Here is a 115343-nt window from a genome sequence, read left to right on the forward strand (position 1 = left end):
CTTTCATGCTCCACACGTTACGTTTGAATAAGTCTTGCCCTTTAAAGGTAATGGGGAGCCATACCCAATCACCTTGATGAAGTATCTTAATGTTGGCTGTCGTATCGGAGGTTCGTTTGAACATATTGCCTTTGTACAAGCAAGGGAACGCCTGATGCTTAGCTTGGAGTGTCGGCGGTTTCTTCGAAAAGCGTTTCCCTTCTTGCCCAGCGTGTTGCCGCTCGGCTTGCCAAAGCTCAAAACGGGAATGATGACTTTTCACAATGCCAAACGCTTCCGCAATGGCACTTCTGCGGAAGTACGAAGGAAACTTATAAAAGCGTTGATCAAACTCGGCGTAGAGCGGATTCGGATTGTGCCTGGTACGGTGAGTCAGCCGTTCTACCGCCGTCACCACCGCTTGGGTGGATAACGATTCCAAGGCCATAAACTGCTCTTGAATGACCGTAATCAAAAACGACAGCGCCTCTTGATACACAAGGAGAGTCGCATCTAGCATGCGGTGGTGAGACGTAATCGGATGTTTGAGTGTTTTGACCACCTTCATGAGACACGCCTCCATCGCAAGTTTGATGGATCTAGCATAACACAAGAACATATGTTTGTTAAGCAGACGTGTCTAACCCCCACCTTCGCTGTTGGCTTAGAGGAGGGGGACTGCGACACTAAATCTGTTCAACTTGGAATTCATGAGGCTTATCTAAGAATAGTTCAAAGCCTGATAGGCTTATTTAGGTCTGTACGAAATTTCGGTTAGAGCTGAATTGGATCAGACTCAAGGGCTTAACGATAAAAGGTAACCGTGTCTTTTTTCTTAGCTTGATGGGCATGGGGCTAAATCATATTCCGCACAAAAAACAGGGGTGTCCCCGCAGCCGGTTCACGGCTTGTGGGACACCCCCGTGTATTTAACATCATTCCAGCTTCTCGCTCGGAATTCCGTCAGACAAGCTTACTCAATACCCTTCGTCCATTCATTTACCTTGTCCGGGTTGGCTTCCACCCATGCCTTGGCGGCTTCCTCCGGACTCTGACCGCCCTGGATGGCAACCATGACCTTCGCCATCTCCTCCGGCGTCCACTGGAACTGATCCATCACCTGGTAGACATCGGGCTGGTCGTCTTTAAGGCCTTTGCGGGCCATCGTATGGATCTGCTCGTCACCGCCGTATACACCTTTGGGATCGTCCAAATATTTCAGATCCATGTTGGCGAACATCCAGTGCGGCGTCCAGCCGGTCACGACGATCGGCTGATTGGCGTCATAGGCTTTTTGCAATTCTTGCGCCATCGCCGCCGAAGAGCTTTCCACCAGCGTGTAGTCCTTCAGATTGTATTCGGCGAGCGCTTTTTCCGTGGCCGACATAATCCCGGCGCCCGGCTCGATGCCGATAATTTTGTGGTCCAGGGAATCGCCTGCCGCGCTGTCCTTCAGGTCCTCGATGGAGTTGACGTTCATATAAGCCGGAACTGTCAGCCCAATTTTCGTTCCGTTCAAGTTGACGCCGAGGTCTTCCATATCTTTTCCGTACTTCTCCATGTAAGAAGCATGGGTGCTTGGCAACCAGGCGGCTACCATCGCGTCCGCGCTTCCGTCGGCAATGCCCGCGAACATCGGCCCAGCGTCGACTTGAAGCATTTCAACCGTCTTGCCCAGCTTCGATTCCAGCACTTCCTTGACTACATAGGTGCTGGCAATTTCCGAATCCCAGGCCACATAAGCCAGCTTTACCGTTTTCGAACCGCCGCCCGAAGACGAACAGCCTGTCAGCATAACGGCTGCGGCCATGACGGTTAATAGGGCGATTGACAAAAAGCTCCGGTTGTTTCTTTTCTTCATTAATAAAACTCCTCCTACTTATGCTTGATTTTAAGCGCGTTTTGCGTCAGACGATCCAGCAGAATCGCCATAACGACAATGGCAATCCCCGCCTCAAAGCCGGCGCCGGTCTTGGCTTGCGATACGGCGCGGTACACATAGGCGCCGACTCCCTGCGCGCCGATCATGGATGAAATGACGACCATCGACAGAGACAGCATAATCGTCTGGTTAATGCCGGCCATAATGGTCGGCAGGGCAAGCGGAAGCTGCAGCTTGAACAGCTTCTGTCTTGGGGTTGAGCCGAACGCGTCGGCGGCTTCGACCAGTTCCGGCGAGACCTGGCGGATGCCGAGGCTCGTCAGGCGGATCGTCGGCGGAATCGCGAATATGATCGATGCGATGACGCCCGGAACGACGCCCAGCGAGAAAAAGGAAACCGCCGGGAGCAGATAGACGAACGCCGGCATCGTCTGCATGAAGTCCAGAATCGGCGTCACCACATTCCGCGCGGCGGCGCGCTGCGCGCACAGAATGCCGATCGGCACGCCGATCAGCACCGCCAGCACCGAAGCTGTCAGCACAAGGGCCAGCGACTGCATCGAAGGTGCCCACAATCCAAGGTTATCAATCAGCAAAAGACCGATCAGCGCAAACAGCGCAAGACGCCACTTCCCGACCCAGTATGCCAGTGCCGAAATCAGCAGGATGACGGCAATCGCGGGCAAAAAGGTAAGGCCGGCATTGATGCCTTCCACCATTCCGCCGATTACGGAATGAATCAAATCAAAAACGGCGCCGAAGTAAAGAGTAAGCCATTGCTCAATCTGCTCCACCAGGCGGCCAAGCGGCAATTTTGGAATATTCATCTCAGATATCTCCTCCTTCCGGCAGCGCATTGCCCGCAAGCGCGGACAGCACGGCGCCTTTAATCACGATTCCTTTCAGCCGTTCCCGCTCATCCACGACCGCCACTGGCAGCGGCGATCCCGCCATCAGCTCGAACAATTCGTTCAGCAGCGCATCCGGACCCACGATGGGAATCTCTTTCCTCAGCACATCGGAAATCGACTTTTGCTCTTTCAGCGCCAGCGAGGCGTCGTCTGCGGTAATTACGCCCAGAAGCTTCATCTCTTTATCCGCCACATACAGGCTGGATACCCCGCTGTCGCGCATCAGCTGCAGCGCAACGCGCGGCCCTCGCTCGGGCCGGATCATCTCCGGCTGCTTCATCACATGCGCCGCGGTCAGGACCTTGGACAAGTCCACATCCTCCACGAACCGCTCCACGTATTTGTTGGCCGGCTGGATGAGAATTTCCTCAGGCGTCCCGATCTGCACAATACCGCCGTCCTTCATCAGGGCGATCCGGTCGCCAATCCGCAGCGCTTCGTCCAGATCATGCGTAATGAAGACGATCGTCTTCTTCAGCCGCGACTGGAGCTCCAGAAGCTCCTGCTGCATATCCTTGCGGATCAGCGGATCAAGCGCGCTGAACGCCTCGTCCATCAGCAGTATATCCGGGTCGTTCGCAAGGCCGCGCGCAAGGCCCACGCGCTGCTGCATCCCCCCGCTGAGCTGGTCTGGCCGATGCTGTTCCCAGCCGCCGAGGCCCACAAGCTCCAGCGCCTTAAGCGCCAGCTCCCGCCGCTTCTTTTTATCGACTCCCTGCACCTCAAGTCCGTATTCCGCGTTACCCAGAACCGTCCGGTGCGGGAATAGACCGAACTTCTGAAACACCATACCGATATTTTTGCGGCGGAACTGGCGAAGCTCCTCGGCATTCATCTTCACAATATCCTGTCCACGGAACAAAATTTGTCCCGCCGTAGGATCGATCAGACGGTTAAGCAGGCGGACGAGCGTCGATTTGCCGCTCCCCGACAAGCCCATAATGACGAAAATTTCTCCTTCTTTAATATGAAATTCGGCTTGGTTCACTCCGACCGTCAGCTTGGCTTCGCGGGCAATCTTTTCTTTGGACCAGCCTTGCTGCAGCATCGAAAGCCCTCTGCGGGCATCCTGACCGAAAATTTTAGTCAGCTGTCTGACTTCCAGTATCGGCATATCGGCCTCCTTCTCCCGTATTTCCCGGGTCAATTCACTCGTTACAGTCTACCGGACGACCGAAATGAGAAGCAAACTCTATATACCGTAATAATTTAACGTACAGTTTTTACTTTACGTACTTTACATAAAGAATACTCCGTTTTACTCCAAATTACGTTCCAAACAGTTTCTTTACTTCCATCGGGGGATATGATTACAATGAACTAGGAGAAATTTTGTATATATAACGCTTCCTTCAGGAGGGACAGCATGAACGATTTAGAAGGACTCGCGCCCGAACAAATAGAAAGAATCAGCAAGGTCCGGGAGCGCGTCATTGATTCCATCGGTAAAAATATGGACTTATACGGCGTCACCCTGTCCATCGGCCATTTATACGGATACATGTATTTCAATCAGGGTCCGGTTACGCTCGATGAGCTGAGCAAAGCGATGGGCATGAGCAAGACGTCCATGAGCACGGGTGTCCGCACGCTGCTTGATCTTAAAATGATCGATAAAGTATGGGGCAAAGGAACGCGCAAAGATCTGTTCGAAGTGTCGTCCGACTGGTACCAGAACTTCAGCGACTATTTCTCGATTAAATGGAGAAAAGCGGTTGAGAGCAATATGAACGTCCTGTCGAAGTCGCTAAATGAGATTAGGGCGATGAAAGAGGAATATGGCGGGCAAGAGGAACTGAACTCTCTGCTGCATAACGACGAACGCAAAATCGAAGAAGCCATCCAATATTACCGCTGGCTGCTGAAGCTGATCGAGGCTATGGAAACCGGCAAAATATACGAACTGATTCCAAAGGAAGAATAGAAAGCGTCATTTCATTGCGAGAGCTGTTTCTCTAGTTTCATCGAAAAGGAGCCTTTAACCGAACCGGACGTTCGTTAAAGGCTCCTTTTTCATTCCTTCTGCGGCTGTTAAAACAAGCGTGGGCCATACTTGGTGGGCAGCCGCCCTAATAGCTTCTTTTATTGCCCTTTTTCACATATTCCCAATCCCGCTCCACATTCCGTCTCACCCGCTCAAGCAGCTTATGAAGCGCCCCGATTTCTTCCGCTGACAATCCTGCGAGCGCCGCTCTATCGGAGTAATCCGCCTCCCGTTTCAGAAGAGGATAGGTCCCTTCCCCTTTGGCCGAGGGAAACAGCCTTTTGATCTTCCGATTCGCGGGATCGCTTTTCTTCTCGATAAATCCCTGCAGCTCCAGCTTGGCTATGGCGCGCGCCGCGGTGGTGCGGTCTACTTTGATCATTTCGGCAAGCTTCTCCTGAATGATTCCGGGCTCCTCGCAAATCCGGATCAGGTACAGATATTGCCCCTTGGTCAGCTCCAATTCTTTGAACTCGATGTTGCTGATGGAGTCAAACGCCCTGGCGATCATTCCGATCTCGCGCAATATTTCTCTCATTCTCCACCTCCGTGTTTTATTGTATTTACAACAATTTCGACGTATACTGGTGAAAAACCTTTCGTTATTTCATTATTTATTCCCATTTATGAGGTGAGAACTGTTGAACTGGCATGTGAAGGCATTTGATGAGTTGTCCAATCTGGAGATCTATAACATACTGAAGGCAAGGACCAACATTTTCGTCGTTGAACAGAACTGCCCCTATTCCGAGGTGGACGGCAAGGACCTGGCCTGTCATCACCTGTATCTGGAGGATCACGGCGATATTGTCGCCTACCTTCGAATTCTGCCCCCGGGCGTGGTATATCCCGAAGCGTCAGTCGGCCGGTTTATCGTAAATCCGAAGCTTCGGGGAACGGGCATTGGCAGAGAGCTGTTCGGCAGGGGACTTGCTTTTGTCAGAGAGAATTTACGGGAAACCCGCGTCAAAATTCATGCGCAGGCTTACCTTCAAGACTTTTACGCTTCCTTCGGCTTCGAGCCGGTGTCGGACGTCTACCTGGAAGACGGGATTCCGCATATCGAAATGCTTCTGTCGCCGGAAGAATAAGCCATCCGGTCTTGCCTCATTGGCGGACAACCGGCTGCGATTTACCGCATCCATTTCCCCCGATAAAGGAGTGTTGGCATTGGGACGCATTATCGTGCTGTACGGACCGTCCGCTTCCGGCAAAAGCGAGATTCAGCGGCAGCTTACCGGACCCGGGTTTCCCCGGATCATCACGGCGACGACCCGTCCGCCGCGGCCGCATGAAACGGATGGCGTGCATTACCTGTTCCTGGACAAAGAGAGCTTTCAGGAGAAAATGGCGCGCGGCGAGCTGATCGAATGGACGGAGTATAACGGTGAATGGTACGGCACACTGCGCTCCAGCATCGAGGAGGCGATAGCCGGCCCGGCGGATGCCAATATCATTATGGATCTGGCCGGCGTGCTTGCGCTTAAACAGCGTTACAGAGAGCATGTTGCCGCCATCTACATCGGCGCCGACCTCCCTTCTCTCGCCAGAAGGCTGGCCGAAAGAGGCGGAGACACGGCCGAAACGGCAAGCAGGCTGCAAAAGGCCCGGGAGCAGGAGCTCACCGAGGCCTATATGAAGCCTGCGGACGCCGTCATTTGGAACAGCGACGGCGCTGACTTCGAGGATACGCTGAAGCGGGTACGGGAAGTTATAGCTTCCTTTCCCGGGCGGGGGATGCAATGACGACCTTGCCTGCCCGCGCCGATTTGAGCGCTTTTGTAAACATTTTGATCGCGGACAGGATCAATATGAATCCCAGAACCAATTTGAGCAGGCTGGAAGAAACATAGACGATCAAGAGTCCGCCGATAAATGAACCGATAATCGAGCCGATTCCCATGGGAACGACGAGTTCCCTCCATTCTTTTTTCTCCGCGTAGGCACCATTTGAACCATGCCTGATCATCCCGATCACCACAGTTGGCAGACTGATCAATACGCTGGCGGTGCCCGCGATTTTGATATCCACCCCGTAAACGAGCAGCAGAGTCGGAATAATCAGTTCCCCTCCGGCAACCCCGAGCAGACTGCTCACGATGCCGATTCCTATCCCAAAAGCAATGCCAACGAGTACGGCTGCCGGCAGCGGCATCGGTATTCCGCTGGAGACCACCGGGGAGAAGCCTTCGACGACCAGCAGGATGCCAATGGAAACGAGCAGAATGAGAATGACTTTCTCGAGCGTGTGCTCGGACAAACGCTTGGAGTAGTTCGCCCCCGTGTAGGCGCCGATCATCCCGCCGGCGATAAAAGAGGCAATGACGGGCAGAATAGCCGTCAGAGCTGGAAGCGAAGCCTGGGGAAGGCGCATGATCAGCGAGGAGATCAGGGTGACCAGGCTGACGGCCAAATTAAATGCCACCGCCTGACGCGTCGGATACTTGAACAGACCCACGAGCACAGGAAGGCGGAATTCCGCTCCGCCGAGTCCGATCAATCCCCCGAGGCAGCCAATTGGCGCTCCCGTTAATACAGCTAGCAGTGATTTTTTGCCTTTTTCATTCATAAATCCTTTACCTCCTCCCATAAAACCGTACAAAACACCACGAAACGTAACAAAACCGGATTTAAAAAAAGTGTATCCTAGCCTATAATGATTGACAAGAGCAACATTTGAACGAATATTGACGAGGTGATCTTCCCCATGTCCGACAGCACGCTTTCCTATTCACCCGAAGAGGTGTCCAAAATTCTTAAAATATCCAAAGGGACCGTGTACGACCTGATCAAACGGGGTGAGCTTCCGTCCTACCGGATCGGCAAAAAGCTGCGGGTCACCCCCGCCGACCTCGAGGCCTACACCCGCCCATCCTATGCAGCCGAAAAGCCCCATCCCGTACCTCCGGCCGTCTCCATGGAGAAGCTGATTATCGATAACCAGGGACTCATTATATGCGGCCAGGACATTGTCCTTGATGTGCTTGCCACCCATATGGAAAAAAGAACTCCCGCCATCCGCTCCCTTCGTTCCTACGTCGGCAGTCTTGACGGGCTGCTGTCCCTGTACCGGGGCACCGCCAATCTCGCCGCCGCCCATTTATGGGACGCCGAGACCGATGAGTTCAACACGCCGTACGTCCGCCGGCTTCTGCCCGGACACCGGAGCGTAATCGTTAATCTGGTATTCCGCAATCAGGGATTTTACGTTGCTCCCGGCAACCCGAAGAATCTGCGCTCCTGGGAGAGCCTGCTGGAACCGGGAATCGTCCTGGCCAACCGGGAAAAAGGCTCGGGGACCCGCATCATGCTGGACGAGTGGCTGCGCAGCAGCAGCATCGATCCCCATTCCATTCAGGGATATGAACATGAGGAGCCGAGCCATATCGCCGTGGCCAGCGCCGTCGCGCGGGGCATTGCGGACGTGGGAATTGGAACGGAAAAAGCGGCGCAGCAGGTGTCCGGGGTCGATTTCATTCCGCTCAAGAGGGAGCGGTACGATCTGGTCTTTTACAAGGAGGATATGGATAAACCGCAATTTCAGGCGCTTCTGGCCACACTGCGGTCGCCCGAATTCAGACATGAAGTAAGCGGACTCGGAGGTTATGATATTTCTAGCTGCGGTGAGATTGTCGGAGAGGTGTGACAGGGGGAATTAGGGGTCTGAAAATTACCGGGGACCCTGAGCAAACAAGAAGGACAAGCCCGGCGAAATGCCGCAGGCTTGTCCTTCTTTATGTATCTACTGACTCATCATCTTGGAGTAACTCTTCTCATCCACTACCCGGCGGGCGGTAACATAACGGTCCTGATAATACGAATCGGACAGCTTGCTTATTCTGACTCCCTTGCTGCTGGAGGAATGAGCGAACTGATTGTCGCCTATGTAAATTCCCGCATGGGAAACCCCTCGGCCGAACGTATTGAAAAATACCAAATCACCGACACGCAAATCGTCTTTGGCTACCGAGGTTCCAACCCTGGCTTGGGACTGGGAAGTGCGCGGCAGATCATCGACGTTAAATTTCTTTAGGACATACAGGATAAAACCGGAACAATCGAAGCCGGAGGTGGTAGTGCCTCCATAAACGTAAGGTGTTCCGAGAACCTGGTCCACGACACTCTCAAGCTTAACTTCACTTGCATATGTACTGGGTGCGGCGGAAGTAAATATAGCAGCGGCTGCTAGCAGCGATAGGATGACTTTCTTCAGAGTTGTTCTCCCTTTCAATGCCTACGGAGTTAGCTGAGGATTCGGTTAAAGGTTCCCTATATTCCCTTGCTTGCAAGAATAATTCACCCGGAATGGTTCCCCCGTTTTCAACAACGAAATTCGGCAATAGTTAATATTTTGTAACTATTCATACTTTAATACATCAAAAAGAAGGCTGTCAATCCTTATGTAACCCCGTTTTTTATAAGGAAAACAAGCATGATCCTGGCCTCCATTCATTTCGTTAAAAAGAACAAAAATGTAACTACACCTATCTATATTCCAGGATGTGGAACTCCACCGCGAGATTGTGACGAAAATATGCTTATTTAAAATAACTATTATAAATTCCAAAGACATTTAAATTTAATCTTATTGACATGAAGAAAGCAGTGAAGTTATCATGTTGCTAATTGAGAATAATAATCATTATCTAGGGGGATGTTTGAAAATGGTGAAGCGTAAATTTTTTGCTCCATTGCTTACGGGAGTACTTGCTGCCGGTCTGTTGGCCGGTTGCGGCGCGGACAAGGCGAGTGAAGCCGGTGCGGGTAATACAGAAGAGACAAAGCCGAGCGCACAGGCAGCGGAGCAAGTCGTCAATATCTATTCCGCACGGAGTTATGACGTGGACGCTCTACTGTATAAGAAATTCACGGAAGAGACCGGCATCAAAGTAAACGTGATTGACGGTAAGGCGGAGGAACTGATTGAGCGCATGAAGCGCGAAGGCGAAAGCACACAGGCTGACCTGTTCCTCACGGTAGACGGCGGCGTGTTGAACAATGCCAAGCAGGCCGGACTGCTCCAGCCGGTCACTTCGGCAACGATCGACCAGAATGTTCCGAAAGACCTGCGTGACCCGGACAATGAGTGGATCGGACTCTCCACACGCGCCCGCGTCATCGTCTACTCCAAGGATCGTGTAAAACCGGAGCAGCTCTCCACCTATGAGGACCTGACCAGCCCGGCCTGGAAAGGCAAAGTGCTTGTTCGTCCGTCCTCCAGCTTGTACAACCAGTCCCTGCTGTCCTCTTTCATTGAATTGAACGGCGAAGCGAAAGCGGAAGAATGGTCCAAAGGATTGGTAGCCAATCTGGCCCGCACTCCGGAAGGAAATGACCGTGACCAGGCCAAAGCGATTGTCGCCGGTGTAGGCGATGTGGCGCTGATGAATACGTACTACGTGGGCCTGCTGATCAATTCGGACGATCCGGAAGAAGCGAAAGTCGGTAAAAGCATCGGCGTCTTCTTCCCGAACCAGGAAACGACTGGCACTCATGTGAATATCAGCGGCGCGGCTGTAACCAAGTACAGCAAGAACAAGGACAACGCCGTCAAGCTGATTGAATTCCTGACCGGCGTCGAAGCGCAGACGATGGTTACCAATGAAAACTTCGAGTTCCCTGTTAATGCCAAGGCTGAGCTGCCCGAGCTGCTCAAATCCTGGGGAACATTCAAAACGCAGCACATTGATTTCAACAAACTGGGCGTTAATAATGCCAAAGCAATTGAAATCATTAACAAAACAGGCTGGAAATAATTTATGAATCTAAACACAGTTAAGGTACAGATACAAAGACGCCTTAGCGGTTGGCGAATCGCAAGCTTGGCGGGGGCGGCAGTTATTTTGCTGCCCATTCTTTTTGTACTGCTCTCGGTATTTAATCCGCCAAGTGGCAATTGGGTTCAAATCAGGCAGTACCTCGTAAAGGATTATATCGCCCAAACGGTTCAGCTGACGCTGATGGTTGCCGTGCTGACAGCATTGCTCGGGGTAACGCTGGCCTGGCTTACGGCGGTCTTTGATTTTCCGGGAAAACGGTTCTTTAGGTGGGCGCTGATTCTTCCTCTAGCCATTCCTCCATACATCGCCGCTTTTACATACAGCACGATGTTCAGCTACACCGGCATTGTCCAGACGACACTGCGGAACCGGTTCGGAATTGTTCCCAATCAGGAGCTGATTACCGTCTCCTCCATGCGGGGCGCGGTCCTTGTATTTACTTTGTTTCTGTTTCCTTATGTATATCTGATTACCAAATCGTTCTTAGAAAAACAGAGCGCCTCATATATTGAGAACGCCCGGCTGCTGGGTAGGAATGGCTTGTCCATATTCCTGCGGGTCGCACTTCCATTATCCCGTCCAGCCATTGCGGGCAGTATCAGCCTCGTGATCTTTGAGGTGCTGAGCGATTACGGGGTAACGAGTTATTTTGGCATTCAGACCGTCTCGACAGCGATCTTCCAGACCTGGTTCGGAATGTATGATGCCGATTCGGCGATGCGCCTTGCCGCCTGGCTCATGATGATTGTCATCGGCTTGTTCCTGGTCGAAATGCTGCTGCGCAAACGGCGCGCATACAGCTCGACGACGAGTAAGTCGAGGCCGCTTGTGCCGAGGCGCTTAACGGGAGCTCGCGGGTGGGCAGCCTCCCTGTTCTGTATGATCGTTTGGTGCGCAGCCTTTTTGTTCCCGCTTTTGCAATTAATCGTATGGGCGGGCTGGACGTTTGACAGCATGTGGAACGCGGGATTGTTCCGACTGATCTACCAAACCTTGTTCGTGGCTGTCGTCTCCACCTTGATCATCATGATTTTTTCACTGATTGCCGCCGGGGCGAACCGGACGCGTTCCACCGCTTCATTTGTGCTCTCCAAGGCGATAACCGCCGGATATTCCATGCCCGGGGCCATTATCGCCATCGGTGTGCTGGTTGTTTTTTTGAAGCTGGATAAAGTCTGGGCGGCCTTTCATCATCAGCTCGCGCTTGGGGGAATCCCCCTCGTTCTCAGCCTGACTCTCGCGATGCTGATCGCGGGGTATGTGATCCGGTTTATGGCTACGGGGTACAACGCCGTGGAAGTCGGGTTTGAGAAAATGGGCCGAAAATATACGGAAGCGTCACGCATGCTGGGGCATGGAATGACCGCAACTTTTTTCAAGGTGGATCTGCCTTTAATTAAGGGAGCCGTGATGAGCGGATGCCTCCTGACTTTTGTGGAAATCTGCAAGGAGCTGCCGCTGGCTTTGATCCTTAGACCCTTCAATTTCGAGACTCTGGCTACAAAAGCTTACCGGTATGCCAGCGATGAACAGATTTTCGAGGCGGCCATTCCCTCTTTGCTTATCATTGGCATCAGCTTGATCTCGGTTTACGTTATGCATTATTTAGACAGGAGGTGGGAGCAATGAGTATCGTAGACATCCGGAATCTATCCTTCTCTTATGAGCGGGGCAAGTCCGCAGTGATCGACCGGTTCTCCTGTTCCATTGAAAAAGGGGATATTGTCGGGATCGTAGGCGCAAGCGGCAACGGAAAAAGCACGCTGCTGCGGCTGATCGCGGGTCTGGAGATTCCTTCGGGCGGGGAGATTCGGATCAACGGGGCTCCCGTTGTGAATGAAGGCTGCTACATCCAGCCGGAGCGGCGGGGTGTCGGCATGGTGTTTCAGGATTACGCCCTGTTCCCTCATATGACAGTCCGCAAAAATATCGAGTTCGCCCTGCACCGTCTCCCCCGCAAAGAACGGGCTAAACGGCTGGAAGACATGCTTGAACTTGTCCAGCTGAGCGAATTCAAGGATCGTTACCCGCATGAGCTGAGCGGCGGACAGCAGCAGAGAGTGGCACTCGCCCGGGCGCTCGCCCAGAAGCCGGCCGTTCTGCTGATGGATGAGCCTTTCAGCAACCTCGATGCAGGACTGAAGGACGCGATCCGTTCGGAGCTGCGGACGATTCTGAAGAAAGCGCAGATGACCTGCCTGTTCGTTACCCATGACCATCAGGATGTGGAGGCGATCAGCGACCGGTCGATTCATCTGGGTCCGGGGTCTGCTCCGGGCGTACGGGTGCTAACCTGCAAAGCTTAGGGTTGCGGCATCATAATATGATAACACCCATAAGTGTAGTTGAGCCGCATGGCATTCTTGGATTCATAATAGGCTTGAGTTCTCTCCGATGATATAATGGAGATAATCTATTCCCCGTAACAGGATCAATCAAGGAGGTGCTCCGATATGTCTAGGCAAAATGATATCGACCATTATGGGATGGATGTGAAAGACTTGGATGCCAGCCCCTTTGAAATGGTTGAGATGCTCCGGCTGCGGAGCAAGATCCATTCATATTTCCGAGAATTGACCGACGAAGAGAAGCTGGAGGTTAATCGATATGATTTGATCCTCCTATCTAACGCCAAGGGATTCTACGAAAAACTGAAGCTCATTCATGACTTTCCGAATACCAATAAGCCAGAAGACGAGTGGTGGTGGCATTTGCATAACGTGGTGAGTGCCTTCTATAAAAGGAGTTTCTCCATTAGCTTTGCAGACCCCCATGGAGATTTGATGGTCAACATGTTATAAATTAGATAGAAGCCAAATTCCACGTCGGGTGGGGTTGGCTTTTTTTATTTATATGGCTTCCGACCAATCCCTTAAATACGAAATGCCCCTCCGCTACAGCGGAGGGGCAAGCTGTTATTATCGTTATCGGCTCTATTCATTCACTCAATCTGCGGCAATCGATTCGAAAAAGCGTTTGCTCCGGCGTATGACCTCCACTTCCCCCAGCTTGTCCTTTTCGTCCAGCGACGGATAGTGCGGGTCAATGGTCATTACGGCCTGCGGATCATGCTTGGCGATGGCCGACATGACCGGTTTGTGGTCGTAATCGTCCTGCCCGGGAATGGCAAAATTCCCGAACTCTCCAAACGGATGTTCATCCGTTGCCGAATCTGCCTTACGGTATGCCCCTTTGATATGGGTCTGCCATACGTATTCTTTCACATGCTCGTAGGCTTCTACCGTCGGGTACTCCCCGGCGCGCCAGCCGTTGAGGATATCCCAGTTAATTTTCAGCCTGGGATGGTCCGCGTAGCGAATTAACAGGCCCAGCTCCTTGGCGTTGCTCGACATGGTAGGGGGCTCGTTTTCGACCAGTAGCATTTTCCCTCGCCGCTCCGCATGTTCGGCATGCCGGCGCATAATGGACGCATTATAGCGGTACTCCGCTTCTTTTTGCTCATCCGTCCACTGGTCAAACCCTTCCGGGCGATGCAGAGAATAGACGCGGACATGCGGCGCATCAAAGATATCCGCCAAATCAAACAGCCGATCCAGCACCTCCGTCATCTGCCGATGATGTCCTTCATCGTGACTGTCATACTTCGGAGGCCCGAAAAAGGCGCAGGAGTTCACCGCCCATGAACTGACACTGCTGACATGCAGGCCGTGCTGATCGATCTGTGTTTTCAGCTCTTTCGCCTTCTCCAGCGAGATGGTGTCAATCGTGTCGCCATCCAGCTTCGCACGCAAATCTATAGAGGAAAAACCGAGCTCCGCCGCAGCCATTAGAGCATCCGAAAAGGAATCGAACTCCAACATATCGGTAAACACGCTAAATTTCATCAAATGTTCCTCATCCCTTCTTGGTAGTAGTCTTAGCCGATAGTGATCCATTTGCCGGAACGCTGCTTGAAAGCGTCGAAAATCTTGGTAAGATGAAGCGAATCTCTCAGCGTGGAGCGTTCTATTTTTTTGCCTTCCAACACGGCATTGGCAAAATAACTGACGCTTTGGACCATTCCCTGCAGGAAGAGATTTTTGTTATACACTTGGCCGAGTGAAAACTCGGGTTCCCATAGTACAGGACCGTCTGCCGGATCATCGCCGATATATATAGGCGCCTTGCCGTATTCGCCGCTTCCTTTCGACCCCTTATAATAAATCAGGCGCATGCCGTTATCTATCACCACATTCTGATTGCTGCCGATCACTTCGAAGCGCTCCAGCGGACTGGTTGGCGCTTGCGTCGAGGCCAGCTGAAGATTGCCGATTCCGCCTGATTTAAATTGCAATAAGGCCTGTACGTTTCCGCTGGGCTGATGCTCAATAAAGCACATCTCTTTGACTTCGCCCATGAGGTAGTGAATGCCCGACATCGGATGGCAGATATCCTGGAACCAATGCAAGCCCGTTCGGGTCGCTATATCCTCTTGGTAGGGACTGAGCGTGAGCGGATAGCGGCCGTTGATTGAAACCGGTTCGCCAAACCCCTCCAGACCAATGATTTGCTTCGCCTTTTCAAACGTCGGATAGAAGTAGCGCTTGTTGGCTACCAGTACGAATTGTCCGGACCGCTCCTCTACTTCCAGCATCCGTTCCACTTCATCAGCGGTATAAGCCGCAGGCTTTTCCATCCAGACTGGCAATCCCGCCTCTAACAAATCCGGAACAATCCGGGGATACATCGGACGTCCCTCTTTATCGAAATTAAGCACGACGAAGACGGCATCCAATTTCTCCTGCTTGATCATTTCCTTGTAATCCGTGTATATGTTCTCCGCCCCGAAACGCTTGCGATAGATTTCAGCACGCTCCGCATTCAAGTCGCAGACCGCCACCAGATCAACCGGGGCATAGTCAAATGTAGGATACACGTTGCGAAAGGCATGGGCGCCGCACCCGATAAAGCCGGCCTTGATTTTGCGGTCATATTCATAGTTGAATTTAATTGGACTCATTACGGTCAGGCCTCCTGTTGAATGATATATCTTGAGGGATAAAAGTGCGGCGATTATTCGCCGATGGTCTGACGGTCACCCGCCGAGTAAGCAATGATCATACGGCACGGCTCCCAGCTCGTCACTGTCGCGTTATGCGGCACACCTTGCGGAATACGCAGCAGCATGCCCGGCTTCAGGTGAAATACCTCGTCCCCGAGCGTATGGTCGCATTCACCCGAAAGCACGAAGATCACTTCCTCGCAGTTGGGATGGATATGTCTTGGATTGGATTCTCCCGCGTTGATATATACCATGCCGAAGGTCATTTCCGCCTCGGGGTCGATCTCTTGTCCGTACAGCCACTGGATGCCTCCCCAAGTCTGCGGAAAAGGATACTGTTCTTTGTTCAAATCGGTTATCGTTGCCATGTCCATTCTCTCCTTTTATCCATTTCATGTGCTTGTCCTTCGGTTGGTTATTTGTTCGACCCAGCCGACATGCCTTCCACAAACTGCCGCTGAAAAATCAGGTAAACTATAATACTTGGGATCATGCTGATCAGCGTGCCGCCGAATATAAGTCCGTAGTTCGAGCCGTTGTTCCCCTGGAACGAAAGCAGCCCGAGCGGAATCGTATACTTGTCCTCGGAAATCAGCAGGACCAACGGCAGCAAAAAGTCGTTCCATATATTCATAAAGGTGAATACCATTAATGCCACAATGCCGGGCTTGGCCATCGGCAGCATGATGTACAGGAAAGCTCTCCACTCTCCCGCTCCATCGACATAGGCGGATTCGCGCAGCTCTTTCGGCACGTCCTTGAACGTGTTGCGCATCAGAAATACCGAGAAGGGAAGCGCCATCCCGACCGAGACAAGGGTGATGCCCGTCAGTGTATTGACAAGGCCCAAGGATTTCAATTGGAAGAAGACCGGAATGATAATGGCTTGAACCGGCAGCGACCATCCAAAAATGAATAAATATAATAGAAGCTTATTTCCCGGGAATGACATCTGCGCGAAGGCATATCCCGCCGGACACGCAGTAAGGAATACAACGAACATTCCGATGCCGGTGATAAACGCGCTGTTGAGAAAATAGGTTTTGAAATCCCCCAGCTCCCACGCTTCTCTCAGGTTGTCGAATTTCCAGGAAGATGGAAGAGAAAACGGATGATTGGCAATTTCGAAAGTGGTCTTGAAGCTTCCCAGAACCACCCAAAGGATCGGCATGATGATAACCATAAGCGAAATCGTCAGGAACACCAGCAATAAAACCTGTGATTTCCCCCCGGCACTCAGCTGTCTCATACGCTATTCCCGCCTTTCCCGCCATTGATTGAACAAAATGGTCAGCGTGATGACAATAACGGCCAACAGTACGCCGCCTGCTGTTGCATAGCTCACTTTGTTCATGCCAAAAGCTGATTTGTAAATGTACGTGGAGACCACTTCACTTTTATAGAACGGTCCGCCTTGGGTCATGATCCAGATGAGGGCAAAACCTTTAAAGGCGTAGATGATAACCATGCTAATAACTACATTCATGGTGTACCGCAGGCTTGGGATGGTGATGCTGAGAAACTTGCGGACCGGTCCTGCTCCGTCGATCTCGGCCGCCTCGTACAAGGAAGGGTCAATGTTCTGCAGCCCCGCCAGGTACAAGATCAGGAAAGACCCGTAAAACGCCCAGGTTCCGACGATTACCAGAGCAGGCAGCACCGTCCACTGCTCTCCCAGCCAATTATGCGCCAGAGATCCGAGGCCCGCTTTCTGTAACGTGACGTTGATCGGACCCATCAGGGGATCGTAAATCTTGGCCCAGAGCACCCCCACCACCGCGAGTGAAATGACGGAAGGAAGGTAGAATCCTGCACGAAAGAACAGCTTGCCTTTTTTTACTTTGCTGATCAAGACCGCAAGCACGAGAGTGGGAATGACCACAAGGGTAAGGCTGATGACGACCCATACAAGGTTATGGAACAAAGATTGCATGAATACATCGTCTTTCAATAAGTTCATATAGTTGTCCAAGCCGATATAAGACATGGTCGGGGAAGCTCCGTCCCAATCGAATAAGCTAAGCCGGACCGCATCGAACATCGGGTAGAGCATAAATAGTCCGTATAAGAGTAAGGAAGGAGCCAAGAAGGAGAGCACCACCGCAAAACGTTTCGCTTTCCGGCTCCAGTGTCTGACTTGCAAATGGGATCTTATATTAACAGCACTTTGAACAGGCAGCGGATTCATGGTATTCTTCACTTCCTATCTAGTTAATTGGTAACCGGCCTCCTGATCCTTTTTGACGCCTTCGGCGATTTTTCCCATCGCTTCCTGCGGCTTCACCAAACCTCCAACAAGTCCGACCAGGTTTTGGTAATAGGCCTCTTTAGCTTCACTTCCAATAAATACGCTCGGGTTGTAGCCTGATCTCGCCTTGATAGACTGAATCGCACCTGCCAGCAGCGCACCCGCCGGCTTGACGTTCAATGCCGCTTGGGAAGTAGGAATCAGATTGTAGGACGGATCACTCAATACGACGTTGGCATAATCTTCGGAGACAATGAAATTCAGCCAGTTCTCAGCCTGCCCGGGGTGAACGGCTTTTGTCGGAACGACCCAGGTGTAGCCGAGACCGCCTGTCGGTTCTGTCTTCTCCCCGCTGATAAAGGATGGCATCGAGAACGTCCCAATGCTGTCTTCCACCTTCTTGTCCACAATCGTGGATATAAGATGCGTAGGCGAGATCATCATAGCCACCTTTTTGTCCAGGAAGCTTAACTGAAGATCGGCGAGATTAAGAGACATGGACTCTTTCCCGATGTATCCCTGCTTGGCCCAATCCGCCAGCATTTCCCCCGCTTTGACAATCTCCGGGTCGGTCCATTGTTTCTCTCCATACAGCAGGGCTTCCACGGCATCTCTGCCTGCAACGGACTCCAAGATGTTGGAGAACAGGCCGCCAACGGTAAACGAAGTACGGGCTGCCGTATTCAGCGGGGTGACCCCGTTATCTTTCAGCTTCTTCATCGCTGCTACAAACTCGTCGCCTGTTTGGGGAACCGGAATGGAATATTTTGCAAAAATATCTTTATTGTAATAGACCTCAATCGCATCGACGGTATGGGGCAATTCATAGATTGTATCGTTGACTGCCGCCATTTGATAAGCAAACGGCTGAAGCTTGTCTTTCCAGCTGTTCTTGGCATACCAGTCATTGAGCGGCTTAATCAGACCCACATCCGACAAAATACTGACACGGCCCGGTCCTGCATTCATAAGGATAGCGTCAGGAGGGGTAACACCCGATTGCAGAGTTGTTGTCAATTTTCCTGACTCTGTGTTAACATCACCATTAGACAAAGTCACTTCAACACCAGGGTTTAATTCTTTGAATTTGCTCACTACACTTTCCCATTGATGCTTTTCCGTATCGTTGTAAAAGTTAGGAATCAGCAAGCTTAATTGCTTATTATCCGCGGCTGCAGCTGCGGCCGGCTCCTTATTCTCCGCTGGGGCATTGGAGCTTGAGCCCGTGGGTGAAGAGCACCCGGCTACCAAGAGTAACGAAACGGAGGCAGTCGCCATAAATTTTTTAAGGTTGCTAATTAGCATGAAATTCACTCCCTGATGTTAGATTTGTTGACGGCTGTCGTCTTATCTAAATTTTAAAATAATTTAGATTTAAAACAATAGTTCAAATCGTGGGAAAAGGGGGCGAAAAAGTGGAATCCTTGAAAGGAAGACCGGCAGCAGTACCCTTCATCCACTCGATTTTTTTCAAACTCCTAATCTGCTTTCTGCTGTTGTCGATCGTTCCTTTGACGTTGGCGGGGCTTCTGACCTACAGCAATGTCTCCGATTTATTGACCCGGAAATTGAATAAGGATGCCTCCTCCGTGTTAGAGCAGCATTCCAAGGTGCTGACCTTTTATCTCAACGACTTGATACGAATGGGTGAGATTTCAAATACAAGCCCCACGGTCTCCGACTTTCTGAAAAACAAGAATTACGATACCTATCTGCGTTCCTTTCTCCCGCTGGATCAAGTGTTTACCGGCATTCATGTCATCCGGCCTGAAAACGCAGGGATCACTCTGGTAAACGAGCGGGGCTATGTCTATACCTATGGTTATTCACTGAATCGGGAGCACAGCGGCTTCTACCGCTTTAATTGGATTCCGCAGCTGCCTCCGTTATCCATGGAGCACAGGCTGACCCCTCTGCACGATCGGCCATACAGTAACCAAGAACCGCAAGAGCAGGTGTTTTCTTATGTGCAGCAGGTGTTCAGCAGAGATCTGAAAGCCAAAGGCCTGCTGATTATCGATTTTAAGCGTGATGTGCTGGAAAGCTTGTTTCAAAGCTCCTCCTTTGCGGATAGCGTCCCTGGAGAAACGGAAATCGGCCTGCTGATCACCAACCGCAGCGGTCAATTGCTGTATCCCCAAGATACCGGGCGGTTTCGTCCGGAAGAGCTGCAGAACTTGAATCAGGCGGAACGGATCACCGATCTTAGCGGCAATGTGTATCGGCTGGTTACCCGGACAAACAATGAAACGGGCTTGATATTAACGGGCTACTTTCAGGAAGACAAGCTGTATGAGCCCATCCACCGTATCCGCAATTCGGTCTATTGGATCATTTTGCCGAGCATCGCCTTTTGCCTGCTGGTCTCCTTTTACCTATCCCACCGCATATCCGGCCCGATCCGCTATTTGCAGTACTTGATGGGGAAGGTGGGCCGAGGGGAGTTTTATTCTCTGTTCAAGCTAAAGCGTAAGGACGAGATCGGCCAGCTGGGGCTCGGGTTTAACCATATGGTGGGGAAGATCAAGGAGCTGATTCAGCTCGTTTATGAAGAACAAAGCAAGAAGCGTGACGCCGAAGTGACCGCGCTGCAGTCCCAGATCAACCCGCATTTCCTGTATAACACACTGGAGTCTATCAACAGTCTGGCGCGTAAGCGGAAAGAGCCGCAGATCAGTAAGATGATCGTTCTCTTAGGCAAGCTGCTGAGGGCCTCGATCAGCACGTTCGATACGATGATTCCGATCTGGAGAGAGCTGGAATACGCGGCCTGCTACCTGGAACTGCATCAAATCCGCCTGAAAAAGCCTATTCAATATTCCATCGATATCGACGAAGAGATCCGAAGCTTATTTACGGTGAAATGGATTATTCAGCCGATCGTGGAGAACGCGGTTCTGCACGGGTTGGACCCCATTGCAAGTGAAGAGGTCAGCGGACGCATTGAGATCAAAGGCTGGCTGGAGCAGGACGCCGTCTACCTGCAGGTGAGAGATTACGGTGTAGGTCTGGACACAACAGCGTTGAAGGAGCTGCGCCACAACCTGGAGTATCACTCCGAGAAGCTCACCAAGTATGGGGAGAAAGTGGGCATACTTAACGTTCAGTCACGAATCCGTCTCCACTTTGGAGAGGCGTACGGGCTGTCCGTGGACAGTGCTCCCCAGCAGGGCATGAATGTGACCATTAAACTGCCAAGGAGGTTCGCCAATGAGAACAAATAAACTGTTGATCGTGGACGATGAGTGGATGATCTCTGACAGCTTGCGCTCGATGGAGGAGTGGAAAGAGCGGAACATTGAGGTGGTCGGCACGGCGGCCAGCGGGCGGGAAGCCTTGCAGTGGGTGGAGCAGGAAGACCTGGATATGATCCTGACAGATATCCATATGCCGGACATGAGCGGTCTGGAGCTGCTGCAGCGTCTTTATGAAACCAAGCCGGAGATCAGCGTCATTCTCATCAGCGGATACGAGGAGTTTACCTATGCGTGTACCGCCCTGCGGTATCAGGCAAAAGGATATGTAACCAAGCCGATTGATACCGATGAGCTGTTCTCCATTGTGGACAGCCTTCTGGACGCGGAGACCAACAAGGGAGAAGAATCTGGCGATGTCGAATCTCCCAAAACGTATCACGAGGCCATTGTGGAACGGGCGATCACCTACATGAAAACTAACCTGGATAAGCCCCTTTCTTTAAAAAGAACGGCAGAGGAGGTTCATCTTACCCCCCATTATTTCGGACAAGTATTTAAAACGGTGACCGGAGAGACGTTTGTCAACTATCTCACAGGACTCCGTATGGAAAAGGCGTGCCTGCTGCTGAAAAACCCCGAGCTGAAGCAGTATGAAATATGCGAAAGCATAGGGTATCCGGACACCAAATATTTTGCAAAAGTGTTTACCAAATGCTTTGGCATGTCACCGCGCGATTACCGGAGAGATTATATAAACAAGAGCCGTCAGGCCAAAGATTTAACCCAATTTTAAACATTACCCGCCTGCAGAATTAACCTTGATTCGTTATGATAATGGCAAACCAGATGAATTGAGGAGATTATGCAATGCGTATGTTGGAAATGACCCTGGCGGCGCTGGATTTATTGGTGTTGATCTATTTTTTTGTTATTGGCAAGTCAACCTCTTCCCGCAAAATAACGAATATCCTGATTGGCGCCGGATTGCTCACGATTCCGGTGCTGCAGCTGCTTCTGGAAGGCTACCGGTGGCAGTTGGTCCCCCTTTATTTCGTCACTCTCATCCTGCTGGCAAGCATTCTGCTTAGACTATTTAGACCGGTTCCGATGTTTAAAAAACGGCGTGTTCTCCGGTATGTAAGCGGCCTTGCGCTAAGTATTCTGGTTATACTCTCTACCGCTCTGGCCGCAGCCCTGCCGGTTATGGATTTACCCAAACCGGATGGAGCGGACGCGGTGGGGACGGTTACCTTTGATTGGACCGACAGAAGCCGCGAGGAGACGCTCACCGCCGATCCGGGAGATAAACGCGAGCTCGTCGTCCAAGTATGGTACCCAGCGAAAAAAACATCCGGGCAGGCGCAGTTTCTTTTTCCCCAGGACCCGCAAATCTTTCACAATTACATAACAGCTTTTGCCGAGGGGCTTCATCTGCCAGCGTTCGCTCTGGATTACTGGAAGTATGCGCGCAGCCATTCCTTTCAAGATGCACCCGTCTTATCCTCCGCCAAACCTTATCCCTTGGTCATCATAAGCCATGGCCTGGGCACCAGCCGAATGCTTCATGCTTCGCAAGCCGAAAATCTGGCAAGCCACGGGTATATCGTAGCCGCTATCGACCATACGTACAGCACGGCGGCAACGGCATTTTCGGACGGCCGGATCACAGGGTTCACAACAGAACTCTCTGCCGAGGATATCTATGATAAGGCCCGCGTTATCGGAGAGATTTGGACTCAGGATGTGGAGTTTGTGCTGAATCAATTGGAATCGCTGAATGCGGGGCGGATCGAAAGTAATTTTACAGGCAAAATCGATATGAACAACACGGGCATCATGGGCCATTCGTTCGGCGGGGCAACCGCATATAACGCAGCTTATACGATCGGCAAAATCAAAGCCGGGATTAATATGGACGGGACGCTGTTGGATTTGGACCGGGACCAATTGAACAAGCCGTTTATGTTTTTGCAGTCCGATGCTTCTGCGAAGATGACTGAGGCCTTGGACGATCCTGCAGTTCCTGAAGATTTCAGGGAAAGAATCACCAAAGAGACGCAGATTATCCGCCATGTTGCCCTACGCGGAGGCCAAATCATTCATATCAAGGGAACGGCCCATTTTAATTTTACGGATCTGCAATTCTATTCGCCTTTGATCAAATATTTGGGCATGACCGGCAGCATTGACGGGTACAGAGGGGCTTATCTTGTGAACCGGTACGTTCTGGATTTCTTCGATAAATATTTAAAGGGAGGTGCGGGCGAGCTCATCAACGGACCTCATGCGGATGATCCGGAGATTGATTTTCAGAAGCTGTAAGGTTTCCGCATTTCTAACGCTCTTATATCTTGTATGAAAGCTGCTGGCTCTCCAGAGTCCGGCGGCTTTTTTCTTTGGATACATTTCCTGGAGCGCGCAAAGAACGAAGCCGGCGACTCCATCGCCGCGGCCGGAAACAAGGCGACATTCGAAAAGTTCAACTATGAATGCACCAAGGAAGAAATTGAGCGCCACCGTGAGCTGGCCCGCAAAGCCGGAGCCAACATTATCGTAGGCATCGGCGGAGGCAAAACGCTGGATACGGCAAAAGCGACCGCTTATTACGAGAAATTGCCGGTTGTCATTTTCCCAACTCTCGCATCGACAGACGCTCCTTGCACGGCCCTGTCCGTCATTTACAAGAAAGACGGTTCCTTTGACGAATATCTCTTCCTGCCGAGTAACCCGGATGTTGTGCTTGCCGATACAGGGATTCTGGTAGCCGCACCGGCACGTTTCTTTGCCGCGGGCATCGGCGATGCGCTCGCAACTTATTTTGAAGCCCGGGCCTGCTACGCCGCTAACGGCGATAACCTTGTGCTGATGAAGCCTTCCACAACAGGCCTTGGCATCGCCAAAATGTGCTATGAAGCGCTGCTTCAGCATGCGGTCAAGGCGCAGCGCGCCGTCGAGCAAAAGGTGTACACCCGCGCGGTTGAAGAAACGATCGAAGCGACCATTTATTTGAGCGGCGTCGGCGCCGAATCCGGCGGCCTGGCAGCAGCGCATGCCATCCATAACGGAATGACGGCGGTGCCTTCATTACATAGAGCCCAGCACGGGGAGAAAGTAACCTTTGGCCTGCTGGCCCAATTGGTGCTCGAAAATACGCCGCTCGATGAGCTCGAAACCGTGATCAAGCTGGTCAAGGATGTAGGTCTGCCTTTGATCCTCGAAGATCTGGGATGCACGGAATTCATCGAGTCCGAATGACGTCAGGTAGCGGAAGAGGCCTGCGCAGCGGGGGACACGATGGGCAATATGCCGTTCCCGGTTGAACCCGAGGATGTGTATAACGCGATTGTCACAGCCAACGCGATTGCTAAAAACGTATAAATAAGGACCGGGATAACAACATATTTTGAAAAAACAGCAAGCCGGTCAGTCAAGAGTTTGTCCTTGACTGACCGGCTTTGCATTTTGGTCTACCACATGTGTTTAGCAGAACTTTTCCAATATTTGAGCGTCTATATAGATGTTAATCTATTCCATTTTTAGAAGGAGGAGAAATAATGAAAGTTCTTACCATCCCATGTCTATTGTTGATTAGTATGTTAACTTTTGCTTCATTGGCCGGAGCAAGTCCTGCTGACAAAGCTTTTGTGACGACTTCTAAACAGCATTATAGTAATGCGACAAAATCTATCCTTAACCTTTCTGCCGATGGTAAGCTTACAAGAACCAAATACAACACTATTTATATCCCTATCAAAGATATATTCGCTAAACAAGTGGATTCGCTGACTTGGGATAACACCAAAAAATTAGCAACAATTACAAACCAGGGTAAGCAATTACTTATTAACTTATCTGGTAAATCAATCACTGCAAGTGAAAACCAGATTATACTACCGTCTGAATGGGTCAGTATCGTAAACGGAAGGGTTAGTCTTAACTCTTATGTGCTTACTTTTATTTTTGATCGTTATGCTGATGAATATAATGATACAGAGCAGGTTGCCGCTGAAAGAGCACAATGGGAAAGTCAATTATCTTTCCTCAATATTGATTGGACCGACGGACTTGCAGACAAAGAGCACTATATGCATGTAAACGTAGTATTTAAGTAACACATCACTCGAATTTTCAAGTTAACACAATGTAGAATCAAAATAGCCATACAGGGCTCGTATCGGGAAAGCACCCCAGTACGAGCCTTGCTTTGAGTTTTAAACTTCTTTTTATCTTTATGTAACTCAGAGTTTATTTAATTGACCCTTTTTCCCAGTCCCTTCTATGCCGTGAATTGCTGACAATTCCTTGAACGATTGAAGGAGATTGCTAATCAGGAATTGACCTTTAGTTAATTATTTTATATATTTGTAATAATATGGAGGAAATTATATGCAGAACTACACCATTGACTCCTAATGAGTAATGTGGAGGGATTAGCTTGGAAGGACAAGTTAGCTTCGAAGAAGTTTATTTATTGTCAGAAAACAATCATCCATTAGACAAGGCCTTTGAATTGTTCCGATCATACTACAAACTAAACGATTGGATCGAAGCTGACCGTGTTGCGAATCATATGCAGGCAATGGCTGAGAGTCTGTATAACAATCAGTTAGTACAGGCACACGTTTTTCCAGGGCTTCAATTACCGCTCCGACGGCCGCTTGTATTTTACATCGGATATAGCTATTTGGCAAAGTCTATCGTTTATCAAAAACAAGGACGTTATGATGCAGCAAGAGAGTACATAGACAAGTATGCAAACTTAGATGGATTTGTTGGTCAGGACCAGGATGGCCGACAAGAAGCTCAGCGTTTTAAATATTTTGCAAAAGCGAATTCATATGCCATAGATTTGTTATCAGGTAAACTGGAAGTTTTGGATGAATATAATGATTTTATTAAAAGTAATGAAGAAGAACTACTGCCAGGACTCATTACTATATTGGAAGCAGCCAATTTAAATAAGTGGAATATCGACCCACTGCTTGATTCTTACATTCCTGAAGAACTTGAAACATTCGCCAGTTATGAAGACGCCGGAAACCGCGTGTATTATATCAAATTACTTCATCAACTTTCCATTTACAACCTGAATCAGCAGCGGTATCACGATACGATAAATTATATTATTGATTATTTGTCAATTGCTGCTAAAATGAATGTAGATAGGGAATTTTTTACAACCGTTGCCATGTATGAGGCTGTACGAGCATTTACGAGTACGGAGCAGCAAAGTATGTACGAAAATATTTTAAAAGGAGTGCTTTCTGATGAAAAAAACATTAACAGCATTGTTTATAGCCATAACATTTCTTAGTATCGTAATAACTCTGTCCCCAACAACTACTTTGGCCGGCACCACAGTTACACCATTTAATCACGGGGTAAATGGTTAAATAATGAAAATAGGAAACCGAAGGCTAAATGGCCTCCGGTTTTTTTGTTATATTTATCTATCCGGTCTATACGCTAACCGATTACCACGCCGACCGCAGCTTCCAGATATCCAGCGACGCGATATTCGCGCTGCCGCCGCTAGCGAAGACCTCCAGCGCAATGCTGGCAGGCTCGGGATAGATATTATTCGTCATGGCCGTACGGTAGTTATCGGTATACAGCTCTACTACACTGGTATCAACAAAAATATGCAGTTTCAGCGGCTCTTCGCCCGTTCTTTCCAGAGCCGCCGTGCGGACGCCCTCGCTCCAGCCATCCGAATGGGTGCGGTCAAAGCGCAGGACGCCGGTCTTCGTATTGTAGACGAGCAGCGTCTGCTGCGAGCCGTCACCTGCGCCCCTCAGCACGAATCCGATTTCTTCGGCCGTGCAGCCGGACATCTCGAACTCCGCCTTGATCTCCAGGCAGTCGCTTCCTACATATTTAGGGATTATCGAAGCGTCCGGGGCGACCTCGGTCTGTCCGATATGGTAATGCTCCCTGCGCAGAACCTCCAGTTCCTTGACCGGCTTAAATATCAGCCGGCTATCGCTGTCCAGCTCCACAGTCCGGGGCGCCGACATGGCGCCGCACCAGTGATTGACAGCCGTCGGTCCGAAATCCTTGAACCACGGCATCCAGTCCCAGGCGTTCAGCCAGGCGATGATGATCCGTCTGCCCTGGCCGTCCAGAAAGGACTGCGGAGCGTAATATTCAAAGCCGTGATCCACATCGCCCATCGTGTCCCAGGTGAACCGGCCGGTTTCATAGTCCATGTCCCCGACCAGATAGATGGTTTTGCGTTCTCCCATGCCCATCGGCGAGAACAGCAGCACGTAGCGGCCATCCAGAGGGAAGAAATCCGGGCACTCCCACATCGTCCCCATCGTTCCGTCGCTTTCGGCAAGAACGCCAACGTAGTTCCACGCGCGAAGGTCCAGCGATTTGTAAAGCAGCGCTTTTCCAATTCCGTCCTTGCTCGAGCCAACGACCATATACCACGTTCCGTTATGCTTCCACACTTTCGGGTCGCGGAAATCGGCGGATCCGTCCGCCGGCGGTCCGGGAATGACCGGATTGCCCTCATACTTCTCAAAGGTGATCCCGTCCTGGCTGGTAGCCAGACACTGGGACTGGATCAGAACGCCGTCTTTGATGACCGTCCCCGTATAGAGCACGGACAGAACACCGTTGTCGTCAACCGCGCTGCCCGAAAAAACGCCGCCCCGATCATGCAGATCATAAGGCTCGCTTGGGGCGAGCGCGATCGGCAGATGCTCCCAGTGGACGAGATCCTTGCTTTTGGCATGGCCCCAGTGCATGGCGCCCCATTTGGCCGCATACGGATAATGCTGGTAGAACAAATGATATTCACCCTTGTAAAAAATCAGGCCGTTCGGATCGTTAATCCAATAGGCCGGAGCCATAAAATGATATTTCAGCCGGCCCGGGTCCTTGCCGACAGTGTCCTTGATCCTGGAAATGGACTGTTCCGCCTTTAACAACGCCTCCCGGTGCAGCAACGCTCCTTGAGTTGGCAGCTCCACTAGTATCCCTCCACCCTCTTTTATTTGGATTTGAACGAATCGCGCACGCTTTGGCTTTGCCGGATATTGCCTTCGGAATGCCAGGACACGCGGTCCACTTTCAACTGGACCTGCTCTTCGCGCCCTTTGGCATAGCCGTCCATCCGTTCTTTGGCCAGCCTGTAGGATTCCTCCATTTCTTCGTTCAGTTCGGCCTTTCTAAACACGCCGGGGCTTGGGAATTGCGGCATAAGCTGAATCCGCTCTTCCACCGGCAGAATGCCGAACGGTTTGGAAGGCAGGGTCTGATACCAGTAAGCGGTCGACGACCAGTCGTCGGACAGGTGGTTGGCATGGCCGTGCTCGATCGTTACCTTGAGGCTCTCCGAGAAATGCACCGGGTCGGTGATATGAAATCGGTAGGAGACCTGATAGCCCGGAACGTCGCTCTCATGCACAATGGAGCCGTGGAACGGGAACGCATTCTTTTGCATCCCCCAGGCATGGTTGAAATAATCCTCGGCGCCCGTGCCGACGATGCTCGGAAGCTTTTCTCCGTCGATGAAGATCATATCGTCCCCCTCGCCCCACCAGCTGCCCTGGAAATGGGTGACCGAGAGGTTGCAGCCGATATAATGGCCTTTGCCTTCCGCCTCCAGAATGACGTAGTTGCCTTCCCCGTCCAGATTGGCGACCCGGTTGACCTCCGGCGTGTTCACCTGAAGATCCGGCCCCCAGCCGTCGCATGTATTTTCGCGCCGCCACTGCGCATGGAAATAAGCGGTCTCGGCGCCGAGCGGCTGCTTATACAGCTCGTAATCGATGTGGAAATACAAGCCGAACGGCACATCATTCTCGTTAATGATCTCGATCTTGGCCCGTTTGTTGAACGGCATCGGCAGATAGCAGTTGACCGAAGCCACGCCGCCGAATTTGAACTGCTCCTCCGGTTTCACCGAAACGGTGAACGGAAGGGAAGCAAAGTTGCCGGGCATGGAATGGCCGATGCAGAAGAAATCGCCGTACGGTACAAGCACGCTTGGATGAGACTCATCGTCCCAGGTCATTCGGATCAGCACCTTGCGGTACCAGGCCGGATCGGCCGATTCCCAGGTCACGCCGAGCGCGTTGTGAATTTCGTTAACAGGCGCGATATTGCCGCCCCACTCGGGATTCATTACGCTTGGCCCGTGTACCCGGCGGCAGAACGAGGTCATCCAGATATGATTGATGCTGCCCGGTCCTTCCATATCGCCAAGCACGACGGAGCCGCCGGCCGGAATCATCCAATAATCTTGATTTCGTCCGTCCTGATCCCAGCTGGATACGCGAGCCGAGCGGACCTCCTTCACCTGGGTCAATTGACCGAGCAAGTTCAACGATTGAGTATGCATGGTCAGATCTCCTTTGCGTGAAATAATATTTTCTATATAAGCTGAACTAAAGATTTTTCCATCAGATACCAGTCGCAACTACGAGGAACGTTTGGACTTCCGGCCGCTGTTGTCTCCAGATTTCTTGATTTAATCTACTCTTCGCGGTTGAAATCCGGAGACAAAGGCGATCGCTATCGCTCCTACAGTTCCAAACTTCCCCTTCGTTACTCCTTACACTGTTTACATTTTTTCAAGTTCATCTTATATATATAAAAAAGTTGTTGCCGCTTAAGCCTTACCCGCTTAACCCTTTACAGCCCCGGCCGTCATGCCTTCGATAATGAATCTCTGAAAGACGGCGAAGAATACCAGCTGAGGGATAATAAGCAGCGTGCTCGCCGCAATGATGCCGCCGTAATCAATGTTAAAGCGGCCTTTGAACTGGGAAATGCCAAGCGAGATCGTGGTCATCGTTTCATCGCTGATCAAGGTTACCGCGAACGGGAACTCATTCCAGATATACAGCATGTTGAAAATGAACACTGTAGCGACCACCGGCATAATAATCGGGAATACAACCGATCTGCCCAGCGTGAGGAGACCGCATCCGTCGATAATTGCCGCTTCCTCCACCTCTCTTGGAAAACCGCGGAGAAAGCCGGTAAAGAGCAGCGTATTGAAGGAAATCGAAGTCGCGATATAGGGAATGACCAGTGAAGCATACGTGTTGAGCAGCCCGAAGGACAAGGTCAGCCGGTATACCGGGAACAGCAGGATGAACGCCGGTATGGCTAATCCGGCCAGCAGGAACGCGGTCAAGGAATTTCTTAAGCGTTCGGAACGGAATACCATCCGAGTCAAAGCATAGGAGCTCATAAACGTAATCAAGACTTCAATCACGATGGTGATGACGGCGATAATGAACGTATTTTTATACAGCAGCCCCATATTCAGCGTTGATAGCGCCCGCTCGTAATTGTCAAAGCTCAGCGTCTTAGGCAGACTAAACGGATTATTCAGAATGTCGCTGTTCGATTTGAACGACAGCAGAATCATCCACAGAAACGGAAGCAAAACAAGAAGGGTGATAAGGTAAGCCAACAAAGTCATGCCGGCACTTCGGTTCATGCGACCTTTTTTCATGACTTTCGCCTCTTTCACAGCGGAGCCTGTTGCGGTACCCGATACATAACTCATTGAACTCTCCCCCTATTACTCAATGCTCTTTCTGCTCAGGGTCATATAGATCAGGGAAAAGATCAGGGTCAGCAGAAAGGTAACCGTGGCAATGGCCATGCCGTAACCGTATTCGCCCGAGGTAAAGGTGATATTGTACATATAGGTAACCATGACCTCGGATAAATGATTCGGGCCTCCATTCGTCAGCAGCAGCACGGTTTCAAAGATTTTGAACACCCCCGTAATAATAAGAACGACATTAATCTTGACCGTCTCGTTCATCATCGGAATGGTAATCCGGAACATCTGCTGAATCTTGTTCGCCCCGTCCATGGAGCTCGATTCGTAGACGTCTCTTGGAATCATCTTGAGTCCGGCCAGAAAGATCGTTGCCAGAAACCCGATCATCTGCCAGGTAAACACAATACCGATCGAATACGGGGTTAAGGTCTTGCCGCCAATCCAGGACAGGGCGAACTGCCCGAGACCCAGCTTGGTCAAAATAACGTTGATCAATCCCATCTGCGGGTCGAGGATGAACACCCAGATCAGGCCCACCAGGATCGGAGCGACAATGCTTGGCGCAAAATTCAGCGCTTTTACGGCGTTGCCCCCTTTAACCTTGACATTGAGCATCAGAGCGAGAAGGAAAGATCCCGGCAGCAGCAGCAGCAGAGAGACCGCAAGAACAACCAGCGTATTTTTTAGCGAAATCCAGAACAGGGAATCCTCCCAGAGCCTGCTGAAATTATCCAGACCGATAAATTTCGCCGTGCCGATGCCCGTATATTCAGTCAGGCTATAATAGAAGGAGATAAGCACGGGCATGATGATGTAGCCCAAATAGACAATCATTGTGGGAATCAGCATGAAAAAAATCGTTCTTCGTTTACTAAGCCAGATCATTTCTTTTTCCCCCATCCGACAGATGTTGCTCCGCTTCCCGTATCCGGCTTGCCGTTATACTCTGAAATGGCTTCGGACCGGACCGAACTGGCAGAGACAATCAGCAGAAGAATCAGCGCGCCCAGAGCAAAGCTTCCAATCATGACATCAACCGCCTTTCCCGGGTTGGGTATCGGCTGCCGCCGGACGCCGGAGCGCTTGGCGGCAGCCTGTGCTTCCCTGTTACTTCGCGACTTTCTGGTCAATCAGATCGAGCGCTTGTTCCGGCTTGTAAATGCCGTTGATGACGCCGTAAATGCTGTCGTTAAGCTGGTTGGCCACCGCCTCGCTTACCACGAGATCGGGCTGCGCCTTCGCCCGCTCCCAGCCAGGCTCATTCAGCTTGCTGATCACTTCCGCGTATACCGGATATTTCGCCTTGTCCACGGTTCCCGTATACTTCACGACCGGCGGTGCCTCGTTCTCAGCCATTACCGCTGCGCCTTCCTGGCTGTAGAAGTAGGCGAAAAACTTCTGGACCGCGTCATACTTGGCCGGGTCATCCTTTACCTTGGCGCTTGCGACCAGCGGAGCCGCGGCGACTGCCATGGCAATCTTCTGGTTGCCGACGCCGTCGGAGAAGGTCGGACCCCAGGAGAAGCCGGCCGTTTTGCCGATCGGGCTGCCTTCAATCTTCTTCGTTTCCCACACACCGGCATCCAGCATGGCGGCCTTGCCGCCGGTGAACATTTCGACCGCCTGGAAGTAAGACAGCGTCGAGACATTTTCCGGGAAAGCCCCGTTCACCCGAAGCTCGTCAATCTTGTTGAACAGCTTCAAGAAGTCGGGATTGTTGAATTTCTCTTTGCCACTCTCGATGTCGGCGATTTTGTCAAAGAATCCATACCGGGTCAACATGCCGAGGAAAGCCCACGTGCTGAATGTATCCTTCGAGCCCTTCGCAAGGGTAACGATGTTATTGGCCTTAAAAACTTTCGCCGCCGCCAGCAGCTCCTCATACGTTTCCGGCACTTTGACTTTATATTGATCGAACAATGCCTGGTTGTACCATAATCCGGTCACGAGCGCCTGATACGGCAGCCCGAACTGCTTGCCCCCCTCCTGGTAATCGCTTACCATTTGAGAGTCGATGCTTGAAGCAATCTCGGGATTGCTCTTCAGGAAATCGGTCAAATCCAGCAGCAACCCCGCCTGATTCATTTCCTTGGTCGGAGCCGGCAGCATCCAGAATATATCCGGAAGGTTGCCCGACTGGGACATCATTTTCATTTTCTTGACATGCTCCTGGGTTTCCGCTCCCGTAAGGTCGATCTTGATATCAGGGTATTTCTCCTGGAACTTTTGTATAATGCCGTACATATAAGGCTCCTGGTCCTTGACGTTGGCTACGTGCATGGCGATAGATAATGTAACCGAATCCGTACCTGATGAAGCGTTTTCATTTTTGGGAGCGGTGTTGCTGCCGCATGCCGCCAAACTGAGAATCAACAAACATGCCATCAGAACAATCGGGAATCTTTTCTTCATGGTTTGCATGTCCCCCTCTGTATCGGTATTCTCCAATATGGCAAATATTGCTTATGCCTTTGAAGTACACCTTTATCGTAACCCTATTTTTAGGCTGAGTATTTAGCATAGCTTATTTTTTATTTATCATTTATTGCTTTTATGATACGCTTTCATTTATAGAGGGGAGGGGCTGATTCTTATGATTCTGCACCAAATTTCGCCTTACATCCGTGTAGCCATGGATAATATTGTGGAAGATTCCTGGGTTATAAAAGAGAGGCAATTGTTCGATTATGAGCTGCTCTACATTATGGAGGGCAAGGTGATCGTGACGATCGAGGATGCGGTTTATGAAGGCGTTCGCGGCGATATTTTTCTGTTCCGGCCGAAGCAGCGGCATAAAATTAAAAAGGTCGGCAAGCAGCGTCTGCGCCAGCCCCATATCCATTTCGACTTCTTCTATACGGAGGACAGCGAGAAGGTAAAGGTGTCGTTTCGGCCGATCGAAGAGATTGAACCCGAGGAACTGGCTTATTTCCGGCCGGATATTATCGATGAGATGCCCGTCCCCCTATCCAGCCACCTGCGGCTGAAGAATCCGGTGCTGATTGAAAAAATGCTGCTGGACATCATCTACGAATACGAAACGAAAATGCCCTACTACGAGTTCAAGGTCAAAGGCTTATTTATTCAGCTGTGGATTCAGCTGCTTCGGGAAAATTACTGGAGCCTCAACTCCCATGTCGAGACCAATATGCATTCCCTGATGCACATTAAACAATATTTGATGCACAATACGAACCGCAAAGTAAGTCTGGATGAAATCTCTAAGATGTCCGGTATCAGCAAGCACTATCTGGTCCGCCTTTTTAGGCAGGCTTTCGGCATGAGCCCCATCCAATATCATCAGCTCATGCGCGCGCACGCCGCCAGGCATAGGATTCAGTTCACCGCCGACCCGCTGACCATTATCGCTGAGAACATGGGGTTCACCAGCATTCACGCGTTCAGCCGCTTTTTTAAAACCGTTGAAGGCAAGAGCCCCTCTTATTACCGCCCAAAAGGTTAATGCTCCCGTGCAGGTCATTGTCTACATTCATTCAGCACAAAAAATCGCACAGCCGCCCGTTTGAAGACGGAGCTGTGCGATTGTGCTGTCCGTTACACACTTTAGGATTGGCTGCCGGAGTTCTTATTTGAACAGGCTCTGCCCGTTGGTCTCAATCACTTTCTTGTACCAGTGGAACGACTTCTTGCGGTATCTCGCAAGCGTGCCCGAACCGTCGTCATGGCGGTCCACATAGATGAAGCCGTAGCGTTTCTTCAGTTCGGCGCTTGTTGCGCTGACCAGGTCGATGCAGCCCCAGCTCGTATACCCCATGACTTCCACGCCGTCGGCAACAGCCTCCGCGACTTGAACCAGGTGATCCCGCAAATAATTGATCCGGTAGTCGTCCTCCACCGTCTTGTCTCCGTTACCGTCCGTCACAAGCCGGTCGACGGCGCCAAGACCGTTCTCCACGACAAACAGCGGCTTCTGGTACCGGTCATAGTACGCGTTCATGATGTAGCGGAGACCCTGCGGGTCGATCTGCCAGCCCCAATCGCTCGCTTCGAGATACGGATTCGGGACCCCGCCCAGCAGATTGCCTTCTCCTCTGATCTGCTTCTCCGGGTCGGCCGTTTCGCAAGTGCTCATATAATAACTGAACGAAATGAAATCCACGGTATGCTTCAGGGTCTCTTCGTCTCCCGGCTCGAAATGAATGTCAATGCCGTTCTCTCTGAAGAACCGCTTCATGTAGCCCGGGTAATAGCCTCTGGCATGGACATCGGCAAAGAACGTATTTTTGTGATCGCTCTCCATGGCCTTGATCACATCGTCCGGATGCGGAGTGAGCGGATAAATCGGCATGCTGAGCACCATGCACCCGATTTTGAAATCCGGATTGATCTCATGCCCTATCTTCACCGCCAGAGCGCTTGCCACGAACTCATGGTGAATCGCCTGATACAGATCCTGCTTGCCCAGCTTCTCTTTCGGGGTGTTGATCCCGCCGCTCATAAACGGGAATTCCAGAATGGAATTGATCTCGTTAAAGGTGAGCCAATACTTCACCTTGTTCTTGTATCGGGTAAAAATCGTTCTCGCATAGCGCGCGTAAAAATCAACCAGCTTGCGGTTGACCCATCCGTCGTATTCTCTTGCCAGGTGCAGCGGCGTCTCATAATGGGAGATGGTGACCAGCGGCTCAATGCCGTATTTATGACACTCGTCAAACAGGTCGTCGTAGAACCGCAGGCCTTGTTCGTTAGGCTCAAGCTCGTCCCCTTTCGGGAAAATCCGGGACCAGGCGATGGACGTCCGGAACACCTTGAAGCCCATTTCCGCGAACAGCTTGATATCCTCTTTATAACGGTGATAGAAATCAATCCCGATCAGCTTCATGTTATCATCGGTAGGGACTTCCGTGGGAGGCGTCTTGACTCCATGCGGCATAACGTCCTGAGTGGACCACCCTTTGCCGTCTTCCTGGTACGCCCCTTCAAGCTGGTTCGCGGCTGCCGCGCCGCCCCATAAAAAGCTTTCCGGAAATTGCAAACTCATGTTTCTTCCCGCCTTTTCAGTTGTGATAATATAGGAATACCGCTCTATTTACGCATCCTAAACCTTGGAACGCGTTCCATGTCAAGTATTTTTCATGCGAAGGAGAATAAGCCTTATGTCCACTCTTGACGAGATTGCCAAGCTGTCGGGCTTTTCCAAAACCACGGTGTCCAGGGTCCTGAACCACTCCCCGCATGTCAGCCCGGAGACCAGGGAGAAGATTCTCGCCATTATGAAAGAGATGGACTATGTGCCCAACCGGAACGCCATTTCTTTATCCAAAGGCCAAACCCAGCAAATCGGCATGATCACCATGGACCTCAGCGAGCTTATCCTGCGCTTTATGAACGGCTTCGTCGAAATCTCCGGCCGGTACGGGTTTCAGACGATTATTTATACCACCGGCGGGGATAGGCAAAAGGAGCTGCAGGCCTTCGAGGATCTCAAAAGAAAAAGAGTCGACGCCCTGCTCATTCTGACCTCCGTGAACGATACGAATGTCATTTCTTCCTACTGCAAATATGGGCCGATTGTGTCGTGGCAGCGCATGGACCATCCTGAAATACCGTCAGTCGCTATGAATCAATATGACGGTTATGCCCTCGCCCTGGAGCATTTGATTGAGCGGGGCTATAGGCGTATCGCCAATGCATTCGGCCGCCCCAGCAGCATCAATACCCGAAGCAGACGGTTTGCCTATGAGCAAATCATGGACAAGTATAGTCTTCCTGTGCATGAGAAATGGTATTACTCCTCTATTTACAGAATCCGTGACGGCGAGCGGGTGGTGCGGTCCCTGATGGGCGGAACGGACCGGCCGGATGCGATTCTGTGCTCCAATGATTTGGCGGCGGCGGGCGTCCTCAGCGAAGCGCGCAGACAGAGACTGGACGTGCCCGGGGATCTGGCCATCGTCGGTTTTGATAATTCGGAGCTGTCGCGGACACTCGGCATCACGACCGTCCGGAATCCGATTGCGGGCCAGGCAGAGAACGCTTTTCTACTGCTGGCTCCTGCGCTGCTCGGGCGAAATCCGCAGCTCCAGCCGCTCTCGTTCAGCCTGGTGAAACGGGAGACTACATAGTTATTTATACCCATTATCTCTGTGCCAACCGGTTAAAAAGGACCATTCCTTTTTTAAAGACTAACAAAACATCATAGCCGGGCCGATACTACTATTGAACTGCTGTAAAGAATTATATAGGTTGTATCGGCTATCATCGTCCCAAACAAAACACACCTATTCTCCTACCTTTCTCTTCCCTCCCGCCTATGCAGCCGCAGCCGTTTTAATATAAATTTGCCGTCTGCTGCGCTGGTCCCAGTTTCAAGCCTTTTGCATTATTCAGCTTTACCCATTGTGACAAAGGCAAACTTGCCGAAAGGCAAGGACGCAAAGCCATAGGGCCTTCTTCGTCTCCACATCCGGAGAACGAGGGTGGCAGCCGTGCTGCCGGAAAAAAAGAATGTCTTCGAAGCTGCGCCCGTTACGGAGCGCGGCAGTCAGGCGTTCCGGGGGAAGAGCTTTTTGAACGATTGCCACCGTTTGAACGATTGCCTCGTTTGTGAAAAGTTGTTCCTCCTCCGCCCAAACCGGGCGCTGGTTTGCTTACCCGAGCAAATCGGCGGCGTTAAGGGGTATATTGAACCGGAGGAGAACTTGCTATGATGACCCAACGCAAAAAAAATGATCGACCCGTCCCCGAATTACGTGGAAAGAACGCAAGAAAGGCTTCACATTCCCGCTTCCTCGCCAAAGGCATCGCCGCGCTCATGGCGCTGGGGATCGCCATCGGCAGCCCGTCCATCCCGGCCGTCAAGGCCTTCGCCGATCAGCAGACGGCCGGCTCCGCGCCTGTTACTGTTGCACAAGACGTTTACGGCAATCCTGCAGCCGCCATGCAGCCGGAGTCCGTCCCCGCTGGAACGCTCTGGACCATCGGCACTCATGACGGAAGCTCCGCCGAATTTTCCGATTTCAAAGCCATGACCGCTTCTTACGCCGTCTATTCGCCGGATGCCGAACCAAGCACAAGCGGCTGGAAGTCGTTCCCGAAAGGCATGAAGGCCAGCGTTAACAAAACGCTCAGCATCGATTACTCGCTGAACACCCTGCCTGCTTACGGCCTGGAATTCGACGTGCACATCCTGAATGCCTATATATCCGTTCCCCAGATGGCGGTCTATTCGAACGGCAGGCTGGCGGGGCTTCTGCAGATTGCCGGTACGGCCGGCAGCGGCGGAGCCTACGCCTACCGCGACCTCTATCGTCTGTATATACCGAACGAGCTGCTGAAGACCGGAGACAACACACTGAAGTTGGAGGTATACGCCGGGGCCTATTCCAGTACTTCGGGGAATGCGTATCTGTGGTACGAGTGGGACGAGCTGTCCCTGACCGCGCTCTCCGCCCCGACCTCCGAGCCGATCCACGGCCGGTATGTTCATCTGGGAACCGCTGTCGCCAATTCATTCGTCATCAATGACGATGTAACCCGGCTCCTGCCCGATTTGACGGAATGGCTCGGCATTGCCTACAGCGGAAATATGATGCGGACAGGCTTCTGGTCTGACACGAGGAAAATGTGGCAGAACGGCATCGTCTCCTACCTCCAGACCATGAAAGATCTGAATCTGCAGCCGGTGGTCGGAATCTTCGGCACGGACTTTATGAATAGCGCCGACATGACCGCCGGCCACATGCCTGACAGCATGAAGACGTATTATCGACAGTTCATGGCCGATTATGGCTCGTATTTCTCTTATCTTGAAATGGACAATGAGCCCGGCGTGTTCAATCATAACCAGTCCTCACTCGTGGAAATGGCCCAGTTCCTGAAGTCGGAACAGCCCAATACTCCTTGGGTCAAGATGGTCGCTCCCGGCTGGGCCTACTGGCCGACCAAGGGAACGCCGTACGGCTGGGAGCGGGACCCCGCGCAGCGACGGCCGATCGAAGCGCTGTCGGACCTGACGAACGGCCACAGCTACGGGCTGTCGGGACTTGCGCAGGGACGAGGCGGCGCCCTGAATGAGAATTTGCTCACCTACAACGGCGGCACGGACGAAGGACTGCCGAAGGAAATGGTCATGACCGAATCGGGAGCGAATGATCTGCACGCCGACCAGAGCAAATTCGGCGCTTCAGCGTATAAATTCGCCGCCGCCTTTGACCGGGAAATGCGCGGAGATATCGGCTACGCGGACCATATTATGCAGCATACCGCTTTCGATTCGTCCTCCCCGAACTACGCGCTGTTTGCCCGTCCGGCCAATTGGAGCACGCACCGGTCGGCCGACACGGCGGCCTGGGCGGCCAATTCGGCGGAGGGCGGCGAGACCCGGCTGCGCACCTTCCGCCGCCTGGCGGCGGCCTATGCGACGCACGGCGCGCCGCTGCCCTACACCTTCCTGAGCGGCGACGAATCGGCCGGCCGCAAGATCTATGTCCGCGCCGTCGATACGCGCGCGCTCGGAACGTCTTTGGTCGGCGCCTCGTCCGACAAGCGGATCATCAGCGTCGTGAACTTCGAGCCGGCCGGCACTCCGGCGCGTCATGTGAGCGTCCGGGTCACGCTGCCGGAGAGCGGCATGTACCGGGTGGAGCAGTACGGGGACGGCAGCACCCTGGGCGCTTCCTATTCGGTGGATGACCGAAGTGTATCGTCCTACCTGGACCTCGACCTGACCGTAGCCGCCGGAGAAGCGGTTCAGCTCTATTTGACGCCGAAGGAAGATCAGTCGCCGGAGAAGCCGGTCATGGCCGGCGCAGCCATGGCGGCATGGAATTCCGCCGCGATTGATTGGAACGAAGCGGCGGACAACCGGGGAACGATCGGTTACCGCCTGTACCGCGACGAAGAGGAAATCGCGGCGCTGCCGTCTTCGGTGACGCAGTTCACCGATACGACGATCGGCTACGACCGCACCTACTCGTATACGGTTCGGGCCGTCGATGATTCCGGCAACGTCTCCGCCCCGAGCGACCCGGTGCAGCTGACCGTGCCGGATATGCCGGTTACCCCTGGCGGTCCGGTGTATGAGGCTGAGAAGGCTCAGCTTGGCGGCATCGCCAAAACGGCGGTAGACTACGCCGCATCCGGCGGCGGCTATGTTCGTGATATGCACGGCAACGGATCGAGCATCAGCATTATCAACATCATGCCGGGCGCCGGCAATTATTCGCTCCGCATCGGTTACGCCACCTCGGCGGACGCCACATTGAATCTGTATGTCAACGGCAAGATGATCAAGAAGCTGGCCTTCGTTTCAACCGGCAAGAACTCGGGCGCCGGCGCCTATAAAAGCATAACGGCCGATGTCACGCTTATCGACGGACCGAACACCATCATGCTGCGCCATGACGGCAGCAACACGGGAGGCGTCAATATCGACTATGCAGAGCTCACTCCCAAGCAGTCATCAACGACGGAGTCCGACTGGCACGATTACGCCTTTAACGATCCGGGCGTCTACTATTCTCCGGGCGTCCAGACCAATGACAACGGAAGCTGGAACGAAACCGAAGCTCCGGCAGAGGTCGCATCCTTCGGCTTCACGGGAACCGGCGTCCGCTGGCTGTCTAACGTGCAGAGCAATTTGGGCAGAGCGGATGTATATATCGATAACGTGCTGCAGGGCACGATTGACCTCACCGCCGCCGATCTCGAAGGCTACAATAAAGTCGTATTTGAGAAAAATAATCTGCCGGACGGCGACCACACCCTGCGGATCGTCACCTCGGAAGGCAAGGTAACCTTTAACCGCTACAGCGTCAACGGTCTGCAGCAGACCCTGCAGCTGGCGAACTAGAAGCTGCACTCACAGCGTGCATGTTACCGGCAAGCAGGCCCGGTCCGATACCTTATGGGCCGGGTTTTTTCATGATTTGCCTTCATCTGCCCACGAGGCAGATAGAAGAATGTGCGAGGATAAGGACAGAAAGGGAAGGGCTTCACGCCCAGAGCTCTCCCAACGTTTCCAGTAAAAGCTTCACCGCTAAGGGATTGCCCAAACCGGGCAATCCCTTTATTATTGTTTCTAAATATTTATTCATTAATGGGATGAATAGACAGAGGTGAGAGGATTGAAAAAATGGTATCAAAAACAGCTTCTGTCGTATTTTCCGATTTTCCTCCTAACGATCACGTTGATTGTCCTGATCGGGATGGTCACCGTTTCGGATATTTCCCGGAGGGAGACGGAGCGGGCAAATGAGATTTTTGCCAGATATATATCGGAGATGATTGTAGGCTCCCTTGATGAGGTGGAGCAAGCTTTCCTGAAAGAATTCACGCTGAATGATGAGATGATGGATTTCCTCGACGGCAGCAAGCCGAACTCGCAGCAGGAAGATATCCAGCTGTATGAAGTCGCCTCTTCGCTCCGTTCCCTTCAAAATGATTATTCTCTCATTCAATCCATCTATCTATACCGGGCCAGCGACGGGCTGGTTATCATGTCGGACGGCAAATCCGAGCTTGACCCGTTCTATGACCGGGACTTTTTGAAACGCCAGCTCTCCGGCCCACTGAACACGGAAGAATGGTCGGAAGCCCGGGCGGTCCCGAGCTCTTACGATGACGGAAATACCCCGGTGATCTCGTTGGTTAAGCCGCTGCCGATACCTTTTGGCAAAGAAGGGATTGCCGTCATCAATGTGAAGGTAGAGGGCTTTGCGAACGATATTCAAATGGGCAAGAACCGGAATATCACCTATCTCGATATCGTGGACCGGGACGGGCAGGTCGTCCTTTCCTCGGAAGAGGCGTTGGAGGGCGAAGAAGAGCAGAGCAAAATCGACTTTCTGGCGCAAAGGCCGATTGAGAACACAGGCTGGACGATCCGCAGCGGCATCAAGTCCGGCCAGTTCTTTCAATGGTTTGAGTTGATTTCCTACACGTGGATTGCGGTCGGGGTAGCGGTTATCGCGCTCAGCACGGTGTATGTGGTGTATATCTCCAAACGGAATTACAAGCCGATCGCCCTGATTCTGAACAAGCTGGAGACGATTCAGCTGAAATCCGCCCTGAACAAAACCGAGGAGGGCGATGTGCGGTTTATCGAGACGGCCTTGGAGGAACTGACCGCCCAGATGAAGGAGTATGAGCGGGAGAGCCAGGACAATCTGCTCACGAAGAAGCGGCAGCTCTTTATCGACCTGATCGAAGGTTCCGTCACCGAGTTCGATGAATTCTGGCAGGAGCCGATCCCCCTGCTTCAGGAGCAGCACCGCAAGCGGTACAAGTGGTTTCTCGTGGCGGACATCGAGACGGATAGCTTGAACCTGGAGCCGGAGGAGCAGGCCTTGGTCCGGCTCGCGCTGCAAAATATGCTGCAGGACTTCTTCAGCAGCGAGGAATGCCCGTCCTGGTGCGAATGGATTTACGGGAACCGGCTGGGCATTGTGGCTCCTGCCGGAAGCAGCCCGTATTCGGAAGCCGAGATCATCGCCCTGACGGATAAATGCCAGGACTGGGTGAAGGGGCAGTTCGATCTCTCCTTCATGTTCGGGGCTGGGGCTGCCTTCGAGACTTGGCAGGAGGCTCCGCGTTCGTATCAGGGGGCCAAAGAGGCGCTGGAGTACCGGTTAACCCGGCGCTATGCCAATGTCATATTCACGGATCGGATTCAGGAAGAAGCCGGCCAAAAATGGATGCAGGTATGGCCCCTGATCATGGAGATCGCGGAAATGTTCCAGATGCGCAATGAAGGCTGGTCCGCCAAGGTGGACCTTATGTTCGAGCAGTTTAAGTCCCAGAAGATGAGCGACCAGAGCATTTATACGATGATCGGATCGCTGCTGAAATCCATTCAAAAGAAGGCGGGAGAGGGCATACTCGTGCTGGACGCTTCCACTTCCCTGCCAAATAGCGGGAATGAGGCGGACTCCCGGCGCTATTTCGACGACCTGCCGGCATTGGCGGATGAGGTCAGGGACATCTTGCATTCGGCCTATGGGGAATATGTAGCGATCTATGAGAACGGCGGGTTTCACTCGACCATGCTGGAGATTCGCGAGTATATCATGGCTCATTTTGACGACCCCGATTTATCCCTCAAGCATTTAAGCGACCGGTTCCAGCTGCAGGGGAAAAATGTGAGCCAGCTCTTCAAGGAAGCCTTCGGCGAAAACTTCGTCGACTTTGTCCTGCAGCTAAGGATCGGCAAGGCGAAGCGCCTGCTGGTGGAATCCGAAATGCCGCAGCAGGAAATCGCGATGCTGGTGGGCTACTCCAATTCGATTACGTTCGGACGGATGTTCAAGCGCGTGGTCGGGATGACGCCGGGCGAGTTCCGCAGACAAAATGCCGGCTAGGCTTCAAATCAGACTAAGCCATTCCCGGATGATTTCTTATTTTCAATCGAAAAAACAGGTGCATTTCAGCAGCGGACCCGGCCTCCAAATGATGAATTAAGTGTTATATAATCTAACATAAACCGAAAAAAACCGCATAGTTCTGCGATTTTTTTCGGTTTATTGCTTAAAAATGATTTATTGAGTCATGAATCCTGACGTTAAGCACGGTTTATTCGCTGAAAACAAGTTTATTGATCCTTTCTTATGTGAGCTATCATACTGTGGGTAATCCCGAGGACGCCGTGAAGGGTGACAGCAGGGAAATAAATAAACAATCGGATAGGGGAGTGTAATGGCATGGAAAAAGGCAAGAGCAGGTTCAAGCAGTACTCAAAGTTGATGATTCCATTGACGTTGAGCGCATCTTTACTATTATCCGCGTGTTCCAATTCGGACGCCACAACGGATGCAGGCGGCGCTTCGACGGAGAAGGTCAAGCTGAAGGTCGAAGTCTTCGACCGGGGGAACTCTCCTTCGGGAATGACGATCAGCGACAACTACATGACCAATTACGTGCAGGAGAACTTCGGTACTCCCAACAACATTGAGATCGAGTATGTGCCTGTCCCCAGATCCGAAGAAACGCAGAAGCTGAACGTCATGATGGCCAGCGCCAACGACGTCCCCGATATCGTCTTCACCTATGACTCCGGTACGTTCTATCGCTATGCCACCCAAGGCGGGCTGACGGATGTGACTGAGCTCCTGGATCAGTACGGCTCTAACTTGAAAAAGTACCTGGGCGAGGACGCCCTGGCTTACGGCCAGGTGGACGGCGCGCAGCTGTCGATTCCCGGACGGCGTCTGGTGCTTGGCAAGTATGCCTCCTACGTTCGCCAGGACTGGCTGGACGCGCTGAATCTTCCGGTCCCGAAGACGGCGGATGAGCTGTATAACACGCTTGTTGCTTTCAAAGAGAAGGACCCCGGCAATAGGGGCGGCAAAGTGATTCCGCTCGGCATGAGCATCGCCCCCGCACAGTATGACTCCCTGCTCTGGTCCTTTATCGAGCCGACTACCGATGAACAGCGGTACACGCTGACCCAGAAATTGGGCTCCGCCGACATTCCGGTTCTGCTCCCCGGATTTAAAGAGGGCCTCCACTTTATGAATAAACTGTATAACGAAGGATTAATCAGCAAGGATTTTGCGCTGGATGAAGATAAGAAGCAGCTGTGGCAGGACGTGCAGAACGGTCTGGTCGGCGCTTACACCGAGGATGCCGGCGAAATGTATTTTGATTATACCAACACGTACAAGAACCTGGAGACCAATGTGACAGGAGCCAAAATGACGCCGATTGATCCTTATGCGAATTCCGAAGGCGTAACGGTCAAGCCTGTCTATGCGCCAAATGCGATGTACATCATGATTCCGAAATCCAGCAAGCATGCGGTCGAGGCGATCAAATATCTGGACTGGATGGCTTCCGGCAACAACCTGTTTTTCATGCAAAACGGCGTCGAAAGCGAGAACTACACTCTGGTTGACGGTATTCCGGTAGCGAAGGCTGACGCTCCTCAGGAGGTTACCGACCGGATGTACAACTACGGCGATATGGCCATTATTGCCAATGGCAAATATATCGGCGATGAGAAGAGCAATGCCGAGGCCTATATCCGTCAGGTGCCGGAAGAGTATCAGGATCTGATGAGAACATCCGTCGAGATTTCCAACACGAATCCGATCGAACCCATCGTCATGCCGGTGCCGATTCAAGCCGAATCCAAATACGGCAGCGGTCTGGAGAGCAAATACAAGGAGATCATCGTGAAGACCGCCATGGTGAGCGAAGATGCTTTTGACAGCACATACGATTCGCTGATGAAGGAATACATGGCGGGCGGCGGACAGGCCATCCTGGATGAACGCACGAAAGTCTACAATGAAATGATCAAGAAGTAAGGTTGGATCTTAAGTAAAGTCCGGCGGGGCTGGCCCGCAAGTCAGGCTGTCAGCCCTTAAAGACTGTTCGTAAAGGAGGCGTACCCCGTGAAAGCTGGCATTTATTACAAAAGATATTGGCGTCTTTATGCCCTGCTGCTGTTCCCTTTGATCTATTTTTTCATCTTCAAATACGGCCCGATGTATGGCGTACAGATCGCGTTTAAGGATTTCAACTTTTTCCAGGGCATTTCCGGCAGCAAGTGGATCGGCCTGGACGCGTTCCGCGAGGTGTTCCATAATCAGGAATTCTACAAAACGCTGCGGAATACGCTGATGCTGAACTTCCTGGACCTGCTGATATCTTTTCCCGCGCCGCTGATTCTGGCCATTATGCTCTACGAGCTGAACATCGGCTGGTTCAAACGCCTGTCGCAGACCATTCTGTACATTCCGCATTTCATCTCCTGGGTCATCATCGGCGGGATCGTCACCCAGGTGTTCGGCACCCAATCCGGCATGATCAACAACCTGCTTGAAGGCATGGGATTCAGCGCAATTCCTTTTCTTACGGCAAAAGAAAGCTGGCTCGTCACCTACCTGATCACAGGGGTATGGCAGAGCGCAGGCTGGGGAACGATCCTGTATCTTGCCGCACTGACCGGCATCAACCGCGAATTGTTCGAGGCGGCGGAGATCGATGGCGCGAACCGCTTCCAGCGCATCCGGCACATCTCGATTCCGGGCCTCAAGACCACCATTGTAACCCTGCTGATTATCCAACTCGGCAACATGATCAGCATCGGCTTTGAACGTCCATACGTTATCGGCAACATGGCGGTCCGCGATTACTCGGATGTACTCAGCACTTTTGTATACCGGATCGGCATCGAATCCGGGCAGTATACGATCGCGACGGTCGTCGGGCTGTTCCAGGCGGTGGTCGGTCTAGTCTTCCTGCTGATCGCGAACTTTGCCTCGAAGAGGCTGACGGGCGACGGGATTATTTAACAGTTAAAAGACAGACAAGGAGTGGGATTCATGAGTGAAAAACGCGTCAATCGCCTGTTCGATATTTCGAATATCGTTCTGATTTCATTAGCTGTTATCGTCTGTATAGCTCCTTTTATCCATATTATCGCCATTTCCTTCAGCTCGTCCCGGTCGATCATGTCGGGCAAAGTGACGCTGTTCCCGATGGAGATCACCTTCGAAGCGTACAAGCGGGTGTTCGGCGATACCTCCATGCTCCGCTCGCTGGCGTATACGATTTTTCTAACCTTGTTAACGACGGCATGCAGCATGCTGATGACCATGATGGCGGCGTATCCGCTGGCCAAGTCCAATCTTCGCTGGAAAAGCCTGTTTATGTTGATTATCGTCATCACGATGTTTTTTAGCGGAGGCATGATTCCCGAATATTTGCTGATCCGCGATCTGGGACTGATCAACACCACCTGGTCGCTCGTGCTGCCCAATCTCATCAGCCCGTTCTACCTGATCATTCTGATTACCTTCTTTAAAGGGATTCCGGATTCGCTGGAAGAAGCGGCTGAAATTGACGGAAGCAATCACTTCAGAACGCTATGGAGCGTCATCCTTCCGCTGTCCTCTCCGGTGCTGGCCACGCTCAGCCTGTTCTATGCCGTAAACCGTTGGAACGGATTTCAGGATACGCTGATGTACATCACGAAGCCCGAACTGTACCCGCTGCAGCTGAAGCTGTACCAGATTGTGAGCAACGCCCAGGCCAGCGACCTGCTTCGCAGCGAAGGGGTCGGCATGTTCGAAGTTATGCCCGAAGGGCTAAAGGCGGCCAGTGTAATCTTTGCAACCATCCCGATTCTGCTCGTCTACCCGTGGCTGCAGCGTTACTTCGTGAACGGAACCATGGTCGGCGCAGTGAAAGGATAACGAACTTTTAGTAGAAGGTGTGCACATGACAAGGCCGACATGGCTTGAAGGCTTTCCTACCGTTTTATTTCGCTTAAGGGGATTTTATTTGCTGACGGGATTGGCCGGAGGGCTGCTTAATCCCTATATCAGCACCATTTTTATCGATCAGGGCTTGAACCGGGACCGGGTGGGCATGATCATGGCGTTCTCCTCGTTTCTGGTTATCGCCGCCCAGCTATTCTGGGGGAGGATGGCGGACAAGTACCGCATGACCAAGCTGATTCTGGTCTTAAGTTTGAGCGTTCCGGCTATGGCGGCCCTGCTGTTCCAGCTGCCCTCGGTCACGATTCTGATTATGAGCTATATGCTCTACATCGCTTTTACCGCACCGCTTGCTCCGGTGAGCGACGCGTATGCCGTAACGGCGGCTTATGCGGCAGGCTCCTCCTATGGGACCATCCGCTGCTTTCAGAGCATCGGGAACGCATTCGGCGGCTATGCAGCAGGATCGTTTGTTGCGGCGTATGCGCCGAAGTATCTGGGCATCCCGTTTCTCCTGTTTACCCTTATCGGGATTCTCATTATTCTCGGCTTTCCCAAACAGTCGGATGTGAAGGTCAAGACCAAAAGCTTCTCCAGCGGACTGGCCGGGCTGCTTAAGCATAAGACGGTGCTGCTGTTTCTGCTGGCCTGCCTGCTCATCAACCAGACGCTGACTGCATTTAACACCTATTTTGTGGTGGTCTTTCAGATGGCGGGCGGCAGCTACCAATGGTCGGGCATCGCGCTGATGATCGCCGCTTTCTCCAATGTTCCCTCCATGTTCCTGTCGGCGTATATCATTAAGGTTCTCGGTGTGGAAAAAACAATGCTCCTCGGAGCACTCGCCTATATTTTGCGTTGGGGCATCCAGTTCATGTTCCCGGTTCCGTCCGTGATGGTGGGCGTGCAGGTCTTGCAGGGCTTGTCCTTCGGTCTCCTGTACGTGACGGCGGTGGAATTCATGGTGCGGATCGTGCCGGAAGAGATGCGTACGACCGGGCAGAGCATTCTGTCGATCGTCTTCTCCGGGCTTGCCGGAATACTCGGAAATCTGCTGAACGGCTACCTGCTGGAAGCGGGCGGCCCGTCCGCCATGAACCTGTCCTGTACGATCAGCGCTGCGATTGGCGCCGCGCTGCTGCTTGCAATTACAAGAACCCGGAAAGGTACGGTGACCGATGCCAGATAATCCCATGCTTACGATGTCGGAAGAACAGTTGTTACTGGTCGCTCAGGTGATGAAGGAAATGGACGCTTGCTATGACCCCAAGGCGCAGATGATCGCCGAAGAGGTAAAGGGCGAGCGGTTCCATGTAACAAGAGAAAGCGCGCACTACGCCCTCGGGCTGCTGCTTCGAGACGAAGGAGAAGACGCCGAGACGGCCTTCAAGGTGATCGGACGCGTGCTGGATATGCAGCTGGCTGTAGACGGTGAAATCTATGACGGCACCTTCCTGGAATCGCCGGAGCGCCCCCGGCCTCCCGCGGGCTATACCGCCTGGGGAACCTTCCCTCCGGGATATGGTTATGCCAATCCGGATGCCATGGATGAGGTGTACCGTCGCTTTGCGGAATATGCAGGTTTGCAGGCTCCGGAGCTCTTCGGGATGTTCCGCAGAGCCGTGGACGAAGTGTATCCCAGGGTATGGAGAAGCTTTGACCCCAACTGGCGCGAGTTCATCGCGTGCACGTTCGCGCTGATCCTGGAGCATTTTGAAGAGAAACTGCCGAAGGAGCTGGCGGAGCGGATCGACCGGGCCATGCACCGTACCGTATCGGCCTCGTTCGAAAGATACCTCTCCCAGTCGATTCCCACGAATACCAACATCGAGCTGATGCATCTGTTTATTGCCCATTACTACGGACACCGGTATCACCAGTTGGGGTGGACTGTGCATGCGGAGCTCGGCGCGATGCGGCTGCTGGAGGACTACCGGGAGTTCCATTCGTTCGCCGAGTTTAACTCCAGCACGTATTACGGCGTCGATCTTACGGTGCTCGGCATGTGGAGACGGTACGGACGCACCGCTTCCTTCAAGGGCATCGGGCGCGAGCTGGAGCATGGCCTGTGGGAGGATATCGCCGACTTCTACGAGCCGAATCTGGAGAACCTCTGCGGCCCTTATGCCCGCAGCTACGAGAATGAAATGACCGAGCACAGCTCCATCGGGGTGTTCATCTACTTGGCGCTTGGAGCCGGTTACCGGCATTTGACGGGAATCAACTGCGAGACCAGCCATGACCCCATGATCGCGCTGGTCGGGATCGATGTGCCGGAAGCCGTGCGCATGAAGCTGCGGGATTCCCAAGGAGAACGCTTCGCCTACAGAAGGTTCAAAGAGTTATGCGAACGGGACCTGCCGGGGCGCAATCGCAATGTCTGCGCCGCCAGCGCCTGGATCTCGGAGCGGCTGATGATCGGCGGCATGTCCGGCAGCCGGAACACAAACGGGCAGATGCATAACGCCACCGCCCACTGGCTCGCCGAAGACGGCCGGCGGTATACCATGCGCATGGTCCGCCGGGCTGTCGGCGAGACGTGGAACTCGCATCTTCGCGGGATGACCTTTAACGCGGAGGCCGGGAAGCGGCGGCTCGACATCGCCGCCGAATTTCACAGCGAGGTCCCGGTCGAGCTCGTCTTTGAAATCGGCGGTGAGGAGGTCGGCGGCGTGGAAATCTCGCCCGGCCGCTGGCATCTGCCGGGTCTCCAGGTGGCTGTGGAGGCGGATGCCCCCGAACCGATCCTTGTACATACCGGCACGAAGGCGGAGATTGTGTATCCCGTGCATGCGGGGGATCAGGTGTGGGAGAAGATGGCGTTTGTGCTCAGGTTTGAGGGGGAGTAGGATCTGCAATCCACGGTATGCTCGGATAACTTACTCCGGTGCAAGCCAGAAAAGTGCCCTCATCGTTCCCGGCTAACCATATAATTCAATAAATGCTTCAGAAAAGCGATATTGCGGGGCACCTCTTTCAACGCTTCCATTGCAAGGCAGTAGTGCTCCCACATCTCTTTTCTGGCGCCTTCCTGACCAAGGATGGACACAAATGTCGAACTGTTATTTTGGGTATCCTGGCGGGCGGGCTTGCCGAGCACGAGCAGATCACCTTCCAAGTCAAGCAAATCATCCTTAATCTGAAAGGCAATGCCTGCATGATAGGCGAATTTCTTCAAAGCCGCGATTTCCGGCTCATTCACCTGAGCAAGTATCGCGGGCATAACCAGAGAAGCTTCAAAGGCAACACCGGTTTTATAAAAGCACATCATATTCAATTGCTCCAGTGTCAGCGCTTTTCCTTTGGAATGCAAATCCATCGCCTGTCCCATACACATATCTTCCGCCTTCCCGGCCGAATATTGCATCAAGGAAAGCACGATTTTAGCGTCGAACTGATCAAGCGACGCTTGTTCATTGATCGCCTTCTGGATGAGAAACAGACCGGTTAATTCCGCCGTGGCGCTATTATGCACCTGATGCAGGGTCGGACGCCCTCTTCTGGTAGATGCGTTATCCTGGGAAGGCAGATCATCGAAGATCAAAGATGCGGTATGCATATATTCCAATGATCTTAGAAGAGGCGCGATGGCCGATGCATTCAGTCCATATTCATTTACACCCATTACCCAGGTCAATATCGGCCGTATCCGCTTCCCGTCCCCTTCGAGACTGTAATTTGCGGAATCAATAAGCGGTTCTTTCATCGGAGGACTCCCGGTATTTTTCGGAATCTGCAATAGGTTATTGATCTGATCGCGGACCGTTTTAATCGTATCCTGAAAGTCTTCCTTTTCCCTCTGATCGTTTTTCAAAAAGGTATTCATCTGGTCCCGCAGCAGCTTATCGAAGAAATCAACATCTTCCGCTTTTCGAACCATCTGCCCTATGAGACGATGGAATTCCGGATTTCCTGAAGCAAATATTTCCATGATTTCGTTATACTTTTCATTGCCTAAGCGTTCTTTACAACGTTTGAGACCGTTGATTGCACGATCCAATATCACCTCACGGGTCTTGATGTCGGACTGATACACGTTATGGATCAAATTGGAAATGACCGTCCAGTATAATTCATAGGGATTGATAAGATCCGAACGTTGTTTATGGTATTTTAAATAATAGGTATAAGGCGTTACCGCACCATCTCTCCTATCATCGAATATATCCGCAAAATCATCAGCCAACTGGTTGTAAATGCCGTAAAAGAACGTTCGATCATCAAAACCTTCATCTTTGGGAGCGCTAATGACGGAACGGACAATCAACCTGGAAGAAGAGGATTTTAAAATGATAGGTATATAAAGCTCTTCGTTCGTGTAATTGGCATTGGATAGATCCTTGGCGCGGTCCATATCCTGGGAATGAAAAAATACATAAGACTGCTCAAAAAATGTTTTCTGTGTTTCCGGCCGCTGAAGGCCCTTAATATATTCAAAAGCATCCCGGAGCTCTGAATGGACATATTGAATGAAATCCATGTTATTTCCGGCCCACCCGCTAATTTCCGGAACAAATCCAGTGAGAAGCGCGGTACGGATCATACGGGAATATTGTTCTTTCTCATGAGCGGTTAAGACCTGGGAATCGAGAAGATCGTCAATGAAAGGATAGGTCAAACCATAGGAAAACCCTAGCCTGATAGCTTCATCAAGTCTCCGCGCACGTTCCGCAGGCGCTGTTTCATCGTCCATCTCCTCTATCACATGCAAAACAACCCCGACAATGATCTTGATCAGTTTTCGCTGGGACTGCTCGGCATTCATTTCTTTCGGAATATGGGAGGACACGTTCTTAAGTTTGTCTATCACCCAAATCGCGGCCGTTTCTATACCTTCCTTCTGAGCCCATCGATAAAACCCGGCCAAACTCATATACTCCGGCTGGTCTCCACGCTTTGCTGCGGTGGAATGAATCAAGTGTTTTTTGATGTCGGCAACCACATGTTGAATCCTAGTCTGTGTGTCAGGAGAATCAAGGGCTTTGCCCAGATCCCTCATGTAAATGTAGGAGACGCTTCGATCCAAGTAATCATCCAATTTACCCGTATAATTCAGCCACCCGATATATCTATGATAATCCCGAGTATCAGGTTTTCTTCTTCCCCGCGAAAAAAAGGATAGCCATTTATGATGACGCACATGGTTCCGTTTCCACAATTGGATATCTTTTGTCAGGGCAGGCACATAAGTCTTCTCCATAACCTGCATATAAAGGGATGCAAAATACTGAGCCGCCTTCTGCTCAGCCAGCCGATACGATGTATCGGCGTAATCCGTAAATTCCACATTCATATGATTCATTACCTCTACTTCTATTTTTGTAAAATCGGATTCATGTTCATGTGTTAATACGGGAAAAAGGCTTTTTGGTTACCAAATCGTTATGAGGGTAATACCACCTGGCTGAAGCCATAATAAAAAGCCGCGCCCAACGCGGATTCCAACAGGGATATGTTCTTGTCCTTTTACAGACAGGAAAACCGCCTTTTGCCCAAAATAAATCGATACCATTTCAGGGACGGCGGTTTTCCACATCAAATTCATTCTATTTTGACAATCAACGTTTCTTTCTTGTTCGAATCCAATGTACCAACAGAAATATAAAGGCGATAAGCAATATAGCGCAGATTAAGAAAGTTTTTATATAGCCGCCGACCTGCAGCAAGGAATCGCTTTGGAAAGATAGCGCCGATATGCTCATGCACGTTAAACCCATTCCTATAAAAAAAATGGCAATCAGCCACTCTATTTTTTTCATGCATTTCCCTCCCCAAATTGAGATTGCAGGACAAACCGGATTTCAAATCGGGTGCCTTCTCCTATTTTACTGGAAACATGTATTTCTCCTTTTTGCAGTTCTACCAATTTCCTCACTATAGATAATCCTAATCCGGTGCCTCCAAATTGACGGGAACGGGACTTTTCCACTCTATAAAACCGTTCAAAAATATAGGGAAGCTCATCAGCGGGAATCCCCATTCCGGTATCCTCTACAATAAATGTTACAGAATCGGCTTCATACAACAAATATACCTTAATGCCTCCCCGCTCTGTATAACGAATAGCATTTTCAAGCAGGTTCAGTACAATCTGCTCCATCCGTTTACGGTCTGCCCATACGCATGAGGTCGCTCCGGATTGCTGCATCGATAGACTTAAATTTTTTTGTCTGGCCTTCAGTTCAACCTTCCTGACCGCGTGTTCAGCCAATTCGGACAAATCGATCCATTCAAGAACAAGCGTGATTTTGCCTTCTTCCATCTTTGCGAGATCAAACAAATCATCGACCAGATGCTGAAGCCGGACCGATTCTTCATAGATAATATCCAGGTATTGATTTTTCTCCGCTTCGGTCTCATAAAGCTCCTCCTTCACCACCCGGGAATAACCCTCCAGATAAGTGATCGGCGTACGCAGCTCATGAGATATATTGGCAAAAAACTCCTGGCGTGTATCCCGGTAACGCTGTAGATCAACCGCTAGATCATTGATTGCTTCGGCTAAGGCGCCCATTTCGTCTCTGCTTTTGAGTGCCAGTCTCGTTTCCAGCTCACCGGCGGCAATTTTGCGGGTCGCCTGCTGCATTTGCAGTAACGGACGGGATAAAAATTGGGCGATAATCCATGTGATCCCAAGGGCCAGTAAGAATGCGCCCATTCCGGAGAGGGTGAGTAAATTTCGCACACCGGACAACGATTTCTCCATCTCTTCGGTAGAAGACATGACATAAAGGGCGGAAGCAACAGATCCTCCTTCATGTATGGGCTGCCCCGATACAAAATAACGGTGTCCTGCAGGATCCTCGTACAGTAAGTTCACCTTTTTTCCGGAAAAAATCTTATGCAGGTCAGAGGCCCGGATAAAGGTTCTGTCCGATGAATCGTGGACTCCCGAATGAAGGATCACCGCTCCATCCTGCCGAATATTGAAAATACTTACATTTGAGAACTCGGCAAAGGTCTTCATGGTTTGCTCAGACGTCGTATCGGTGGAGTCGGCCATTACCGTAAAGTGGGAAGTAAGCTCCTCCGTGTCGGTCTGCATGCGGGCATAATAATAGTTAGTGAACATACGGTCAATGGTGAATCCCAGAAATACCAACACAATCAGGAATACGGTGATGATAATCAGACCAAGCTTCAATCCGATCCGGTTGTTTCTCATTCCTGTTCTCCGGAAACAAAAAACTTATAGCCAACTCCCCATACCGTTTGAATAGGGTTGTAAGTCATTCCCGCCTTCTGCAGTTTTTCACGTATATTCTTGATATGGGTATCCACCACCCGGACTTCGCCCTCATAATCATATCCCCATAACCTTTCAACGAGTTCCTCCCTGCTGAAGGCGCGCTGCGTGCTTTGGGCTAATAAAGCCAGCAGATCGAACTCCTTCGGGGTAAAATCGACAAGCTCCTCTTGAATACGAACCTCCCTCGCGTCGGGGAATATGATCATTTGCGGAAATTCAACTGTCCACTGCTGAGGCTGCGAGATTTGTGTGATCGTTGATCTGCGGATTAACGAATATATTCGGGCCAGGAGCTCTTCGGAATCAAAAGGCTTTGTTAAATAATCGTCCGCACCTATCCCCAAACCATGAATCTTGTCCTTGGTTTCAGTACGTGCCGTCAGCATTAAAATCGGAACCATTTCGGTTTCTCTGATCACCTTGCATACTTGCCAGCCATCCATATCAGGCATCATGACATCAAGTAAAATAATATCAAAGGAATGCTTCTTGACCATGGATAACGCCTCCAGTCCTGTAGCCGCCTCCTTAATCTGGAATCCCTCCTTCATCAAATAAATCCGAAGTAGGTTCCTCATATTCCATTCATCATCGACAATTAACACTTGAAGTCTCGACATTATGCCCACCTTCTTCGTTCTCTTAGTTTTATTTAAATGAAGTTTCAATAAGAAAAAGAAGCTTCTTGAATAGAAGCCTCTTCCCCCGGCTTTGATCTTTTACTCAATGCTTCTTGTTTCGCATAATAAGCGGCATTAATACTAAATGGGAAAGGGGACACAGTAGAAGCAGGCTGTATGAAAGAATATTACCAGATATTCCTTTTACGGAATTTATTACAAGCAAAACGGCTACCAGAACAATCGGGGCGATACAGCATAATTTCATTATTAAGCTGTTTAAGTTATGCTTCTTACTGTTTCCTTTACTTCCATGGTTGTGATTCCCGCAGCAACTCATCACTATTACCTCTTTTCATTCTTATAATCTCATGCTTTGTATCTTCTTTGCGCATTAGCTCATTTTGTTCCTTCAACTCCATCAGTTCTTCCTGAAGATGTTCAGTTGTAACTCGTTTCTTATGACCTCCATGGTTATGTCCCCCACGCATTCCAAACTAATTGCCTCCCATATGCTTTGTTATTTAATACTCTTATTGTAAGAAATGATTATGGAGAAAATATGTTGAAAATTTGAGGTAACCGTGTACTTGAGTTGCGTTTGCTAATTTATTAAAAAACAAGCTGACTATCCGCCCATTAGGCATGTACGTTAACCCAAGTCTCATACGATACAATATAAACAAGCAGGGGGTTGCACTCATGTCAAACTGGATAATCGCAGCTATCTTTTATGCTTTTATTATTGGATGGTCATGTGGCTTTATTTATCGGTTCCGTTCATCTGTTACGGGTACAATTGCAATGATTACGCCAATGGTAAGCGGGATGATTGTCGGCTTTGGCGGCGGGACGATCGTTGGAGCCGGATTTTCATCGAATTTGTTCCTGTCATTGTTGATCAGTGTGCTAACAGGCATACTCGCAGGGGGGATAATTGGCTCTTTAATCCATATAGGAGCATTTCTAAACGGGGCTCTATCCGGTATGATGGCCGGTTTGATGGGGGCGATGCTTATTGTTATGCTGCCTTCGTCCGAGTGGAATCGAGTGATTTTTATTTTTATGGTCGTTGGCGGTTTTCTCCAATTTGTTCATACCCTTATGCTCCAAGGTCAGATTGAGGAATCTGTGCTGAAACGAGCCGCTTGGATCTTTCGTACTCCATCACTTATGTTTCTGGCTATCGCTGCTTTAATTATTCTTTACTCCGCCGGCAGCTCATCCGATACTTTAATTCCTAACCCTAAGCATCCAAACCATTCTATGATAAACATGAAATAATCCTTGGTGTACCTAAAGCCATACTCCATTTCTTTTTTTCGGATGAATATTTCAATTCTAATATTCCAAAACCCAACATGCCCCAATCTCTTTAAATCTGAAGCTGTATCTTCCATCCATGATATAGCTTCAGACAGTGCCTCTATTCCACTGGCGCGATTTTGAAGCACTAAGGCGTTCACTCCGTTCCCTTCAAAACTGACACTAGTAATTATCGTGCGCTCTTGATCCGACAATAACTCATCAGCCAACTGTGATAAAAAACGTAAGTCTTCTATAGCGTTAGAAACGTCAAGAGGCTTACCAGGGCTATCGGACCAGACGGCGGTTGCAGCAACCAAAACCTGAAAAGCAAGAATTGCGTTCATATCGTATCCCTCCTTCTACTTATTTACCACTAGATTGGACCCGCCCGTCTATTTTTATACCTCTACTAAAAATCTACATAGATTCAACATATTCATATGGTAAATTAAGTATAATAATTGTTAAAAATTCGGAGGAAAAGGAGATGAACAGTCATGTTTTTCGAAAAATGGTTGAAGCATGGAGGGTTATTGAATGATCAGTGATTCTTTATTTGCAGATTCCATTGTCTTTATTCTTCTCCTATTCATACTTCTTACCCTGGCAACGATCACCTTGGGAGTATTGAGGTTTGTCCATTTGTATGCCCATGCTTCAAGCCAGAATCACCAGCCCCATCTCTCCTCTGAAAATATCATCCCGCGTCAAGACCGTCACATTGAGCATAGCGAAAGCAGCAGCCTCGCACTCGATTATGTGAAGCGGAACTTTTTCACTGACACTGCCATCACTTTGGAAAATAAGCATTAGGACAGGCCAATAAGGGAGGAAATTGTCATGAGTATCAGACAGGCCGCAGTAGATATTGGCAACGATGCGTTAAAAGCCTATGTTCAAGGGCTGGATCAGGAAGTTTATATTCCAAATGTTATCGCCGAAATCGGCCCATCCCGTGATATAGTGGAATTTGAAAAGCATCCCCTGGATGGTCTCCATGTCGAGATCCTCTCTAATGCGCTTAAGCGCGGGCAAGGAGTTTATGCTGTCGGTAATCTGGCTGGAGGATACACCCATAATGACGAACTCACAACGGTTAGTGAAAAGTCGGAAGCGGATCAACCCGTGGTTATGCTGCTGACTGCATTGGCTTATGATGCCGCTCAAGCATTGAGCGAACAGGATGGAGTAATCGAAGCTACATATTATCTTTCAACGGGGCTGCCTTTAAGTGAAGCGAAGCGGGGAAAGCGCAAAACCTTTAAAGCAAGGCTAAAGGACAATACTCATGAAGTTCGGTTCAAAACCACTCCGGAAATCGGCGGCAAAGTGGTACGATTGAAATTCGAAGAAGTGTTGGTTAATATTGAAGGTCATGTCGCGTTAATTGATCTGACGACGAATGAAGATGGAACGGTCCGCAATGAGGAACTGACACGGATGACCGTGCTTATTAATGATATCGGCGGGCTTTCTACCGATGCGGCTATTATTCATGAGGATGGGACCGTCGATAATATTTATTCGGATGGAATTAAGGAGGGAGTTTCCCCCTATCTGGATGAAATCATGGAACGGGTCCAGCATGAAATCGGATACCGGTTTTTGAACAGACAACAGCTAGTCGAAATCATTACTTCGGTAAACAAAGAGGAACGTAATTTTATCTGGTTCAGAGGGAAACGGATAAGCATTCAGTCCATTGTGGATGAAGTATTGATCAAAATCGCCCGTGAAGAATATAAACTGATCAGGAACTCTTGGAACAAGGTTCCCAGTATCCGCGTTGCCTATCAAATCGGCGGCGGTTCCTTGCTTCTTAAACCTTACCTTGAGAAGATAAATGAACAGGAAGAGGGCTATCCGCTTCGCTTTGTCGGAGCGAAGGATTCGATATGGATGATTGCAAGGGCATATTACAAATTACTGGCTGTCTACCTTCAATATAAATCCGAACAAGTGTCTGCCACAACAAAGTAGGTGGTCCAAGAATGGGTTCTTCCTCACCGCAATCCCATACGGTTACCATTACTTTGCCTGAAAATACTCCGCAGACGATTCTTGCCTATTTGGAACAATTAAAACAGTCTGGCGAAAGAACATTCAGCAACAAAATTGCGCAGTTGTTGATCGAATCGCTAAATCAGGCATGCCTAAAGGAAAAACCGCATGTTGTCATTCCGCTGCCGGAGCATCTTACCGAGGAACAGCAGGATTGGTTCAACCATCCCTTCACAAAGCAACTTTTAATGAACTGGATTTTGCAATTGACTAGCGGCATGTCGTCCATTTCTTCTTCCAATTGCTTATCGCCATCCCTAGCGCATCCTGAAATAAGTGAAGTCCCCCTGCGCACAGAATCGGATAATACGGCGTCTCCATCTAACCATGATTCCTTTCGGATCAGCACTTCCTACCATACCAAACTCGTAGGTTTCTTTCTTGATGAAGATTAGGAGGGGGCATGAAGGATGAATGAAAAAAGATCAAATACCATTAGAAAACGATATGACCGGATTTCGGGGATCTTTGATGTAATGGAACGCATGATCAAAAAAGAATGGCGGACCGACTTGCTTAAAGGTGTGGACGGTGAAGTATTGGAGGTAGGCGTGGGGACTGGAGCCAATTTGTCCTGCTACCCATCACATGCAGCCGGCGTTACCGGTATTGATTTCAGTCCGGGTATGCTTCGCTATGCCAAACAAAAAGCAAGCCACGCTCCATTTCCAGTAACCCTTTTGGAGATGGACGCACAGCATATGGATTTTCCTGACAATTCATTTGATTATGTCATTGCGACCTGTGTCTTTTGTTCTGTGCCAGATCCTGTGGCTGGTTTACTGGAAATCCGAAGAGTGTGCAAGCCGGACGGGAAAGTGCTTCTGTTAGAGCATATGCGCAGCGAGCAGCCGCTTGCAGGAATATTAATGGACCTGCTCAATCCGATCACAGTCAGAATTTCGGGAGCTAACATCAACCGCAGAACGCTGCAAAATATTGAGAAAGCAGGCTTTATCATTGAGGAGAAGGTTTCCTTGATGGGTTCCATCGTCCGCAGACTCGTGTTAAACCCCGATAAGCATGCGAATTAAAATAGTGATTGCAATAGAAAACCGAAGGCTAAATAGCCTCCGGTTTTTGTTATTCTCATTCATCTATTCCGGTTTGTTTGCTGCATTGGAGCCGGGAGCGTAAGCGGGCTTATAATCGGTGTAAGCCAATTGTTGCGCCATTCCTCCCGCTGCATGGTGAAGTTCATGGCAGTGAATCATCCAGTTTCCGGGATTATCGGCCTTAAAGGCGACAACGATCTTCTCGCCGGGTTTAACCAGAACGGTATCCTTCATGATCGCACTTTCTACTTTAACCCCGTTTTTCTCAAGGACCTGGAAGAAGTGACCGTGTACATGCATCGGATGATCCACTGTGCCTTTATTCTCAAACGTCAGCTTTACATTATCGCCGGTTTTCACCTGAAGAGCCGAGAGTTCTGAAAAGACTTTATCGTTGATCGTATACACTTGTTGGTTCCCGTTCATCTTGGAATTCAACACGGCAGTATACTCCAGTGCAAATTTTTGGACTTTGCTTAATTCAGACTCGGCAGGCTTGCCGTAATTATAAAGATCAAACGCGGTTAATTGATCGTGCTGTACTTCCATTTCTTCGCCCTTGCTTCCCGCTACCTTAACCGGAATAACCAATTGATCGTTATATTTATTGTCATCATGCGCATCAATTGTAAAATCCTTTTGCGAGACAATATTCAACTCCACATCATAGCGTTCCCCGGGAGCGATGGTTACGATTTGATTTTGGAGGGTGGCCGGCTCTGTTATATCCTGTCCATCCGTACTTACTACCCGGAACTCTCCAGGAATGTGGATTCCATGGGAACGATATCCGGCGTTAATAAACCGCAAGCGAACGGTGTCTCCCACTTTAGTTTCCAGAGGCGTAATCAGCGAACCGGATTTACCGTTAACCGTATAAATATTGTACATGGTAGCCATCATTTCTTCTTCACTCATGCTTGCCGATCCATGAGCGCTGTGAGCGTCTCCGCCTTGATTCATCCATTCATCCAGAATTAATGTAAAGTCTTTATCCGGCTGTTCGGATTGCTTCGGCTCCACAACGAGAGCGCCGTAGAGTCCCTTGTCTACCTGCTCCGAGCTTTCCTGGTGAGAGTGATACCAATACGTTCCCGCCACATCGGCTGAGAACCCGTAGGTATAGGTTTCACCAGGCTTAACCGCATCTTGTGTAATCCCGGGCACACCGTCTGAACCTGCGGGTACAGGATAACCATGCCAATGAATAGTGACAGGTACATTAAGTTCATTTTTCAGCGTAATCTTTACAAAATCTCCTTGAGTAACACGGATTTCCTGGCCAGGGACCGTGCCATTGTAAGTCCAGACCGCTTGGGTCGCGCCGGATGCTAATTCCCAATTGCTTTCCATAGCTGTCAGAGTAAAACCTTTTACAGCCTGCCCGGGTTTAGGCTGCGGCAAAGCCGCCGTTCCCTCTTGAACCGTACCCGCAGTGGCTTCAGGGGAAGGAGAGGGGCTGGGGCTGGGGGGAATTGCTCCCTCCGTACTGCCCGTTGCAGCTGTATCGGCCATTACATGTGAACTATGGTTCATCGGTTGGTTTGCTGCGCTGGCATCTTCTTGAACTATACTGCCCGTAACCGCCCCACCTTTAGAACCCGAAGTTTCAGTTATAAAGATACCGGCTGCCGTCCCGCCGATGATCAAGGCCAAGAAGAACAATACAATAAGAGTTTTATTGCTCAAGCCTCATTCCTCCAGTTACATCATTCCCATGTTGCTGCCATTGTTCATGTTTCCGCCGTTGTTCATGCTGCCGCTGTTGTTCATATTGCCGCCGTTGTTCATATTGCTGCCGCTGCCCATATTCATCATGTCCATGTCATCCATCATGCCGCCCGAGCTGCCGGAGGTTCCCATGCTGCCCGAATTACCCATATTCATATTAGGCTGCATGCCGCCCATGTACTGCTGCTGCATCTGCATCATATCCTGCTGCAGCTGGTTCATGCGCTGCATCATTTGATTCATTTGATCCATCGGCACAGTGCCGCTCATTGTTCCCTGCATTGTCGCTCCGAATCCGGCAGTTCCGTTAACATGACTGTTATGCTGACTATTCGTTGACGTAACTGTACCGGAGTTTGCAGGATTGGTTACATTAAGCAATACTACAGAGATAATTAAACCGACGAACGAGAAAACCGCCAACTTTAACCAACCATTTGTTTTCATTATTAATATTCCTCCAATTGTACCCGTTGTTTTACTTCCTCTTTGTTCGCTTACACCGCTAATATAGCCATACGTTTTTTTTAACAGATAATAAATTGCAAAGAGCAAACCAACGACGAGAAGAATCAGCAGGGATGCCATATACAAGTTTCCAAAGGCTCCGAGAACATTCAATTTGTGTTCCTCCGTTTGCTTGATTTCGGCCATACGATCGCAAGAAATAAGGCCCCTGCTAGAATTACAGGCAGTGTAAATAGAAGTAATGCCGTTGTTATAAGATGAATGGCATACAATGTCCCAGTTTGGTCATGGTGCCCGCTATGCTCGCCATTGCCTGATGACACTTCCACACTGTCCATTACACCGAGAGTGAACAAGTCCGGCACGGTTGTATTCCCCAGGATTTCATTGCTCATCATGTCTGCCATGGAAGCATCCATTTGCGCGGCATTTTCTGCTTTATTGCTCCAGGAAAGCGCCAGCACAAGCATGATGATGACTGCAAACACGGAGCTGAGCTGCCAGAACGGCTCTTTTTGTTTGTTGAACATGGGTTACACCTTTCTTCTGCACCGTACGTAGACGCCGCCTGCTATGCTGATCGCTAATAGAGGAAATGCGAATTGAACGCTCTCAAACAATAACCTCTGCACATTTGCATCTTCTTTCACTTGCATGGACAATCCCATCAGGGAGGTTTCCATGGCCTTCATCATACCCATCATGAAGCTCATAGCCTCCTGCTCGGTCGGTCCGAAGCGGAACATCGAGATTACTATTGCGCCAAAAGCAAAGAAAAATGAGGTAGTCACAAACCAGATAAACAGCTTATACCCTTTTTTCTGCATCCACATGACAAAGGCCCCTCCCTTCGTTGATCATCTTGCCTTCCGTTCCTTTTTCTTAGGCCACTTTAATGCATGGGACTTCATATAGATGTGCCAGATCACGCTCGCTGCTGCCAGATAAGTCAATTTTTCATGAATCCATAGTGTAAAAGCCGCTGCGGCGTGGTTGCTGTCCATGAAGAGCCAGATAACAGCTCCGGTAATAATAAAAATCAGAGTAGTAATGAAGGTAAAGAGTCCATAACCGGTTGGGCTGAATACAAGCCATGGCTTTTTGGTCTTATCCCGTCTCAGGATACGAATAATTTCGTAGATGATGACCATCAGGGTCAGCAGGACATACACAACCGCTGCCAGACGGTGCACTAAATCCGCCGTTGCAATATCATACTGCATCACCCAACCATACTTCGCTCCTGCCATTGCAATTCCGCTAAGTGCCAAGATGGAGAACACAAGCGCCCATAGCCAGTGAAGGATAATATCAAACTTCATTGCCCGCATCAACCTCAATCCGTGTTAGTCTTTGTTTGTTTCCGGTTCATCCGGACTTGCCTTAGTGGTATGAGGTTTCTCCTCAATTGAATTGGATTTCATTTCGTTTCCTGCTGTAAGTACAGCCCCAGTGGAAGAGGCGACAGGCGTTTTATTGATATTTTGCTTCACATAACTGTACAAGAAAGCGATCAAAGCTACTACAAAAAGAATAGTCAATATTTTTACAAAAAATGTTAATATTCCCGAAACGCTCCAAGCGGATACAATCCCCATTCTGTTCGGATTAAATCCACCATTCATCAAAATGCCCAGCAGATACAAAACGATGATTACGCCTATAAACGTAGCAGCCAGGACAAAAATGGTTTTTAACATCGGATCATTGCTAATCACCTGTTTTCCTTTGTTATAGGACTCTTTAAAGTAAGCATTTTTAAGCCAAACTGCAAGTCCAACCACAAGGCTAATAATCAAAGCCACCAACAGTAATTGAGTTACGGTGGAAAGTATTCCGCTGATTACATTCCCCGTGCCTCCATAAGTCCCCATATTCACCGAGCCTTGAACACTTCCGGACATATCCATATCCATCATTTCTTGTTTCTCCTCCTTCTAATTTAAATATGTTCTTCCGTATTAGCCGGTTCCGGTCTCGATACAACCAAGCTTCGGATCATTCCAATTAACCCGACCACCAATAAGACAATGAACAATACGGTAATCGTCGTCATGAGCCCTGGAATTTGAATGCCCCTGATGCTAAACCCATTCGATTGGTTTGGGGGAACCATATTGGATGCTTCCGTAGCAGAGAGATTCCGAGCCTGTACAACGGTTTGTTCAATTTCATTGTTGACCCACCGGTTCAGGCTATCCATTTCCATAACGGTTTGCGCCATTTGATAAATGACATTGTTCGTTTTCCGGATATCACCACCCCCGTTATCAGCTGCAGCCGGGGCTTCAGAAACGTTGGACAGGAATAAATCTTTGGCATCATTCAGCTTAAGATATACGTTGTTAAGCGCTGTTTGGCTCTGAACCAACAGGCTATAACGGTTTACATACATCTGATAAGTTGGAGTGGCCGATTCGGTAAACCCGGTCTGAGATTTCATCGTTTGATCCAGCTGATTTACCAGATATACACTCTCAGACAAAAGGTAAATGCCTCTGTTATAGTTCTGTAGCTGTACCGGATTTTGCACACCGGCCTGACCACCAGTTCCACCTGATTCACTGTTACCGTAAGTTGCTGCGCTCGCCGGTATAGCGTAAGGGTATTCCGACATCAAATCCGCCAATTGCTTAACCGTTTGATTCGCGCTTGATACCTTCTTCTGCAGTTCATCAATAGGATTCACATTCATACTCGGAGTTGCCTCCGATTGCTGCATGGCAGAGTGTTGGCTCTGCGCGCTTGTTTCATTTACCGAGGTTCCAAATTGATTCCAAGATACGAGACCGCTTTTAGAAGCGAACCATCCGATATATCCAAGGCCGGATAAGATAATGGTCACGAGAACGAAACCAATGATGCTGCGAATTGCTTTCAAAATATTCTCACCTCCTTTATGAAGAGTACATCGATGTCTTTGCCCGTAGCTAAAGAATACCAACTCACTTTGGGGAAAGTATGAAGAAACCATGAGGAAAGCATGGTTTCTTCAAGATAATTAAAATGCACAGCCGCTACGCATGTTCCGCATTATAATTCGGAGTATGGTTTATCAAGTCTCATAATGGAGGAAATGATTGAACATGGTATCGAATATCGAACAGCATATCAAGGAATATAAATCGGATCCGGAATCCGTGTATCATACATGGTTTCTAAATAACAGTGATCGTTTAAAGGCATTTCGTACAATAAAGAGCGGACTATACGATGTAATCAAAGCGATTGAGGCAAGGACATTCGGAAATGATTTCAAAGGGTCTCCGCTTGAATTTGTATTGGCGGCGATATGTGAACAGAAACAAGTATTTGAAGGAGCGGCTCACGCCTTTTACTGGAAGCCGAAAATGCGTATTCCCGATATTTACGAAAATGAAGAGCATCAGCTTGCTTTTGGAAGATTCTTAAAGTCGGTTTCCCAGGCGACCCAGGAAAAAAATATCGTGACGGAGATATTGAACTTGGACAGCTTACAAATAAAAGGGCTGGGACCGGCTGTAGCCAATATCCTATATTTCCTTCACCCTACCCTGTTTCCACCGTTTAATACGGCAATTGTCAATGGATTTAACCAGTTGCTTGGGCGCAAGATCAAGCTTGGATCATGGCCGGCATATTTGGAGATGCGAGAAGAACTGCTTGAAATGAATGGAGCCTACCGCCCGGCCTTCTCCAAAGATTTGGGGGCGATTGCGGGATTCATGTTTGAAATCGGGGCAGGTCGGATCATTATTAGCGAAAATGCAGAGAAATACCTGACTGCGGAAGCTGCCAAGCGGGAAAAGACCAACCTCAAGAGGCATAAAGACGTAACCAACGAGATCAAAGAGAACAATGAACACAGTGAAATGCAGTATTATCTGGCCAGACTCGGAAACGCGCTGGGCTATCAGGTGTGGATCGCACAGAACGATCATAATCGCAAATGGAACCGGCATGTTCTTGGAGAGTTTTCAGTCTCTTCCCTGCCACCATTGAACGTTCCGAAATCCGTGGCTGATACTATATCCTTCATCGACGCGATCTGGTTGGATGAGAAGAACAACATTATATCCGCTTTTGAAGTTGAAAAAAGCACCTCCATCTATTCGGGGATTCTAAGGCTGCATGATTTATCGTTGTCACTTGGAAATCACGATTCCCGGCTATACCTGATTTGTCCCGACAACCGAGAGAAAGAAGTTCAAGCTCAACTGCTCCGCCCCTCACTTCAGCGGAAGAGCGTCAATAACATATCCTACATTCTATTCTCAGACCTTCGCTGCGACTGTGACGCCATGTGCAAATACGGAAGTTCTTCAGACGTTCTTAATCAGATATCAAAGGTTTGTGCTGCCCCATCTGTTCGGTAAAATATAGAAAAAGGCCGTGTTCAGCAGCATTGCTGCATGGAACACGGCCTTTGCCGTCTATCGTTTATTTCGTTGCTCTGTCATAACCGTCCTGTTTAATCTTCAGCCATTCATCCAAGCCGAGGCGTTTCAGCTCTTTCTGATAATCTCCCCACTGCTCATTCACTTTGCCGTTCTGGTACCATTCGGTACGCATTCTGAGCACATAGGCGAACAAGTCCGCTTCAATCGTCGTGAGGCGGTCAAGCTCTTCAATCGAATTGAATACGCTTGGCATTACGTTATCCGCTTTCATGTGTGGAGCCATGATGTTCTTGATAATATCCATTCTGCCTTTGGCGTCATCCGGCACGGTCGTGTATTTACCATAGTAGGAATTAAGAACAGCCAGTGGCCCGCCGACACTTGTTTTCTCACGAAGTTCAACTGGAGCTGCGCCTTCGAGCGGCAGATGCTTCAGCATGCCTTTGGCTTCATCAAATTCAAAGATGTTCTGCTGCGTAGTGTCCCCGTAGGTTCCCCAGTTGTCCTGCACGGACTGAACCGGTTCATACAGCTGATCCACCCATTTCGCAGTCGCATCCAGGTTTTTATTTGCACTCGTAACAACCATTTTACCGCGGCCAAGACCAATGCCGTTTGTTCTTGTTACGTTAATTTCACCATCGGGACCAGCGAGCGGCGGCAATACATCATAAGTATCGTTTCCTCCGGAGATGTTGGCCTTATCCCAGGAGAAGTACAGACCGTATTTTTGATCCTTCCCTTTGGCAAGGTAAGTACTCCAGTCCTGCGTATAAGCTTCAATATCAATGAGTCCTTCTTTATAAAGCTCATTGATATAGGAAACAGCGTTTTTATAGCCTTCCTCCGCCGGCGTAAATATCACTTTGCCATCATTGCTTACGACCGCATGGTCGGGATTCTCTCCCAGTCCGAAAGCAGCAAAGAGGTAGGTCAGATCTTCTGCTCCCGGCTTGTTAATAAAGGACAAAGGAATTTCATCCGCCTTACCGTTGCCATTCGGATCTTTTGTCTTGAACGCGATCAACACTTTCTTCAGTTCTTCCGTTGTTTTCGGCATTTCAAGTCCAAGCTTCTTGAGCCATTCCACATTGATCCAAGGCATGCTGTCTACAGCCTGAATTCTTTCTTTTCCACTGCCCAGCTCTTCAATCCAAGGGAAACCATAAATCTTTCCGTCCGGCGCCGTAATCATGCTCTTGTATTCAGGGGCTTCTTCCAGCACTTTTTTAAAGTTGGGCATATCCTTCTCGATCAGATCATTAAGCGGAATGATGGCACCATCTTTAGCGAGTTTGAGCAGCTCATAATCGCTGTAGTCTGCATTGAAAATAGCATCGGGAAGATCGCCGCTTGCGACGGCCAAGTTTCTTTTTTCCACAAACACGTCTCTGGTGAAGTTTTTCCAATTAATATGAACATTCGTTTTTTCTTCGAGACGTTTATTGATCAGCTTTTCATTTGGATCGGCTGGTGCCAGCGGGGAGCTTTGCGTAATAATATTTAGGGTTACTTTACCGTTTGGATCCTGTTCTTTACTAGATGCATTCCCTCCCCCTCCGCTACTGCATGCAGTAAGGAACACCAGAGAAGCAAGTATAGAGGCGGAAGCTGCTTTTGCCAAGACTCTTGACTTTTTTAATCTTTTCATAGGATATGACCTCCAAATTAGAATGAATATATTCCATCTATGTGCAGTTCGTTTCCTATTTAAGGGAACCGACCATGACACCCTTTTCAAAATACTTTTGAAAGAACGGATACATAATAAGAAGAGGCAAACTGGAAATAACAATCGCAGCATATTTGATGATTTCGGACAATCGTTTCATTTCCGCCATGGCGAGCTGATCACTGATCATACTTGGATCAACCTGATTCTGAATCAGGATAGAACGCAGAACGAGCTGCAGCGGATGAAGGTTCGGATTATCCAAATAGATCATGGCATCAAAGTAGGAATTCCACTGGCCAACAAAGGCATAAAGAGCAAGCACGAAGATAATCGGTTTGGAGAGCGGCAATACAATGCTGAGGAATATCCTCATCTCCGACGCCCCATCCACATTGGCTGCTTCCCTCAGTTCATTAGGCACTCCTTTGAAGAAGGTTCTGGACAAAATTATGTTCCATACGTTGACCGCTCCAGGTATGATCACAGCCCAAGGCGTATTTAGAAGACCCAGATTCTTGACCAGCAGGTAAGTTGGAACAAGTCCTCCTCCAAAGAACATCGTAATGATGAACAAGGTCATAAAAATACTTTTGCCTTTTAGCCTGTCATCCGACAGGGCATATCCTGCACATATAGAGACCAGGACGGTAAGAATAGCAAATGAAGAAGCGTAAAATACAGCGTTTCCAAAACCTCGGATCATGGCCGGATTGGAAAGAATCTTTTGATATCCTTCAAATGACCAGTCCGAGATTTTGAACGATAATCCTTGGCTGAGCAGTACCGACGGATCCATTAAGGATGCAATGACCACATAAATGAGCGGAAGCACCACCATCAGTACGGCCAGTATCAAAAAGGTGGTATTCAGTATGAGAACAAAGCGGTCCAACCTCGAATGTTTGATAAACATGACTTGTGACTCCTTTCTTAAGTAACATCCTTTCTTAATAAAGACCTTCGCCCTCGTTCAGTCTTTTCACAATAAAATTAACCGTGATGAGCAAAATGACGTTGATGAGAGAGTTAAACAACCCTACTGCGGCTGAGTATGCGTAGTCGCCGGACTGCAAACCAATTTTGTAAACATAAGTCGGAATAATCTCAGCTGCAGGCAGGTTCGTTGTCGTTTGCAATAGATAGGCCTTTTCAAATCCAATCGACATGATGCCGCCCGCAGCAAGGATAAAGACAATGGCCATAATCGGACGAATGGTTGGAAGATCAATATGACGTATCCTTTGAAGAAGATTGGCACCATCCAGATTTGCTGCATTATGTAACTCTGGATCAACGTTGGCAAGAGCTGCCACATAGATAATCGAGGCCCAGCCCGCACCCGTCCAAATATCCGAAAGAATATAGATCCAGCGGAAGTATTCAGGACGAGACATGAACATAATCGGTTCATCTGTAATCCAGCTAAAGAGTTGGTTGATTGGTCCTGCCGGGGATAAGAAGATAAACAACATCCCGCACACGACGACGACGGAAATGAAGTTAGGTGCATACAGTAACAATTGTATGTTCTTTTTGACCCCAGCCCTGCGCACCTGATTCAACATCAAGGCAAGCAAAATTGGAACGGGGAAGCTCAGAATCAAACCGAAAAAACTTAATTTAAGCGTATTCATAAAAATAACTGAAAAATTGGGGGAAGACAGGAATTTCTCGAAGTTATAAAAACCTACCCAATCACTTCCCATAATTCCTTTGATCGGGCTGAAATCTTTAAAGGCAATAATTGCACCATACATAGGACCGTATTTAAAAATAAGGGTCAGGATCAGAGCCGGTGCGAGCAATAAATAAAGAAAGTAATTCTTCTTCACATATTCAAACATGGAGCTCTTTTGTTTTATCACCGTTTTTCTGTAATCCACTTCTACTGAGTTTTGCAATGCCTTTACCTCCATTCTTGTAAAGTTATATTTGATGCAGCAAGAGAGCAATTAAAGGGCTTTCATTGTTGCATATTTCCTTCCTGCATTTACAATTTACCAAATACTTCACCACTAGTCAATAGATATTTGTAAATAAAAAATTGTTCAATTGACAACATAAATGCATACTCAATGTTTACATAGTTTTAAACAAACAAAAAATCATGGTTATTTAAGAGATAATTATCCATTATTTAACTTGATAAATTCAAAACGAGTAGAAAAAAAGCAATATTTATACACACTAAAGTGAATATGAATGTAAACTAAATTGTGCATTTTCCGACAATCCTCGCCGCGGATGAAATGGAGGATCTCCAGTTAAGAACGCGACAATAAAACCTGCCACTTTCGCACATGGGCTTAGCCGTCATACGGCATTTGCGCTTGCGGTTTGCGGCAGGTTATGGCAGGCTTCGATTTTTGATTCTGGATATTGTTCTATTAATTGTTCAGATACGGACGGATCGCCGATTCCAACTCGTTTTCATTGTCCATGGAAAAGTTTGCATTGCTAATCAGCTTCCAATTCTCTGAATGCCATACAGTTTCTTGCGGTTCTACGGTCTTTAATTCACCGAGCGTTTCTAGTTCCAGAAAAAGGTGATTCGTATAGCATTCAAACGAAACGCCATAATCCGGATAAACCGCATGCACGTTGTGATGGTAAGTTTTGATGAATAAATGGCCCTTGTTGAAATAGGCAGCCCAGCCCTCTTCATTATTCGTTCCGAATTTAAAAGGTTTCGCTGTTTCATCTTGCTGCAGCAGGATATAACGTTCACCCCAATAGACACGGTGGTCGTTCATTTGACTTTCGGGCCATAAAGCAAGCACCCGGTTTGGCAGAGTGAGCGTCTCTCGTTTGGCCTGGGGAATGATCGCTTTACCGCCCGCAGCCATGACGGACAAGGCCCAGGGTGCAAACATGACAGGCCAGGCCCCCATATTGGTAATACGGTGATGAATCGTAACTTCACCATTATCGGGATTCATTTGAACCTCAATCTCTTTTTGCATATGGGTCCAGGTTTCCGCATCAGGAGTCAGCACAATGCCATTTCCGGCCTTCCGCCACCGCACGGGTCCATTATCCGGGTATGTCGTTCGGGGGACAGACTCCGGGCTCGTCCACAGCCGATGTCCTCCGTAAATATGCCATTCTCCTCCGCCGACAACCGAGAAATTCTCGCCTGTTTCTTTAAACTGCCGCTCGGTATCTTCAAAGAATACATTATCGCCGCCAGTAAAGCCAAAATGGATAATTCTCGGTCCGAACTCTACCGTTGCGACGAGGCTTATCGTGCCATTTGTAACTTCCACACATTTTCCATAGTTCCCATAAATAATGGGCCGCACGCATAGCTCTGCCATTATGAACCCCTCGCAAGTTATTCCTCAGTAATAGCCTTCGAATTCCGCTGCGCAAACAGTCTGCTGCCCGCGATCGCGATTAAGCCTAACGAGAATAAGACGATCAACGTATAGACCGCATTAATCTGCGGCGAATAGCCGTGACGGATCATGGACCAGATGAGCATAGGCAGGGTATTGTCCGTTCCAATCAGAAAGAAGGATACAATAACTTCGTCGAACGAAATCGTCAGCCCGAGCAGCGCTCCGGCCAGCACCGCGCCTTTGATATTCGGGAGTGTAATGAGCAGAAAGGTCCGCATCGGCGAGGCGCCCAGATCCATAGATGCAAACTCCAGATTTCGATCAAATCTTTTCAAACGGTCCATAACCAGAAACATTACAACCGGTGTGATAAACGTGATATGCCCGATAATGACAGTCATCAGAGAAGCATCCACCTGCAGAAACTTGAACAGCAGATTGAGCGAGGTCCCAATAATAATTCCCGGCAAAATGTAAGGAAGAAGAATCAAAAATTGCAGGAATGATCCCCCGCGTATCCGGTATCGCTGAAACAAGTAGGCCGCCAGTGTACCAAATACAATTGCGCACAGCGTGGCAGGCAGGCTAACTATCAAACTGTTTTTCGCGGCAACCCAGAGCTCCGTATTCGAGAACAACCCCCTGTACCAATCGAATGTCAGCTTCTTGATCGGGAGCACCTGGACTTTCGATTCATTGAAGGAGAACAGGATCGTCACCAGAATCGGAAGATACAAGAAGGTGTATACGATGAACGCAAATAGTAGCGCCCCCACATATTTCAAATACTTCATGAACAGCCTCCTTACTCCTCAAAGATTGCCTGTACGTTCCCGATTTTGCGCGCTGCCGCAATGACCAACAATAGGAACAGCAGCATAATCATCGAAAGCGCAGCGCCGAGCGGCCAGTTATAACTGTTGCCGAATTGCGTTTGAATCATGTTTCCATACATAATTCCCGACGTGCCTCCGACCAGCGAGGGTGTCATGTAGTCTCCGAACGAGGTAATGAAGGCGAACATAAACCCCGTCACGACACCCGGCATACTGAGGGGAAAGACAACTGTCCAGAATGCCCTTGATCCGCCTGCTCCCAAATCTGCCGCGGCCTGCAGCAGATTGCCGGGAATTTTCTCGATGGCACTATAGATCGGGATAAAAGTGAACGGTATCGCGATGCACAGCATCGTGATGACGACCGCGGAGCTGTTGAACAACAGCGACGAGGAAGGCTGTTTTAAAATCCCTGTCATTACCAAGAGCGAGTTAATGAACCCGGATTCTCCCAAAATCGACCTCCAGGAATAGATCCGCACTAAATACCCCACCCACAACGGAGCCAGCACCCCAAGAAACAGGATCGTCTTTATGGTTCCTCTCCGGTGATTGACGAACAATGCCAACGGATAGCTTATAAGCGCCGACAGCACCGCGACAATCAAAGCCAGCTTGATCGTTTTCCAAAGCAATGACAAGTATATCGGATCCTGGAAAATTTTCGAATAATTTTGAATACTAAGGCTGTGAACGATCTGGAAATTATCAATACTCCAGAAGCTGAACAGCAGCATCGCAGAAACAGGCAGGACGATGAACAAGAGTACCCATATGGAAATCATAATCAGCATCAGGTTTTTCCCGTACATCTTAGCTCCCCCACTCTTTGACTATAACCGCATCCTCCGGACGGAAGAACAGATCCACGCTCTCTCCCTCAGAGAATTTCACGTTCCCGTCGTCCTTCTGCTGCTTCATCAGAATATGTGTTCCTCCAGCCTCTCTAAACGTCAACTCTCTATCCGCACCATAATAGGTTTCTTCCACGAAGACCGCGCTGAGACGGTTAACATACCGTTCATCGTCTTTGGAGATTCGGAGCTTCTCCGGACGGACCGAAATGTAAACATGCGGCTCTCCCGAGAGATTCGAAGCCTCATTTGTCATCGCTTGAAGCCCGGCGTCACTCACAAAGCGGGTTGGCCCTTCCATTCTTCCTTTAATCAGATTAGATTTTCCGATAAAACCGGCAACAAAGCTCGTTTGGGGCATTTCGTAAATCTCCTCTGGCGAACCCACTTGATGCAGCACGCCGTTCTTCATTACGGCAATACGGTCCGACAGGCTCAGCGCTTCCCCCTGATCATGCGTGATGTACACGAAAGTGATGTCCACTTCCCTTTGCAGATGCTTCAGCACCCGCTGCATTTCTTGCCTTAGATGAAAATCGAGCGCGGAAAGCGGCTCATCCAGCAGCAGAACTTCCGGTTTGGAAATGAGTGCCCGGGCTAACGCGACACGCTGCTTCTGTCCGCCGCTGAGCTGATTCGGAGAACGGTCAAGAAACGGGTCCATACTTACCATCTTCAAGCTTTCGATCACTCTGGAACGAATCTCATTCTTCGGCACCTTCCTGAGTTTTAGAGGATAAGCCACGTTGTCATAGACTGTCATATGGGGAAAAAGGGCATAGTTTTGAAACACGGTGTTCACATTCCGCTTGTAGGGAGGAATATGGTTAGCCGAGGTTCCGGATAGATACACCGCCCCCTCGGTCGCATGATCAAATCCCGCTATCATTTTCAGCGTTGTCGTTTTACCGCAACCGCTCGGTCCTACAATGGAAAAAAATTCCCCTCTTCTGATCGACAAGTTTAAATCTTTGATTGCCTCGTAATTGCCAAATCGTTTCGATACCTGGCGCAGCTCCACTACAGCCTGTTCTTGATTGATCATGAGGTCTCTCCTTTCCAAAGCAAGGCTGCGGCCGCTAAGCCGCACCCTTCCATGCAGATGATTCGGTTATTGAGCCGCTTTGACTTCATTCCACAGCTTCACGCGTTTTTCAAAGCTTTCCGGGAAGGCTACGTACACAAGATTGTTGAAATAATTCGGATCATCCATATGCGAAACCTTTTTCTCCTCGTCGGTCAGCTTGTTTGCCGAGTCGGCATTCACCCCGCCGTAGCTCGTCTTCTTGATCAGCTGCGCCTGAACTTCCGACGAAATCAGATAATCGATATATATGTGGACCAGTTCGGGATCTTTGGCATCCTTGCCGATGACCGCATTGTCAATCCACACCAAAGCTCCTTCTTTCGGAATCACTTCCACGATATTCTTTCCTTCTTTTTGAAGATCTGTAATCATCGTCGGTCCCATAGAGAAGCCGATCCAGCCTTCGTCGCTTGCCATCAGATTTTTTCCGTCTTCAAAGCCGGCGTAATAGGTACGAACCAGCGGTTTCTGTTCGAGCAATTTGCTCTTCACTTGTTCCATCTGCTCGTCCGTCAGGTTATACGGATCTTCGAAGCCAAGAAGCATCGCTGTCATTGCCGTTTGATTGGCCGCATCGTCCAGGGTAACGATCTTTCCGCTGTACTTCGGATCCCATAATGCGCTCCAGGAGTCAATCGGTTCTTTGATTTTATCCGCGTTCACCATCATAGGCAGCGAACCCCAGGCAAACGGAACCGCAAAGGTCTTTCCGTCCTTTACTACGTGCTTATCGTTGAGCGACTTCATATTTGCGATTAGCTGATTTGTATTCGTGAGCTTCGCCAAGTCAATCGGTTGAATCAAATTCATTTTGTAGTAACGGTTCACGGACCCGCCATCCATGAAAATCAGGTCGTATTTTACAGAACCGGACGCTGCTTTGGCGAACATTTCATCAACGCTGCCGGCATAAGTGACTTTAACGGTTACGCCGTATTTTTGTTCAAAAGGCTTCACCCATTCATCTTCCTGATATCCTTCCCAGGACAGCACATTAATCGTTTCACCTTTGAACTTCGCCAGATCCTCGCCGCCATTTGCAGGAGCAGCAGAGCTTGCCGTTCCGGCGCCTGAATTTGTGGAGCTTGTGTTGCCGCCACATCCGCTGAGCCCAACCAGAATGACTACAGATATCAGAACAATCAGTACATGTTTCAGTTTCATGTTCTTCCTCCCTTTATTAATCTGCCCAGCAAATGATTGTCTTTAGACCGTTAAGGTTGCCGGCAAGCAGAATCTCTTTCGCCTCTTCCGGAGATACCACCCGTTCGACCAATGGATTCAACACGATTTGATTACGCGCCACACATTCGATCGCTCTGGACCAGACAGCAGGAGAATTGGTCCGACCGAAAATACGGATGCCTTTAAAAATGATTTCTCTGTGCGGAAAATGGTCGGTATGACTATCATTAAAACCGTACAAGATAATCCTTCCGCCCGTGCTGGCATATCGAACCGCATCTTTCACGGTATTCGACAAACCGACGGCGTCGATGACCAATTGAAAGCCACCCCTATCACGTATGCTCGGATGCTCTTTGAGCGCGGCGGCCTGCCCGTCGAATGGGATCAGGTCGTCTGCTCCGAATCTTTGAAGTAATTCCGCGCGCTCCGGAAGCTTGTAAACTACGCTGACACGTCCGGCTCCCATCATTTTGACGATTTGTGTAAAATACAAGGCGGCGGGACCGTCTCCGTAAATGAGCACATGTTCCCCTGGCAGGAGGCCTGCGTTGTCCACAGCTCCAAAGGGACATGCCATGGGTTCGAAAATTGCAGCCGAAACATCGCTCATTTCAACCGGAATTTTATGTGCGCTTTTTGCCGGAACCCTGACATAATCGGCCCATCCGCCGTTTTCGTTGATCCCGAGCTCACAATAATTCGCGCAAAATTCCGGCTGTGAAGATTTGCAAAAAAAGCATTCGCCGCAAGGCACCCCCGGATCAATTACGACTCGGTCTCCCTCTTTCAATTCTTTGACATTGCTGCCTGTCTCAATCACTTTCCCGGTTATTTCATGGCCTAATATATAAGGCGGGGAATAGGGGAACTTGCCATTTATAATTTCAACATCCGTGGCACAGACACCGGTATAGCTTACACGGATCAGTGCCTCGGTGGGACTAATCTCAGGAATCGGGACCTCTTTTAGAGCTAGAATCCCTTCCCCTTCCCATATAAGTGCTCTCATCATGCCCGCCATTCGATCTCCTCCATTGGCATCCTGGCTTTCAATCGACTGTTCCGTAAAATAAGCTCCTGGTTCTAACGGTCGCAGCGGTATTTTTCCAGCGCTTCTTCATTCAACTCGACGCCCAAACCGGGCTTGTCGGTAATTTCGGCGTACCCGTCCTTGACTGTAACGTCGCTGAGCAGCATTTCCTGACGGATCGGCGTCTCAGCTACACAGTATTCCAGTAAGGCGCCGTTCGGTATCGCCGTGACCAAATGCAGGGAAGCGGCAATAACGATTCCGCTGCTCCAGGCATGGGGCACACAGGTAATATGATGCGCATGAGCAAGCTGGGCAATTCGCTTCGCTTCGCTGAGTCCTCCGCAGCGGGTCACATCCGGCTGGACAATATCGACTCCGCCTTGCTCGATCAGTTCTTTGAAGCCGTAGCGCGTCGTTTCATTTTCTCCTCCGGCGATGCGGATGGAGGTTGATTCCGCCAATTTGCGGTAACCTTCGTAATCGTCGGCGAAGAGCGGTTCTTCGATCCAGTAAGGAGCGAAAGGCTCAAGCTCTTTGACGAGCGCCATGCGCGAGGCGGCGTCGATTGGGTGGTCGTCGGACGGAATAAAGCCGAGATCGAACAACAAATCGATGTTCGGGCCCGCCGCTTCGCGGGACGCTTTTACCAATTCTACAATCTCCCGGTTACCCTGCTCGAATCCGCCCCAACCCAATTTGATCGCCGTATAGCCCTGCTCGACCCACTTCTTCGTTTCGTCATAGGCTTCCTGCGGGGTATAAGGCATCAGCGTGCTTGCATATGCCCGGACCTTGCCGCGCTGCGCGCCTCCAAGCAGCTTGTACACCGGCAGATTGAGCGCCTTGCCCATAATATCCCACAATGCGATATCGATCCCGCTGATGGCATGGATGACGACTCCCCTTCTACCATAGAACGTGCTTCCAACATACAGCTTCTCCCAGATGCGTTCGATTTCGAATGGATTCTCTCCGATGAGCATTTCTCCGAGCCCTTGGCAAATACGGTGGGAGGAAGGCGTATCGATAATCGATTTGACCACCCACGGAGCCGAATCCACTTCGCCAATCCCGGTAATTCCTTCGTCCGTGTGGACTTTGATAATGATTCCATCCTGGGCGCTATCATTGATTAATTCAATTGTATTGCCTTGTCTTACGGGGATTGCTTCGACTCTTGTGATTTTCACGTCATATCTCCTCCTGCTGAATGTGATGTTTCATGACAATAATATAAAGTGTCATTTGTAGATTGTCAACAATCTATTTCGGTGTATAATAAGCTTATCACTGCTCACAGGGTAATTAACTCACATAGTAATTAATCTGGTTGACAGCATTTTACTAAAACAAGTAAATTGTTTTTTGTAGACAATAATCAGATCGGAGATTCTTATGACAAATCCCAATGATTTAGAAAACTTTCAGTTTAAAAAAAATGATACTGTTTCTTTGCGTCAATTTGTTTACCAGGAAATTCGCGAAGCCATTATCAAGGGGCATCTCGAACCGGGGGCCCGATTGCGCGAGGTGGAAATCTCCAAGCAGATGAACGTCAGCCGCGGTCCGATTCGCGAGGCGATCCGAATTTTGGAACAAGAAGGCCTGGTCATTTCCCATCCTTACCGGGAGACAGTCGTTGTTGACCTTTCCGAAGAGGAAGTCATTCATTTGCTCGTGCCTACCCGGCGCAATTTTGAATTGTTTGCGGCACAGAAGGCTGTCAGCGTGCTGACAGCCGACGATTTTGCCTATTTGGACAACATTATTCTGAGTATGCAGGAAGCGAGCAATCAGGATGATCTGGACCGTCTCTCGGATCTGGATCTGAAATTTCATGAACGAATTGTAGAACGCTGTGTTTCGCCCGCCATGTTCCGCATCTGGAACAGCATCTCCGGCAAGCTCCACGCGCGTTTTCTGATTCAGGGTTACAGCCATTCTTCCTTGCAGACCGTAGTGGAAGAACACCGCGAATTGCTTCAATTGATCCGCAGTGGAGATAACGAACGCATCGAGCAACATTTGCAGATACACATCAAGTAGCATAAGGAGGCATGAGTTTAGATGCAGGATAGCAAAAAAATATGGGTTGGTTCCGAAATCTTACATGTTCGGGCGGTAGCTTTCGATAAAGACGGTACCTTGTTCGATTCGCTGAAATTCTGGTCTTATATCGATGAATTGAGGATGAGCGAATTTACACGTCTCACAGGTCCTGAATACGCTGATGACTGGAGCGCTATGATGGGCTTTGCGCAACCGGATCGCATTGACTACACCGGGGTGCTGGCGGTAGCCACGACGCTGGAGGAAATCATTCTGACTGCGGGGCTCCTTTATCGTCTGAAGGGATGGTCCTGGTTCGAATGCAAGCAAAAGGCGCAGCAAATTTTCGCGAACGCCGACCGGCAACTTCAATTGGAGCATGCTTTCCACTCGACGGATAACGTGCCTGATATTTTTCATCATTTGCATTCCCAAGGGATCTCCGTCGGAATCATGACATCGGATGCTTACGAACGCACATCACGGCTCATGCAGATGCTGAAAGTCGATCATGTGCTGGACTTTGTCATAACCCCCGAGCAAGTAAGCAAAGGAAAACCGGACCCGGAAATGGTGTCTAAAGCTTGCGCGATGCTGAAGATTTCACCCGGGGAGCTGGCCATTGTCGGTGATTCCGTGGCGGACGTCCAAATGGCGAAAGCTGCCGGAAGCATCGGAATCGGCCTCATTACGTACGAAGGTTCGGAAAAGGATTTGTCTCCGCATGCGGACTTTTTAATCCATTCTCTATCGGAGATCCAAGTGAAATAAGAAGAAACGGCTTCGCCGTCCTCTGGAAGAGGAAGGCATCCGTTTCTCGTAAAAATATCAGGTTAAGGATAAGCGCGAAGCTTATACTTTCTGATATTTTAAAAAATAAGCGCCTGAACCTGTGTAAAGGTAGAGGGCGCTTATTTGTTCTTGATCATACTCTATCCCGCTTGCCGTTATTCCTCATCCTCTTTAAAAACAGGCATAATCCCAAGTCTAAAACGGAATTCCTTTTCGTTTAACTGGTACGGCTCAAGCAGCTCCGGTCCGCATGAATTGGAGCCTACCCCGCTCATTTTATAATCGAGATGAACGAAAGTTTCTTCCCTCTTCTGTAATTCGTAGGAATGCATAGCCGAGGTTAAATCCTCCGCGGAATAATGGGAAGCGTTGAAAGAGAAGGCATCTTCGGACGTAAACTTCAAACCCATGCCCAGCTCGTTCGATACGATGGCCCATTCCGTGCCGTACCGGGACCCGCTCTCTTGAGGCATGATGTAATTTTGGAACATATCGTCGACGGTGAGTAGATAGCTCCCCTTCCTTACACTTTGCCGCTTATCGATATAGCTTTCGTGAGGTCCAAGGCCGAAGTACTCGACTTCCTCTGATCCGCGGGGCATCGTCAGTTTAAGACCGAAGCGCGGCAAGAATGTGAGTCCTTCCCGGACTTTCACTTGAACATCGAGCGAAATACGTCCCGTTCCGTCCACCCGCCAAAGGGCTTCGCCGTGAAGTATCGGTGGTTTGATCGCCGCTCCTAAGGAAAAATGGACGGCTATGTCCACACTGGTTTCCGACTGATTCAGAATTTCCGAACGATACACGTGCATAACCGCACTTTCGTATCCTAACTCTGTCCATACCCGCTTGATTTTTCGGTCGTTGTCGGTCGGAGCCCGCCAGATGGTGAACTGCGGAGTCGATTGAATCATATTCTGTCCATGTTTGGAAATGGTCTGAAAGACCCCGTCATACAGATCGAACACATGGCGGAAGTCAAAGCCTTCAATGATCAGTTTCTCGTCTTTCCGTTCCAAATGAATCGCCGGAACACCCTTCACTTCCCACTCGCCGGCCGCCACCCCAGGAAGCTCGAACTGTTCAAACGATAGTTCATATCCGGCATCCGCCCACCGGGTCTCCCTCTTTAAGCGGAACGATATCGTCAAGTAATAACGTCCTTGAACCGTTCTGTCCCATTGATACGGAATCGTTATCGCTTCTGATGTATGGGGTCTTGCATGGAGTTCCGGGATTTCCCCCTGATCCGCAGTTTTCCCGTCCTTCTCCAGCTTCCAGAACAATCCAATATGCGATAAGTCGATAAAATCATATAGATTGACGATTTGAAACGTGCCGTGCTCCAGTTCCTTCGCTTCAATCCGAATGGGAGCAATCACCTTCTTTAATTCGAGAAGACCCGGATGCGGCTTCCGATCCGGAGCAACGAGGCCGTCAATACAGAAATTCCCGTCGCTCGGATGATCTCCGAAGTCTCCGCCATAAGCGAAGTAAGGTGTTCCATCCGGCGTCCTGGTTCGAATACCATGATCACACCATTCCCATACGCAGCCGCCCATTAGCTTTGGATATTTGTAAATAACGTCCCAGTAGTCCTTCAAATCTCCGGGGCCATTCCCCATGGCATGACTGTACTCGCATAGAAACATCGGCTTGGCGCTGTTCTCGTCCTTCGCATAAAGCTCAATCCCTTCCACGGAGGTGTACATGCGTCCTTCTACATCGATCAATTCTGTGTTCGGGCTGCCCTTATGCCTCGGGTCTACCCCCTCGTAATGGACCGGCCTCGAGGAATCCCGGCTTTTCGTCCATCGAGCCATTGCCATATGATTCACGTCATAGCCCGATTCATTGCCCATTGACCACATGATGATACAAGCATAATTTTTATCCCGTTCCACCATGCGTACGGCCCGTTCCACGAAAGCATGCTCCCAATCCGGATTTTTCGTGAGCATATGATAATCCCCTGCACGCAGAACGCCGTGGCACTCCAGATCCGCTTCATCAATGACGTAAAATCCGAACTCGTCACAGAGCGCCAAGAATCGAGGGTCATTGGGATAATGGGAGGTGCGGATCGTATTGATGTTATGTTTCTTCATAAGGATGAGATCTTTGATCATATGGTTCAGAGGGATCGTTTGCCCTAGCTCGGGATGGGAATCATGGCGGTTGACTCCCTTAAGCTTCACCGCTTTTCCGTTGATCCTAAAGACGCCGTCCACGATCTCGACTTTTCTGAAGCCGACGCGGAATAACAGTACCTCATCCCCGGAATAAAGGTAAAGGCTGTACATATAAGGAGCTTCGGCGTTCCAGAGCTTCGGATTGGGCACTTCAAACTCAATAACTCCCTGGCCAAGCATTACGGCAATTCGTTCGCTGATCAGGCTTCCCTGCGCATCCTTCAATTCCGCTCGAACCTCTAGCGCCCCATGGGTTTCGATTTCGCACTTCAAACGTGCCGTCTGGAAATCCGCGGAGAGCTCCTGCCGGTTAAATACATCCCGAATCCTGTTTGGATTCCGCGCCAACAAATACACATCCCGAAATATCCCCGAAAATCTCCACAGGTCCTGGTCCTCCAGATAAGCTCCATCGCACCATTTAAGTACCATGACGGCGATACGGTTTTTTCCGTTCCGAACATGCGGGGTAATATTGAATTCAGCCGGCATGCGGCTTCCTTGGCTGTAACCGACAAAAGTGCCGTTGACCCATAGATACAAACAAGAATTGACTCCTTCAAATACGATATACTTGTCTTTTCCGTTCCAGTTCTCGGAGACTTTGAATTCCCTGACATATAATCCTGCCGGATTTTCATTCGGGACGTAAGGAGGATCACAAGGAAACGGATAGTTGACGTTCGTATAATGGCATTGATCATAGCCGTTTACCTGCCAGCAAGATGGAACGGTCAAATCCTCCCAACCGCTGACATCCGTATCCTCCCTGTAAAATTCATCACGCACCTGCTTCACGCTTGGATAGTATTGAAATTTCCAGCTACCGTTTAAGGTCTGATAAAAGGGCGAGCTCCCGCGTTTTTGGGATTTTGCCGCATTTGCATTCCCATAGGGAATGTAGTAAGACCGTGGGAGTTCCCGATTGACCTGCAGTACATCCAGGGTTTCCCAATATTTTGCAATCTGAATCATGCGAATCTCTCCTTTAGAGCCTTATTCGAACAAAAATACGCCAGTCGCCTAACAATAATCCACTCTCCAGACAAGTACACGAAATAGCAAAACAATAGATAGTTTCCTTGCTAACAATAATTCGTTACATTAGAAGTAGTCCCATAGAAAACACAGGGAGGGCTTCGATGAAAAAGCATATTCCGCTCCTTCTATTGATCGTCTTCGTTTGCTTCACCTGTCTGATAACCTCATGTGTTCCTTTGGCATCGGAAGCATCAGGGCAGGACAATCGGATTCCCCCACCTTCAAAAGTAAAACTGGTCGTCTGGATATGGGAAAGCGCCAAAGCCCCTTTGGAAGCCAATATCGCTGAATTTAACCGGGAATACCCTAACATTCAAATCGAATTTCAAACGATGAAATCCTCTCAACTTTATCAAAAGTTTCTAGTCGGCACCAATACAAAAGATCCTGTTCCTGATATCATTACGGTGGAATCGAGCTATGTGCAGCAAATGGTGAATAATCGGGCTTTATACGATATCACCGATCAAGTCCGGCCATACCGCAAGGTTATGAATGAATTCAAATGGGCGGATGCGATCAGTGCCGGACGATATTACGCCATGCCTTGGGACAGCGGACCTGTCATGCTCTTTTACCGCAGAGACCTCTTTGAGCTTGCGGGGCTGCCCTCGGATCCGCAGTCCGTTGCCGATACGATCCGAACTTGGGACGACTTTTATCAGGCTGCGAAGCGCATAAAAGAAGCTGCGGGCGTTGATATGATCATGGAGTCCAAAAGCAGTTCCAGCAATCGGTGGTTCGAATTGATGATGTGGCAGCGCGGGCTGTGGTATTTCGACAAGCAAGGCAATCCTGCAACACATCGGCCGGAAATCAAGGATCTTGCCCGTTTCATCGTGAAAATGACAAATGAAGGCTACGTTTATGATGCCAAAAGGTGGAGCGTCGAGTGGTTTGAGGCCATCCGTCAAGGAAAAGTCGCCACTCTTGTCATCGGTTCCTGGATGGATGGAGCTCTGTCGAAATGGATCGCCCCCGAGCAATCCGGCTTGTGGGGGGTTGCGCCCATGCCGAAATGGTCATTGGAGGATTCGTATGCATCAGCAAACGATGGCGGTTCGAACCTTGCGATCAATGCGTATTCCAAACACCCTAAAGAAGCGTGGAAATTTATCGAATTTATGCTTGGCCGGAAGTCTTCTCAAATAAGAACGCTTAAAAATGGAGCGATTTTCCCTTCACTGGAGACCATATACGACGATCCGATCATGGATGAGCCCATCTCCTATTTCGGCGGGCAACCGGTGCGCAAGCTATATGTGAAGGCAATCAAAGAAATTTATCCTCAAGGATATACAAAAGGATTTCCGACCGCTACGCAGATGATGACAGACGCGTTCGCCCAAATCTATCTGGAACGGCGAAGCGTGGATGATGTAATGGATACCCTTTCCGAACAACTCAAATCCAAATTGGATGAACCGCAAAGCCCTTGAACTCAAAGGCTTTGCGGTTCTTTGCGCTTCTTTCCGGCTCCGTTCAATGGCTGTATCCGGCCTGCCTCCGAGCATCCGGATCGCTCGGGTCAATATAATCGGCTTTCCTGTTTCCCATGATCCATTCCCGGGTTTCCTCTGCGTCAAGGTGAGCGTTCGCCAGTTTTGGGTCAAACACGAACCTCGCAAGCACTTCCGGTTTTTCTCTGGTGCCGGATATTGGGCGCAAGCTATAGCCGAAACGCACCGGACGGGGATGAAGCAGATACATCTCGAGCGGTTCGGGTCCGCAGCTCTTATTGCCCAGCCCGTTCTGTTTGAAGTCAATCGAGACGAAGACCTCATCCTTCGAAATCAGTTCATGCTGGTGCTTAGCCTGGTCCAGATCGTCGCTCGTAAATGGCAAGGCGGAGAAGGATAACGGCGTATCCGGCACGATCAGCAGGCCATCGCCATCCTCATTGATCAGGCTCGCCCAGCGGACATCCTCCTTGTTCCCCGTTTCTTGGGGAAATATGTAAGGCTCCGCTTGATCCCCCACTCGCCCGCGGTACCGTCCCAGGGCGGCTCCCGCTTTGCGGTCGGGATAGCTTTCGAACGGTCCGCGGCCGTACCATTCGAGCCCGCCGTAGCTGCCGGGCAGGGCGAAACGGACACCGAGCCTCGGCAGGACCGGTAAATCGCCGTACGGTTCGATCGCGTTCTCAGTATGGACCCAACCGTTCCCCCAGACCGTATAGACGCATTCATGGCGAAAACCGGTTTGGCGCTTGCCATCCCAGTGTATAACGGTCCTGATCAAGATTTTATCAGAATCGGTATCGTCCACAGAGAATGCCTCCAGCGTCGGCTCAAGCTGATGTAATCCGACCGCATACCATCCATTTTCGCCCACGACATAGGAGCTTTTGAGATCGTTGTCTACCGGAGCACGGAATACTTGAAGTGCAGGACCGCCATCTGGCGTTAAGAGCAGCCGTCCATTCAACGTCCACGAAGATAAGCTGCCTCTTAACCCGTCGAATACCAACTCAAATCCGCTGCCAGTTACGCGGACTAAGTCACCTTGCCGCGTGCACGATACCGGGGGCATCCCGTCCGCCGTTAGCAGCGGCTTCGGCGGAGCCGCCACAGGGAGCTTCCATTGCTCCCAGGCCACCTCATGCCCTTTGTCTGCCCACGGAGCCTTATCGGATAGATGAAAGCTCACACGCAGCCTGTATTCGGCACCGGCGGCGGGGGAGATTTGCGGAAGCGGAATTCTCAGCAGCCCTTCCGCTCCAGCACCTAGTACCTTGACCTATTTTTATTCTAGTTTTATGCTCTTTCTATAAGAAAAATATGGGAGGGCAAGCAAATGAACAAAAAATACGAGGTTCGGCTTGAGCCGAAAGAACGTGAAAGAATTGAACAACTTCTTCATGCCGAAACGACATCTCCCGGCATTCGCCGCCGCTGTCTCGTGCTGCTTCTTTCGGATGAAAATCAAGGTGCTATTCCCAAGCAGACTGAAATTGCCAGTCGTTCAGGAGTCAGTAATGCAACCGTTTTTTACACCGTTAGAGACTACTGTACCCACGGACTGGAGCAAACGCTCTGTTACCGCCGCCGTGCTGAACCGGCACGCCCTTCACCGATCACCGGTGAGGTGGAAGCCCGAATTATTGCATTAGCCTGCTCTGAGCCTCCAAAAGGGTATGCGCGCTGGACGATTCGTTTGCTAACGCGCCGAGTCATTGAGCTGAATATTTTAGAATCGGTCGGACGAGAAACCATTCGGACGACTTTAAAAAAACGAAACTTAAGCCTCACCTGAAAAAACAATGGTGCATTCCCGCCAAATCGAGCAGTGAATTCGTCGCTCGGATGGAAGACGTCTTAGAGACCTATGCCCTGCCTTATGACCCTGAAATCCCGCTCATTTGTATGGATGAACAGCCGATCCAGCTGCTCGATCATTCGCGCCCACCGCAACCTATGAAGCCAGGACAGGTTCTGCGAGAAGACTACGAGTATGTTCGCAAAGGCAGCTGCAGCCTGTTTCTGTTCACGGAGCCGCTCGCCGGGTGGCGTCACGTGCAGGCTTCGGAAAGACGCACAAAATCCGATTGGGCTCTGCAGATCCAAGAACTGCTGGAGGTCCACTACCCAGAGGCGAAACGGGTTCGGCTCGTGATGGATAACTTGAATACCCATACGATCTCGTCCTTGTATGAAACCTTTCCGCCTGAACAGGCGTTGGCTTTGGCAAAACGGCTAGAGATCCATTATACCCCTAAGCATGGAAGTTGGTTAAACATTGCTGAGATAGAACTCAGTGTAATGACGATCCAATGCCTGAACCGCCGAATCACCTCTATTGAAGAATTGCAGGGCGAGGTGTCCGCTTGGGAAACCGAACGCAACCGAATTCAGAAATCTGTCGATTGGCAATTTACCACGGAGCAGGCACGAGGCAAGTTAAAGCATTTGTATCCTGAAATTTGATCTGGTCAAGGTACTAGGTTCAACGGCTCTGCTGCGCCCTCAAAGACGATGGCTCCGTCTTCAGTAATGGACCAGTGAATATCAAATTCGTTTAAGGCCGTATGGTAATATTCGTTGCGAACGAGCACCTCCCCTTTCGCCAAATCGACCGGACGTGCATGGATATGCTGGTGAACTTTCTTAACTTCTGCGATCTTCGCGGAAAGCTCGCGATCCGGGTAGAGCACCCCGTCAATGCAGAAATTATCGTCATGGGCTTCTTCTCCGAAGTCACCGCCGTAAGCGTAATAGGAACCCCCCCGATCGTCCCCCTTCCTGAGCCCCTGATCGGCCCATTCCCAGATATAGCCGCCGATCAAACACGGATGGGCATGGATCGCATCCCAATATTCCTTGAGGTTGCCCATGGCGTTGCCCATCGCGTGCGCATATTCGTTCATTACGAAGGCTCGCTTCGGATTGGTTACGGCTTTATGCACGATCCATTCCACCGGTGGATACGTTTCACTGTCCATATCCGCCACACTGTTCATTTGCCGTTTATGGATGAATCGGGTCGGATCCATGGTCCTGCAATAGGCTGCCATTAATGCCACATTCTCACCCATACCAAATTCGTTACCCAGCGACCACAGGATCACAGACGGATGGTTCTTATCGCGCTGCAGCATAGCCGATATCCGATCCATGCAGGCCGTCATCCACCGGGGATCATTCCCAGGAAGAACATCGTCCCGGTACGATATGCCGTGACTTTCCATATTCGCTTCATCCATTACGTATAGTCCGTATTCATCGCACAGCTCGTAAAACAGCGGATGATGAGGATAGTGGGCGGTACGAACCGCATTGATGTTAAACCGTTTCATCAAGATGATATCCTGGATCATACGATCCTTGGTCATGACCCGTCCGCGGTCGGGATCGAATTCGTGACGATTGACTCCCTTAAGCTTGATGCTCATGCCGTTGATTAACAGCCGGCCGTCGATCATCTCAACCTTTCGGAACCCGATCCGGCAGTGAGCGGTTTCTAAGATCCGATTATCCTGATCTTTGAGCGTCAATATAGCAGTATACAAATAGGGGGTTTCGGCCGTCCATTTCCGGGGAGCCTCGACAGGCGCCTGAAGATATACGGTTCGCATCGTATTGGGACGAATCGTATGTCCCTGGATATGAGGCCGGGGAGAATTTATGACATTGAATTTATCCCCCGTAATTCCACGAGCCAGCGGAGCCGGTCCGATCTGGCCTCCTTCTGCGTCGAAAAGCTCCACTTCTATGGAATGCGCTTCCGCCAACTGCCCGGTTGTATTCCAGACTTTGGCGGTGACGGACAGAACGGCATTCTCATAACGCTCGTCGAGTTCGCCTCGAATTTCGAAATCGAACAGTTCAACCTGCGGCTTGGCGAACAAGTAGACGCTGCGGTAAATACCGCTTAACCTCCACATGTCCTGATCCTCAATCCAGGAACCTGCGGAATACCGGTACACCCGTACGGCAAGCGTGTTGATACCGGGCTTGAGATAAGCTGTCAGATCAAATTCTGCCGGAGAAAAGCTATTTTGGCTGTAGCCGGCTTTTTGTCCATTCACCCAGAGGTAAAAGGCGCTTTCGACACCCTCGAAATGAATAAATATCCGCTGCCCTCCCCAATCCTCCGGCACCGAAAACTCTGTTCGGTATGAACCCGCAGAATTGGCTGCATGCGGGATGAACGGCGGATGGAGCGTTTCATTGTCCGGGTGAAAGGGATAACGGGTATTAAGATAGATTGGGCGGTCGTAGCCGAATAACTGCCAGTTGCCTGGGACGGGAATATGATCCCATTCGCTGTCGTCATACCCCGGAAGATGGAAATCGGTTGGTAGGTCGCCCCCCTGGGGAGAATGATAAAATTTCCATAGGCCGTTCAGCAGCCGAACCCATGGAGAATCGTAATAGCTCCCCCGCATTGCGGACTCCCGGTCGGGATAGGGCATGAATGTTGCGCGCGGGGGAAGCTTGTTCACACCTGTCACTTGCGGATTTTCCCAATCCGGGAGGTATGGATTATAGCTATCAGAGTACATATGAGGTCACCTCGTAAACGTATGATTCTTATTATCCTTTCACAGAACCGCCAAATATGCCGGATACGAAAAAGCGCTGGAAGAAGCTGAACAGCAGAATCATAGGAATGAGACCGATGACGGCTCCTACCATTACGGCTCCATATTGGACGACGTTACCGGGTTCGACCATCATCGAAAGCATAAGAGGAAGGGTAAACAGATCTTCAGAGCTTACCGCTACCAGCGGCCAAATGAAGTTCCCCCACTGCTGCATGAACATGACAATGCCAAGAGCAGCGCAGGCCGGCTTCATGGTCGGCAGGACGATTTTCAAGAACGTATTGAATTCGCCAGAGCCGTCGATGCGAGCGGATTCGATCAGCTCATCCGGGAATGCCAGCAGCTGCTGCCTCATCAGAAACACGCCAAAGCCCGTAACAAGATAAGGCAGAATCAGCGCATAGTACGAATTGATCAAGCTGAGCTTCGTCATAATGATGAACAAGGGCACAAGGGAAATTTGGATTGGCAGCATCATGGTCAACAGAACGATAAAAAGTAGAGTATCCCTGCCCTTGAACCGGAATTTTGCAAACGAATAACCTGCAAGAGAGGCAAAAAAAATAGTGCTCACCGTCGTGACGGATGAAACGAACAAACTATTGAATAACGACCGCCAGATCGGCATTTCCTCCTGAAGCGCCTTCAGATTGGCTATAAAATCGGCCCCGGGAAATTTAGGCGGAGGCAGCTTGAAAATTTCGCTGTCCGGTAAGGTCGATGCGGTAAACATCCAATAAAAGGGATAGACGGAAATGACAACGCCGATTGCGAGCAATACATACATCAGTAGTTTGACGAGTTTCTGTTGCATTTTGTAGGACATCAGATTTCCCCTCCTTTACCGATCCGGATTTGCAGGTAGGAAAGGATGGCGATCACGATAGTGACCAAATAAGCGCCTGCGGAGGCCAGACCGAAGTTAAAGGTTCCGAAAGCAATATCGTATAAATAATACATAGCTGTCATTGTGGCATTGCTCGGCCCACCCCGCGTGAGCACATACGGCTCAACGAACAATTGGAGGGTACCGATCGTCGAGATAATCGTGCAGAACAGAAGCACCGGCTTAAGCATAGGCACAGTAATTTTGAAGAAGCTTATGATCCTTCCGGCCCCGTCAATGCTTGCCGATTCATACAAATCTTTTGGAATGGACTGCAGACCGGATAAGACAATAATGCTGTTGTAGCCGGTCCAGCGCCAGGTTATGGCGACGATGATCATCACTTTGGCCCAGAAAGGATCTGTTCTCCACGCGACATGTCCGCCAAACAAGCTTAGAAGATGATTGATTAGCCCAAAGTTCTCATTGAACATTAAGGAAAACACCAAAGAATAAGTGACAAGGTCAATTAATACCGGAAGAAAAAAGCCCAGACGGAAAAACGTGCGGAATCTGATCAGGCTGGAGTTGATAAACACGGCGACAACCGTGGCGAGTGATAGCATGATGGGCACTTGGATGATCAAGATTTGTCCTGTGTTTGATAATGACTTCCAAAAAAGGGGATTGGTTAATATGTTTTTGTAGTTGGTAAGCCCAATGAATGTCAAACCACTCGAATTCCATTGACTGAAGCTGAGCATTAGTGAATAAAGGATAGGGTACAGAATAAACACAGAAAATAAAGCGAAATACGGAAGGATGAACACATACGGTACAACGTGAATCCATTTGAGCCTGGCGCGCTTTTGAATAGGGTTTCCTTGATTGAGAGCGCGAGTCGTTTCTGTTTCTGGCGTGATGTTCAAGCGACAACCTCCTCACCAAGAATAAATAGCCCCCAGTATTACCCAGGGGCGTGATGCCTTACTGGGCAACCTTCAAACCGGTCGTTTTGGCGGATTGTTCTTCCGCTTCTTTCAAAGCATCCAAAGGACTCTTATTGCCGCTCATGACCGCACCCAAAGCATCGGTCAGAGGCTTGCGGAAATCGAGAAAATGCGGACCGTAATAAAGTTCCGGAATGTTATTCGAGACATTACCGAAAAATTCGGCATATGCGAACCCGAAGTAATCATCCTGCTTTTTGAAGTTTTCCGTTTGGTAATAAGGCTGCCAAGAAGGGAACAAGCCGAATTTCAACTGCACATCCTGACCTTCGTTGGTGAGCAGGTTATATTCGATGAAAGCCCATGCTGCTTCTTGGTTTTTGGACTGGGAGGAGATCGCAAGCAACGAGCCGCCGCTGTTCGCTTGATTCGGTCCGCCTTCGGTAAAGGCAGGAAGCGGGAATACTCCCCATTTCCCTTTCAATTCCTTCGCTTGGTGCCGCAGCGTGCCGGCGTACCATACGGGATAAATCACGGTTGCAGTATTTCCGTTGACAACCGCGCGCACACGGTCGTCCCAAGTCGGAGAATTAAACACAATCCCCTCATTTTTCAATTTCAGCATCATATCCATGGCTTTAACCGATGCTTCACTGGTGAACTTAATATCGCCTTGGTCATTGTAGAATTCGCCCCCCAACTGGTTCAGCATAATTTGCCACCAGGTCGGGTACTCGACGCCCGAAGTGTCCATGGTCGTCATTTTGACCTTATCGCCCAGCTTGCTTTGCAGTTGCTTGCCGGCACTAATAAATTTATCCCAAGTGGTGAGCGTTTTCGGATCGATACCGGCTTGTTCGAAGAAATCCGTGCGATACCAGACCCCAACCGGACCCAGGTCCCAAGGCGCTGCGTATACTTTGCCTTCCTTTTCTACTGTTATCCAGGATGTTTTGGCAAATTCGTCCTTATGCGCGTTCAATTTCCCGCTTAGGTCAACAAACTGATTCTCGAACTTCATGAGGAAGTTTTGCATGTCCCGCTGCTGGATCTGGATCACATCCGGCGCACCGACTCCCGCGGTTAGAGGAGGAATAATCTTGTCATAATTGGAGGTAACGCGCTGTACGGTGACTTTGACATTGGGATACATTTTGTTAAAGCCGGCGATGGAGTCTTCCAAAGCGTCTGCGGCATCATTCCATGCAGCGACCTTGATATCCCCTTTCAGGTCTTTCCCTGATTTTGCTGCCGATTCCGTATTCTTAGCCGGTTCCGCCGACGGTTTGGACGAACTCGTCGGTGTGCTGGAGCAGCCGGTGAATAGCGTTGCCGCCAACAAAATCATAGAGCTCGTTCTCATCCATTTCTTCATCAAGAATCCCCCTTCATTTAAGATTCTCCCTCATTATAGATTGAATGAAAGCGCTTCAAAACTAGTGGGTGTTTGGACTTGGTTGTATAATTGCACGAAAAAGAAACCGCTTTCTTTATAGAAAGCGGTCAGGTTGATTTTTGTTCGGTTGGTGTTATCCTTTTGTTTGGTTTCGGTATTCGCTGGGCGTCTGCCCGGTACATTTCTTAAACCATTTGCTGAAATATTTTTGATCCGCTATGCCGATTCTTTCGGAAATTTCATTAACTTTCCAATCGCTGGTGGACAGCAGCTGCCGTGCACGCTCCAATCGTTTATTGAAAATAAACTGAATGACGTTCTCCCCTGTCACTCTCTTGAACACGGTACTGAAGTGGCTGCGGCTTAACCCGATGGTATCTGCAATATCTGTTACTTGAAGAGGTGTATGCAGGTTGGAATCGATAAATTGGATGGCGTGAAGAATCGCTTCCGCATTTTGTCCTTTACGAATCTGGTAATTTTGTTCGAATGTCCATAATTGATACAATCCCTCCACCGCATTAAGCCATTCATGTAGCGTTTGTACAGGCTTTCCTTGGATCCATCTCAGTTGGGAATGCTTGAGCTTCCATTGCACCAGCTCTTTCTCTACCACCCTATCTTGGCCTTTCGGGTAAAATAAAAAAGCCATGTCCTCCAAGCCGGAAACAAATAAATAGCCTTCTTCCGGAAGGGTTCGGGATAAGGTGCTTTGCAGTCCCTCCCATCCTTCTTGCTCCTCATCTTCATGGATCAACAGCATCGTTTGTGCTCCACTCAATAGCCACTTCCGTGAGGCTGCGAGCATATGCAGACAATCGGCCAGTTCTGCCTGCTCATTGTTGGACTCCAGCCAAGACCAAAGCCTGGTGGATATTTGGGCGATCAGACCGCCAAGCGACTCCGATTGTTTCTTTAAATTTCGGTCAGCCATTATTTCCGACCCGATTTTGCTAAGATAGCCTTCCATTTCTTCATCGTCGAACGAAGTTTTCAACACATAACCGGAAATCCCGTATTTAATTGCTTTCTGGGCGTATTGAAAATCGGAATGGCAGCTTAACAGCAAAATTTTCGTTTCCGGTGACAACTCTTTAATTTTGCGCGTCAGCTCTATGCCGTTCATCTGTGGCATGACAATATCGGTAATGACAAGCTCCGGCCGATGAACCAAAAACTGGTTCCAACCGATTTCGCCATTAGCCGCATCGGCAATAACAGCCATACCGAACCGCTCCCAATCGACCATTTTGATTAGTCCCTTACGAGCTAGCTGTTCGTCATCCACAATCATGACTCGAATGCTGTCCATTCACATTCTCCTTTCGAATGGGGCAACGGATCAGGACGGTTGTTCCCATTCCCGGCTTGGATTTCAAGGATATCCCATACGTTTCACCGAAATGAAGTTGAATCTTCTCATGAACGTTCGCCATTCCGAGTCCTTTTCGTGAGGGTCGATCGGCTGGCGGTTTCAGAATCTGGGCCATTCTTTCCTCGGTGATGCCCACTCCATCATCGGAGAGTACTATAAGAAGCTCCCTGCCAGACTGCCGGATTTGGAGCCTAATTGTTCCTTGGCCGTCGATCAGTCCATGGAAAAATATGTTTTCCATTAACGGTTGAAGGGTCATCCGGGGAAGAAGGCAATCCATCAGTTCTTCGTCGACACCCGATATGTATGTAAAGCTTTCGCCGAATCGAAATTTTTGAATTTGCATATAATGGTGAATCACCGTAAGTTCTCTCCGAAGGGTGACTAATTCTTGGGTGATGTTTAAACTATCCTGCAGCACGTCGACCAAGTGGGAGATCATGCGGTCTATCTCTTTTTGCCCGTTCAACCGCGCCTTCCATTGGATGCTGTTCAAAGTGTTATACAGCAAATGAGGATTAATCTGATAATGAAGCGCCTTCAATTCTGCTTCTCTTTTCTGCTTTTCCGTTAAAGCGATTTGCTCGAAAAGGGATTTAATTTGTGCGATCATATGATTAAAGCTGGCCGCCATACGGCCGAGCTCGTCAGCCGACTCTACAGGAATTTGCACGGTAAAGTTGCCTAGACTTGCCTTATGCATGGAACGAATCAATTGTTTGATCCGATTCGTGATGGTTGCAGAGAAGAACCCGGCCAAGATCACAGACAGAACAACCGATAAAAGAATGAAGATGAGCGTATACTTCCAAATGGCTTTCGACGTACTTTGGAATACAGCGGCCGGCACCCTGGCCTCTATGATCCAACCATTCGTGTGAAGAATATCCTTCCATACCACATCGTTTGTTTGAGGGGTAAAATTGTCCGACGTTTCGTAGATGATATCGCCGCCGGGGCTCCGTATAACCAGATGAGAGCGCGTATCCTTCTCGAAAGAATGGAACAATTGTACAAGTTCGCCTGCATCCATATCGATCAAAATTTTGCTGCCCGATTGGATGCTGTAATCCTTACGAATGGGAATGATCAGGCTGATTACTTTATTTTCGTTAATAGAAGGCTGAAAAAAGGTATTGTAATATTGTGGCGGGTGGAATCCGACCCAAAGGCGCTCTTCATCGTGAGCACGCTTCCACTCTGGCCATTCGGTTAACTTGCCTGAAATCAGATACTCGTTGCTGCCGTAATAATAGCCGGAAGAGGTTATTACAAAAGCACCAATTATGTTAGGAGAAATGTGGGAGCCCAAAAATTTAAGAAAATTATTTTGCTCCACTAATTCATTGTACGATTGAGGTTTGTGGTCGCTCAGTTTGCTTAACGCCGGAGGGATAAGATACGTCAGAATATTATCTGCAATAAAATTCATTTGCTTGAGGTTGGTGTCCATTTGCAGTTTCAGCTGCCTGATGGTCGAACGGCCATAGTTTCCAAATTCGACCTGTACAAGCTCGGACGATTTGAAATAGGATGTGGAACCAAGCGTAATCAGTGGAATCAAGGCAACCAGCAACGAGAAAAGGATAAGTTTCACTCTAATGCTTTGTTTAGGCGAAAGAATACGGAATTTTCGAGGTAGTCGCATGATTCACCCAACTCACTTCCTTTGATGTATTAGCGCCCCATTTTCGATAAATCCATGTATTAATATAAATTCGCCAACATTTGAATTCATCCCTTTTTTACCCATCAAAATCTTCTAACGGGTATGACGCCAAAGGATGTTTGAACCCTCGGGAGGCCTCTCCGCTAATGTTTCGAGATGCTAGCGCAAGCTTATGAAATGCTGCAAATCTTTCTCCGACTTTGAAACGCGGTTGCCAAAGAAGCGCCGGTTACAGGAAGTAACCGGACGCTAATTTTGTACATTATGCGGCGTCAACACTCGAAACGTAATACCGGGACCTTATTGTACCTTAAAATCGTCGACGTTCAGATGGCCCCAACCGCCGGTCGCGGTATCGACCAGCTTGATATATACGACTTCGCCCAGATAGCCGGAAGCGTCCAGCGTCATTCTGCGGTAGGTCTCTTCATCTTCAAAACCGACGTTCGTCGTTTTCAGCAGCACTTGATCATCCGACGCTCTTACCAGGGCGACATATAAGTTCTCATAGTCGTTTCCGCCGCCCATCAGGAAGCTAATCTCCCCGCTTCCGGACAGCTTGAAATTGCCCGATTTCAGGATACCGGTCGCGCCGTCGCCGCCCGCTTCGCCATTGTATCCCCAAAGATGATAAGTGTCGCTGTGGTTGAAAGGAAGAACGCCAAAGAAGTTTTTCTCCTGCGAGACATTCTTGTCGCTGAATGCATTGCCACTGACTACCGTCCATCCGGTCAGGTCGCCGGTTTCAAAATCCGGATTAATCAAATCTGTGGCGGTCGTATCAACTGGCTTCGGAGGAGCGGGCTCAAAATCTGTTTTGTTTTTGTAAATGATGTTATCAAAGGCGGTTGTCGAGCCCGATACGCCCAAACCGAAGTATCCGCCCGTGAACGAAGGATCACTGACCGTGATGATCCGTGCTTTGTCCAGGTAAACCTGGATCGAATCTTTCTCTGTTACTACTTTCAGGTTGTACGTCTTGTTGGCTGTCAGGTTGAGCCCGTCTTCTGCGCCATAAACGGCGAGAGACACCGATTGGCCTCCGGCCGATTTGATCAATTTCACCGTGTTAGTCCGGACATCCAATCTTGCCATATACGCGTTCTCTCCCAATCGGTCGGAACGGAATATCAAATCTCCGGAGCCGACCGGATTCGGAACATAGTCCTGATTCGGGTCATTCGGGTGAGAGTCGGTATCGAGAATCCGGATATCGGCTTCATACGAGAAGTCGCCGCCCGTATTGCCCGAAATGGTGATGGCATCCATTCCGGCCGTTTCCCCCTGCTTGCCATAGAGGGTATCCGCCCACATGCCGTTTATCGTGGTCCATCCGTTCAGGTTTGTTTTGACCGGGGATTTGCCCCAGATCGATTTCAGCGGGTAAATGTCCAGCGACTTGAGCGTCACGTCCCCGCCGATACTGCACACTTCCAGCCCGGTGCTGCGCGGGTCGGGGAAGACCTGATCGGTAATTGCAGAGGTACCGTTATTGCCGAATACTTCAACCGCAGAACGATCCACAAAGAGATGCATCTTGACCGTATCGTTCTCAGGCCGCAGCGGCGCCTCATGTTTGTCTTTTACATGGATGCCGTAATTGAAGTTGCCGGATTTCGAGCGGTCGACGAACAGGTTCTGCTTGGCAGCATCATACCCGACCACGGTCTGTTCAGGAGTGTCTCCGTGCTTGATCGTGCCCTTGTGCACTTTAAAGCCGAATTCGGAAGCCGTCGATTGGGATAAATCAAACTCGGCTAGGATTTCATACACATCCGAGGTCTTGGAAATGGCATTTGAGGTTCCGGCCGAAATCAGCTGGTTTTCCATCGTGATTTTGCCGCTGTGGTCACGGATTTTTTCCAGGCTGACCGGCGTTTGCTTGAGCCGAAGTCCATCTTTGGTCCGGGTCAGCTCCATCTCTCTCGGTAGTGTCAAAGAGCTTCTCCACGTCGTGGTCGGCGTTTTATTGGCGTACTGCCAATTGCTCATCCAAGCGAGCCAGTACCGCTCCCCGTTCTTCCCTTCTATGTTGTTGTACGGAATACCGGCATAGAAGTCCGCGCCATAGTCCGCCCACAGCACCTGATCCGCCGGATTGTCGTTCACAAACCGCTTGCCGTCAAAATCCCCGATGAAATACTGCATGCCGGCCCCGCCGCCGATCGAGCCGTTTTGCAGACTGACCAGCAGCACCCACTTTTTGCTGCTCGGATTGCCGTCGACTGGGAGGGTAAATAATGCCGGACATTCCCAAACGCCTGCCTCCCTGCCGTTCGTCGAAGGAACCCACTCTCCGACGATTCCTTTCCATTCGGTAATCGTACCGCTCTCGTACTGCTCCGGTTCCTTCGGTTCTTGCGCTTTATTATCGACTGCCGCGGGAATCGTTCCCGTGTTGTAGACATTGACGTCGTCCACATTCATATGGCCCCAGCCGCCGGTCGCATTATCGACGATTTTGATGTACAGAACCTCGCCCAAATAGTCCGAAGCGTCCCAGACGAATCGGCGATATTTTTCATCGTCCGCCCAGTATTTGTTCTCTTGCCGGATCAGCTCCTTATCGTCGGAAGCTCTAACCAAAGCAACATACCGGGTAGCAATATCATTGCCCCCTCCGATCATCAGGTTGATTTCACCTGAACCGCTTAGCTTGAAATAGCTGGAATGGAGCTCGCCTGTCAAAGCGTCATAAGGAGGAACCGCCGCTCCCCATAAATGGCTGTTGCCCTGCTGCCCGAAAGGTCCGCCCCAATATTCCGTCGCTTCGGAGACATGCGCGTCCGTAAAAGCGTCTCCTCTTACACTTTTCCAGCCCGTCAAATCTCCAGTCTCAAAATCATGGTTCTCAATCTCGGCAGCCTCCGTGACAATATATTTTGTCTGTAGCACGCCCTGGAATTGGACCGAAGCATCCGAAGCGTGAAGACCGAGCAGGCCTGTAGAGTAGTCTGCATCCTCCGTATCAATAACCGGCGTACCATTCAGAAACACTTTAATCGCGCTGCCGGCTGCGCTTGTTTTCAGATGGTACGTTTTGCCTGATTCGACGACCGCCTCTTTCTCCGCGATAACCGTGCTTGCACCGTTTACCGTTTTGATCAGCCGGACCTTGTCGTTCGCGTCATCAAGCACGGCTTCGTAACCGTTTTTCCCGTCTGCGTCCGCACGGAATACAAGCGAGCCAAAGCCGGAGGCGTCGTCATAATGGGAAATGCTCAGGGCGGTCTCATAGCTGAAATCGGAAGCGGTCTCTCCGCTCATGGTGTAGGCATCGTTCGTGGAGCTTCCGAGCTTTCCGGAGTTATTGTTCGACCATGTTCCCGAAACGGGTGTCCAGCCGGAAATATTGGTCACAAAATTTGCGGTGTTGGTAAACTTTACGTTCCGGAAGACCGCGGACGAGTTCCAGGTCGACAGTCCGAAGTAGCCGCTTCCGAAAGACGAATCCTGCTGGTCGATAACCAGCTTATCGTCCACATAGATTTTCACCCGATCGTCAATCGTCTCGACTTTCACATGATACGTCGTGGAAGCACGGAGATCGGCGGGCTTGGAGACAATTTCCGTAATTGAATCGTTTCCAATTTTTCCGAACGTTAATTCATCGGTTTCCGTATTCAGCATAGCGACATAGCCGCTCTTCATTTCCAAGTCCGCGCGGAATACCAGTCCTCCCGCCCCGATCAGCGTGTTGTTCTCAATAGGCATCACGTCGGCTTCGTACACAAACGACTGCCCGCGCTGCGTCGATACGGCAAAGGAGTAGCCCCCGGCTTGCCCGGTTCCCTGGATGCCGCCGTCCGGGCCGAATTCGCTCTGGTAGGTCCACTCTTTCAAGTTGGGCGACGTATAGAACATGATTCTGTCTTTGGCTGCGAGAGTCATTACCCACTGGTTGGATTCTTCATGCCAGAAGACGTTCGGGTCGCGCCAGTCGGGGGCGGGCGGATTCGGCATGACAGGGTTGCCTTCATATTTTGTCCATGTCCGGCCTCTGTTCGTGCTGTAGGCTAGACTTTGAACCTGCCTTGGTCCATTGGCGTGAGTGAAGATGGCCACCATCGCATTTTTGCCGAACCCGGCGGTATTGTTATAATCGATGACTGCACTCCCCGAGAAAATGACACCGTTCTCATCCGGCGCCAGAGCAAATGGCAGCTGCTCCCAATGAATAAGGTCCTTGCTGACCGCGTGTCCCCAATGCATGGGGCCTTGAGTCTTCTCGTAAGGGTCGTATTGGAAAAACTGATGATACTCCCCCTCGAAATAAATCATTCCGTTCGGGTCATTCATCCAGTTCGCTTGAGGTGAGAAGTGAAACTGATTTCGGTGAACCTCGTTGTAATAGTCTGAGTCGGCAGCCTGGCCGGAAGCGTTAGCGGTCGAGCCAGCCGGAAATGCCAAGGCGAGCGTTAGTGTTAAAGCGGCTAGCGTTTTTCCCTTTTTACTCAAAATGGAATCAACACCTTTCCCTGCAAATGTGGACATTTACTTTGACACGTTAATCATCCTATTCCCTGCCGAAATCTTTCATTCGTTGTTTGTCTGCTGGGCAATGCCCCCTCTTCAAATATGTAATCGCTTGCAAAATAGTGGGTTAAGCCCCATAGCATGGACTCCCCAACCTATTTTAAAAAAAATTGGAAGCACTTTCAATATATTATTTTGAAGGAAGTTTTCCCACCTCTATGAACCTTTCTTTACAATGTACGAAGTTCTATTAAATAGCACACTAACATTCGAAGTGCCAAACGATATTGCAAATCGGTGCCGATCTAAATTACAATTCACAGGAGGGTGTGAAAGGAGTTTGAGAATGAGAAAGAAGATTTTTATAACTGCGGCTTTGGTCGCTGTCTTATTAGGAACATATGTCATCGCAGGCGGGGATAAAACAAAGGAGACTGCAAAACAGACGACCGCTGACATCAAACAATTGGTAAATAACTACAGCTCAGGAAAGCTTAACGCTAAATCTGCATCGATTACATCGGATCAACTTACCGTGACTGCAGACAACAATAACAAAACGACCTACAACCTGCCCAAGAACGAATTTTTCGTTTCTATTGCTCCATATGTGAATAAGACGCATCCTTGTGCCACCCATAGCTTGACGGGTTGTCAGGGAGAAATGGCGAATGAGAAATTCAACGTAACGATAACGGATCGGGACGGCAAGGTCGTGATTCAAGATGAACTCCAATCTTTCGACAATGGATTTATCGATTTCTGGCTCCCGCGCGACCAAACCTTCCACGTAAAAATTGAGCAGGGCGGCAAAAGCAGCGAATCAGAAATCTCTACTTTTGAAGACGACGACACCTGTATTTCCACCATGAAATTGACTTAATTTTGCGGTACATTCCTTGCCCGTTTGAACGAGTTATAAGATCTTTTAAGACAAAAATAGCCTATTTGGCACGTTTAAAGGGCACCTATTATTAGTAGATGCCCTTGGCTTGATACCGTTTTCGTTATACAACGCCGATAACTTAGAAGATATTATTTATGGTACGGTTCACCGCCTTGTCTGTAACGGCAAGTTTTAGGGCCATCCTCGACGGATGGCCCTTTCTAGAATTATTAACCAATCATTTTCTTGTATCACAATCCAAAGTGTTCACGAACTAATCTAAATTGTTCTTCAACACTCAAACTAGTTGTTCTTTCAATGGTCTTGATACCATTGTTAACACAGGCATTTCTAATATCACGAGAAAACTTAACCATGTTTTTGTTGCCGTTTTTGATTGTTTCCGTTGGATTAGCTGTAAGGTTAATAACATCCAAAATCATCTTATGGTCTTCCCTAAAGAAATATAGCCTTTCTATTTCTTCATCAGACGTACAGAGACATATCATTCTTTCTTTAGGAATAAAGGACAATATTTGTTCGGGCATTATTCCTAAATCTATTATGATTGGTATATCAGTAGGCATTTTCAACAAATCGATAACAAAAAACTCCATCATTTCTTCGACAATTTGAAAAAGCCATTCACAATGTTCATCGTTCGGTTTATTAAACCATTTATCCCAGTCCAAACCAGGATAAGGATATTGAAGGGCAGGGTATTCAACAGGGCTAGTGAATGGCCTATATTTTAAGACATTATCCTCTAACGTTTGAAATCCTAACTCCTCAACAAATTTCTTCGTCATTGTGGTCTTGCCTGCGCAACAACCACCATTTAACCAATAAACATGGTTTAATTGTTCTTTCAGATAATTATCATTAACTTTCATATTTACCCTCCTCAAATTTTAATTTTGAGGAAGTTGGCGGATTCTTATCGGCTTTCTATAACACTGAAAGTACATATTAAATCCTCCTTTCCGAAGCATAGTAATATTATTCCATCAATTGCACGTATATCCCTTCTATACTCTACAATTTCCCCCTATCAACTTAAATCCGGTTCAAGTCAACTTTAGGACATATATCATATTCGTGACCTAGTACCAATCCCCCAAATCAAGGGGTCACGTGTTGAGATCCTTCGTCAGCTTGAGTATATGTCATACCAACTTAAACCCTTGTTGTTTCATTTCGTTTTCCAAAAATAGAAGCATTATCCCAAAATATACATAAGGATTATTGACTCATCGCGATTTTCTTGGGTTGTGAGTTGTAATTCAGTTTGTCATAAAAAAGGCCCTTTTTAAATGAAGCACGTGATCATTCCGGAGGCCATACCTACTTATTTTACAAACGTACAGCCCGTGATGGAATATCCCTTTATAGTTATCACGGAGCTGAAATTATCTCCACAAATTAATGGACCGAGCAACCTGACTCTGGAACCCACTTTTGTAACTTTCGATCGGAATGGATTATTGTTGTGCTGCTATTATCGGGGCTGATGGGTTTTATCTTTGACTGGCTGCTCAAATGTTCGTTCGTCCCCGTACAGTCTTCTCCAGAAAGCTCATGAACTCGTACTCCAGATAAAGATCAGGGTCTTTATAGTCAGTCAGCGAATTGGATATAAAATGAAATGCCAGAATTCTGAGCTTTTTGCTGCCAGAATCCACCGGCCCCGAGACATGATGAAGATACTACTCCTTGAAGGATTTCTTCTCCCCATGCTTCAAGGACGTATTGAATTATCCGCAAGCACAGTCCAGGCTACTTCTGAGAAATATGAGATAGTACATCTTGCCCGCTGATATAATAATCATTTCTCAGGAAAATTTCATGAATTTGCATTCTGTTTTCTCCACTATTGCTAATGAAGTAGGTGAACATGTACTGCCAGCCGAGTCAGGCTTGCTTCTTTTAGTAGTACAGCATTTTTGAACAATAGTTGCTGGGATATAAATAATTATCCCTGAAGCTAGTTACTCTCGCCTACTAATTTTACATATTTATCCACTATAACTTTAACCCCTTCCAAGCGCACGTTCTAACCAACATTATTATTCGTTTCATTTATCAAATATAAAATCATTACAAGCTTTTTTTAAATGGTTGACTCCATAAAATTAAGATCTTGAGATTTCAAATTTAGAAAAGACCAAAGAACCGTCAACTGTTAGCTGAAGGTAAGTTAAACTTTAAAAAATCACTTCTCTCTCCCCCATCAACATAACCTCTTAATAATGTGAACTACGATAATTCCGGTCCAAAATGTGACTTACGTGCTCCAAATGTTCAGGTTGCTCATAACAGAAATTTGCCACTGTAATAATTTGAATGGACGACGGTGTATAAGAATTGATCCTGCTAAAAGAATTCGAACTCCTCAAACATGGAGCAATATAATCAAATAACAGTTCTATAGCTTTATCGAATTCGTGAGTTGTAAAATCTCCATACCTCATGCGAAACTCCTTCTCCAAAAACCCCCTTGCCTCAGGTTCATTGTCAAAGCGATTTTTCTGACTCTGCTTGTGACTTTGCTTCCATTCTTGCATATGCAGTTCCCTTTTCCCCTGCCTCCGGTCGACTTCAGTGACTTCGTTCCTGCCATTTTGCTCATTTCGTACCCAATCGTTGTTCTCTGCCCACCGCCGTCTGTTGTCTTCATAAGATTCCGCTTTTCGGCCAGCCCTCTCCGATAAATTCTCGAAAAGATTTTGCACCCCCGCCGGAGCTATGCTAATTGCATAAGCGCCTGTCTTTTGGGCGGCTTTTGTACTTAACCATGTTATGGCGAAAGAGATCAGAATGTTTACCAGTCCAATTGAGTCAAAAAGTTCCCATGCTATACTCCTCAAAGGTACTTTATAATTCCCGGTCACATACATAATTGAACTGAACGCAAAAAGAATCGGAATGAAGGCCAGCAAAACCTTGATATTATGGTAAATATTGCTAATTACTGTTTGTGATGCCGCCCATTCCCTGATTTTGTTCTCGATCTGTGATAGCAAGTTCTTAAGGGTTGGCTGTTCTTTTTCCGCTTCTTCCTCCACTTTTTGATTTACTCTATTCCTCTTTAATAAAAAATTAACCTCAATCAGTTTTTCTTTCAACAATCCATAGATAATCGAAAAATAGAGAGTATTAATAAAGATCAATAGTGCCCACATGGCGATAACGAAAACGACACTTACGAAAATGGATGCCGCATCGAAATGTCCACCGTTTAATTCATTTACCTCAACAACAATCCTGAAAAAGCTTACTTTTGTTTGGAGTTCAGTGAGAATTCCCTCGTTCCCGCTAGCCAGAGTGTTGAAATTGGCATTGTCATTTATGACAAAATAACCGCATATCTTATCGTAGACCTGTGTAAGAAAGAAAACTGCCCCAATATAGACAAATAAATTGATCAAGTTAGACCATATCGGATGACGCCTACTAATGTTAAGTTTCATTTTCTTAAAGAGAAAAGTCTGCAGATATTTTGAAACTTTCTCGCAAAGCTGGTAAAACAGATGACCTATTTTTGACAGCAGCAGGTAATACCATCTCCAAAGCCCATTCTTCGAAGTCTCAAACATCTCCTTTCCACACCAATAAGGTGCATTAAAGTATAACAAACCAAAAGTAAGGGCCATCGCGATAAAACTGGTTATATATTCCAATTTCATTTCTCCTTCAACAAGTCTTGATTATCTACAAGAGTCGACTTCAATAGACCTATAGTAACAAGATTCGGACATATGTATTGGTACAAAAGTCACCCTATCAGCCTTACGTATATAGGTTATCATTCATTAGGCTAGCAATACCCCAGCGTAGATTAGATTCGTTGCAAGTCGCTGGCTTGCACACCGCTATTCGCGGTTGGCTACCAGAGCAAAAGCTTCGTGGGAAGAGCTTCCTCTAACTATTTGCGCACGTTGGGCATCGAGGCCTGGTGCAAGTAAAGGCTTGCGCCGATATGAGGAGCCGGATCCCTCTTGTTAAAGATAAAAAAACCGATCCCTGAAAGGAACCGGTAAGAACTGTTTGGAAAATTGTAATACAAAACAGAAGTAACTTAAACCATCAGCGGGTAACGGGCTACAAGTGCGGCGGCTTCCTCGGCGGTGCCGAGCTCGAGCGTCTTGGCAGCCAAGTTCTTCATTTCGGCGGCGGCCAGTTGGATATCTGGTTGCGAGCCGGAAGAATAGAAGTGGCATTCATGCTGAATTCATCCAATCCAAGATCTAGCAGCGGTGAAATGGCTGCCGAATCGCCAGCCATTTCACCGCCATGCCCGTCCATTTGCCTTGGGCGTGGGAGAGCCGAAATAATTGCCGGTGTAATGAATTTTCACGCGAAACATAACTCCAGCCGACCCACTCGGAGGAGCTACTCGTTTGATCCCCTATTGATTACTTAGTCGCAATCCCCTTTTTCAACGCCATTTCTAAGTCCAACAGACCATACCCGAATTCATTGTTCCTGCCGTTTTTATCCTGTTTCCCTAAGTTTTTAGCTGTGTCTTTCAGAACCTTTTCAATTTTAGCAGGTGTGAGTACTGGATTGACGGCCTTCAATAACGCAACTGCAGTTGCGACCTGTGGGGCTGCAAAAGATGTGCCCGTATCGAGATACCATTTTTCTTCGCTGTCGAAAACTCTTATTTGCGTTGCTGGGGCGACAAGATCCAGCTGGCTACCAAAGTTCGACCCCGATGTTCCTTCTGTATTCCAAGTCCCTCTTTTATCGTTAATATCCGTACCGCCAACAACAATCACATTATTGTTTATGGCCGGATATTCATAAATTTTCTTATTATCGTTACCGGAGGTTGTGATAATTGATACGCCATTTGCAACTGCCTTATCAATGGCTTGCTGCATCTTTTTCTTTTGAACCTTAGTGGATGCAGAGTTAGGATTTGTAAAAATGATTCCGCTGCTAAAGTTAATCGCAACGATATTCAATTTATTCTTCTTGACGTAGTTATCTACCAGATCGTTCAGAGCAAAAATGAAACGGTCTGCTGTAGAATGACCTTGAGCATCGCATATTTTATATTGAATTGTTTGGATCGGATTATTGTTTTTAAAATCATTGACGCCTACACTGTATGTAATTTCATCGCTTATCCACTGTACATTGGTACCGTGCGGATTTTCGGTATAATAATCCGAGAAAGGATCGCCGAAGTAACTGCCCCAGTCGGGAAAATAAATCGCATCCTTGATCAATTTCCCGTACCATTGATCAAAATAGGCTTTGTCGATGCCGCCATCCAAAACAACGATATAAGATGTTTTTAACTTTTTTCCCTTAATTAGTTTCGCTGCCTGGGTGACTTTTATTTTTTCTTTAAAATATAAGCCTTCATTGTAGCTTGTTTGTGCAAAAGCATTCTGCAAAAACGTAAAACAAAGAAAAATTGTCAAGAATGAGGTCAACCAGCGTTTTTTCATTTACATCCCTCCGATGTGTAATACTGACAATATTAATAATGCGTCTATGATTTGTCGATGTTAAAATTCACTCCTTAAGCAGGTAATTTTGCGGCACTACAGACCCATAAAACGCATTTCAGGTTTCCACCTATATGCAGATGATTTTGCGAAAGAAGTAAACAAGTTGGAAATAGCCTCAAAAATAAAATACGGTCACTCTAATCCTGAACATATTCCTCTTGAACCTAGAAGATAAGACAAAGAGTACGACAAATGAAAGATCTAAACCGTTTTACATTAAATCGCCTGGTGAACCCGGAAGAAATCAAGCGCATTAGTCACAGCGATCTTGAGGTCATTGAGGCTTTTATTCACTCTCTTATTACGCAGTTCACGGCCAAACTAAACGAACAGGAAGCGTGGATTAGAGAACCGGAGCGACGATCGGGCCAAAATTAGTCCCAGCTATCCCCCTCAATACACGCCCCGGATTCCTTGCCCTGCTTAGGTTTTGGAAGTTCTAATCCCCCTTGGTTTCTTTCCCTCTCCCCTGGCTTTTCCTGCTTTAAAAGATAAAAAAAAGACTGGATCAACGGTCGAGTCATCAATCGAACCGTTTCCAGTCTTTGGTCTTGTTTGGACAGTGATTTTTATCCTGGACACTTATTTAGGGTCGTGGACAGGTGTGAGTAACAGTTATAACTGAGACTAAAAAGTACCCAAATGAAGTCTTTTTCAATATATATCTGAGACAAATAATAACTATAGATGATATAATACCGGGTTTTATGTATTTTAATTGAGATAATTCGTAAACTGCTAATTTGAATGTCACTTCTCTAGCCATACACATCTGTAATGATGACTCCCTAGTCGGTATACTTATGTCCCGCAAATACACTAGGTACACCAAACACTTTTCCCCTTGCAATTCTGACGGAACTACCTTTATATAAGGCATACCAAGAGACTTCAGCTGAGCATCTAAAGAAATCGTTCTAAGCATTGTTAGCTTTGGCCAACAATATGCTCTTTCTCTCAAACACTTTATTTAGCGTTCCATTGAACAGAATTATTTATTTAAACTCTAATTGGAACATCTATCCTTGCTTTGACTAGAACAAAACGGCGTTTACACTACAATTAATAAAAAGCGAAGAGGCACCGTTTTAAGAGTTCGACCAGTTTTTTCTAATCGAACTCTCTTCCCCTATTCTACCTGCTTGTACACAACCGTGAGCGTCAAATAGCCCCCACCTTGTACTCAAGATGAGGGCTATTTGACGCTTACCTGTAAGTTAACACACGCTATGCTGGCTACCGCTCAATTCACAGCGTGACCCGGCATATCCATTAGTGCGAACACATTACGGAAACCGGGAAAGTGACGTATTTCCACCGGTCCTTCCCAGAACGGACCGGTAAGCATGTGCATGTGTCCGCCCGTTAGCGACGTGCTGCCCCCTACCCATGGAGTTCCTCCCGTAGGTGGTTTCCGTTCGCCGTACCGATACCATAGAATCTTGCCGTCGTGTGTGAAGGCATAGAGAACGCCGTCCCCCGAAGCCACGACCTCCTGAAATCCGCCCCAGCCAGTCCCGATCTCCTTTCCTTGTTCCCAGTCGAACGTGCCGGTCAGGTATCCGAGATGCTTATATCGTAGTAGTACTCCGTCCTTACGAATAGCGTAGATGATTCCGTAACCGCCGGAAAAGACCTTGGCCATGTCTGCAAAGCCCCACCCGACTTTGACCGCGGAAGGCCAGTTAGTGCCGCCGGAAGGAGCGTCGTGATGGCGGTACCAGAGCAAATCACCGTTTGGCAGGATTCCGTATACAACGTATTCGCCTCCCGAGAAGATCGACTTGAAGCTATTCCAGCCATTCCCGACCACACGAGGTCCGCGCCAGCGGGGGGAACCATCCTCGGCTCCGTCGTGCCCATACCACATTAGAACACCATCCGGTTGTACACCATAAATCGCGGCACCTCCCCCCGAGAAGACCGAAGTAAAGCCGCCCATGCCGGTCCTGACCAGCTTGGGACCTTCCCAAGAGGTCGAACCACCTGGACGGCTAGAATTCCAGTTGCGGTACCAATGGAGATCACCGTTTTGTGAGATGGCGTAGAGTTATTTTGAAAATGGACAGGAATTTTTTATTTGTTAAAACCCCGCTGCCGCATCGCCTCAAACAATAAAATCGTCGCCGCCATCGCCGCGTTCAGCGACTCGGCCCGGCCTTTCATCGGGATGATGATGCTCTTGTCCACCTGCTGCGCCGTCTCCGGCGAGATGCCGCGGCCTTCGCTGCCGATCAGCAGCCACTGGCTGCCGCTGCGAAAATCGTGGCTGTAGCAGGAGTCCACGCCCTGCAGCGAAGTGCTGACCAGCATCACGCCGCGCTGCCGGGCCTGCGGCAGGATCTCCGCCAAGTCGGCCTCCACAACCGGCAGATGGAACATCGATCCCATAGTGGAACGGATGGTCTTCGGATTATACAGATCGGCGCAGCCGCGGCCCAGGATGACGCCGTCCGCTCCGGCCGCGTCCGCGCTGCGGATAATGGTGCCGACATTGCCGGGGTCCTGCACACCGTCCAGTACAACAACGAGGCTTCCCGGCTTGTCCAGCGCCGCTTCCGCCCCATCTCGCTCTTTGCGGATGACAGCGAACACGGGCTGCGGCGTATTGGTGCTGCTGCATTTGGCAATGACCGCCGCTGAGACCGCTACGGTCTCCATGCCGGGAACGGACTGCAGCAGACCGCCCAACTCCGCGGGCATGCCTTTGTCAATGTCATAAGCCAGGATTTCGACGTCCGCTTCCGCCAGCAGCGCCTCCTGCACAAGATGAACGCCTTCAACGATATATTTTCCGCTTTTGTCGCGGTATTTTTTATCCAGCAGTCCGGCCCATTCTTTAACCCGCGCATTTTGCGGGGACATAATTTCCATCGGATTCAACCTTTCCGGTCCATTCATTCTTATTCATTCATTCTTATTGATAGGCTATTTCCAGCCGGGTCAGATTATCCTTGTGCCCGACAATGACCAGCACATCGCCGCTCACCAGCCTGTCGTCCGCGTTCGGGGTAATGTTCATTTCGTCGCCCCGGCGGATAGCCATCACGTTGCAGCCGAACCTGGCGCGGATATCAAGTTCCCTGAGATTTTTGCCGAGCATCGCTCCGGGCACCTTCATATCCAGAATACTGTAATCCGGCGACAGCTCGATATAGTCGAGAATATTCGGCGAGGCCAGATGATGCGCCACCCGCATCCCCATATCCCTTTCCGGATAAATAACCTTGTCCGCTCCGATCTTGCTTAGAACTTTACCATGCAGTTCGCTCTTGGCTTTGACGAGAATGACCGGCACACCGAGATCCTTCAGAATAAGCGTGGTCAAAATGCTGGATTGAATATCCTCGCCGATCGCCACCACCACCACGTCAAAATTGCGGATGCCCAGCGCGCGCAGCGCTTCCTCGTCCGTCGAATCCGCCGACACGGCATGCGTCACGATTGCGGAGATTTCCTGTATGCGCTGCTCATCCGAGTCGATGGCCAGCACATCGTAGCCCATGCCGCTCAGCGCCTTGGCAACGCTGGAACCGAACCGGCCCATTCCAATAATAGCGAATTGCTTCTTGGCCATTTGCTCTCCCCCCGTAACAGTCAATTGTCTCAAAACAGTATAGCATAAGGAGAATTAAACTTGAATTTTAGGTCCTGCCACAGGGCATATTATATCCAGCCAACCAAGTAGAAACGGCTGCGCTGTCGTCCTGCAACCTTATGCTTCCGATGTGAGCGATGCTTCGTGATACTCTAATATTTTGAAAAAAGGAGGTGTTGTCATGTCCATCACGCTCGATTTGCGCCAGGCGATCATCCATAAAGTCCATGGTCAATCCAAAGAGGATCTGCGGGGAATGATTGACGGTTCGGTGGACGGTCCGGAAGCCGCTCTGCCGGGACTCGGTGCCGTATTCGAAATAATTTGGAAAGATCTCGATCCCGCCAAAAAAGATGAAATCGTCTCTATGCTGCACGAACATCTGAAGTCCGTCAATCCGGGCTCTCTTACAAGCAGCCAATGATCTTTTGAAAAAAGCCTCCGTCTCTCTGCGCATAACGCGAGAAGACGAAGGCTTTTGTTTTGCAGCCGGCATCGCCTGCCGGCCTTATTGAAATTAAGGCGCCGTTTCCAGAAACTTCGCCGTCGGATTTTTGTCAATCGCCGTCCGCATCGCATATTCGTTCTCGAACAGCACGACGAAATTGCCCTTCTTGTCCGTAACGAGCGTCGAATTGATCCGGAATTTGCTCGGGTCCGGCTTGTTCTCGTCCACAATCCAGCGCGCGAACTGATACGGCATCCGCTGAAGCTGCACATCCACCCCGTATTCGCCTTTCATCCGGTACTCGAACACTTCAAATTGCAGCTGCCCGACCACACCCAGCAGAATATCGTCAAAGCTGACCGTACGGAACACCTGAATCATGCCCTCCTCCGTCAGCTGGTCGATTCCCTTCTGGAACTGTTTCGATTTCAGCGCGTTCTTAATGGAGACCTTCGCGAAAATTTCCGGAGAAAAGGTAGGCAGTTCGTCGAATACAACATCGCCCGCCTGGCTGAGCGAATCGCCGATCCGGAAGATGCCGGGATCGAACAGACCGATAATATCGCCCGGATACGCCTCCTCGACGATATCGCGGTCCTGGGCAAGAAACTGCTGCGGCTGGGACAGCTTGATGTCCTTGCCGGCGCGCACATGCTTTACGCTCATGCCCCGCTGGAACTTGCCGGAGACGATGCGCAGAAAAGCGATCCGGTCGCGGTGGGCCGGGTTCATATTCGCCTGGATTTTGAATACATAGCCGGTGAACTTTTCGTTCGTCGGCTCCACAATCCCCGCCGTGCTGCGGCGCGGCTCCGGCTTCGGAGCTAGCTGCAGGAAGTTTTCCAGGAACGTCTGCACACCGAAGTTGTTGATCGCGCTGCCGAAGAAGACTGGCGTCAGCTCGCCGCGCAGGACCTTCTCGTAATCGAAAGGATCCCCCGCGACATCCAGCAGCTCCAGATCCTGGCACAGCTGGTCGTGCAGATAATCGCCCGCCATCTCGCGGATGACGGAATCATGGTAATCTTCGACCTTCTGCACCTTGATGACCGAATGATCGTCGCCCTGAAACAACTCCACCTGATTCTTCATGCGGTCATAGACACCGCTCAGCTCGCGTCCCGTGCCGATCGGCCAGTTCATCGGCACCGAACGGATGCCCAGAACCTGCTCCAGCTCTTCCATCAACTCAAACGGGCTGCGGCCCTCGCGGTCGAGCTTGTTGATGAACGTAAAAATCGGAATACCCCGCTTGGCGCACACCTGAAACAGCTTGATCGTCTGCGCCTCGACGCCTTTAGCGACGTCGATCAGCATGACTGCGCTGTCAGCGGCGGTCAGCGTACGGTAAGTATCCTCACTGAAGTCTTGGTGACCCGGTGTATCCAGAATGTTTATCCGGTGGCCCAGATAATCGAACTGCATGACCGAGGAAGTAACGGAGATACCGCGCTGCTTCTCGATTTCCATCCAGTCGCTTGTTGCATGCTTGCTTGCTTTGCGGGCTTTGACCGATCCCGCCAGCCGGATCGCGCCGCCGAACAGCAGCAGCTTCTCCGTGAGTGTCGTTTTGCCTGCGTCAGGGTGGGAAATAATCGCGAATGTTCTGCGTTTGTCCACTTCCTGCTGCAAATTCTGATCCATCGTTTGGCTCATTGCACATATCCCTTCATATCTGAATTGTTCACGGTTCGAATTAACGACTTAAGAATAAGCCTGTATCAAATCGGCATAATGGCCATTGTTCATTGCTCCTATCGGCAGTTAACGATTCTTTCCCGCAGCCTGTCGGCCTTCACCTTTACAGCCGGAGGACATGATAACGCGGGCATCCTTTAAAGTATATCAAAATCGGGGCGGCATTATCTACCTAAAACCAAGCGGTGTGAAAAAAATCTCCCCGCTCAAAGGCAGGGAGATTTCTTAATATCTATTAAGCTAACAAGCTTAATTATTGTTCACGGACCATACAACTTTGCTTTCCTTCTGCCCGTTGACCGGCCACCAGTGGAAGCCATCCTGTTCAAGCAGTTCGGTTGCTTCAACCGGCCCCCAGGTGCCTGCCGGATAAGAAGCCAGATCGCTGGGATCCTCTCTCCAGGCTTTGGCGATATGGTCTACGAACGACCAGGCGGAGGATACTTCATCCCAACGGGTGAAGTAGGTGGAGTCTCCCCGCGCGGCATCATGCAGCAGACGCTCGTAGGCTTCCGGCGAGTTGATGCCGATCAGACAGCTTTGGCAGAAGTCCATGGCCAATGGCTGAATTTCCGATTCCGAGCCTGGCTTCTTGGCATTGATCTTCACATAAATGCCTTCCATCGGATTAACGCGGATGACGAGCAGGTTCGGCTCAAGATTATGCTTTTGGCCCAAGTAGACATTGGTAGGCATGCGCTTGAACTCCACGACCACCTCGGTCGTCTTGGCCGGCAGGCGTTTGCCTGTGCGGATGTAGAAAGGTACACCCGCCCAGCGGAAATTATCCACGAATACCCGCGCCGCAAAATACGTTTCCGTAGTAGATTCCGGATTCACCTTGTCTTCCTGACGGTAAGCCGGCGCGGTCTTGCCATTGTAAAGGCCCTGCGTGTACTGCCCGCGCACCACGTTCTGGCGCACTTCTTCCCCGGTCAAATACGGACGGAGCGAACGCAGCACCTTGACCTTCTCGTCGCGGATATCTTCCGCCAGCAGACGGCTCGGCGGCTCCATTGCGATCATGGTCAGCAATTGAAGCATATGATTCTGGGCCATATCCCGCAGCGCTCCGGCATGGTCGTAATAGCCGCCGCGCTCTTCGACGCCGACGGTTTCACCAAGCGTAATCTGGATGTTGGCGATATGCTGCTTGTTCCAGAGCGGCTCGAAAAAGGCGTTGGCAAAGCGGATCACTTCAATATTCTGCACCATTTCCTTGCCGAGATAATGGTCGATCCGGAAAATCTCCTCTTCCTGGAATACCTGGCGGATCTGCTCGTTAAGCTTCTCGGCCGATTCCAGATCATAGCCGAAAGGCTTTTCAATGACGAGACGGCTCCAGCCTTCCCCTTCCAGCATGCCTCCTGCTTTCAGATTGAAAGATACGCTGCCGAACAGCTCAGGAGCGAGCGCCAGGTAGAACAACCGGTTGCCCGGAATGCGGAACCGCTCCTCCAGCGCTTCCGTCTGCGCTCTCAGTTCGCGGAAACCATCAATATTGTTAATATCGAGCGATTTATACTCAAAATGATTGACGAACCCCGCCCATTCATTGTCATCGATTGCCTGATAACGGCTGAACTCGCGGATCGAGGCCTGCACATCTTCCTTGAATTCCTCGGGACTCCGGGGGCGGCGCGCAACGCCGATTACCGCAAAATCTTCGGCAAGCTTCCCTTCGCGGTACAGGCTATAAATTGCCGGAAAAAGTTTGCGCCGGGCCAAATCGCCGGTTGCACCAAAAATAAAAAATACAGCGCCGGGTGTTTTCAATTCATCAAAGGTTTGATTTTCAGCCATGGCTCCTCATCTTTCTCTATATAATATAGTTATAGTTTATTGAAATCAGTTCTCATCGTCAAATGTCAATTCGAAAGTTACAACGACGTGATGTCATTTTATCATATTCCGGATGAGGATGCTATTAGATTACCTGACAGTTTCTCTGGGAATTCGTCAAAATTCCATTACTGTTTTTTATCATTATATATATCTGCGCTTATATAAGCCGGGTATCAGCATTCACCAAAAATCAGTATTCAATCGTAATCAACGGGAGCCCGATGGTAACCCGGTTGCCGCCGAGGACATCATCCTTGTGTACCGCCGCCTGTAAAGCCAGACGGTGCTCCCCGCTCTGCACGGTATGCATAGTGGAAGGCACGGTATACGAGATGCTAGCGGTTGCTGCATCCTCGTAAGTTTCTGCCGCGCTTATGCCTTGCAGCTTGCCTTCAAGCATCCGCTCCGTCAGCTTCAGTGCCTGACCGGCATCTCCATGCTCCCTGGAAGTGCCCTGCAGGGAGACGTTCCAGTCCGCGGCAATGCCTGCGGATGTCATTATGTTGCCGGCCTGCTCTGCAGCCTCTGCCAATCCCGTGGTGAAGAACAGATCATTCGTCTCCACCGTAACGATCACATAACTCCCGCCGTCTCCCATTTCGCTCGAAAATAAGGAGGTCTTCATTCCTCCGGTCTTGGAAGAAGAACGGTAAGCGGCATGGCCTTCCTCTTCCGATTTGACGGCCGCCGGCAGCCCAAGCGACTTCGAGAGGGAGTTTACGGCAGCGGACGATTCACCGGCTTCACCTGTATAGGAGCCCTGCCATTTAAATACAAGACGCAGCGGAGAACCCGGCTCCGTCATGCTGCGTCCGAGATCCGTCAGCAGAGCAACCGTATCGAGCGGTGTCCCTGCCTGCCCTTCGCGACCGGCAGAACCTTGGACAGCCCCGCTTATGCCCAGAGGCTTCGCACTGTCCGATTTCGCAGGACTGGCTTCCGCTCCGCTGCGGAAGCCCGCCAGCAATAGCGCCGCACAGCACAGGATGTTTATAAGCTGCGTTCCTTTGTTCCATGTTCTTCTCCGGTTTCCCATCGTTTCTCTCTCCCTCTTGGTTCCGTTCTAGCAATCTACTAGACAGGATATCCGGTTCGAGAGATTTTATACCGGGCGGCGTAATTAGCTTCAAACTTGTTAATACGCAAAGAAGCCGGCTGGTTCGCCGACTGCTGACGTTAACGCTTGTACTGAGTTCGATTGCTTACTGCTAAAGTGACCCCTAACGCTGCTGCATGCCACCCGCCCGTAACGAAAAAACCCGCCATCGGGCAATCGATACTGGCGGTGCCGGTTACCGCCTGTTCGGGATCACTACTCGGCCAGACCGTTCTTGTAAGCGTAGATTGCCGCCTGTGTGCGGTCTTCCACGCCCAGCTTGGCAAGAATATTGGTGACGTGGAACTTCACCGTTTTGATGCCGATAATCAGCTGGTCGGCAATATCCTGATTGGACTTGCCCTGCGCCAGCAGCTTCAGCACCTCCATCTCCCGGTCTGTCAGCTCCGAGTGAGCCGGAGCCTCCATCCGGGCATCGCTCCGGAACCGGTTCATCATTTTGGAGGCAACCTGCGAGACAAGGACGGACTGTCCCCGGGCAGCCGCCCGGATCGCATCCGCCACCTCGCTGGCACGGGAGGTTTTGAGCAGATAGCTGAATGCGCCGGCCTCGATCACCGGATACATTTTTTCGTCGTCCAGATAGCTGGTCAGCACGATCACTTTGCACTCCGGATACAGCTTCATTACCTGCCTTGTCGTCTCAATCCCGTCCATCCCTTCCATTACAAGGTCCATGAGCACGACATCCGGCTTGTATTCCTGCGCCAGACGAACACCTTCCTCGCCGCTTCCGGCTTCGCCGACCACCTCGATTCCATCCTCGGTCCCAAGCACCGCCGCCAGCCCGATTCGGACCATCTCGTGGTCGTCCACAAGCAGCACTTTAATCGGTTCACCATTCTCCATGGTCGTTCCCTCCTATACTAAATCCCCTTGTCCTCGCTGAGCAGCGGCACCGTAATCTCAATGCGCGTACCTTTGCCCGGCGCCGTTATGAACTGGATTGCCCCTCCCGTTTCTGTAATGCGCTCCTGCATATTGGACAGGCCGTAGGACGTCTGCTTGCCGGCATCCATATCGAAGCCGATGCCGTCATCGCGGATGGTCATGCGAACCGTATCGCTGCGCCGGTGGATGCGAATCTCCATTTTGTCCGCCTTGGCATGCCTCAGCGTATTGGAGATGGCCTCCTGCACAATGCGGAACAGGTGGTTCTCGATCCCCTTCACCAGCTGTACGCCAGGGTCCATCTCAAAATGGATATCCATCGGCACCTTCACCTGCAGCTCCTTGATCAATTCCCGGATGCCCTGTTCCAGCCGCTTTCCATCCAGATAGACCGGACGCAGATGGAGCAGCAGCGCCCTCATCTCCGATTGGGCCACGGCGGCCATCTCCTCGATCAGCGCAATCTGGCGCTGGGCCTTGTCGAAGTCCTTCTCCAGCGTCCGGCCGACAGCCGTCGCCGTCATCGAAATGGCGAACAGCTGCTGCGAGACCGCATCATGCAGTTCCCGGGCCAGACGCTGCCGCTCTTCTATAATCGCCGACACCCTCGCCTGTTCAGCAAGCTGGGCGTTATTCGTCGACAGCCGCTGAAGCGTCGTTACCTGGTCCTCCCATTTGCCGCCGATCACATTCAGCTGTTCCGCAAGCCGTCCCAGCTCGTCTTCGCCGAGTGACGGCATGGACAGCGTCAGGTTGCCTTTTTCCCACAGCAGCAGCGTCTCCCGCATCCGCTCAAGCCTGCGCTTGACCCGGAAGCTCTGATAAAAGCCGAAGCCTACGCCGAGACCGACCGGCAGAAGCAGCAGCGATACCGTCCGCAGCCCGAAGTTCAAGCTTTCAAAAGGACGCAAAAAACCGTATGTATACATAATGTAC

100 protein-coding genes, 4 pseudogenes and 2 riboswitches (2 of these 106 only partly in view) are annotated in these 115343 nt (G+C 49.7%); of the genes and pseudogenes, 38 read left to right on the forward strand and 66 right to left on the reverse strand.

Annotated features, from left to right (window positions below):
- The 4 genes from PUR_RS21540 to PUR_RS21555 all read right to left on the reverse strand — a co-directional run.
- A protein-coding gene (locus PUR_RS21540; RefSeq protein ID WP_179037022.1) for an RNA-guided endonuclease TnpB family protein crosses the window boundary here: on the reverse strand, positions 1-547 show its 5' end (the start). 800 nt of this gene lie to the left of the window's left edge; the window shows 547 of its 1347 coding nt (coding positions 1-547); its start codon is at positions 545-547; its stop codon lies off the left edge, out of view.
- Positions 548-952: 405 nt separating this feature from the next.
- Complete coding sequence (locus PUR_RS21545) at positions 953-1840, reverse strand: glycine betaine ABC transporter substrate-binding protein (protein WP_179037023.1); 888 nt, start codon at positions 1838-1840, stop codon at positions 953-955.
- A 14-nt stretch (positions 1841-1854) separates the two neighbouring features.
- Positions 1855-2688 (reverse strand): ABC transporter permease, encoded by an 834-nt coding sequence (locus PUR_RS21550; RefSeq protein WP_179037024.1) that lies wholly within the window; start codon positions 2686-2688, stop codon positions 1855-1857.
- A 1-nt stretch (position 2689) separates the two neighbouring features.
- Entirely contained in the window at positions 2690-3886 is a 1197-nt protein-coding gene (locus PUR_RS21555) for a quaternary amine ABC transporter ATP-binding protein (protein ID WP_179037025.1), read from the reverse strand.
- Positions 3887-4138: 252 nt separating this feature from the next.
- On the opposite strand from PUR_RS21555, the gene PUR_RS21560 reads away from it, so the two are divergent.
- The gene (locus tag PUR_RS21560) at positions 4139-4696 is read left to right on the forward strand and encodes a GbsR/MarR family transcriptional regulator (protein WP_179037026.1); all 558 of its coding nucleotides are present in this window, start codon (positions 4139-4141) and stop codon (positions 4694-4696) included.
- 145 nt (positions 4697-4841) lie between these two features.
- On the opposite strand, the gene PUR_RS21565 is transcribed toward PUR_RS21560, so the two are convergent.
- Positions 4842-5294 (reverse strand): MarR family winged helix-turn-helix transcriptional regulator, encoded by a 453-nt coding sequence (locus PUR_RS21565; protein WP_179037027.1) that lies wholly within the window; start codon positions 5292-5294, stop codon positions 4842-4844.
- 103 nt (positions 5295-5397) lie between these two features.
- Between PUR_RS21565 and PUR_RS21570 the strand changes: the two genes are divergently transcribed.
- Complete coding sequence (locus tag PUR_RS21570; protein WP_179037028.1) at positions 5398-5847, forward strand: GNAT family N-acetyltransferase; 450 nt, start codon at positions 5398-5400, stop codon at positions 5845-5847.
- 79 nt (positions 5848-5926) lie between these two features.
- Complete coding sequence (locus tag PUR_RS21575) at positions 5927-6502, forward strand: guanylate kinase (RefSeq protein WP_179037029.1); 576 nt, start codon at positions 5927-5929, stop codon at positions 6500-6502.
- Here the strand turns inward: PUR_RS21575 and PUR_RS21580 are convergent.
- Positions 6468-7325, reverse strand: coding sequence for a sulfite exporter TauE/SafE family protein (locus tag PUR_RS21580; RefSeq protein WP_179037030.1), 858 nt, complete (start codon positions 7323-7325; stop codon positions 6468-6470). The genes PUR_RS21575 and PUR_RS21580 overlap by 35 nt on opposite strands.
- Before the next feature lie 138 nt (positions 7326-7463).
- On the opposite strand from PUR_RS21580, the gene PUR_RS21585 reads away from it, so the two are divergent.
- Complete coding sequence (locus PUR_RS21585; RefSeq protein ID WP_179037031.1) at positions 7464-8402, forward strand: helix-turn-helix transcriptional regulator; 939 nt, start codon at positions 7464-7466, stop codon at positions 8400-8402.
- 96 nt (positions 8403-8498) lie between these two features.
- On the opposite strand, the gene PUR_RS21590 is transcribed toward PUR_RS21585, so the two are convergent.
- Positions 8499-8969 (reverse strand): C40 family peptidase, encoded by a 471-nt coding sequence (locus tag PUR_RS21590; protein ID WP_179038022.1) that lies wholly within the window; start codon positions 8967-8969, stop codon positions 8499-8501.
- 2 nt (positions 8970-8971) lie between these two features.
- Positions 8972-9105: riboswitch (cyclic di-AMP (ydaO/yuaA leader) on the reverse strand.
- Between the two features lie 315 nt (positions 9106-9420).
- Here PUR_RS21590 and PUR_RS21595 point away from each other — a divergent pair.
- The 4 genes from PUR_RS21595 to PUR_RS21610 all read left to right on the forward strand — a co-directional run bounded on the left by PUR_RS21595 (position 9421) and on the right by PUR_RS21610 (position 13337).
- Complete coding sequence (locus PUR_RS21595; RefSeq protein WP_179037032.1) at positions 9421-10512, forward strand: Fe(3+) ABC transporter substrate-binding protein; 1092 nt, start codon at positions 9421-9423, stop codon at positions 10510-10512.
- 87 nt (positions 10513-10599) lie between these two features.
- The gene (locus PUR_RS21600; RefSeq protein ID WP_332107916.1) at positions 10600-12165 is read left to right on the forward strand and encodes an ABC transporter permease; all 1566 of its coding nucleotides are present in this window, start codon (positions 10600-10602) and stop codon (positions 12163-12165) included.
- Positions 12162-12842: an ABC transporter ATP-binding protein gene (locus PUR_RS21605; RefSeq protein WP_179037034.1), complete on the forward strand. Its 681-nt coding sequence runs from the start codon at positions 12162-12164 to the stop codon at positions 12840-12842. Before PUR_RS21600 ends, PUR_RS21605 begins: the two co-directional genes overlap by 4 nt.
- A gap of 147 nt (positions 12843-12989) precedes the next feature.
- Entirely contained in the window at positions 12990-13337 is a 348-nt protein-coding gene (locus PUR_RS21610) for a hypothetical protein (RefSeq protein ID WP_179037035.1), read from the forward strand.
- 144 nt (positions 13338-13481) lie between these two features.
- Here the strand turns inward: PUR_RS21610 and PUR_RS21615 are convergent, their stop codons facing one another.
- The 6 genes from PUR_RS21615 to PUR_RS21640 are packed head-to-tail and all read right to left on the reverse strand — an operon-like array spanning position 13482 to position 19091.
- A complete protein-coding gene (locus PUR_RS21615) occupies positions 13482-14381 on the reverse strand; it encodes a sugar phosphate isomerase/epimerase family protein (RefSeq protein WP_179037036.1) in 900 nt (299 codons plus the stop codon).
- A gap of 32 nt (positions 14382-14413) precedes the next feature.
- Positions 14414-15496 (reverse strand): Gfo/Idh/MocA family protein, encoded by a 1083-nt coding sequence (locus PUR_RS21620; RefSeq protein WP_179037037.1) that lies wholly within the window; start codon positions 15494-15496, stop codon positions 14414-14416.
- 53 nt (positions 15497-15549) lie between these two features.
- Positions 15550-15906, reverse strand: coding sequence for a cupin domain-containing protein (locus tag PUR_RS21625; protein ID WP_179037038.1), 357 nt, complete (start codon positions 15904-15906; stop codon positions 15550-15552).
- A gap of 47 nt (positions 15907-15953) precedes the next feature.
- Entirely contained in the window at positions 15954-16787 is an 834-nt protein-coding gene (locus PUR_RS21630) for a carbohydrate ABC transporter permease (protein ID WP_179037039.1), read from the reverse strand.
- Positions 16788-16790: 3 nt separating this feature from the next.
- On the reverse strand, positions 16791-17726 hold the full coding sequence (locus PUR_RS21635; RefSeq protein WP_232101598.1) for a carbohydrate ABC transporter permease: 936 nt from the start codon (positions 17724-17726) through the stop codon (positions 16791-16793).
- 15 nt (positions 17727-17741) lie between these two features.
- Positions 17742-19091, reverse strand: coding sequence for an ABC transporter substrate-binding protein (locus PUR_RS21640; RefSeq protein ID WP_332107917.1), 1350 nt, complete (start codon positions 19089-19091; stop codon positions 17742-17744).
- A 110-nt stretch (positions 19092-19201) separates the two neighbouring features.
- Between PUR_RS21640 and PUR_RS21645 the strand changes: the two genes are divergently transcribed.
- From PUR_RS21645 to PUR_RS21670, 6 genes and pseudogenes are all read left to right on the forward strand, one after another.
- Complete coding sequence (locus PUR_RS21645) at positions 19202-21010, forward strand: cache domain-containing sensor histidine kinase (RefSeq protein ID WP_179037042.1); 1809 nt, start codon at positions 19202-19204, stop codon at positions 21008-21010.
- The gene (locus PUR_RS21650; RefSeq protein ID WP_179037043.1) at positions 20997-21776 is read left to right on the forward strand and encodes a response regulator transcription factor; all 780 of its coding nucleotides are present in this window, start codon (positions 20997-20999) and stop codon (positions 21774-21776) included. Before PUR_RS21645 ends, PUR_RS21650 begins: the two co-directional genes overlap by 14 nt.
- A gap of 74 nt (positions 21777-21850) precedes the next feature.
- Positions 21851-23305: an alpha/beta hydrolase family protein gene (locus PUR_RS21655; protein WP_179037044.1), complete on the forward strand. Its 1455-nt coding sequence runs from the start codon at positions 21851-21853 to the stop codon at positions 23303-23305.
- An 87-nt stretch (positions 23306-23392) separates the two neighbouring features.
- Positions 23393-24361, forward strand: a pseudogene (locus tag PUR_RS21660) (glycerol dehydrogenase); the annotation flags it as partial.
- A gap of 176 nt (positions 24362-24537) precedes the next feature.
- Complete coding sequence (locus PUR_RS21665; protein ID WP_179037045.1) at positions 24538-25095, forward strand: stalk domain-containing protein; 558 nt, start codon at positions 24538-24540, stop codon at positions 25093-25095.
- A 323-nt stretch (positions 25096-25418) separates the two neighbouring features.
- On the forward strand, positions 25419-26297 hold the full coding sequence (locus PUR_RS21670; protein ID WP_179037046.1) for a DNA-binding protein: 879 nt from the start codon (positions 25419-25421) through the stop codon (positions 26295-26297).
- 160 nt (positions 26298-26457) lie between these two features.
- On the opposite strand, the gene PUR_RS21675 is transcribed toward PUR_RS21670, so the two are convergent.
- The 6 genes from PUR_RS21675 to PUR_RS21700 all read right to left on the reverse strand — a co-directional run bounded on the left by PUR_RS21675 (position 26458) and on the right by PUR_RS21700 (position 32930).
- Entirely contained in the window at positions 26458-27963 is a 1506-nt protein-coding gene (locus tag PUR_RS21675) for a glycoside hydrolase family 32 protein (RefSeq protein WP_179037047.1), read from the reverse strand.
- 20 nt (positions 27964-27983) lie between these two features.
- The gene (locus tag PUR_RS21680; RefSeq protein WP_179037048.1) at positions 27984-29336 is read right to left on the reverse strand and encodes a glycoside hydrolase family 172 protein; all 1353 of its coding nucleotides are present in this window, start codon (positions 29334-29336) and stop codon (positions 27984-27986) included.
- A 285-nt stretch (positions 29337-29621) separates the two neighbouring features.
- Positions 29622-30515, reverse strand: a complete 894-nt coding sequence (locus PUR_RS21685; protein ID WP_232101599.1) for a carbohydrate ABC transporter permease — start codon at positions 30513-30515, stop codon at positions 29622-29624.
- 15 nt (positions 30516-30530) lie between these two features.
- Positions 30531-31403: a carbohydrate ABC transporter permease gene (locus PUR_RS21690; protein ID WP_179037049.1), complete on the reverse strand. Its 873-nt coding sequence runs from the start codon at positions 31401-31403 to the stop codon at positions 30531-30533.
- On the reverse strand, positions 31400-31648 hold the full coding sequence (locus tag PUR_RS21695) for a hypothetical protein (RefSeq protein ID WP_179037050.1): 249 nt from the start codon (positions 31646-31648) through the stop codon (positions 31400-31402). Before PUR_RS21695 ends, PUR_RS21690 begins: the two co-directional genes overlap by 4 nt.
- The gene (locus tag PUR_RS21700; protein WP_232101600.1) at positions 31626-32930 is read right to left on the reverse strand and encodes an ABC transporter substrate-binding protein; all 1305 of its coding nucleotides are present in this window, start codon (positions 32928-32930) and stop codon (positions 31626-31628) included. The genes PUR_RS21695 and PUR_RS21700 overlap by 23 nt, the downstream gene beginning before the upstream one ends.
- Positions 32931-33111: 181 nt before the next feature.
- Between PUR_RS21700 and PUR_RS21705 the strand changes: the two genes are divergently transcribed.
- Complete coding sequence (locus PUR_RS21705) at positions 33112-33981, forward strand: AraC family transcriptional regulator (protein ID WP_179037052.1); 870 nt, start codon at positions 33112-33114, stop codon at positions 33979-33981.
- Positions 33982-34104: 123 nt separating this feature from the next.
- Here the strand turns inward: PUR_RS21705 and PUR_RS21710 are convergent, their stop codons facing one another.
- The gene (locus tag PUR_RS21710) at positions 34105-35520 is read right to left on the reverse strand and encodes a glycoside hydrolase family 1 protein (RefSeq protein WP_179037053.1); all 1416 of its coding nucleotides are present in this window, start codon (positions 35518-35520) and stop codon (positions 34105-34107) included.
- A gap of 115 nt (positions 35521-35635) precedes the next feature.
- On the opposite strand from PUR_RS21710, the gene PUR_RS21715 reads away from it, so the two are divergent.
- The 9 genes from PUR_RS21715 (at position 35636) to PUR_RS21755 (ending at position 49551) form a co-directional block, all read left to right on the forward strand.
- The gene (locus PUR_RS21715; protein WP_179037054.1) at positions 35636-36604 is read left to right on the forward strand and encodes a LacI family DNA-binding transcriptional regulator; all 969 of its coding nucleotides are present in this window, start codon (positions 35636-35638) and stop codon (positions 36602-36604) included.
- A gap of 274 nt (positions 36605-36878) precedes the next feature.
- Positions 36879-36978, forward strand: a riboswitch (cyclic di-GMP riboswitch).
- The gene (locus PUR_RS21720) at positions 36959-37189 is read left to right on the forward strand and encodes a hypothetical protein (RefSeq protein ID WP_179037055.1); all 231 of its coding nucleotides are present in this window, start codon (positions 36959-36961) and stop codon (positions 37187-37189) included. (Overlaps the previous riboswitch by 20 nt.)
- Positions 37186-40332, forward strand: a complete 3147-nt coding sequence (locus PUR_RS21725; RefSeq protein ID WP_179037056.1) for a polysaccharide lyase family protein — start codon at positions 37186-37188, stop codon at positions 40330-40332. Before PUR_RS21720 ends, PUR_RS21725 begins: the two co-directional genes overlap by 4 nt.
- 274 nt (positions 40333-40606) lie before the next feature.
- Positions 40607-42838, forward strand: coding sequence for a helix-turn-helix domain-containing protein (locus PUR_RS21730; protein WP_179037057.1), 2232 nt, complete (start codon positions 40607-40609; stop codon positions 42836-42838).
- Positions 42839-43177: 339 nt separating this feature from the next.
- A complete protein-coding gene (locus PUR_RS21735) occupies positions 43178-44785 on the forward strand; it encodes an extracellular solute-binding protein (RefSeq protein WP_179037058.1) in 1608 nt (535 codons plus the stop codon).
- 87 nt (positions 44786-44872) lie between these two features.
- Positions 44873-45775: an ABC transporter permease gene (locus tag PUR_RS21740; protein ID WP_179037059.1), complete on the forward strand. Its 903-nt coding sequence runs from the start codon at positions 44873-44875 to the stop codon at positions 45773-45775.
- A 30-nt stretch (positions 45776-45805) separates the two neighbouring features.
- Positions 45806-46678: a carbohydrate ABC transporter permease gene (locus tag PUR_RS21745; RefSeq protein ID WP_179037060.1), complete on the forward strand. Its 873-nt coding sequence runs from the start codon at positions 45806-45808 to the stop codon at positions 46676-46678.
- Positions 46679-46703: 25 nt separating this feature from the next.
- On the forward strand, positions 46704-47891 hold the full coding sequence (locus PUR_RS21750) for an MFS transporter (RefSeq protein ID WP_179037061.1): 1188 nt from the start codon (positions 46704-46706) through the stop codon (positions 47889-47891).
- A complete protein-coding gene (locus PUR_RS21755) occupies positions 47881-49551 on the forward strand; it encodes a hypothetical protein (RefSeq protein ID WP_179037062.1) in 1671 nt (556 codons plus the stop codon). Before PUR_RS21750 ends, PUR_RS21755 begins: the two co-directional genes overlap by 11 nt.
- A gap of 59 nt (positions 49552-49610) precedes the next feature.
- On the opposite strand, the gene PUR_RS21760 is transcribed toward PUR_RS21755, so the two are convergent.
- The 5 genes from PUR_RS21760 to PUR_RS21790 all read right to left on the reverse strand — a co-directional run bounded on the left by PUR_RS21760 (position 49611) and on the right by PUR_RS21790 (position 55062).
- A complete protein-coding gene (locus PUR_RS21760; RefSeq protein ID WP_179037063.1) occupies positions 49611-52004 on the reverse strand; it encodes a polyprenyl synthetase family protein in 2394 nt (797 codons plus the stop codon).
- Between the two features lie 256 nt (positions 52005-52260).
- Complete coding sequence (locus tag PUR_RS21770; RefSeq protein ID WP_179037065.1) at positions 52261-52461, reverse strand: hypothetical protein; 201 nt, start codon at positions 52459-52461, stop codon at positions 52261-52263.
- Positions 52458-53867: a sensor histidine kinase gene (locus PUR_RS21775; RefSeq protein ID WP_179037066.1), complete on the reverse strand. Its 1410-nt coding sequence runs from the start codon at positions 53865-53867 to the stop codon at positions 52458-52460. Before PUR_RS21775 ends, PUR_RS21770 begins: the two co-directional genes overlap by 4 nt.
- Entirely contained in the window at positions 53864-54571 is a 708-nt protein-coding gene (locus tag PUR_RS21780) for a response regulator transcription factor (protein ID WP_179037067.1), read from the reverse strand. Before PUR_RS21780 ends, PUR_RS21775 begins: the two co-directional genes overlap by 4 nt.
- 305 nt (positions 54572-54876) lie before the next feature.
- Complete coding sequence (locus PUR_RS21790; protein ID WP_179033492.1) at positions 54877-55062, reverse strand: hypothetical protein; 186 nt, start codon at positions 55060-55062, stop codon at positions 54877-54879.
- A 211-nt stretch (positions 55063-55273) separates the two neighbouring features.
- On the opposite strand from PUR_RS21790, the gene PUR_RS21795 reads away from it, so the two are divergent.
- The gene (locus PUR_RS21795; protein WP_179037069.1) at positions 55274-55855 is read left to right on the forward strand and encodes a hypothetical protein; all 582 of its coding nucleotides are present in this window, start codon (positions 55274-55276) and stop codon (positions 55853-55855) included.
- Here the strand turns inward: PUR_RS21795 and PUR_RS21800 are convergent.
- Positions 55777-56223 (reverse strand): hypothetical protein, encoded by a 447-nt coding sequence (locus tag PUR_RS21800; protein WP_179037070.1) that lies wholly within the window; start codon positions 56221-56223, stop codon positions 55777-55779. The genes PUR_RS21795 and PUR_RS21800 overlap by 79 nt on opposite strands.
- A gap of 193 nt (positions 56224-56416) precedes the next feature.
- Between PUR_RS21800 and PUR_RS21805 the strand changes: the two genes are divergently transcribed.
- From PUR_RS21805 to PUR_RS21820, 4 genes are read left to right on the forward strand one after another with little or no spacing between them, the layout of a single operon-like run.
- Positions 56417-56692, forward strand: a complete 276-nt coding sequence (locus PUR_RS21805; RefSeq protein WP_179037071.1) for a hypothetical protein — start codon at positions 56417-56419, stop codon at positions 56690-56692.
- A 27-nt stretch (positions 56693-56719) separates the two neighbouring features.
- Positions 56720-57859 carry a ParM/StbA family protein gene (locus PUR_RS21810; RefSeq protein WP_179037072.1) on the forward strand — a complete coding sequence of 380 codons (1140 nt, stop codon included), beginning with the start codon at positions 56720-56722 and terminating at the stop codon, positions 57857-57859.
- A gap of 11 nt (positions 57860-57870) precedes the next feature.
- On the forward strand, positions 57871-58335 hold the full coding sequence (locus PUR_RS21815; RefSeq protein WP_179037073.1) for a hypothetical protein: 465 nt from the start codon (positions 57871-57873) through the stop codon (positions 58333-58335).
- A 15-nt stretch (positions 58336-58350) separates the two neighbouring features.
- Positions 58351-58974, forward strand: coding sequence for a class I SAM-dependent methyltransferase (locus tag PUR_RS21820; protein WP_179037074.1), 624 nt, complete (start codon positions 58351-58353; stop codon positions 58972-58974).
- A 63-nt stretch (positions 58975-59037) separates the two neighbouring features.
- Here PUR_RS21820 and PUR_RS21825 read toward each other — a convergent pair whose 3' ends face one another.
- Genes PUR_RS21825 through PUR_RS21855 form a run of 7 tightly spaced genes read right to left on the reverse strand, consistent with a single transcriptional unit; the run spans position 59038 to position 64075 of the window.
- Positions 59038-60684, reverse strand: coding sequence for a multicopper oxidase family protein (locus PUR_RS21825; protein ID WP_179037075.1), 1647 nt, complete (start codon positions 60682-60684; stop codon positions 59038-59040).
- Positions 60685-60699: 15 nt separating this feature from the next.
- Positions 60700-61347: a hypothetical protein gene (locus PUR_RS21830; RefSeq protein ID WP_179037076.1), complete on the reverse strand. Its 648-nt coding sequence runs from the start codon at positions 61345-61347 to the stop codon at positions 60700-60702.
- Positions 61344-61724: a hypothetical protein gene (locus tag PUR_RS21835; RefSeq protein ID WP_179037077.1), complete on the reverse strand. Its 381-nt coding sequence runs from the start codon at positions 61722-61724 to the stop codon at positions 61344-61346. Before PUR_RS21835 ends, PUR_RS21830 begins: the two co-directional genes overlap by 4 nt.
- Positions 61725-61727: 3 nt before the next feature.
- Entirely contained in the window at positions 61728-62027 is a 300-nt protein-coding gene (locus PUR_RS21840) for a hypothetical protein (RefSeq protein WP_179037078.1), read from the reverse strand.
- Positions 62028-62051: 24 nt separating this feature from the next.
- Positions 62052-62516: a cytochrome b/b6 domain-containing protein gene (locus PUR_RS21845; protein ID WP_179037079.1), complete on the reverse strand. Its 465-nt coding sequence runs from the start codon at positions 62514-62516 to the stop codon at positions 62052-62054.
- A 24-nt stretch (positions 62517-62540) separates the two neighbouring features.
- Positions 62541-63113 carry a hypothetical protein gene (locus PUR_RS21850; protein ID WP_179037080.1) on the reverse strand — a complete coding sequence of 191 codons (573 nt, stop codon included), beginning with the start codon at positions 63111-63113 and terminating at the stop codon, positions 62541-62543.
- Positions 63114-63136: 23 nt separating this feature from the next.
- Positions 63137-64075: a hypothetical protein gene (locus PUR_RS21855; RefSeq protein WP_179037081.1), complete on the reverse strand. Its 939-nt coding sequence runs from the start codon at positions 64073-64075 to the stop codon at positions 63137-63139.
- 205 nt (positions 64076-64280) lie between these two features.
- Here PUR_RS21855 and PUR_RS21860 point away from each other — a divergent pair, with 205 nt between their 5' ends.
- On the forward strand, positions 64281-65549 hold the full coding sequence (locus PUR_RS21860; RefSeq protein ID WP_179038024.1) for a hypothetical protein: 1269 nt from the start codon (positions 64281-64283) through the stop codon (positions 65547-65549).
- Between the two features lie 64 nt (positions 65550-65613).
- Here the strand turns inward: PUR_RS21860 and PUR_RS21865 are convergent, their stop codons facing one another.
- The 10 genes from PUR_RS21865 to PUR_RS21910 form a co-directional block, all read right to left on the reverse strand.
- On the reverse strand, positions 65614-67224 hold the full coding sequence (locus PUR_RS21865) for an ABC transporter substrate-binding protein (protein WP_179038025.1): 1611 nt from the start codon (positions 67222-67224) through the stop codon (positions 65614-65616).
- Positions 67225-67279: 55 nt separating this feature from the next.
- Positions 67280-68161: a carbohydrate ABC transporter permease gene (locus tag PUR_RS21870; RefSeq protein WP_179037082.1), complete on the reverse strand. Its 882-nt coding sequence runs from the start codon at positions 68159-68161 to the stop codon at positions 67280-67282.
- Positions 68162-68195: 34 nt separating this feature from the next.
- Positions 68196-69092, reverse strand: coding sequence for an ABC transporter permease (locus PUR_RS21875; RefSeq protein ID WP_232101904.1), 897 nt, complete (start codon positions 69090-69092; stop codon positions 68196-68198).
- Between the two features lie 543 nt (positions 69093-69635).
- Positions 69636-70565, reverse strand: a complete 930-nt coding sequence (locus PUR_RS21880; protein ID WP_179037084.1) for a hypothetical protein — start codon at positions 70563-70565, stop codon at positions 69636-69638.
- A 17-nt stretch (positions 70566-70582) separates the two neighbouring features.
- The gene (locus PUR_RS21885; RefSeq protein WP_179037085.1) at positions 70583-71383 is read right to left on the reverse strand and encodes an ABC transporter permease; all 801 of its coding nucleotides are present in this window, start codon (positions 71381-71383) and stop codon (positions 70583-70585) included.
- A gap of 11 nt (positions 71384-71394) precedes the next feature.
- Complete coding sequence (locus PUR_RS21890) at positions 71395-72237, reverse strand: ABC transporter permease (RefSeq protein ID WP_179037086.1); 843 nt, start codon at positions 72235-72237, stop codon at positions 71395-71397.
- Position 72238: 1 nt separating this feature from the next.
- Positions 72239-73324, reverse strand: coding sequence for an ABC transporter ATP-binding protein (locus PUR_RS21895; RefSeq protein WP_179037087.1), 1086 nt, complete (start codon positions 73322-73324; stop codon positions 72239-72241).
- Positions 73325-73390: 66 nt separating this feature from the next.
- Positions 73391-74530, reverse strand: a complete 1140-nt coding sequence (locus tag PUR_RS21900; protein ID WP_179037088.1) for an ABC transporter substrate-binding protein — start codon at positions 74528-74530, stop codon at positions 73391-73393.
- Positions 74531-74546: 16 nt separating this feature from the next.
- The gene (locus tag PUR_RS21905; RefSeq protein WP_179037089.1) at positions 74547-75575 is read right to left on the reverse strand and encodes a zinc-dependent alcohol dehydrogenase; all 1029 of its coding nucleotides are present in this window, start codon (positions 75573-75575) and stop codon (positions 74547-74549) included.
- A 62-nt stretch (positions 75576-75637) separates the two neighbouring features.
- A complete protein-coding gene (locus tag PUR_RS21910) occupies positions 75638-76777 on the reverse strand; it encodes a mandelate racemase/muconate lactonizing enzyme family protein (protein ID WP_179037090.1) in 1140 nt (379 codons plus the stop codon).
- 262 nt (positions 76778-77039) lie between these two features.
- On the opposite strand from PUR_RS21910, the gene PUR_RS21915 reads away from it, so the two are divergent.
- On the forward strand, positions 77040-77633 hold the full coding sequence (locus PUR_RS21915) for a GntR family transcriptional regulator (protein WP_179037091.1): 594 nt from the start codon (positions 77040-77042) through the stop codon (positions 77631-77633).
- A gap of 21 nt (positions 77634-77654) precedes the next feature.
- The gene (locus PUR_RS21920; RefSeq protein ID WP_179037092.1) at positions 77655-78407 is read left to right on the forward strand and encodes an HAD family hydrolase; all 753 of its coding nucleotides are present in this window, start codon (positions 77655-77657) and stop codon (positions 78405-78407) included.
- Between the two features lie 176 nt (positions 78408-78583).
- Here the strand turns inward: PUR_RS21920 and PUR_RS21925 are convergent, their stop codons facing one another.
- The gene (locus PUR_RS21925; RefSeq protein ID WP_179037093.1) at positions 78584-81595 is read right to left on the reverse strand and encodes a glycoside hydrolase family 2 TIM barrel-domain containing protein; all 3012 of its coding nucleotides are present in this window, start codon (positions 81593-81595) and stop codon (positions 78584-78586) included.
- A 167-nt stretch (positions 81596-81762) separates the two neighbouring features.
- On the opposite strand from PUR_RS21925, the gene PUR_RS21930 reads away from it, so the two are divergent.
- Positions 81763-83100: an ABC transporter substrate-binding protein gene (locus PUR_RS21930; RefSeq protein ID WP_179037094.1), complete on the forward strand. Its 1338-nt coding sequence runs from the start codon at positions 81763-81765 to the stop codon at positions 83098-83100.
- Between the two features lie 43 nt (positions 83101-83143).
- Here the strand turns inward: PUR_RS21930 and PUR_RS21935 are convergent, their stop codons facing one another.
- On the reverse strand, positions 83144-84193 hold the full coding sequence (locus PUR_RS21935) for a beta-galactosidase small subunit (protein ID WP_332107952.1): 1050 nt from the start codon (positions 84191-84193) through the stop codon (positions 83144-83146).
- Between the two features lie 51 nt (positions 84194-84244).
- Positions 84245-84376, reverse strand: a pseudogene (locus PUR_RS26420) (DUF4981 domain-containing protein); the annotation flags it as partial.
- 81 nt (positions 84377-84457) lie between these two features.
- On the opposite strand from PUR_RS26420, the gene PUR_RS21940 reads away from it, so the two are divergent.
- Positions 84458-84916 carry a helix-turn-helix domain-containing protein gene (locus PUR_RS21940; RefSeq protein WP_179036613.1) on the forward strand — a complete coding sequence of 153 codons (459 nt, stop codon included), beginning with the start codon at positions 84458-84460 and terminating at the stop codon, positions 84914-84916.
- A gap of 14 nt (positions 84917-84930) precedes the next feature.
- The gene (locus PUR_RS21945; RefSeq protein WP_232101895.1) at positions 84931-85587 is read left to right on the forward strand and encodes an IS630 family transposase; all 657 of its coding nucleotides are present in this window, start codon (positions 84931-84933) and stop codon (positions 85585-85587) included.
- Positions 85588-85592: 5 nt separating this feature from the next.
- Here PUR_RS21945 and PUR_RS21950 read toward each other — a convergent pair whose 3' ends face one another.
- The 8 genes and pseudogenes from PUR_RS21950 to PUR_RS26680 form a co-directional block, all read right to left on the reverse strand.
- Complete coding sequence (locus tag PUR_RS21950; protein ID WP_179037096.1) at positions 85593-87665, reverse strand: glycoside hydrolase family 2 TIM barrel-domain containing protein; 2073 nt, start codon at positions 87663-87665, stop codon at positions 85593-85595.
- 31 nt (positions 87666-87696) lie between these two features.
- Positions 87697-88533, reverse strand: a complete 837-nt coding sequence (locus tag PUR_RS21955; protein ID WP_232101601.1) for a carbohydrate ABC transporter permease — start codon at positions 88531-88533, stop codon at positions 87697-87699.
- Positions 88533-89462, reverse strand: coding sequence for a carbohydrate ABC transporter permease (locus tag PUR_RS21960; RefSeq protein WP_232101602.1), 930 nt, complete (start codon positions 89460-89462; stop codon positions 88533-88535). Before PUR_RS21960 ends, PUR_RS21955 begins: the two co-directional genes overlap by 1 nt.
- Positions 89463-89520: 58 nt before the next feature.
- Positions 89521-90858 carry an ABC transporter substrate-binding protein gene (locus PUR_RS21965; protein ID WP_179037097.1) on the reverse strand — a complete coding sequence of 446 codons (1338 nt, stop codon included), beginning with the start codon at positions 90856-90858 and terminating at the stop codon, positions 89521-89523.
- Between the two features lie 154 nt (positions 90859-91012).
- Complete coding sequence (locus PUR_RS21970) at positions 91013-92191, reverse strand: response regulator transcription factor (protein ID WP_179037098.1); 1179 nt, start codon at positions 92189-92191, stop codon at positions 91013-91015.
- Positions 92160-93707, reverse strand: coding sequence for a sensor histidine kinase (locus PUR_RS21975; protein WP_179037099.1), 1548 nt, complete (start codon positions 93705-93707; stop codon positions 92160-92162). The genes PUR_RS21970 and PUR_RS21975 overlap by 32 nt, the downstream gene beginning before the upstream one ends.
- A 516-nt stretch (positions 93708-94223) precedes the next feature.
- Entirely contained in the window at positions 94224-97283 is a 3060-nt protein-coding gene (locus PUR_RS26330) for a glycoside hydrolase family 32 protein (RefSeq protein WP_442953852.1), read from the reverse strand.
- A 30-nt stretch (positions 97284-97313) separates the two neighbouring features.
- Positions 97314-98417: pseudogene (locus PUR_RS26680) on the reverse strand (family 16 glycoside hydrolase); the annotation flags it as partial.
- A 328-nt stretch (positions 98418-98745) separates the two neighbouring features.
- On the opposite strand from PUR_RS26680, the gene PUR_RS21985 reads away from it, so the two are divergent.
- Entirely contained in the window at positions 98746-99282 is a 537-nt protein-coding gene (locus PUR_RS21985; RefSeq protein ID WP_179037101.1) for a CueP family metal-binding protein, read from the forward strand.
- 254 nt (positions 99283-99536) lie between these two features.
- On the opposite strand, the gene PUR_RS21990 is transcribed toward PUR_RS21985, so the two are convergent.
- The 4 genes and pseudogenes from PUR_RS21990 to PUR_RS22010 all read right to left on the reverse strand — a co-directional run bounded on the left by PUR_RS21990 (position 99537) and on the right by PUR_RS22010 (position 104747).
- Complete coding sequence (locus PUR_RS21990) at positions 99537-100178, reverse strand: hypothetical protein (RefSeq protein WP_179037102.1); 642 nt, start codon at positions 100176-100178, stop codon at positions 99537-99539.
- A gap of 1350 nt (positions 100179-101528) precedes the next feature.
- The gene (locus tag PUR_RS22000) at positions 101529-102965 is read right to left on the reverse strand and encodes a hypothetical protein (RefSeq protein ID WP_179037104.1); all 1437 of its coding nucleotides are present in this window, start codon (positions 102963-102965) and stop codon (positions 101529-101531) included.
- Between the two features lie 398 nt (positions 102966-103363).
- A pseudogene (locus PUR_RS22005) lies at positions 103364-103604 on the reverse strand (putative PEP-binding protein); the annotation flags it as partial.
- Between the two features lie 96 nt (positions 103605-103700).
- A complete protein-coding gene (locus tag PUR_RS22010) occupies positions 103701-104747 on the reverse strand; it encodes a S8 family peptidase (RefSeq protein ID WP_179037105.1) in 1047 nt (348 codons plus the stop codon).
- Positions 104748-105002: 255 nt separating this feature from the next.
- Between PUR_RS22010 and PUR_RS22015 the strand changes: the two genes are divergently transcribed.
- A complete protein-coding gene (locus tag PUR_RS22015) occupies positions 105003-105188 on the forward strand; it encodes a hypothetical protein (protein WP_179037106.1) in 186 nt (61 codons plus the stop codon).
- An 865-nt stretch (positions 105189-106053) separates the two neighbouring features.
- On the opposite strand, the gene PUR_RS22020 is transcribed toward PUR_RS22015, so the two are convergent.
- The 3 genes from PUR_RS22020 to PUR_RS22030 are packed head-to-tail and all read right to left on the reverse strand — an operon-like array spanning position 106054 to position 108411.
- Positions 106054-106851, reverse strand: a complete 798-nt coding sequence (locus tag PUR_RS22020; RefSeq protein WP_269474736.1) for a tachylectin-related carbohydrate-binding protein — start codon at positions 106849-106851, stop codon at positions 106054-106056.
- 35 nt (positions 106852-106886) lie between these two features.
- Positions 106887-107684: a TrmH family RNA methyltransferase gene (locus tag PUR_RS22025; RefSeq protein WP_179038028.1), complete on the reverse strand. Its 798-nt coding sequence runs from the start codon at positions 107682-107684 to the stop codon at positions 106887-106889.
- Between the two features lie 43 nt (positions 107685-107727).
- On the reverse strand, positions 107728-108411 hold the full coding sequence (locus PUR_RS22030; protein WP_332107954.1) for a potassium channel family protein: 684 nt from the start codon (positions 108409-108411) through the stop codon (positions 107728-107730).
- A 178-nt stretch (positions 108412-108589) separates the two neighbouring features.
- Here PUR_RS22030 and PUR_RS22035 point away from each other — a divergent pair, with 178 nt between their 5' ends.
- On the forward strand, positions 108590-108832 hold the full coding sequence (locus PUR_RS22035; RefSeq protein WP_179037109.1) for a small acid-soluble spore protein SspI: 243 nt from the start codon (positions 108590-108592) through the stop codon (positions 108830-108832).
- Between the two features lie 93 nt (positions 108833-108925).
- Here PUR_RS22035 and PUR_RS22040 read toward each other — a convergent pair whose 3' ends face one another.
- From PUR_RS22040 to PUR_RS22060, 5 genes are all read right to left on the reverse strand, one after another.
- Positions 108926-110512 (reverse strand): peptide chain release factor 3, encoded by a 1587-nt coding sequence (locus PUR_RS22040; protein WP_179037110.1) that lies wholly within the window; start codon positions 110510-110512, stop codon positions 108926-108928.
- A gap of 291 nt (positions 110513-110803) precedes the next feature.
- Positions 110804-112357: a glucose-6-phosphate dehydrogenase gene (zwf, locus tag PUR_RS22045; protein ID WP_179037111.1), complete on the reverse strand. Its 1554-nt coding sequence runs from the start codon at positions 112355-112357 to the stop codon at positions 110804-110806.
- 232 nt (positions 112358-112589) lie between these two features.
- The gene (locus PUR_RS22050; RefSeq protein WP_179037112.1) at positions 112590-113435 is read right to left on the reverse strand and encodes a YwmB family TATA-box binding protein; all 846 of its coding nucleotides are present in this window, start codon (positions 113433-113435) and stop codon (positions 112590-112592) included.
- Positions 113436-113711: 276 nt separating this feature from the next.
- Complete coding sequence (locus PUR_RS22055; protein WP_124697810.1) at positions 113712-114365, reverse strand: response regulator; 654 nt, start codon at positions 114363-114365, stop codon at positions 113712-113714.
- A 17-nt stretch (positions 114366-114382) separates the two neighbouring features.
- A protein-coding gene (locus PUR_RS22060) for a sensor histidine kinase (RefSeq protein ID WP_179037113.1) crosses the window boundary here: on the reverse strand, positions 114383-115343 show its 3' portion. The gene runs 86 nt beyond the window's last position; 961 of the gene's 1047 nt are visible here — the last part of the coding sequence; its start codon lies off the right edge, out of view; the stop codon is at positions 114383-114385.

Source organism: Paenibacillus sp. URB8-2, from assembly GCF_013393385.1.
Lineage (GTDB): Bacteria > Bacillota > Bacilli > Paenibacillales > Paenibacillaceae > Paenibacillus_AQ.

Bases quoted from the DNA above. Each gene is read 5' to 3' on its own strand.
- PUR_RS21895 (WP_179037087.1), bottom strand. From the start codon at position 73,324: ATGATCAATCAAGAACAGGCTGTAGTGGAGCTGCGCCAGGTATCGAAA.
- PUR_RS21585 (WP_179037031.1), top strand. From the start codon at position 7,464: ATGTCCGACAGCACGCTTTCCTATTCACCCGAAGAGGTGTCCAAAATT.
- PUR_RS21840 (WP_179037078.1), bottom strand. From the start codon at position 62,027: ATGTGGATGCAGAAAAAAGGGTATAAGCTGTTTATCTGGTTTGTGACT.
- zwf (WP_179037111.1), bottom strand. From the start codon at position 112,357: ATGGCTGAAAATCAAACCTTTGATGAATTGAAAACACCCGGCGCTGTA.
- PUR_RS21550 (WP_179037024.1), bottom strand. From the start codon at position 2,688: ATGAATATTCCAAAATTGCCGCTTGGCCGCCTGGTGGAGCAGATTGAG.
- PUR_RS21595 (WP_179037032.1), top strand. From the start codon at position 9,421: ATGGTGAAGCGTAAATTTTTTGCTCCATTGCTTACGGGAGTACTTGCT.
- PUR_RS21885 (WP_179037085.1), bottom strand. From the start codon at position 71,383: ATGAAGTATTTGAAATATGTGGGGGCGCTACTATTTGCGTTCATCGTA.
- PUR_RS21625 (WP_179037038.1), bottom strand. From the start codon at position 15,906: ATGGCAACGATAACCGATTTGAACAAAGAACAGTATCCTTTTCCGCAG.
- PUR_RS21665 (WP_179037045.1), top strand. From the start codon at position 24,538: ATGAAAGTTCTTACCATCCCATGTCTATTGTTGATTAGTATGTTAACT.
- PUR_RS21880 (WP_179037084.1), bottom strand. From the start codon at position 70,565: ATGGCAGAGCTATGCGTGCGGCCCATTATTTATGGGAACTATGGAAAA.
- PUR_RS21725 (WP_179037056.1), top strand. From the start codon at position 37,186: ATGATGACCCAACGCAAAAAAAATGATCGACCCGTCCCCGAATTACGT.
- PUR_RS22015 (WP_179037106.1), top strand. From the start codon at position 105,003: ATGAAAGATCTAAACCGTTTTACATTAAATCGCCTGGTGAACCCGGAA.
- PUR_RS21965 (WP_179037097.1), bottom strand. From the start codon at position 90,858: ATGAAGAAATGGATGAGAACGAGCTCTATGATTTTGTTGGCGGCAACG.
- PUR_RS21890 (WP_179037086.1), bottom strand. From the start codon at position 72,237: ATGTACGGGAAAAACCTGATGCTGATTATGATTTCCATATGGGTACTC.
- PUR_RS21610 (WP_179037035.1), top strand. From the start codon at position 12,990: ATGTCTAGGCAAAATGATATCGACCATTATGGGATGGATGTGAAAGAC.
- PUR_RS21780 (WP_179037067.1), bottom strand. From the start codon at position 54,571: ATGTCGAGACTTCAAGTGTTAATTGTCGATGATGAATGGAATATGAGG.
- PUR_RS21545 (WP_179037023.1), bottom strand. From the start codon at position 1,840: ATGAAGAAAAGAAACAACCGGAGCTTTTTGTCAATCGCCCTATTAACC.
- PUR_RS21790 (WP_179033492.1), bottom strand. From the start codon at position 55,062: ATGCGTGGGGGACATAACCATGGAGGTCATAAGAAACGAGTTACAACT.
- PUR_RS21770 (WP_179037065.1), bottom strand. From the start codon at position 52,461: ATGAAAAAAATAGAGTGGCTGATTGCCATTTTTTTTATAGGAATGGGT.
- PUR_RS21970 (WP_179037098.1), bottom strand. From the start codon at position 92,191: ATGGACAGCATTCGAGTCATGATTGTGGATGACGAACAGCTAGCTCGT.
- PUR_RS21560 (WP_179037026.1), top strand. From the start codon at position 4,139: ATGAACGATTTAGAAGGACTCGCGCCCGAACAAATAGAAAGAATCAGC.
- PUR_RS21635 (WP_232101598.1), bottom strand. From the start codon at position 17,726: ATGAATCCGCTGCCTGTTCAAAGTGCTGTTAATATAAGATCCCATTTG.
- PUR_RS21555 (WP_179037025.1), bottom strand. From the start codon at position 3,886: ATGCCGATACTGGAAGTCAGACAGCTGACTAAAATTTTCGGTCAGGAT.
- PUR_RS21800 (WP_179037070.1), bottom strand. From the start codon at position 56,223: ATGAACGCAATTCTTGCTTTTCAGGTTTTGGTTGCTGCAACCGCCGTC.
- PUR_RS21845 (WP_179037079.1), bottom strand. From the start codon at position 62,516: ATGAAGTTTGATATTATCCTTCACTGGCTATGGGCGCTTGTGTTCTCC.
- PUR_RS22055 (WP_124697810.1), bottom strand. From the start codon at position 114,365: ATGGAGAATGGTGAACCGATTAAAGTGCTGCTTGTGGACGACCACGAG.
- PUR_RS21870 (WP_179037082.1), bottom strand. From the start codon at position 68,161: ATGTTTATCAAACATTCGAGGTTGGACCGCTTTGTTCTCATACTGAAT.
- PUR_RS21810 (WP_179037072.1), top strand. From the start codon at position 56,720: ATGAGTATCAGACAGGCCGCAGTAGATATTGGCAACGATGCGTTAAAA.
- PUR_RS21655 (WP_179037044.1), top strand. From the start codon at position 21,851: ATGCGTATGTTGGAAATGACCCTGGCGGCGCTGGATTTATTGGTGTTG.
- PUR_RS22050 (WP_179037112.1), bottom strand. From the start codon at position 113,435: ATGGGAAACCGGAGAAGAACATGGAACAAAGGAACGCAGCTTATAAAC.
- PUR_RS21820 (WP_179037074.1), top strand. From the start codon at position 58,351: ATGAATGAAAAAAGATCAAATACCATTAGAAAACGATATGACCGGATT.
- PUR_RS21620 (WP_179037037.1), bottom strand. From the start codon at position 15,496: ATGAGTCCAATTAAATTCAACTATGAATATGACCGCAAAATCAAGGCC.
- PUR_RS21950 (WP_179037096.1), bottom strand. From the start codon at position 87,665: ATGTACTCTGATAGCTATAATCCATACCTCCCGGATTGGGAAAATCCG.
- PUR_RS21900 (WP_179037088.1), bottom strand. From the start codon at position 74,530: ATGAAACTGAAACATGTACTGATTGTTCTGATATCTGTAGTCATTCTG.
- PUR_RS21805 (WP_179037071.1), top strand. From the start codon at position 56,417: ATGATCAGTGATTCTTTATTTGCAGATTCCATTGTCTTTATTCTTCTC.
- PUR_RS21860 (WP_179038024.1), top strand. From the start codon at position 64,281: ATGGTATCGAATATCGAACAGCATATCAAGGAATATAAATCGGATCCG.
- PUR_RS21975 (WP_179037099.1), bottom strand. From the start codon at position 93,707: ATGGACACCAACCTCAAGCAAATGAATTTTATTGCAGATAATATTCTG.
- PUR_RS21795 (WP_179037069.1), top strand. From the start codon at position 55,274: ATGTCAAACTGGATAATCGCAGCTATCTTTTATGCTTTTATTATTGGA.
- PUR_RS22035 (WP_179037109.1), top strand. From the start codon at position 108,590: ATGTCCATCACGCTCGATTTGCGCCAGGCGATCATCCATAAAGTCCAT.
- PUR_RS21875 (WP_232101904.1), bottom strand. From the start codon at position 69,092: ATGTTTGAATATGTGAAGAAGAATTACTTTCTTTATTTATTGCTCGCA.
- PUR_RS21905 (WP_179037089.1), bottom strand. From the start codon at position 75,575: ATGGCGGGCATGATGAGAGCACTTATATGGGAAGGGGAAGGGATTCTA.
- PUR_RS21935 (WP_332107952.1), bottom strand. From the start codon at position 84,193: ATGCCCCCGGTATCGTGCACGCGGCAAGGTGACTTAGTCCGCGTAACT.
- PUR_RS21985 (WP_179037101.1), top strand. From the start codon at position 98,746: ATGAGAAAGAAGATTTTTATAACTGCGGCTTTGGTCGCTGTCTTATTA.
- PUR_RS21955 (WP_232101601.1), bottom strand. From the start codon at position 88,533: ATGTCCTACAAAATGCAACAGAAACTCGTCAAACTACTGATGTATGTA.
- PUR_RS22025 (WP_179038028.1), bottom strand. From the start codon at position 107,684: ATGGAAATTATGTCCCCGCAAAATGCGCGGGTTAAAGAATGGGCCGGA.
- PUR_RS22040 (WP_179037110.1), bottom strand. From the start codon at position 110,512: ATGAGCCAAACGATGGATCAGAATTTGCAGCAGGAAGTGGACAAACGC.
- PUR_RS21680 (WP_179037048.1), bottom strand. From the start codon at position 29,336: ATGCATACTCAATCGTTGAACTTGCTCGGTCAATTGACCCAGGTGAAG.
- PUR_RS21865 (WP_179038025.1), bottom strand. From the start codon at position 67,224: ATGAAAAGATTAAAAAAGTCAAGAGTCTTGGCAAAAGCAGCTTCCGCC.
- PUR_RS21760 (WP_179037063.1), bottom strand. From the start codon at position 52,004: ATGAATCATATGAATGTGGAATTTACGGATTACGCCGATACATCGTAT.
- PUR_RS21650 (WP_179037043.1), top strand. From the start codon at position 20,997: ATGAGAACAAATAAACTGTTGATCGTGGACGATGAGTGGATGATCTCT.
- PUR_RS21775 (WP_179037066.1), bottom strand. From the start codon at position 53,867: ATGAGAAACAACCGGATCGGATTGAAGCTTGGTCTGATTATCATCACC.
- PUR_RS21605 (WP_179037034.1), top strand. From the start codon at position 12,162: ATGAGTATCGTAGACATCCGGAATCTATCCTTCTCTTATGAGCGGGGC.
- PUR_RS21565 (WP_179037027.1), bottom strand. From the start codon at position 5,294: ATGAGAGAAATATTGCGCGAGATCGGAATGATCGCCAGGGCGTTTGAC.
- PUR_RS21755 (WP_179037062.1), top strand. From the start codon at position 47,881: ATGCCAGATAATCCCATGCTTACGATGTCGGAAGAACAGTTGTTACTG.
- PUR_RS21700 (WP_232101600.1), bottom strand. From the start codon at position 32,930: ATGAAGAAAAGATTCCCGATTGTTCTGATGGCATGTTTGTTGATTCTC.
- PUR_RS21920 (WP_179037092.1), top strand. From the start codon at position 77,655: ATGCAGGATAGCAAAAAAATATGGGTTGGTTCCGAAATCTTACATGTT.
- PUR_RS22010 (WP_179037105.1), bottom strand. From the start codon at position 104,747: ATGAAAAAACGCTGGTTGACCTCATTCTTGACAATTTTTCTTTGTTTT.
- PUR_RS21750 (WP_179037061.1), top strand. From the start codon at position 46,704: ATGACAAGGCCGACATGGCTTGAAGGCTTTCCTACCGTTTTATTTCGC.
- PUR_RS21690 (WP_179037049.1), bottom strand. From the start codon at position 31,403: ATGATCTGGCTTAGTAAACGAAGAACGATTTTTTTCATGCTGATTCCC.
- PUR_RS21925 (WP_179037093.1), bottom strand. From the start codon at position 81,595: ATGATTCAGATTGCAAAATATTGGGAAACCCTGGATGTACTGCAGGTC.
- PUR_RS21745 (WP_179037060.1), top strand. From the start codon at position 45,806: ATGAGTGAAAAACGCGTCAATCGCCTGTTCGATATTTCGAATATCGTT.
- PUR_RS21705 (WP_179037052.1), top strand. From the start codon at position 33,112: ATGATTCTGCACCAAATTTCGCCTTACATCCGTGTAGCCATGGATAAT.
- PUR_RS21815 (WP_179037073.1), top strand. From the start codon at position 57,871: ATGGGTTCTTCCTCACCGCAATCCCATACGGTTACCATTACTTTGCCT.
- PUR_RS21850 (WP_179037080.1), bottom strand. From the start codon at position 63,113: ATGATGGATATGGATATGTCCGGAAGTGTTCAAGGCTCGGTGAATATG.
- PUR_RS21580 (WP_179037030.1), bottom strand. From the start codon at position 7,325: ATGAATGAAAAAGGCAAAAAATCACTGCTAGCTGTATTAACGGGAGCG.
- PUR_RS21940 (WP_179036613.1), top strand. From the start codon at position 84,458: ATGAACAAAAAATACGAGGTTCGGCTTGAGCCGAAAGAACGTGAAAGA.
- PUR_RS21715 (WP_179037054.1), top strand. From the start codon at position 35,636: ATGTCCACTCTTGACGAGATTGCCAAGCTGTCGGGCTTTTCCAAAACC.
- PUR_RS21615 (WP_179037036.1), bottom strand. From the start codon at position 14,381: ATGAAATTTAGCGTGTTTACCGATATGTTGGAGTTCGATTCCTTTTCG.
- PUR_RS21990 (WP_179037102.1), bottom strand. From the start codon at position 100,178: ATGAAAGTTAATGATAATTATCTGAAAGAACAATTAAACCATGTTTAT.
- PUR_RS21630 (WP_179037039.1), bottom strand. From the start codon at position 16,787: ATGAGACAGCTGAGTGCCGGGGGGAAATCACAGGTTTTATTGCTGGTG.
- PUR_RS21735 (WP_179037058.1), top strand. From the start codon at position 43,178: ATGGAAAAAGGCAAGAGCAGGTTCAAGCAGTACTCAAAGTTGATGATT.
- PUR_RS21685 (WP_232101599.1), bottom strand. From the start codon at position 30,515: ATGAGTTATGTATCGGGTACCGCAACAGGCTCCGCTGTGAAAGAGGCG.
- PUR_RS21930 (WP_179037094.1), top strand. From the start codon at position 81,763: ATGAAAAAGCATATTCCGCTCCTTCTATTGATCGTCTTCGTTTGCTTC.
- PUR_RS21835 (WP_179037077.1), bottom strand. From the start codon at position 61,724: ATGTTCAACAAACAAAAAGAGCCGTTCTGGCAGCTCAGCTCCGTGTTT.
- PUR_RS21640 (WP_332107917.1), bottom strand. From the start codon at position 19,091: ATGCTAATTAGCAACCTTAAAAAATTTATGGCGACTGCCTCCGTTTCG.
- PUR_RS21710 (WP_179037053.1), bottom strand. From the start codon at position 35,520: ATGAGTTTGCAATTTCCGGAAAGCTTTTTATGGGGCGGCGCGGCAGCC.